The sequence below is a fragment of the Falsiroseomonas ponticola genome (genome assembly GCF_016805305.1).
Lineage (GTDB): Bacteria > Pseudomonadota > Alphaproteobacteria > Acetobacterales > Acetobacteraceae > Falsiroseomonas > Falsiroseomonas ponticola.
The window spans coordinates 1,161,331-1,271,471 of the sequence record NZ_JAERQN010000001.1; the positions used below are offsets into that span (position 1 = coordinate 1,161,331).

Annotated in this window: 105 protein-coding genes, 1 other RNA gene and 1 riboswitch (2 of these 107 only partly in view); of the genes, 62 read left to right on the forward strand and 44 right to left on the reverse strand. The window is 71.6% G+C overall.

All coding sequences use genetic code 11. The features are described 5' to 3' along the window. From bchY to JJI54_RS05645, 9 genes are all read left to right on the forward strand, one after another. Nucleotides 1–78, forward strand: partial view of a chlorophyllide a reductase subunit Y gene (gene bchY / locus JJI54_RS05605; RefSeq protein WP_203071712.1) — the 3' portion only. It extends 1,449 nt beyond the left edge of the window; 78 of the gene's 1,527 nt are visible here — the last part of the coding sequence; its start codon lies off the left edge, out of view; the stop codon is at nt 76–78. A gap of 4 nt (nt 79–82) precedes the next feature. Continuing rightward, complete coding sequence (gene bchZ / locus JJI54_RS05610; protein WP_203071714.1) at nt 83–1,594, forward strand: chlorophyllide a reductase subunit Z; 1,512 nt, start codon at nt 83–85, stop codon at nt 1,592–1,594. A gap of 148 nt (nt 1,595–1,742) precedes the next feature. Further along, nucleotides 1,743–1,937, forward strand: a complete 195-nt coding sequence (locus JJI54_RS05615; RefSeq protein WP_092954575.1) for a hypothetical protein — start codon at nt 1,743–1,745, stop codon at nt 1,935–1,937. A 65-nt stretch (nt 1,938–2,002) separates the two neighbouring features. Further along, nucleotides 2,003–2,182: a light-harvesting antenna LH1, alpha subunit gene (gene pufA, locus JJI54_RS05620; protein WP_164695421.1), complete on the forward strand. Its 180-nt coding sequence runs from the start codon at nt 2,003–2,005 to the stop codon at nt 2,180–2,182. A gap of 120 nt (nt 2,183–2,302) precedes the next feature. After that, on the forward strand, nt 2,303–3,127 hold the full coding sequence (pufL, locus tag JJI54_RS05625; protein ID WP_203071715.1) for a photosynthetic reaction center subunit L: 825 nt from the start codon (nt 2,303–2,305) through the stop codon (nt 3,125–3,127). 18 nt (nt 3,128–3,145) lie between these two features. Beyond that, nucleotides 3,146–4,126 carry a photosynthetic reaction center subunit M gene (pufM, locus tag JJI54_RS05630; RefSeq protein ID WP_203071716.1) on the forward strand — a complete coding sequence of 327 codons (981 nt, stop codon included), beginning with the start codon at nt 3,146–3,148 and terminating at the stop codon, nt 4,124–4,126. After that, nucleotides 4,123–5,190, forward strand: a complete 1,068-nt coding sequence (gene pufC, locus JJI54_RS05635) for a photosynthetic reaction center cytochrome PufC (protein WP_203071717.1) — start codon at nt 4,123–4,125, stop codon at nt 5,188–5,190. The genes pufM and pufC overlap by 4 nt, the downstream gene beginning before the upstream one ends. 129 nt (nt 5,191–5,319) lie before the next feature. Next, on the forward strand, nt 5,320–5,757 hold the full coding sequence (locus JJI54_RS05640) for a YqaA family protein (RefSeq protein ID WP_203071718.1): 438 nt from the start codon (nt 5,320–5,322) through the stop codon (nt 5,755–5,757). Nucleotides 5,758–5,779: 22 nt separating this feature from the next. Then, nucleotides 5,780–7,306: a phytoene desaturase gene (locus tag JJI54_RS05645; RefSeq protein ID WP_226381384.1), complete on the forward strand. Its 1,527-nt coding sequence runs from the start codon at nt 5,780–5,782 to the stop codon at nt 7,304–7,306. Here the strand turns inward: JJI54_RS05645 and crtD are convergent. Both crtD and JJI54_RS05655 read right to left on the reverse strand, forming a co-directional pair. Then, nucleotides 7,296–8,774, reverse strand: a complete 1,479-nt coding sequence (gene crtD, locus JJI54_RS05650) for a 1-hydroxycarotenoid 3,4-desaturase CrtD (protein WP_203071719.1) — start codon at nt 8,772–8,774, stop codon at nt 7,296–7,298. The genes JJI54_RS05645 and crtD overlap by 11 nt on opposite strands. Nucleotides 8,775–8,779: 5 nt before the next feature. Next, nucleotides 8,780–9,526: a hypothetical protein gene (locus JJI54_RS05655; RefSeq protein ID WP_203071720.1), complete on the reverse strand. Its 747-nt coding sequence runs from the start codon at nt 9,524–9,526 to the stop codon at nt 8,780–8,782. A 73-nt stretch (nt 9,527–9,599) separates the two neighbouring features. Between JJI54_RS05655 and JJI54_RS05660 the strand changes: the two genes are divergently transcribed. Together JJI54_RS05660 and JJI54_RS05665 are read left to right on the forward strand one after the other, a co-directional pair. After that, nucleotides 9,600–10,973, forward strand: a complete 1,374-nt coding sequence (locus JJI54_RS05660) for a cytochrome P450 (RefSeq protein WP_203071721.1) — start codon at nt 9,600–9,602, stop codon at nt 10,971–10,973. Then, nucleotides 10,970–12,115 (forward strand): ATP-grasp domain-containing protein, encoded by a 1,146-nt coding sequence (locus JJI54_RS05665; protein WP_203071722.1) that lies wholly within the window; start codon nt 10,970–10,972, stop codon nt 12,113–12,115. The genes JJI54_RS05660 and JJI54_RS05665 overlap by 4 nt, the downstream gene beginning before the upstream one ends. Here JJI54_RS05665 and JJI54_RS05670 read toward each other — a convergent pair. Genes JJI54_RS05670 through phnC form a run of 5 tightly spaced genes read right to left on the reverse strand, consistent with a single transcriptional unit; the run spans nt 12,093 to nt 16,062 of the window. Further along, the gene (locus JJI54_RS05670) at nt 12,093–12,374 is read right to left on the reverse strand and encodes a hypothetical protein (RefSeq protein ID WP_203071723.1); all 282 of its coding nucleotides are present in this window, start codon (nt 12,372–12,374) and stop codon (nt 12,093–12,095) included. The two genes, JJI54_RS05665 and JJI54_RS05670, sit on opposite strands and share 23 nt — an antisense overlap. Nucleotides 12,375–12,420: 46 nt before the next feature. Beyond that, nucleotides 12,421–13,284 carry a phosphonate ABC transporter, permease protein PhnE gene (phnE, locus tag JJI54_RS05675; protein ID WP_203071724.1) on the reverse strand — a complete coding sequence of 288 codons (864 nt, stop codon included), beginning with the start codon at nt 13,282–13,284 and terminating at the stop codon, nt 12,421–12,423. Nucleotides 13,285–13,288: 4 nt separating this feature from the next. After that, the gene (phnE, locus tag JJI54_RS05680) at nt 13,289–14,197 is read right to left on the reverse strand and encodes a phosphonate ABC transporter, permease protein PhnE (protein WP_203071726.1); all 909 of its coding nucleotides are present in this window, start codon (nt 14,195–14,197) and stop codon (nt 13,289–13,291) included. A 2-nt stretch (nt 14,198–14,199) separates the two neighbouring features. Continuing rightward, on the reverse strand, nt 14,200–15,183 hold the full coding sequence (gene phnD / locus JJI54_RS05685) for a phosphate/phosphite/phosphonate ABC transporter substrate-binding protein (protein ID WP_203071727.1): 984 nt from the start codon (nt 15,181–15,183) through the stop codon (nt 14,200–14,202). 51 nt (nt 15,184–15,234) lie between these two features. Next, nucleotides 15,235–16,062, reverse strand: coding sequence for a phosphonate ABC transporter ATP-binding protein (gene phnC / locus JJI54_RS05690; RefSeq protein ID WP_203071728.1), 828 nt, complete (start codon nt 16,060–16,062; stop codon nt 15,235–15,237). 159 nt (nt 16,063–16,221) lie between these two features. Between phnC and JJI54_RS05695 the strand changes: the two genes are divergently transcribed. Next, nucleotides 16,222–16,551 carry an NIPSNAP family protein gene (locus tag JJI54_RS05695; RefSeq protein ID WP_203071730.1) on the forward strand — a complete coding sequence of 110 codons (330 nt, stop codon included), beginning with the start codon at nt 16,222–16,224 and terminating at the stop codon, nt 16,549–16,551. 310 nt (nt 16,552–16,861) lie between these two features. Here the strand turns inward: JJI54_RS05695 and recR are convergent, their stop codons facing one another. The 4 genes from recR to ffs all read right to left on the reverse strand — a co-directional run bounded on the left by recR (nt 16,862) and on the right by ffs (nt 19,938). Then, a complete protein-coding gene (gene recR / locus JJI54_RS05700; protein ID WP_203071731.1) occupies nt 16,862–17,461 on the reverse strand; it encodes a recombination mediator RecR in 600 nt (199 codons plus the stop codon). A gap of 83 nt (nt 17,462–17,544) precedes the next feature. Continuing rightward, complete coding sequence (locus tag JJI54_RS05705; RefSeq protein WP_203071733.1) at nt 17,545–17,871, reverse strand: YbaB/EbfC family nucleoid-associated protein; 327 nt, start codon at nt 17,869–17,871, stop codon at nt 17,545–17,547. A gap of 8 nt (nt 17,872–17,879) precedes the next feature. Then, on the reverse strand, nt 17,880–19,793 hold the full coding sequence (locus tag JJI54_RS05710) for a DNA polymerase III subunit gamma/tau (RefSeq protein ID WP_203071734.1): 1,914 nt from the start codon (nt 19,791–19,793) through the stop codon (nt 17,880–17,882). A gap of 46 nt (nt 19,794–19,839) precedes the next feature. Continuing rightward, nucleotides 19,840–19,938, reverse strand: an RNA gene (gene ffs, locus JJI54_RS05715) — signal recognition particle sRNA small type. 119 nt (nt 19,939–20,057) lie between these two features. Between ffs and nudC the strand changes: the two genes are divergently transcribed. From nudC to JJI54_RS05730, 3 genes are read left to right on the forward strand one after another with little or no spacing between them, the layout of a single operon-like run. Beyond that, a complete protein-coding gene (gene nudC / locus JJI54_RS05720; RefSeq protein ID WP_203071735.1) occupies nt 20,058–20,987 on the forward strand; it encodes an NAD(+) diphosphatase in 930 nt (309 codons plus the stop codon). After that, nucleotides 20,984–21,280, forward strand: a complete 297-nt coding sequence (locus JJI54_RS05725) for a hypothetical protein (RefSeq protein WP_203071736.1) — start codon at nt 20,984–20,986, stop codon at nt 21,278–21,280. Before nudC ends, JJI54_RS05725 begins: the two co-directional genes overlap by 4 nt. Nucleotides 21,281–21,289: 9 nt before the next feature. Beyond that, nucleotides 21,290–22,612 (forward strand): hypothetical protein, encoded by a 1,323-nt coding sequence (locus tag JJI54_RS05730; protein WP_203071737.1) that lies wholly within the window; start codon nt 21,290–21,292, stop codon nt 22,610–22,612. A 59-nt stretch (nt 22,613–22,671) separates the two neighbouring features. Here JJI54_RS05730 and JJI54_RS05735 read toward each other — a convergent pair whose 3' ends face one another. After that, nucleotides 22,672–23,535: a prephenate dehydratase gene (locus JJI54_RS05735; RefSeq protein WP_203071738.1), complete on the reverse strand. Its 864-nt coding sequence runs from the start codon at nt 23,533–23,535 to the stop codon at nt 22,672–22,674. A gap of 222 nt (nt 23,536–23,757) precedes the next feature. Between JJI54_RS05735 and JJI54_RS05740 the strand changes: the two genes are divergently transcribed. From JJI54_RS05740 to JJI54_RS05775, 8 genes are all read left to right on the forward strand, one after another. Continuing rightward, nucleotides 23,758–24,294 carry a c-type cytochrome gene (locus tag JJI54_RS05740; protein WP_203071744.1) on the forward strand — a complete coding sequence of 179 codons (537 nt, stop codon included), beginning with the start codon at nt 23,758–23,760 and terminating at the stop codon, nt 24,292–24,294. Further along, a complete protein-coding gene (gene hisN / locus JJI54_RS05745) occupies nt 24,291–25,070 on the forward strand; it encodes a histidinol-phosphatase (RefSeq protein WP_203072340.1) in 780 nt (259 codons plus the stop codon). The genes JJI54_RS05740 and hisN overlap by 4 nt, the downstream gene beginning before the upstream one ends. Before the next feature lie 71 nt (nt 25,071–25,141). Beyond that, on the forward strand, nt 25,142–27,001 hold the full coding sequence (locus tag JJI54_RS05750) for an extracellular solute-binding protein (RefSeq protein WP_203071746.1): 1,860 nt from the start codon (nt 25,142–25,144) through the stop codon (nt 26,999–27,001). Nucleotides 27,002–27,016: 15 nt separating this feature from the next. Continuing rightward, nucleotides 27,017–28,138 (forward strand): microcin C ABC transporter permease YejB, encoded by a 1,122-nt coding sequence (locus tag JJI54_RS05755; RefSeq protein WP_203071748.1) that lies wholly within the window; start codon nt 27,017–27,019, stop codon nt 28,136–28,138. Between the two features lie 220 nt (nt 28,139–28,358). Then, a complete protein-coding gene (locus JJI54_RS05760; protein WP_203071750.1) occupies nt 28,359–29,393 on the forward strand; it encodes an ABC transporter permease in 1,035 nt (344 codons plus the stop codon). Between the two features lie 34 nt (nt 29,394–29,427). Beyond that, on the forward strand, nt 29,428–31,041 hold the full coding sequence (locus tag JJI54_RS05765) for an ABC transporter ATP-binding protein (RefSeq protein WP_318987449.1): 1,614 nt from the start codon (nt 29,428–29,430) through the stop codon (nt 31,039–31,041). Then, on the forward strand, nt 31,038–31,493 hold the full coding sequence (locus JJI54_RS05770) for a hypothetical protein (protein WP_203071753.1): 456 nt from the start codon (nt 31,038–31,040) through the stop codon (nt 31,491–31,493). Before JJI54_RS05765 ends, JJI54_RS05770 begins: the two co-directional genes overlap by 4 nt. Next, entirely contained in the window at nt 31,493–32,425 is a 933-nt protein-coding gene (locus tag JJI54_RS05775; protein WP_203071755.1) for a 2-hydroxyacid dehydrogenase, read from the forward strand. Before JJI54_RS05770 ends, JJI54_RS05775 begins: the two co-directional genes overlap by 1 nt. Nucleotides 32,426–32,471: 46 nt before the next feature. Here the strand turns inward: JJI54_RS05775 and JJI54_RS05780 are convergent, their stop codons facing one another. Both JJI54_RS05780 and JJI54_RS05785 read right to left on the reverse strand, forming a co-directional pair. After that, complete coding sequence (locus JJI54_RS05780; protein WP_203071757.1) at nt 32,472–32,870, reverse strand: MarR family transcriptional regulator; 399 nt, start codon at nt 32,868–32,870, stop codon at nt 32,472–32,474. Nucleotides 32,871–33,048: 178 nt separating this feature from the next. Beyond that, nucleotides 33,049–34,434, reverse strand: coding sequence for a leucyl aminopeptidase family protein (locus tag JJI54_RS05785; RefSeq protein ID WP_203071758.1), 1,386 nt, complete (start codon nt 34,432–34,434; stop codon nt 33,049–33,051). Nucleotides 34,435–34,661: 227 nt separating this feature from the next. On the opposite strand from JJI54_RS05785, the gene JJI54_RS05790 reads away from it, so the two are divergent. Further along, nucleotides 34,662–35,777, forward strand: coding sequence for a glycosyltransferase family 4 protein (locus tag JJI54_RS05790; protein WP_203071760.1), 1,116 nt, complete (start codon nt 34,662–34,664; stop codon nt 35,775–35,777). Here JJI54_RS05790 and JJI54_RS05795 read toward each other — a convergent pair. From JJI54_RS05795 to JJI54_RS05815, 5 genes are all read right to left on the reverse strand, one after another. Continuing rightward, nucleotides 35,764–35,979 carry a hypothetical protein gene (locus JJI54_RS05795; protein ID WP_203071762.1) on the reverse strand — a complete coding sequence of 72 codons (216 nt, stop codon included), beginning with the start codon at nt 35,977–35,979 and terminating at the stop codon, nt 35,764–35,766. The genes JJI54_RS05790 and JJI54_RS05795 overlap by 14 nt on opposite strands. A 75-nt stretch (nt 35,980–36,054) precedes the next feature. Continuing rightward, nucleotides 36,055–38,940 carry an RHS repeat domain-containing protein gene (locus JJI54_RS05800; RefSeq protein WP_203071763.1) on the reverse strand — a complete coding sequence of 962 codons (2,886 nt, stop codon included), beginning with the start codon at nt 38,938–38,940 and terminating at the stop codon, nt 36,055–36,057. 98 nt (nt 38,941–39,038) lie between these two features. Next, on the reverse strand, nt 39,039–40,049 hold the full coding sequence (locus JJI54_RS05805) for a class I SAM-dependent methyltransferase (RefSeq protein ID WP_203071765.1): 1,011 nt from the start codon (nt 40,047–40,049) through the stop codon (nt 39,039–39,041). A 35-nt stretch (nt 40,050–40,084) separates the two neighbouring features. After that, a complete protein-coding gene (locus JJI54_RS05810; protein WP_203071767.1) occupies nt 40,085–41,293 on the reverse strand; it encodes an FkbM family methyltransferase in 1,209 nt (402 codons plus the stop codon). A gap of 124 nt (nt 41,294–41,417) precedes the next feature. Continuing rightward, complete coding sequence (locus tag JJI54_RS05815; RefSeq protein ID WP_203071769.1) at nt 41,418–42,464, reverse strand: class I SAM-dependent methyltransferase; 1,047 nt, start codon at nt 42,462–42,464, stop codon at nt 41,418–41,420. A gap of 128 nt (nt 42,465–42,592) precedes the next feature. Between JJI54_RS05815 and rffA the strand changes: the two genes are divergently transcribed. The 3 genes from rffA to JJI54_RS05830 all read left to right on the forward strand — a co-directional run bounded on the left by rffA (nt 42,593) and on the right by JJI54_RS05830 (nt 45,302). Beyond that, complete coding sequence (rffA, locus tag JJI54_RS05820) at nt 42,593–43,780, forward strand: dTDP-4-amino-4,6-dideoxygalactose transaminase (protein ID WP_203071770.1); 1,188 nt, start codon at nt 42,593–42,595, stop codon at nt 43,778–43,780. Next, a complete protein-coding gene (locus JJI54_RS05825; RefSeq protein ID WP_203071772.1) occupies nt 43,777–44,484 on the forward strand; it encodes a WbqC family protein in 708 nt (235 codons plus the stop codon). Before rffA ends, JJI54_RS05825 begins: the two co-directional genes overlap by 4 nt. A 161-nt stretch (nt 44,485–44,645) precedes the next feature. Further along, the gene (locus JJI54_RS05830; RefSeq protein WP_203071774.1) at nt 44,646–45,302 is read left to right on the forward strand and encodes a class I SAM-dependent methyltransferase; all 657 of its coding nucleotides are present in this window, start codon (nt 44,646–44,648) and stop codon (nt 45,300–45,302) included. On the opposite strand, the gene JJI54_RS05835 is transcribed toward JJI54_RS05830, so the two are convergent. The 3 genes from JJI54_RS05835 to JJI54_RS05845 all read right to left on the reverse strand — a co-directional run bounded on the left by JJI54_RS05835 (nt 45,260) and on the right by JJI54_RS05845 (nt 48,547). Further along, nucleotides 45,260–46,168, reverse strand: coding sequence for a glycoside hydrolase family protein (locus JJI54_RS05835; RefSeq protein ID WP_203071775.1), 909 nt, complete (start codon nt 46,166–46,168; stop codon nt 45,260–45,262). The genes JJI54_RS05830 and JJI54_RS05835 overlap by 43 nt on opposite strands. Next, nucleotides 46,168–46,830, reverse strand: a complete 663-nt coding sequence (locus JJI54_RS32925) for an acetyltransferase (protein WP_203071777.1) — start codon at nt 46,828–46,830, stop codon at nt 46,168–46,170. The genes JJI54_RS05835 and JJI54_RS32925 overlap by 1 nt, the downstream gene beginning before the upstream one ends. Before the next feature lie 76 nt (nt 46,831–46,906). Then, nucleotides 46,907–48,547, reverse strand: coding sequence for an FG-GAP-like repeat-containing protein (locus tag JJI54_RS05845; RefSeq protein ID WP_203071779.1), 1,641 nt, complete (start codon nt 48,545–48,547; stop codon nt 46,907–46,909). A 216-nt stretch (nt 48,548–48,763) separates the two neighbouring features. Here JJI54_RS05845 and JJI54_RS05850 point away from each other — a divergent pair, with 216 nt between their 5' ends. The 9 genes from JJI54_RS05850 to JJI54_RS05890 all read left to right on the forward strand — a co-directional run bounded on the left by JJI54_RS05850 (nt 48,764) and on the right by JJI54_RS05890 (nt 59,996). Then, nucleotides 48,764–49,336, forward strand: a complete 573-nt coding sequence (locus JJI54_RS05850; protein ID WP_203071780.1) for a D-sedoheptulose-7-phosphate isomerase — start codon at nt 48,764–48,766, stop codon at nt 49,334–49,336. After that, complete coding sequence (locus JJI54_RS05855) at nt 49,329–50,537, forward strand: HAD-IIIA family hydrolase (protein ID WP_203071782.1); 1,209 nt, start codon at nt 49,329–49,331, stop codon at nt 50,535–50,537. The genes JJI54_RS05850 and JJI54_RS05855 overlap by 8 nt, the downstream gene beginning before the upstream one ends. Then, a complete protein-coding gene (locus JJI54_RS32930) occupies nt 50,534–51,772 on the forward strand; it encodes a glycosyltransferase (protein ID WP_203071784.1) in 1,239 nt (412 codons plus the stop codon). Before JJI54_RS05855 ends, JJI54_RS32930 begins: the two co-directional genes overlap by 4 nt. A gap of 80 nt (nt 51,773–51,852) precedes the next feature. Further along, nucleotides 51,853–52,785: an NAD-dependent epimerase/dehydratase family protein gene (locus tag JJI54_RS05865; RefSeq protein WP_203071786.1), complete on the forward strand. Its 933-nt coding sequence runs from the start codon at nt 51,853–51,855 to the stop codon at nt 52,783–52,785. A gap of 13 nt (nt 52,786–52,798) precedes the next feature. Next, nucleotides 52,799–54,055: a class I SAM-dependent methyltransferase gene (locus JJI54_RS05870; protein ID WP_203071787.1), complete on the forward strand. Its 1,257-nt coding sequence runs from the start codon at nt 52,799–52,801 to the stop codon at nt 54,053–54,055. Beyond that, nucleotides 54,052–55,005, forward strand: coding sequence for an NAD-dependent epimerase/dehydratase family protein (locus tag JJI54_RS05875; protein ID WP_203071789.1), 954 nt, complete (start codon nt 54,052–54,054; stop codon nt 55,003–55,005). The genes JJI54_RS05870 and JJI54_RS05875 overlap by 4 nt, the downstream gene beginning before the upstream one ends. After that, on the forward strand, nt 54,989–55,927 hold the full coding sequence (locus JJI54_RS05880; protein WP_203071791.1) for an NAD-dependent epimerase/dehydratase family protein: 939 nt from the start codon (nt 54,989–54,991) through the stop codon (nt 55,925–55,927). The genes JJI54_RS05875 and JJI54_RS05880 overlap by 17 nt, the downstream gene beginning before the upstream one ends. Next, nucleotides 55,924–56,916 carry a GHMP family kinase ATP-binding protein gene (locus tag JJI54_RS05885; protein ID WP_203071793.1) on the forward strand — a complete coding sequence of 331 codons (993 nt, stop codon included), beginning with the start codon at nt 55,924–55,926 and terminating at the stop codon, nt 56,914–56,916. Before JJI54_RS05880 ends, JJI54_RS05885 begins: the two co-directional genes overlap by 4 nt. 2 nt (nt 56,917–56,918) lie before the next feature. Beyond that, nucleotides 56,919–59,996: a glycosyltransferase gene (locus JJI54_RS05890; RefSeq protein ID WP_203071794.1), complete on the forward strand. Its 3,078-nt coding sequence runs from the start codon at nt 56,919–56,921 to the stop codon at nt 59,994–59,996. A gap of 305 nt (nt 59,997–60,301) precedes the next feature. Here the strand turns inward: JJI54_RS05890 and JJI54_RS05895 are convergent, their stop codons facing one another. Genes JJI54_RS05895 through JJI54_RS05905 form a run of 3 tightly spaced genes read right to left on the reverse strand, consistent with a single transcriptional unit; the run spans nt 60,302 to nt 62,525 of the window. Next, complete coding sequence (locus JJI54_RS05895; protein ID WP_203071796.1) at nt 60,302–61,033, reverse strand: ABC transporter ATP-binding protein; 732 nt, start codon at nt 61,031–61,033, stop codon at nt 60,302–60,304. A gap of 6 nt (nt 61,034–61,039) precedes the next feature. After that, the gene (locus tag JJI54_RS05900) at nt 61,040–61,882 is read right to left on the reverse strand and encodes an ABC transporter permease (protein WP_203071798.1); all 843 of its coding nucleotides are present in this window, start codon (nt 61,880–61,882) and stop codon (nt 61,040–61,042) included. Between the two features lie 52 nt (nt 61,883–61,934). Then, nucleotides 61,935–62,525 (reverse strand): outer membrane lipoprotein, encoded by a 591-nt coding sequence (locus JJI54_RS05905; protein ID WP_226381385.1) that lies wholly within the window; start codon nt 62,523–62,525, stop codon nt 61,935–61,937. A 320-nt stretch (nt 62,526–62,845) separates the two neighbouring features. Between JJI54_RS05905 and JJI54_RS05910 the strand changes: the two genes are divergently transcribed. The 8 genes from JJI54_RS05910 to JJI54_RS05945 all read left to right on the forward strand — a co-directional run bounded on the left by JJI54_RS05910 (nt 62,846) and on the right by JJI54_RS05945 (nt 71,607). After that, nucleotides 62,846–64,231 (forward strand): lytic transglycosylase domain-containing protein, encoded by a 1,386-nt coding sequence (locus tag JJI54_RS05910; RefSeq protein ID WP_203071799.1) that lies wholly within the window; start codon nt 62,846–62,848, stop codon nt 64,229–64,231. 267 nt (nt 64,232–64,498) lie between these two features. Next, the gene (locus JJI54_RS05915) at nt 64,499–64,717 is read left to right on the forward strand and encodes a hypothetical protein (protein ID WP_203071800.1); all 219 of its coding nucleotides are present in this window, start codon (nt 64,499–64,501) and stop codon (nt 64,715–64,717) included. 110 nt (nt 64,718–64,827) lie between these two features. Continuing rightward, nucleotides 64,828–66,885, forward strand: coding sequence for an acetate--CoA ligase family protein (locus tag JJI54_RS05920; RefSeq protein WP_226381526.1), 2,058 nt, complete (start codon nt 64,828–64,830; stop codon nt 66,883–66,885). Nucleotides 66,886–66,887: 2 nt separating this feature from the next. Beyond that, entirely contained in the window at nt 66,888–67,748 is an 861-nt protein-coding gene (locus JJI54_RS05925) for a MaoC family dehydratase (protein WP_203071802.1), read from the forward strand. Between the two features lie 82 nt (nt 67,749–67,830). After that, the gene (locus JJI54_RS05930; protein ID WP_203071803.1) at nt 67,831–68,511 is read left to right on the forward strand and encodes a 3-oxoacid CoA-transferase subunit A; all 681 of its coding nucleotides are present in this window, start codon (nt 67,831–67,833) and stop codon (nt 68,509–68,511) included. 85 nt (nt 68,512–68,596) lie between these two features. Next, the gene (locus JJI54_RS05935) at nt 68,597–69,241 is read left to right on the forward strand and encodes a 3-oxoacid CoA-transferase subunit B (RefSeq protein WP_203071804.1); all 645 of its coding nucleotides are present in this window, start codon (nt 68,597–68,599) and stop codon (nt 69,239–69,241) included. Next, a complete protein-coding gene (locus JJI54_RS05940) occupies nt 69,238–70,014 on the forward strand; it encodes an enoyl-CoA hydratase/isomerase family protein (RefSeq protein ID WP_203071805.1) in 777 nt (258 codons plus the stop codon). The genes JJI54_RS05935 and JJI54_RS05940 overlap by 4 nt, the downstream gene beginning before the upstream one ends. Before the next feature lie 195 nt (nt 70,015–70,209). Continuing rightward, complete coding sequence (locus tag JJI54_RS05945) at nt 70,210–71,607, forward strand: amidase family protein (RefSeq protein WP_203071806.1); 1,398 nt, start codon at nt 70,210–70,212, stop codon at nt 71,605–71,607. Here JJI54_RS05945 and JJI54_RS05950 read toward each other — a convergent pair. The 6 genes from JJI54_RS05950 to JJI54_RS05975 form a co-directional block, all read right to left on the reverse strand. Then, nucleotides 71,604–72,509, reverse strand: a complete 906-nt coding sequence (locus JJI54_RS05950; RefSeq protein WP_203071807.1) for an EamA family transporter — start codon at nt 72,507–72,509, stop codon at nt 71,604–71,606. The two genes, JJI54_RS05945 and JJI54_RS05950, sit on opposite strands and share 4 nt — an antisense overlap. After that, on the reverse strand, nt 72,509–73,654 hold the full coding sequence (locus tag JJI54_RS05955) for a mandelate racemase/muconate lactonizing enzyme family protein (RefSeq protein WP_203071808.1): 1,146 nt from the start codon (nt 73,652–73,654) through the stop codon (nt 72,509–72,511). The genes JJI54_RS05950 and JJI54_RS05955 overlap by 1 nt, the downstream gene beginning before the upstream one ends. Next, complete coding sequence (locus JJI54_RS05960) at nt 73,651–74,628, reverse strand: Bug family tripartite tricarboxylate transporter substrate binding protein (protein ID WP_203071809.1); 978 nt, start codon at nt 74,626–74,628, stop codon at nt 73,651–73,653. The genes JJI54_RS05955 and JJI54_RS05960 overlap by 4 nt, the downstream gene beginning before the upstream one ends. A gap of 87 nt (nt 74,629–74,715) precedes the next feature. After that, nucleotides 74,716–76,131, reverse strand: a complete 1,416-nt coding sequence (locus tag JJI54_RS05965; protein WP_203071812.1) for an amidohydrolase family protein — start codon at nt 76,129–76,131, stop codon at nt 74,716–74,718. Nucleotides 76,132–76,147: 16 nt separating this feature from the next. Beyond that, a complete protein-coding gene (locus JJI54_RS05970) occupies nt 76,148–76,489 on the reverse strand; it encodes a hypothetical protein (RefSeq protein ID WP_203071813.1) in 342 nt (113 codons plus the stop codon). Nucleotides 76,490–76,510: 21 nt separating this feature from the next. Beyond that, on the reverse strand, nt 76,511–78,076 hold the full coding sequence (locus JJI54_RS05975) for an ABC transporter substrate-binding protein (protein WP_203071814.1): 1,566 nt from the start codon (nt 78,074–78,076) through the stop codon (nt 76,511–76,513). A 164-nt stretch (nt 78,077–78,240) separates the two neighbouring features. Between JJI54_RS05975 and JJI54_RS05980 the strand changes: the two genes are divergently transcribed. Then, the gene (locus JJI54_RS05980) at nt 78,241–78,921 is read left to right on the forward strand and encodes an SIMPL domain-containing protein (RefSeq protein ID WP_203071815.1); all 681 of its coding nucleotides are present in this window, start codon (nt 78,241–78,243) and stop codon (nt 78,919–78,921) included. Nucleotides 78,922–78,930: 9 nt separating this feature from the next. Here the strand turns inward: JJI54_RS05980 and JJI54_RS05985 are convergent, their stop codons facing one another. Then, complete coding sequence (locus tag JJI54_RS05985) at nt 78,931–79,788, reverse strand: glycosyltransferase (RefSeq protein ID WP_203071816.1); 858 nt, start codon at nt 79,786–79,788, stop codon at nt 78,931–78,933. 299 nt (nt 79,789–80,087) lie between these two features. Between JJI54_RS05985 and JJI54_RS05990 the strand changes: the two genes are divergently transcribed. Continuing rightward, a complete protein-coding gene (locus JJI54_RS05990) occupies nt 80,088–80,483 on the forward strand; it encodes a hypothetical protein (protein ID WP_203071817.1) in 396 nt (131 codons plus the stop codon). 128 nt (nt 80,484–80,611) lie between these two features. Continuing rightward, on the forward strand, nt 80,612–81,364 hold the full coding sequence (locus JJI54_RS05995; protein ID WP_203071818.1) for a GntR family transcriptional regulator: 753 nt from the start codon (nt 80,612–80,614) through the stop codon (nt 81,362–81,364). A 309-nt stretch (nt 81,365–81,673) separates the two neighbouring features. Here JJI54_RS05995 and JJI54_RS06000 read toward each other — a convergent pair whose 3' ends face one another. The 4 genes from JJI54_RS06000 to JJI54_RS06015 all read right to left on the reverse strand — a co-directional run bounded on the left by JJI54_RS06000 (nt 81,674) and on the right by JJI54_RS06015 (nt 85,653). Next, nucleotides 81,674–82,675, reverse strand: coding sequence for an enoyl-CoA hydratase/isomerase family protein (locus tag JJI54_RS06000; protein WP_203071819.1), 1,002 nt, complete (start codon nt 82,673–82,675; stop codon nt 81,674–81,676). 35 nt (nt 82,676–82,710) lie between these two features. After that, on the reverse strand, nt 82,711–84,756 hold the full coding sequence (locus JJI54_RS06005) for an HWE histidine kinase domain-containing protein (RefSeq protein WP_203071820.1): 2,046 nt from the start codon (nt 84,754–84,756) through the stop codon (nt 82,711–82,713). A gap of 108 nt (nt 84,757–84,864) precedes the next feature. Beyond that, nucleotides 84,865–85,299 carry a hypothetical protein gene (locus tag JJI54_RS06010; RefSeq protein ID WP_203071821.1) on the reverse strand — a complete coding sequence of 145 codons (435 nt, stop codon included), beginning with the start codon at nt 85,297–85,299 and terminating at the stop codon, nt 84,865–84,867. A gap of 15 nt (nt 85,300–85,314) precedes the next feature. Next, the gene (locus tag JJI54_RS06015; RefSeq protein ID WP_203071823.1) at nt 85,315–85,653 is read right to left on the reverse strand and encodes a DUF883 family protein; all 339 of its coding nucleotides are present in this window, start codon (nt 85,651–85,653) and stop codon (nt 85,315–85,317) included. Nucleotides 85,654–85,822: 169 nt separating this feature from the next. Between JJI54_RS06015 and JJI54_RS06020 the strand changes: the two genes are divergently transcribed. The 3 genes from JJI54_RS06020 to JJI54_RS06030 all read left to right on the forward strand — a co-directional run bounded on the left by JJI54_RS06020 (nt 85,823) and on the right by JJI54_RS06030 (nt 89,037). Then, nucleotides 85,823–86,875 carry an extracellular solute-binding protein gene (locus tag JJI54_RS06020; protein WP_318987450.1) on the forward strand — a complete coding sequence of 351 codons (1,053 nt, stop codon included), beginning with the start codon at nt 85,823–85,825 and terminating at the stop codon, nt 86,873–86,875. Nucleotides 86,876–86,915: 40 nt separating this feature from the next. Next, nucleotides 86,916–87,662, forward strand: coding sequence for a superoxide dismutase (locus JJI54_RS06025; RefSeq protein WP_404817597.1), 747 nt, complete (start codon nt 86,916–86,918; stop codon nt 87,660–87,662). A 121-nt stretch (nt 87,663–87,783) separates the two neighbouring features. Then, nucleotides 87,784–89,037, forward strand: a complete 1,254-nt coding sequence (locus JJI54_RS06030) for an SDR family oxidoreductase (protein ID WP_203071824.1) — start codon at nt 87,784–87,786, stop codon at nt 89,035–89,037. A gap of 25 nt (nt 89,038–89,062) precedes the next feature. Here the strand turns inward: JJI54_RS06030 and JJI54_RS06035 are convergent, their stop codons facing one another. Next, nucleotides 89,063–89,974, reverse strand: a complete 912-nt coding sequence (locus JJI54_RS06035; RefSeq protein ID WP_203071825.1) for a YihY/virulence factor BrkB family protein — start codon at nt 89,972–89,974, stop codon at nt 89,063–89,065. Between the two features lie 133 nt (nt 89,975–90,107). Here JJI54_RS06035 and JJI54_RS06040 point away from each other — a divergent pair, with 133 nt between their 5' ends. The 7 genes from JJI54_RS06040 (at nt 90,108) to JJI54_RS06070 (ending at nt 95,359) form a co-directional block, all read left to right on the forward strand. Next, complete coding sequence (locus tag JJI54_RS06040) at nt 90,108–90,536, forward strand: DUF3830 family protein (RefSeq protein ID WP_203071827.1); 429 nt, start codon at nt 90,108–90,110, stop codon at nt 90,534–90,536. Nucleotides 90,537–90,538: 2 nt separating this feature from the next. Continuing rightward, nucleotides 90,539–90,883 (forward strand): FKBP-type peptidyl-prolyl cis-trans isomerase, encoded by a 345-nt coding sequence (locus JJI54_RS06045; protein ID WP_203071828.1) that lies wholly within the window; start codon nt 90,539–90,541, stop codon nt 90,881–90,883. A 92-nt stretch (nt 90,884–90,975) separates the two neighbouring features. Then, nucleotides 90,976–91,083: riboswitch (SAM-I-IV-variant riboswitch) on the forward strand. A 39-nt stretch (nt 91,084–91,122) separates the two neighbouring features. Further along, a complete protein-coding gene (locus JJI54_RS06050) occupies nt 91,123–91,416 on the forward strand; it encodes a hypothetical protein (protein ID WP_203071829.1) in 294 nt (97 codons plus the stop codon). Nucleotides 91,417–91,497: 81 nt separating this feature from the next. Continuing rightward, nucleotides 91,498–92,262: an NTP transferase domain-containing protein gene (locus JJI54_RS06055; protein WP_203071830.1), complete on the forward strand. Its 765-nt coding sequence runs from the start codon at nt 91,498–91,500 to the stop codon at nt 92,260–92,262. Between the two features lie 64 nt (nt 92,263–92,326). After that, nucleotides 92,327–93,292, forward strand: a complete 966-nt coding sequence (locus JJI54_RS06060) for a Bug family tripartite tricarboxylate transporter substrate binding protein (protein ID WP_203071831.1) — start codon at nt 92,327–92,329, stop codon at nt 93,290–93,292. Nucleotides 93,293–93,440: 148 nt separating this feature from the next. Then, on the forward strand, nt 93,441–94,640 hold the full coding sequence (locus tag JJI54_RS06065) for a 3-hydroxybenzoate 6-monooxygenase (RefSeq protein WP_203071832.1): 1,200 nt from the start codon (nt 93,441–93,443) through the stop codon (nt 94,638–94,640). Then, nucleotides 94,637–95,359, forward strand: a complete 723-nt coding sequence (locus tag JJI54_RS06070) for a class II aldolase/adducin family protein (RefSeq protein ID WP_203071833.1) — start codon at nt 94,637–94,639, stop codon at nt 95,357–95,359. The genes JJI54_RS06065 and JJI54_RS06070 overlap by 4 nt, the downstream gene beginning before the upstream one ends. Here JJI54_RS06070 and JJI54_RS06075 read toward each other — a convergent pair. Genes JJI54_RS06075 through ppsR form a run of 5 tightly spaced genes read right to left on the reverse strand, consistent with a single transcriptional unit; the run spans nt 95,331 to nt 102,373 of the window. Continuing rightward, a complete protein-coding gene (locus tag JJI54_RS06075; RefSeq protein ID WP_203071834.1) occupies nt 95,331–97,256 on the reverse strand; it encodes a putative bifunctional diguanylate cyclase/phosphodiesterase in 1,926 nt (641 codons plus the stop codon). The genes JJI54_RS06070 and JJI54_RS06075 overlap by 29 nt on opposite strands. Continuing rightward, nucleotides 97,253–98,131: a substrate-binding domain-containing protein gene (locus tag JJI54_RS06080; RefSeq protein WP_203071835.1), complete on the reverse strand. Its 879-nt coding sequence runs from the start codon at nt 98,129–98,131 to the stop codon at nt 97,253–97,255. The genes JJI54_RS06075 and JJI54_RS06080 overlap by 4 nt, the downstream gene beginning before the upstream one ends. Nucleotides 98,132–98,166: 35 nt before the next feature. Next, nucleotides 98,167–98,787, reverse strand: a complete 621-nt coding sequence (locus JJI54_RS06085) for a biliverdin-producing heme oxygenase (RefSeq protein WP_203071836.1) — start codon at nt 98,785–98,787, stop codon at nt 98,167–98,169. Continuing rightward, entirely contained in the window at nt 98,784–100,994 is a 2,211-nt protein-coding gene (locus tag JJI54_RS06090) for a GAF domain-containing protein (protein WP_203071838.1), read from the reverse strand. The genes JJI54_RS06085 and JJI54_RS06090 overlap by 4 nt, the downstream gene beginning before the upstream one ends. After that, on the reverse strand, nt 100,994–102,373 hold the full coding sequence (ppsR, locus tag JJI54_RS06095; protein WP_203071840.1) for a transcriptional regulator PpsR: 1,380 nt from the start codon (nt 102,371–102,373) through the stop codon (nt 100,994–100,996). Before ppsR ends, JJI54_RS06090 begins: the two co-directional genes overlap by 1 nt. A gap of 271 nt (nt 102,374–102,644) precedes the next feature. Between ppsR and JJI54_RS06100 the strand changes: the two genes are divergently transcribed. From JJI54_RS06100 to JJI54_RS06115, 4 genes are all read left to right on the forward strand, one after another. Beyond that, the gene (locus JJI54_RS06100) at nt 102,645–104,126 is read left to right on the forward strand and encodes a phytoene desaturase family protein (RefSeq protein ID WP_203071841.1); all 1,482 of its coding nucleotides are present in this window, start codon (nt 102,645–102,647) and stop codon (nt 104,124–104,126) included. Continuing rightward, nucleotides 104,126–105,079 (forward strand): carotenoid 1,2-hydratase, encoded by a 954-nt coding sequence (locus JJI54_RS06105; RefSeq protein WP_226381386.1) that lies wholly within the window; start codon nt 104,126–104,128, stop codon nt 105,077–105,079. The genes JJI54_RS06100 and JJI54_RS06105 overlap by 1 nt, the downstream gene beginning before the upstream one ends. 81 nt (nt 105,080–105,160) lie before the next feature. After that, nucleotides 105,161–105,421, forward strand: coding sequence for a type II toxin-antitoxin system RelB/DinJ family antitoxin (locus JJI54_RS06110; protein ID WP_203071843.1), 261 nt, complete (start codon nt 105,161–105,163; stop codon nt 105,419–105,421). Beyond that, on the forward strand, nt 105,396–105,725 hold the full coding sequence (locus JJI54_RS06115; RefSeq protein WP_203071844.1) for a type II toxin-antitoxin system YafQ family toxin: 330 nt from the start codon (nt 105,396–105,398) through the stop codon (nt 105,723–105,725). Before JJI54_RS06110 ends, JJI54_RS06115 begins: the two co-directional genes overlap by 26 nt. 7 nt (nt 105,726–105,732) lie before the next feature. Here the strand turns inward: JJI54_RS06115 and JJI54_RS06120 are convergent, their stop codons facing one another. Both JJI54_RS06120 and JJI54_RS06125 read right to left on the reverse strand, forming a co-directional pair. Further along, a complete protein-coding gene (locus JJI54_RS06120) occupies nt 105,733–106,506 on the reverse strand; it encodes an OmpA family protein (RefSeq protein WP_203071845.1) in 774 nt (257 codons plus the stop codon). Between the two features lie 93 nt (nt 106,507–106,599). Beyond that, the gene (locus tag JJI54_RS06125) at nt 106,600–109,380 is read right to left on the reverse strand and encodes an autotransporter outer membrane beta-barrel domain-containing protein (RefSeq protein WP_203071846.1); all 2,781 of its coding nucleotides are present in this window, start codon (nt 109,378–109,380) and stop codon (nt 106,600–106,602) included. Nucleotides 109,381–109,935: 555 nt separating this feature from the next. On the opposite strand from JJI54_RS06125, the gene JJI54_RS06130 reads away from it, so the two are divergent. Then, nucleotides 109,936–110,141: the 5' end (the start) of an NADP-dependent isocitrate dehydrogenase gene (locus JJI54_RS06130; protein ID WP_203071847.1), read on the forward strand. It continues 1,261 nt past the right edge of the window; only the first 206 of its 1,467 coding nucleotides appear in the window; the start codon lies at nt 109,936–109,938; the stop codon falls past the right edge of the window.

Below are 110,141 nucleotides of genomic sequence, written 5' to 3' on the forward strand. Positions count from 1 at the left end.
GATCCCCCCGGCTTCCGCGACCGGCAGCGCAAGCTGCGCGCGGCCAAGGCCAAGGCCGAAGAATCGGTGGGGACATAGCTCCATGTTGGTCCTCGATCACGATCGTGCCGGTGGCTATTGGGGGGCGATCTACGCCTTCTCCGCCGTGCGCGGCCTGCGCGTCGTCATCGACGGGCCCGTAGGGTGCGAGAACCTGCCGGTCACGGCGGTGCTGCACTACACGGATGCGCTGCCGCCGCATGAGCTGCCGATCGTGGTCACGGGCCTCGACGAGGACAGCCTCAGCAAGAACGGCACCGAGGATTCCATGCGCCGCGCCGCCGCGACGCAGGACCCCGACCTTCCCGCCGTCGTCGTCACCGGCTCGATCGCGGAGATGATCGGCGGCGGCGTGACGCCGCAGGGCAGCAATCTGCAGCGCTTCATCTGCCGCACGATCGATGAGGATCAGTGGCAGGCCGCCGACCGCGCCATCATGTGGCTCTGGACCGAATTCGGCGCCCGCGGCCGCAAGATGCGCGCGCGCAACGCCAAGCTCGGCCCGAAGCCGCGCGTCAACCTGATCGGCCCGATCTACGGCACCTTCAACATGCCGTCCGACCTGGCGGAGATGCGGCGCCTGGTGGAGGGCATCGGCTGCGAGGTCAACCTGGTCTTCCCGCTCGGCAGCCATGTCGATGACATCGCGAAGCTGCCCGATGCCGACGTCAACATCTGCCTCTACCGCGAATTCGGCCAGAAGCTGTGCGAGGAGCTGGAACGCCCCTGGCTGCGCGCGCCGATCGGCCTTTTCGCGACGACCAACTTCCTCCGCAAGCTCGGTGAGCTGACGGGTCTCGACCCCGAGCCCTTCATCGAGCGGGAGAAGCACACCACCATCAAGCCGATCTGGGACCTCTGGCGCAGCGTCACGCAGGATTTCTACGCCAGCGCGAGCTTCGCCGTGGTGGCGACGGATACCTATGCCCGCGGCCTGCAGCGTTTCCTCGGCGAGGAGATGGGCGTGCCCTGCGCCTTCGCCTTCAGCCGCAAGGCCGGCGAGAAGCCGGACAACGCCGCGGTGCGCGACGCCATGAAGAAGAACCCGCCGCTGGTCCTCTTCGGCAGCTTCAACGAACGGATGTACGCGGCGGAGCTGAAGAGCCGCGCCGCCTACATCCCCGCTTCCTTCCCTGGGGCGATCATCCGTCGCGCCACCGGCACGCCCTTCATGGGCTATGCGGGCGCGACCTACATCATCCAGGAATACTGCAACGCGTTGTTCGACGCGCTCTTCCACATCCTGCCCCTCGGCACCGACCTCGATCGCGTGGAACCCACGCCGGTCAGGAAGGCGGAGCCCTGGGATGACGATGCGGTGGCGCTGCTCGACGCGCATGTGGATGCCGCGCCCTTCCTGCTTCGCATCTCCGCCTCCAAGCGGCTGCGCGAACAGGTGGAACGCGCGGCGCGCGAGGCTGGGGAGCCGCGCATCGTGAGAGGCCGCGTGCTGGCAACGCTGGGGGAGGCACCCGTGCCTCCGCCAGGCGCCGGCGCCGGGAACAATGCCGCCGGCAATCCCGCCGCGGCCCCTGTTGCGGAGGGCGTCGGATGACGATGCCCCTGCGTCCTTCCGATCCCGTCGTCCCCAACCCAGCGACCGCTTTCGTCGTCGGTACCAGGACCTCGGGTCGGCCATGGCGGTTTCCCGCCACGCCGTACCCTGCCGCGCGGGCAAAGCGCGGTAACGGCCGAAAGGCAAGTTGGAGGTCATCATCATGGCCGAAGGTTCAAGGACCGGCCTGACCGAAGGCGAAGCGCGAGAGATCCACCGCCTGCTCATCCAGGGCTGGGCGTTCTCCGTCTTCGCGTCGATGGGCGCGCATATTCTGACGTGGCTGTGGCGGCCGTTGGTTTACGGCAACTCCGTGGTCCCGCCGGATTGGCGCTTCTTCTGAGGCTGAGCCGGGCCACCGGCTGAGGCCGAAGGCCCGGACACGACGAAACGAAGGAGAGAAGATCCATGCATAAGATCTGGATGGTGGTTGATCCCCGCCGGTCGCTGTTCCTGGCGATGGTCGCGGTGCTCGCGGTCGCGGCGCTGCTGCACATCGTCGTGCTCAGCTCGCCCCGCTACTGCGACCACTGGGGCTGGTGCGCCACGAGCCCGACCTTCACCCCGGGGCAACCCGTGGGGCGATAGGCGGATCGCGCCAGTGTCGCTCCGCGACAGCGGGCGTGGCAAGCACAGCGGGCTTCGCCCGCTGTCGAGGACGGCACGGCACGGCGGGCACTCGTCCCGCCCTGATGGGAGCGTCAAGCGATGGCGATGCTGACTTTTGAGCGGAAATATCGCGTCCGCGGGGGCACCCTGGTGGGCGGTGACCTGTTCGACTTCTGGATAGGGCCGTTCTGGATCGGCTTCTTCGGGATCACCACGGCCTTCTTCACCTTCATCGGTGTGGGGCTGATCCTGATGGGGGCGTCGATCCAGGGGACCTTCAACCCATGGCTCATCAACATCCCGCCGCCCGACCTGGCCTATGGCCTGCGCCTGGCGCCGATGCGGGAAGGTGGGCTGTGGCAGGCGATCACCGTCTGCGCGTGCGGGGCCTTCGTGTCCTGGGCGCTGCGCCAGGCGGAGATCTCCCGCAAGCTCGGTATGGGCTACCACATCCCGATCGCCTACGGCGTCGCGGTGTTCGCCTATATCACCCTCGTCGTCTTCCGGCCGATCCTGATGGGCGCCTGGGGCCATGGCTTCCCCTACGGCATCTGGTCGCACCTCGATTGGGTGTCGAACGTCGGCTACCAGCACCTGCATTTCCACTACAACCCCGCGCACATGCTGGCCGTGACCTTCTTCTTCACGACCGTCCTGGCGCTGTCGATGCATGGTGGCCTGGTGCTGTCCGCGCTGAACCCGCCGAAGGGCGAGCCGGTGAAGACGGCGGAGCATGAGAACACCTACTTCCGCGACCTGATCGGCTATTCCATCGGCACGCTGGGCATCCATCGCCTCGGCCTGTTCCTGGCGCTCTCCGCCGGGTTCTGGAGCGCGGTCTGCATCGTCATCAGCGGGCCCTTCTGGACGCGTGGCTGGCCCGAATGGTGGGGCTGGTGGCTCAACATGCCGATCTGGAAGTGAGGCGAGGAGGAAACAGCCATGCCCGAATATCAGAACCTCTTCACCCGGGTGCAGGTCAGGGGTCCCACCCCTTACCCCGGCGTCCCGCTTCCCCGCGGCGACGTGCCGCGGGAAGGCGGCTCCCGCAACGTCACCCTCTTCGGCTATTTCGGTGACGCGCAGGTCGGCCCGATCTATCTCGGCCAGCTCGGCATCCTGTCGATCTTCTTCGGCTTCATCGCCTTCGAGATCATCGGCCTGAACATGCTGGCCTCCGTGAACTGGAACATCGGCCAGTTCATCCGGCAGTTGTTCTGGCTGGCGCTCGAACCGCCGCCGGCCCAGTACGGCCTGCGCATGCCGCCGCTGCGCGAAGGCGGCTGGTGGCTCGTCGCCGGCTTCTTCCTGACGCTGTCCATCCTGCTCTGGTGGGCGCGCACCTATCGCCGCGCACGGCAGCTCGGCATGGGCACGCATGTCGCCTGGGCCTTCATGGCCGCGATCTGGCTCTACCTGGTGCTGGGCTTCATCCGCCCGATCCTGATGGGCTCCTGGAGCGAGGCGGTGCCCTTCGGCATCTTCCCGCACCTCGACTGGACCGCCGCCTTCTCGATCCGCTACGGGAACCTCTTCTACAACCCGTTCCACGCGCTCTCGATCGTCTTCCTCTACGGCTCCACGCTGCTCTTCGCGATGCATGGCGCCACGATCCTGGCGCTCGGCCGCTACGGCGGCGAACGAGAGATCGAGCTGGTGCTGGACCGCGGCACCGCGGCTGAACGCGGTGGCCTGTTCTGGCGCTGGTGCATGGGCTTCAACGCCAGCTTCGAAAGCATCCACCGCTGGGCCTGGTGGTTCGCCGTCCTCTGCCCCATCACGGGCGGCATCGGCATCCTCCTGACCGGGACGGTCGTCGACAACTGGTACCTCTGGGCCGTCGATCGGCATTTCGCACCGTCCTATCCCGCCCTCTGGGCACCGGTGGCCGATCCCGCAGCCCTGCAAGGAGCCCCGCGATGAGGTTCTCCACCCAGGTCCTGCTCGGCGTCGCCGGGCTGGTCGTGGCCGGCGTGCTGCTGCTGAGCTTCGAGCGGCCGCCGGTACGCAGCACGCAGATCGGCTTCCGCGGCGTCGCGATGCAGGATCTGAACAATCCCCGCACCCTGGCGGTGCGGGTCGCGGCCAACCGCCTGCCGGAAGTGCCGGACGCCGCCGACGCCGATGGACCCAAGGCATCCGAGACGTTCGAGAACGTCCAGGTGCTGGGCGAACTCAGCGCCGCGCAGTTCGGCCGCATCATGCAGGCGATGACCGAATGGATCGCGCCGGCGCAGGGCTGCACCTACTGCCACAACCCCGAGAACATGGCCTCCGACGAGGTCTATACGAAGGTCGTGGCGCGCCGGATGCTGCAGATGACGCGGCGCATCAACACGGACTGGTCGGCCCATGTCGGCCAGGTCGGCGTCACCTGCTACACCTGCCACCGCGGCCAGCCCGTGCCGGCCGAGGTGTGGGCCACCGCGGTCCTCCCGCATAACGGCCTGCAGGCGGCGCGCGGCCAGAACCACCCCGCGCCGGTCGCCAATGACAGCTCGCTGCCCGGCGATCCCTTCACGCCCTTCCTGCTGCAGGCGAACGAGATTCGCGTGATCAGCAACTCCTCCCTGCCTGGCCGCAATCCGGCCAACACCATGCAGGCGGAGTGGACCTACTCGCTCATGATGTCGATGAGCGAAGGGCTCGGCGTGAACTGCACGCACTGCCACAACAGCCGTTCCTTCGGGAACTGGGAAACCAGCCCGCCCGCGCGGCTCACGGCATGGCATGGCATCCGCATGGTGCGGGACATCAACACCGCCTACATCGTGCCGCTGACGCCCCTCTGGGCCGCCAACCCGCGCGGACCGGCCGATGGCCCGCATGGCGCGCGCCTGGGCCCGGGCGGGGACGCGCTGAAAGTGAACTGCGCCACCTGCCACCAGGGTGCGAACCGTCCCTTCTACGGGGCCCGCATGCTGGACGGCTATCCGGAACTGCGCCTCATCAGCGCGGGCCCGGCCAGGGCGGCTTCCGCCGAATGACCGGCGCGGCGCCCGGCCGCGCTGGCCGGGCGCCGGACCGGCGCCATCGCAACCGCGGCCGGCCCCCCTTCCCGGGGGGCCGGCCGCGGCGCTTTCCGGGCCATCGGCCGATGGGGCATATCCAGGCCGATGACCGAACTCCTCGCCCTGCTCGGGCTCTTCGCCTCCGCCTTCGGCGCGGCCAGCCTGCTGCCCCTGCAATCCGAACCCGTGCTGGTCGGCCTGCTGCTGCTGGGGGAGACACCCCCCTGGCTGCTGGTGCTGGTCGCCAGCATCGGCAACACGCTCGGCGCCGCGCTCAACTGGTGGCTCGGCCGCCAGGTGGACCGCTTCCGCGACCGGCGCTGGTTCCCCGTGCCCCCGCAGGCGCTGGACCGCGCCACGGGCTGGTATCACCGCTGGGGCCGATGGTCCCTGCTGCTGAGCTGGGCGCCGATCATCGGCGATCCGCTGACGCTGGTGGCCGGCGTGCTGAAGGAACCGATCGGCACCTTCCTGCTGCTGGTCGCCATCGCCAAGACCGGCCGCTACGTCGTCCTCGCCTGGGCGACGCTGAGCCTCGCCTGAAACCCCGCCAGGACAAGCACCCATGATGGACGGCATCGCCTTCCACGCCGATCCGCGGCCCCATGCCATCGTCATCGGCTCCGGCTTCGGCGGCCTCGCCGCCGCCATCCGCCTCGGCGCGCGCGGCTGGCGCGTGACGGTGCTGGAGAAGCTGGATGCCCCCGGCGGCCGCGCCTATGTCTACCGGCAGGACGGCTTCACCTTCGATGCCGGCCCCACCATCATCACCGCGCCCTACCTGCTGGAGGAGCTCTGGACGCTGTGCGGCCGCCGCATGGCGGACGACCTCGACCTCCGCGCGATGAACCCCTTCTATCAGATCCGCTTCGACGACGGCACGGTGATGAACTGCTCCGCCGACCTCGACGCCACGCGCGCCGAGATCGCGCGCATCGCGCCGGAGGACCTGCCGGGCTTCGAGCGTTTCATCGCCGTCAGCGAACGCATCTTCGACGTGGCCTTCGCCAAGCTGGCCGACCAGCCCTTCCACCAGCTCTCGACGCTGCTGGCCGCGGTGCCGGACATGATGAAGCTCGGCGGCTGGCGCACCGTCTATGGCAAGGTCAGCGACTACTTCACCAACGACAAGCTCCGCATCGCCTTCAGCTTCCATCCGCTGCTGATTGGCGGCAACCCGCTGACGACGACGGCCTATTACTGCCTGATCGCCCATCTCGAACGCCTGCATGGCGTGCACTACGCCATGGGTGGCATGGGCGCGGTGGTGAATGGCCTGGCCGGGCTGATCGATGGCCAGGGCGGCCGCTTCCGCTTCAATGCGGAGGTCGAGCAGATCACCGTCAAGGACGGCAAGGCCACAGGCGTGCGCCTGCGCGGTGGCGAACACCTGGCCGCCGATGTCGTCGTCTCCAACGCCGATGTCGGCTGGACCTATTCGAAGCTGCTGAGCGAGCATCCGCGCAAGCGATGGACCGACGCCAAGGTCGCGCGCACGCGCTACTCCATGTCGCTCTTCGTCTGGTATTTCGGCACCAACCGCCGCTTCGACGATGTCTATCACCACACCATGGTGCTCGGCCCGCGCTACCGCGAATTGCTGGCGGACATCTTCAAGCGGAAGAAGCTGGCGAAGGACTTCTCCCTGTACCTGCACCGGCCCACGGCGACGGACCCCTCCCTCGCGCCGCCGGGCTGCGACAGCTTCTATGTCCTCTCCCCCGTGCCGCATCTCGGCAGCGGCACGGATTGGGCGCAGCAGGCGGAACCCTATCGCGCCGCCATCCAGCAGCGGCTTGAATCCACGGTCCTGCCCGGCCTCGGCGATTCCATCGTCACCTCCCGCCTGCTGACACCGCAGGATTTCCGCGACCGGCTGCTCTCCGTGAACGGCGCCGCCTTCTCGCTGGAGCCGCAGCTCTTCCAATCCGCCTGGTTCCGCCCGCACAATGTCAGCGAGGAAGTCGGCGGCCTCTTCCTGGTCGGTGCCGGCACCCATCCTGGCGCCGGCGTGCCCGGCGTGGTCAGCAGCGCGAAGATCCTCGACCAGGTCGTGCCGCATGGCGCGACCCTGGCCCGGGCTACCGCGTAGCGCTGTCCTCCAGCAGCTTCGCCGCCGCGAGGCGCCCGGACATCGCCGCCATCGGGATGCCCGGGCCCGGATGCACCGACCCGCCCGCGAGGTAGAGCCCCTTCACGCCGCCCGTCGCGCCAGGCCGCGCGAAGGTGCCCGTGGCGCCATGGCTCGCCCGCCCATACAGCGCGCCCCCCGTGCCCGGGAATAACTGGTGGAAACCCGCGGGCGTCGTCGTGACGCGCTCGCCCTGCCCGATCTCGAGCCCGCAATCGCGCATGAGGTCGAGGCTGCGCCGCTCGATATCCCGCAGCACCACCGGATCGGGCTCGCCGCGGTCGCCATCGGCCGGCGCGTTCACCAGCAGCAGCATGCGTTCCGCCGCGCCCTCCGGCAGATCGCCATGCCCGCGATCCTGCGCGCAGAGATAGACGGTCGGCGCCGCCGTCACCTGGCGGCGGCGGAAGACGGCATCGAATTCGTCGGCGTAGTCCTCGGCGAAGAAGACGTTGTGGTGCATCAGCGGAAAGCCGCGGGTCGGCGCCTTCACGCACCAGGTGATGGCGGAAAGCGACCGCGCCGCGCGGGGCGTGTCCCGCAGCCCGCGCCGCGCGCGTTCGCCGAGCAGCCCCTGGCCGAGCGCCGCCACATCGCCGTTGAAGACCACGGCATCGGCCTCGATGCGCTCGCCATCCATCAGCCGCACGCCGATGACGCGCCCGCCCTCCACGATGATCTCCGCCGCCTCCGCGCCGAAGCGGAAGCGCGCACCCTGGCTTTCCGCCAGGTCGCGGATCGCCTCCGCCACGCGCTTCATCCCGCCCTTCACCAGCCAGACGCCGTCCTGCTCCACATGCGCCACCAGCATCAGCGTCGCCGGCGCCAGGAAGGGGGAGCAGCCGCAATAGGTGGCGTAGCGCCCGAAGAGCTGCCGCAGCCGCGGATCGCTGAAATACGTCCCGAGCGCCTGCCACAGCGTCGCCCAGGGCATGGTCCGCCACAGCGCATCGATCCGCGAAAGCCCGACCCGCCGCACCAGTTCCAGCGGGGATGGCCGCTGCCCCGCGATGAAGCTTCTCTCCAGTGTCGCGAAGATGTCGGCGCTGCGGACGACGAAGTCCCGGTAGCCGCGTGCATCGGCCGCGCCCGCAAACTCCCCGATCGCCTCCGCGCTGCGATCCACATCGGCGAAGAGGTCGAGCCGCCCGCCCTTGCGCCAGGCATGCCGCGCCAGCGTCTCCGCCGCGTGCAGCTCCAGAAAATCCTCGATCCGCCGCCCGCAATCCTCGAAGAGACCCGAGAAGATCCAGCGCATGGTGAAGACGGTGGGGCCGCCATCGATGCCGGCGCCGTCCACCATCACGTGCCGCGCCTTGCCGCCCGCGCTCGCCGCGCGGTCCAGCACCGTCACCTCCGCGCCGCGCCGCGCCAGGTCGGTGGCCGCGGCCAGCCCGCCCATGCCCGCGCCAATCACCACCACGCGCATGGGAATCAGGCCGCCACGCCCACGCGCCGCGCCCGCCCCTGCCGCGCCTTCCGGTCGATGTCGAGCCGGTGCCAAATGATGATGGCGAGCCCCACGATCAGCGGCACCGACCACATGCCGGGATGCAGCGCCAGTTCGGGGAAGATGCGCACCGACCCGAAGGCCATGAAGGCGGTGTAGACGCTGATGCCCGCGCCGACCAAGGCCTTGATGTGCTCCTTCAGCCAGTCCGCGCGCTCCACGCGCGGCTTGTGGATGAACCAGAGGTTCGTCAGCCCCGTCGCCACGCCGACCACCGCGATGCCGATCATCAGGTACTGCCCGATGAACCACCCATCCACCGCGCAGGCCACCGCCGCCGCCATCACCGCGTATTGCAGCCCGACATTCAGCGGCGTGCGGTTCAGCGCGTGCCGTGCCTTGTTGCGGATCGCGAGCCAGCCATACCAGGCCAGGTTGATCGTCAGGATGCCGGTATGCAGCATCATCCAGCCGAACAGCCCGCGGATGAAGTTGGCGTCGAAGCGGTCCGCCAGGTGCGGATGCGTGCCGAAGGGATCGGCCAGCGTCATCAGGCTCATGCAGACGGCGAAGCTGCCCGTCGCCAGCATGGCATAGGCGAAGACCTTCCCCCAGCGCGCATGGTTCACGCCGCCCTTGCGCCCGATCACCGGCACCCAGAAGGCGATGGCGCCCGTGCTGCCCGTGACGATATGCGCCGCGATGAGGCCATGGAACACCAGCAGCTCCATTCCTCGCCTCCCGTATGACGGAAGTGACAATGCCACTTGACACTTCGCGGTGTAAAGCGAGGGATAGTGCGGCATGTCGATGACCGCGCCCTTCATCCCGCCGCACCCCACGCCGCGCTCGCCCATCATCTCCCTCTTCCGCGCCCTGCTGCAGGGGGAGGGCAACCTGCTGGGCCTGCTGCCGGCCGATGCCTACCGCATGCCGATCGGGCCGCTCGGCTATTCCCGCCGCTCCATCGTGGTGGTGAACGAGCCGAAGCTGGTGCGCGACGTGCTGGTGGACACGCAGGGCATCTTCCCGAAATCGGACCTGATGGTGAATGCGCTGGAGCCGCTGATCGGCGACAGCATCTTCGTCAGCAACGGCGCCACCTGGAAGCGCCAGCGCGCCATGATGGACCCCGCGCTGACCCTGATGCGCGTGAACCGCGCCTTCGCCAGCATGGAAGCCGGCGCCGCCGAATACGAGGAGACATTGCACGCGCAGGCGCAATCGAAGGAACTCTTCTCCCTCGACCTCGCCATGAGCCATCTGACGGCCGACATCATCTGCCGCTCCGTCTTCTCCACCTCGCTCGCCACGACCGTGGCGCATGAGGTCTTCGACGCCTTCACCTTCTTCGAACGCAGCGTCGCGCAGGTGGAGATCCGCCGCCTGATCATGGACCGCGCCTGGACGAAGATTCCCCAGACCCAGGCCGTGCTCGACAGCTGCGCGCTGATCCGCCGCTGCCTGGGCGATCTGCTGGACAGCCACCTCGATGCCGGACAGTCCTTCGACGACATCGCCAGCGCCGTCGTCGCCGCGCATGATGTCGATGGCCGCGCCTTCACGCGGGAGGAGCTGATCGACCAGCTCGGCGTGCTGTTCCTGGCGGGGCATGAGACCAGCGCCAGCGCGCTCACCTGGTGCTTCTACCTGCTGGCCACGCGCCCGGAACTCGTCGCGCGCATCCGCGCCGAAGTGGCGGAGGTCTGTGGGCCAGGCCCGATCAGCTTCGAACAGACGCGCCGCCTCGTCTTCACGCGCAACGTCTTCAACGAGACGCTGCGCCTCTATCCCCCCATCACCTTCCTGCCGCGCGTGGCCAACGAAGCCACGCGCATCGGCGAGTACCGCGTGAAGCGCGGCGCGCTGATCATGGTGGCGCCCTGGGTGCTGCACCGCCACCGCCTCTACTGGAAGGACCCCAACGTCTTCGACCCCGACCGCTTCACGGCGGAACGGAAGTCGGAACTGACCCAGGGCGCCTATATCCCCTTCGGCATCGGCCCGCGCATCTGCGCCGGCGCCGCCTTCGCGACGGTGGAGGCGACGCTGCTCATCGCCCGCCTCTTCCGCCATTTCGACTTCACGGTGGAGAACCCCGCCGCCGTCCGCCCCGCCGCGCGCCTCACCACGCGCCCGACGCGCCAGGTCATGTGCCGGGTGACGCGCGCGCGATGACGCGGACGGTGGTGCTGACGCTGGGACGGCTGCCCAAGGCCCTCGACCTCGCCCGCGGTTTTTCCTCGATTGGCTGGCGTGTGATCGTCGCGGAGCCCTTCGCGCGCCACCTCTGCGGCTCCTCCCGCGACGTCGCCCGTTCCATCCGCGTCCCGCCGCCCAGCGCGGGCAAGCGCGCCTATCTGGAGGCGCTTGCGAAGATCGTGCGGGAGGAGCGCGCCGAGCTCGTCCTGCCGGTGTCGGAGGAGACGATGCATGTCGCGCACCTCCCGCCCCTGCTGCCCCCCGGCGCCCGCGTCGCGACCATGCCGCCGGACCAGGTTCTCGCCCTGCACCACAAGGGCGGCTTCATCCGCGCCGCCCTCGACTACGGCGTGACGGTGCCGGAGAGCCTGCCCCTCGGCACGCCGGAAGCGGCCGCCCTGGCGCGCGACAGCGCCGTGGTGGTCAAGCCCGTCCACAGCTGCTCCGGCCGCGGTGTCCGCCGCCTCGCCGCCGGCGATCCCCTGCCCGGCGAAGCCGATCCCCACCTCGTCCAGCGCCTAATCGTGGGGGAGGAATTCAGCACCTGCTCCCTGGCCCATCAGGGCCGCGTGCTGGCCACCACGGTCTATCGCGGCGCGCAATTCTCGGGCTCGGTCGCCGTCTCCTTCGAACGGGTGGACCACCCGGCGATCGAGGCCTGGGCGGCCCGCTTCATCGAGCGTGCGAACTGGTCCGGCTTCATCAGCTTCGACCTGATCGTGGATGCGCGGGGCACGCCCTGGGGCATCGAATGCAACCCGCGCACCACCAGCGGCCTGCATTTCTTCGAGCCCACGGATATCGCGCGAAGTCTCGCCGACCCCACCGCGCCGCCGCCCCGCCACCGGCCCGAACGCACCCTGCAGCAATTCTGGTCCTGCCTGACGGAGACGCAGCTTTCCCTGTTCAAGGGCGGCCCCTTCCGCGCCAACCTCCGTCGCCTGCTCACCACCCGCGACGTCTGCTGGCAGGCGCGCGACCCCTGGCCGCTGCTGGCGATGCCCTGGACATCCTGGCCCATCATCCGCGACGCCGCCCGCAAGGGGGTGCCCTTCGGAGAGGTCGCAACGCTGGATGTCGGCTGGTACGAGGACGCTACTTCAGCGGCAGCCCGTTAGCCGCGGCGATGGCCGCCGGATCCACCCGCGCCTCATTCGCCGCCGCCGGCACGCGCGGCGCCCGCAGCGGGCGCCGGCCGAGCGACCAGTTCGGCGCCATCCGCACCTCCGGGTTCGGCACCGTCCAGCAGGACCCGTCCGCATCCAGGAAGACCACCCACATCAGGTGCGTCTCCGCCCCGTAGTCGATCAGGAAATGCGCGATTCCCTCGCCCTTCGGCGTCGACATCGGCAGGGGCGGGTCGAGTTGCAGGATCATGCGGCGGAAACGCGGCCTCCGGCGGCCTTGTTCCCCGTCACGATTCTCAGCGCTTCGCGATCCCGTCCCGGTCGCCGATCAACCGCCGGCGGATGCGCGACGACAGCGTATCGATCAGCGCCACGGCCGCGATCATCAGGATGATGATGAAGGCGACCTCGTCCCAGTAGCGGACCTTGATCCGTTCCGCGATCTGCAGCCCGATGCCCCCCGCCCCGACAACGCCGAGGATGGCAGCCGAGCGCGTGTTCGACTCGAGGAAGTACAGCGCCTGCGCCACCATCACCGGCAGCACCTGCGGCAGCAGCCCGAAGCGGGTGCGCAGCAGCCGGTTCCCGCCCACGGCATCGATCCCCTCCGCCTGGCGCTTCTCCGCATTCTCGATCGCCTCGGCATACAGCTTCGCCAGCACGGCGATGTCCGCGGTCGCGATCGCCAGCACGCCCGCCAGCGGGCCGAGCCCCACCGCCCGCACATAGGCCAGCGCCCAGATCAGCTGGTCCACGCCGCGGAAGCCATCGAAGACCCGCCGCAGCGAGAAATGCGCCAGCGTGTTGGTCACCACGTTGTTGGCGCCCATGAAGCCCAGCGGCACGGCGATGATCGCGGCGGCCAGCGTGCCGAGGAAGGCCATCGCGATGCTCTCCGCGATGCCCTTCAATATCTCCTCCCACTGCTCCCCGGGTGAGGGCGGGATCATCAGCGTGACGATGGTGCCGAGGCCGGACAGCCCGTTCCACAGCCGGGCCGGCGTGATGTCGAACCACCAGAACAGGAAGACCAGCCAGCCGATCCCCGCCGCCCAGGCCAGGGCGCGCAGCGCGCGAGTGGCGGGGGTGGCGCCGAAGGCGCGGGGGTAGCGCGCGCGGAGTGCCGCGACCTGCTCCGGGGTCGGATGCGCCAGCGCCATCGCCTCAGCCCTTCCCGCCGGCGGCGGCCGCGTTCAGCCCCATGCGCAGCTTCTCCGACACCACGTCGATCAGCGCGACGGCCAGGATGATCAGCACGACGATGGCGCTGATCTCCTCGTAGTAGTTGAAGGCGATCACCTGGTAGAGCTCCTGCCCGATCCCGCCCGCGCCGACGAAGCCGATCACGCTGGCGCCCCTGACATTCACCTCGAAGCGCAGCAGCGCGTAGCTCAGGAAATTGGGCGCCACCTGCGGCAGGATGCCGAAGCGCGCGCGGTGGAACCAGTTGCCGCCGGCGGCGCGCACGCCCTCCACCGGGCCCGGCTCCGCATTCTCCACCACCTCGGCGAAGAGCTTGCCATTGGCGCCCAGCGTGTGGATGGCGATGGCCAGGATGCCCGCCAGCGGCCCGATGCCGAAGGCCCAGACGAAGATCAGCGCGAAGACGATCTCCGGCACCGTCCGGCACACCTCCAGGAAGCGGCGGGACAGGTGATAGACCCAGGCATTGGGCGCCATGTTCCGCGCCGCCGGGAAGCAGAGCGCGAGCGCGCCCAGCGTGCCCGCCAGCGTCGCCAGCAGGGCCATCTGCGCCGTCTCGAACAGCAGCCAGGCCCATTTGTCGGCGCGATACATCCAGGAGGCGAAGCTGCCCTCCGTCTCCCAATTCGCGAAGAAGACCTCCCAGCGGAAGGTCGGGAGCGTCCGCCAGAAATACTCGCCGATGCGCGGCAGCCCGGCCAGGATGGCGGCGGGAGAGGCCTCGCTGACCAGCGCCGCCACATAGATGCACACCAGCAGGACGCCACCCCACAGCAGGGTGGCGTTGCGTCGGGCGCGGCGCGCCGCCTGGAAATCCGCCTCGATCCGATCAACGGCAACGGGGCGGGGAAGGGGGAGCGCCGCCGACACGCCTAGCTGCGCCGCCGCCGTTCGGCCGCTTCCTCGCGGCGCAGCTGCACGATGGGTTCGAACTGCTCATGCGTCACGGCCGCGTAGCCCAGCCCGCCGCCGCGCTCCACCTGCGCATAGATCTGCGGATGGGCGGTGGCCAGCGCCAGGTGGAAGGCGGTGATGTCGGCCTTGAACGCCGCCGGCAGATCCTTCCGGACAGTCATCGGCCCGTTCAGGATCGGGCGGGACCGCCAGATGATCCGCAGGTCGCGCATGGTCAGCATCCCCTTCTCGACCATGGCGCGAAGGTTGCCGCGGGTGAAGCCCTGCGCCTCGTCGCCCTGGCCGGAGGCCCAGGTCACCGCCGCATCATACTGGCGCTGCAGCACCGCGACCACCGCCTGTTCATGCCCGCCGCCGAAGCCGGTGCGGGAGAAATACTGGCCGCCTTCCGTGTTGATGCCGGAGGCGCGCAGCTCGCTGCGCGGCACCAGGTAGCCGCTTGTGCTGTTCGGGTCGGCCCAGGCCAGGGACCGGCCGCGCAGCTGGTCCAGGCTGGTGATGCCGCTATCCGCCCGCACCACCATGACGGAGATGTAGGAGATGCCGCCATCGGCCTCCCGCGCCACGAAGAGCGGCTCCACCCCCCCATTGGTGTCGAGCCAGGCGCCGGCATAGGCGGAGGCGCCGAGGCTCGACATCTCGATCTGCCGCGCGCTGAAGGCCTGCATCACGCCCGCATAGTCGGAGGCCGGGAAAAGGCGGACGGGCACGCCGAAGGTCGCCTCGATCAACTGGCGGTAGGCGTCGTAGCGGCCCAGACGGTCGGATTCATTCTCGCCCCCCATCAGGCCGATGCGGATCTGGGGGACCTGCTGCGCCCAGGCGCGGCGCCCGGCCGCGGGCATGGCGGGGGTGGGGGCGGGCGCGGGGGCGGAGCCTTGCGCAAGCGCGGGCAGGGGGGCCGCCGCGGCGGCGGCCAGCATCAGGCGACGGGTGATCATGCGGGTCTCTCCGTTGGGTGGAAGAACGCCGCCGATCCCGCCGCCCGCCACTCAGGCGATGGCGAGGCCGGCCTTCGGCGCGCGCTGGGCCTGGGGCTTCACCGCCTCCTCGGCCTGCTCGTCGAACTCGTCCTCGGACACGCCGTAGATCTCGCGCACCTTCTCCCCGGTCAGCGCGGCGGGCGGGCCATCGAACATCACGCGCCCGGCCTGCATCGCGACGATCCGGTCGCAATAATGCCGGGCGGTGTCGAGGTGATGGAGGTTGGTCAGCACCGTGATGCCATCCTCCCTGTTCACCTGGCGCAGCGCCTCCATCACCGTCCGCGCATTGCGCGGGTCGAGGCTCGCGATCGGCTCGTCGGCCAGGATGAATTTCGGTTCCTGCATCAGGGCGCGGCAGATCGCCACGCGCTGCTGCTGGCCGCCGGAGAGCGTATCGGCGCGCTGCAGCGCGGTATCCGCCAGGTCGAAGCGGTCCAGCGCCTGGATCGCCAGCGCCCGTTCCTCCGCGCTGAACAGGCAGAGCAGGCTGGTCAGCGTGCCCATCACGCCGGGCCGGTGGTTCAGCCGGCCGACCAGCACGTTGGTCAGCACATCCAGGCGCTGCACCAGGTTGAACTGCTGGAAGATCATCGCGCAGTCCGTCCGCCAGCGCCGCAGCGCGGCCCCGCGCAGCGCGGTGATGTCCTGGCCATCATGGATGATCCGGCCCTCGGAGGGTTCGGTCAGGCGGTTGATCATCCGCAGCAGCGTGGATTTCCCCGCCCCTGACCGGCCGATCACCCCCACCATCTGGCCATCCGGGATCGAGAGGCGGACATCGTTCACCGCCGTCACCGAACCGAACCGCCGTGTCAGACCCTGGAGCTCAAGCATCCCCGCCGCCCTTCGATGGTGCGGCCTATACATGCACCGTATGACATCGCCGTTGCAGGGGGATGATGGTCTGATGGCAGCGATTCCGGCGGCCCGGGCCCTTCCGCGCCCCGCCGCCCTGGGCGATCCTCCGCGCCCAACCCCAGGGGGAACTGCCCGATGATCGTCGACCTGCGCATCTACACCACGGCGCCCGGCAAGCTGGCCGAGTTCGTCTCGCTCTATGAGACGATGGCCTGGCCGCTGCAGCTGAAATACCTGGAGAACTGCCTGGGCTGGTTCACGACGGTGGAGGGGGAGCTGAACACCGTTGTCCATCTCTGGGGCTATGCGGATTTGGCGGATCGCGACCGCCGCCGCACCGCCATGGCCGCCGACCCCGCCTGGGGCGCCTATCTGAAGGAGGGTGCGGCCCGCGGCCTGCTGGTGAAGCAGGAGAACCGCTTCGTCCGGCCGACGGGGTTCTACAGCAAGTTCAAGGCCGGCTGATCGGCCCGGGGGGAGCGCCGCTCCCCCCATACCCCCCACGCCAGGGTCGAAGGCGACCCTGGGCCGCCGGATAGGAAACCGAGGACGGTCCCGGGCCGTCTCGGCCCTGGTGGTGGGGGTCCGGGGGAGGCAAAGCCTCCCCCGAAGTGCCCCGCGAAAGCGCTGGCGCCGCGCCTTGTGTTCCGGCTATGTTCATCGCGCCGCCGCCCTTCCGCGCCCTCCGCACCCCCTCGAAAACGGTGCTAAAGGCGCATAAACGGCATAATCGGCTTAAGTCACCTAGCGACTAAAAAGTCACACCCGTCACCAGTTACACCGGCCGCCGCGCCCGCAGCGCCGCCGCCAGCGTGCCCTCATCCAGCACATCCAGCGCGCCCCCCATCGGCACGCCCTGCGCCAGCCGCGTCACCGTGACATCCGCGGGCTTCAACCGGTCCGTCAGGTAATGCGCCGTCGCCGTGCCATCGACGGTGGCGGGCAGGGCGATGATCACCTCGCTCACCCCCTCCTGCTCCACCCGCCGCAGCAGCGGCTGGATGGAGAGTTCCTCCGGCCCGATGCCGGCCAGCGGAGAGAGCGTGCCCCCCAGCACATGGTACAGCCCGTGATGCGCATGGGCGCGCTCCAGCGCCCAGAGGTCGGCGACCCCCTCCACCACGCAGACCAGGTGGCGGTCCCGCCGCGGGTCGGTGCAGATGCCGCAGGGCGATTGCGCATCGAGGTTGCCGCAGACCTGGCAGGGCCGCACGGCCTCGGCCGCCGCCGTCAGCGCCTCCGCCAGCGGCAGCATCGTCTCCTGCGGCTTCATCAGCATGCGCAGCACCGCCCGCCGCGCGCTGCGCCGGCCAAGGCCGGGCGTGCGCGCCAGCAGCGCGATCAGGCGTTCGATGGGATCATTCGGCAGTGACAAGGGGAGGCCCTGCTACTCCCTCTCCCGCGGGGCGGGAGAGGGTCGGGGTAAGGGTGGGCCTGCGCCCACCCCGGTCAGTCAGCTCAGAACGGCAGCTTGAGGCCGCCAAGGCCGCCCGGGATGTTCATCCCCGCGGTCGCCTTCTGCATCTCCTCCGCCATCATCGCCTCCACCTTCTGCTTGGCGTCGGCATGGGCGGCGACGATCAGGTCCTCCAGCACCTCCCGGTCATCCATCAGGGAGGGATCGATGGTCAGCTTGCGGAGGTCGCCCTTGCCGGAGAGGCGGACCTTCACCATCCCGCCGCCGGAAGCCCCCTCCATCTCGGCGGCCTCCAGCTTCGCCTGCATCTCCTGCATGCGGGTCTGCATCTGCTGCGCCTGCTTCAGCATGTTGCCGAGGTTCTTCATGGCGTCGCTCAATCCTCCGGTGAGATGTCGTCATCAAGCCCCGCCGGCTCCGCATCCGGCGGCGCGAAGTCGCGCCCCGGATCGGAATCGGCCGAGGGGGGTGGCAGCCCGTAATTGTCGAGGCTGGCATCGCGCACCGCCTCGATCGTCGCACCCGGGAAGGCTTCCAGCACCGCCTGCACCAGCGGGTGGGTGCGGGCGAGTGCCCGGCGGTCCTGCTCCGCCGCGCGGCCCTGGTCGGCCAGCGTCGGCTCGCCCTCGGCATTGGACAGCGCGACGGTCCAGCGCGTGCCCGTCGTCTCCAGCAGCAGCGCGGTGATCTGCTGCGCCAGGTCGCGCGGGGCATCGGGCTTGGTGCGGATCTCCACCCTGCCGGGCGTCACCTTCACGGGATGGACGCTGTGCACCAGGTGGGCGTGCAGCATCGGCTTGCGCCCATGCGCCAGCGCCGCGATGTCGCGGTAGGTGGCGACGACCGGCGCGGCCACGGCCTCCACCGGCGCCGCCACGGCCTGCGCCACGGCCATCGCCGCGCCCCCTCCGGCAATCGCCCGCAGCCCGCCCCCGCCCGGCGGCGGCGCGGCGGGCCCGGCCGGGGCGCCCGCACCCTGTTCGGTCAGCCGCCGCACCAGGTCGCCCGGCGTCGGCAGCTCCGCCACATGGGCGATGCGGATCAGCACCATCTCGGCCGCCGCGCGGCGGTCCACGCCATCCTGCGCGACCTCCTGCATCCCCTTCAGCAGCATCTGCCAGCAGCGCGCCAGCACGGGGATGGAAAGCCGGTCCGCCAGCTGCGCGCCGCGCACGCGCTCGGCCTCCGGCAGCGCCGGGTCCTTGCGCAGCGCGGGCACGGATTTCATCCGGCTCAGCAGATGCGTCAGCTCCAGCAGGTCGGACAGCACCACGCCGGGATCGGTGCCGCGGGCATGCGCCTGTTCGGACAGCGCCAGCGCCGCGGCCGCATCGCCCGCCATCAGCGCCTCCATCAGGGAGACGGCGAGCCCGCGCTCCGCCAGGCCCAGCATGTCCACCACGGCCTCGGCCGTCACGCCGCCGCCGCCCGCCATGGCGATGGCCTGGTCGAGGATGGAGAGCCCGTCGCGCACCGATCCATCGGCGGCGCGCGCCACCATGGCCAGCGCCTCCGCCTCCGCTGGCACCGCCTCCAGCCCGCAGATGCGCTGGAAATGCGCCATCAGCTGGTCCTGCGGCACGCGGCGCAGATGGAAGGTCTGGCAGCGGCTGAGGATGGTGGTCGGCACCTTCCGCAATTCCGTCGTCGCCAGCATGAACTTCACGTCCGGCGGCGGTTCCTCCAGCGTCTTCAGCAGCGCGTTGAAGGCGGCCGTGGACATCATGTGGACCTCGTCCAGGATGATGACCTTGAAGCGGCCCTGGGCGGGGCGGAAGCGCAGCCTCTCGCGCAGCTCCCGCACATCGTCGATGCCGTTGTTGCTGGCGGCGTCCAGCTCCTGCACGTCGGGGTGCCGGTCGGCCAGGATGGCGCGGCATTCCGCGCAGACCCCGCAGGGATCGGGCGTCGGCCCGCCCTGGCCGTCGGGGCCGATGCAGTTCAGCGCACGGGCGATGATGCGCGCCGTCGTCGTCTTGCCCACGCCGCGGACGCCGGTGAGCATGAAGGCGTGGTGCACCCGCCCCTGCGCGAAAGCGTTGCGCAGCGTTTTCACCAGCGCTTCCTGCCCGATCAGGTCGGCGAAGTTCTGCGGGCGGTACTTGCGCGCGAGCACACGGTACGGCGTACCGGTGGCGGCAACGGGCGCTGGCGGCGGCGGTGGCGCGGCGGCGGCCGGCGGATCGGGCTCTCCGAACAGCCCGGGCCCTTCCTGCGGCGGGGGCGGCGGCAGCCCCTCATCCTCGGGCGCCTCGGGTGGTAGCGGATTGCCGAAGATGTCGCTGGCCATGCGGTTGTCCGGGGTTAGCGGGCGCCCGGAAAAGGGGCCAGGATCAGGTGGAAGGCCGGCGGGCGACCCGCGCGAGAACTCGTTACGGCTGCTTCCTTCCGGACCTGACCGGGTTGGCGAGGAGCACGTCCGTCGCCGACCTTCCGCCCCCAATATCGGGGTTCGGGGCCGCCGGGGCAATGCCCCCCGCGCCGCCAGGGCGACACCCCGGCCGGCGAAGTCCCTCCCTGGACCGCATGCGGGCCGCGTGGCAGGGTCGGCGCGATGCTCTCCGTCCCCGCCAGCCGTCCCAATGCCTATACGGGCAGCCCCCTCGATCGCGCCGGCCACCGGCGCGACGATGCGGACTGGATCGCCCAGGCCCTCGCCGATCCCGAGACCCTCTTCGCCCCCGTCTGGCGCAGCCGCAGCCTGATGAAGGGCGTGGAGGAGGGGAAGCCCGAAGCCGTGCTGCTGACCGGCGCCGCGGCCGGCTCCGTCCGTATGGCGGGCGGGCCCTGGGCCTTCCTCGGCCTGTGGGAAGCGCGCCCCGTCTTCACCGTGGATTGCTCGGCGGCGGAGGACCCGCTGCCCCTGCTGCCGGACGGCATGGGCGCCTTCACCGATCTCCGCCAGGTCGCCGGCCTGCTGCCGGCCGGGGAGGCCTCGGTGCTGGCCCATGCGCGCGGGCTGATGCATTGGCGCACGCGGCACCGCTTCTGCGGCGTCTGCGGGGGCGAATGCGCGCCGCGCAGCGCCGGCAACGTCATGGTCTGCACCGCCTGCAACGCCCAGCACTTCCCGCGCACCGACCCGGCCGTGATCATGCTGGTGGTGCGCGGCGACAAGGCGCTGCTCGGCCATTCCCACCGCTTCCCGAATTCGAGGATGTATTCGACCCTCGCCGGCTTCGTGGAGCCGGGCGAGAGCCTGGAGGAAGCGGTGCGGCGCGAGGTGCGGGAGGAGACGGGCGTCGAGGTCGGCGACGTGCTCTACCATTCCTCCCAGCCCTGGCCCTTCCCGGCTTCCATCATGCTGGGCTTCCACGCCGAGGGTCTGTCGGATTCGATCACCATCGACCCCGAGGAGCTGCAGGACGCCCGCTGGTTCACGCGCGACGAGATGCGCAACGCGGCCGCGCACGGATTTTCCCTGCCCCGGATCGATTCCATCGCGCGGCGCCTGATCGAGGATTGGCTGGAGCACGGCGCATGAAGCCCCTTTTCGCCGCCCTTCCCCTGCTGCTGGCCGGGCTGCTCGGCGCCTGCGCCGGCGCCGCGCCGCGGGAGCCGGAGACGCCCGTCATGGCCGAATGCCGGGCGGAGGCCGAGCGCACCCCCGGCGCGCAGGCCATCTACAGCCGGATCAACACCCAGAACCCGAACAACGTGGACCGCCTGGAGCGGGAGCGCGAGGTGCAGGTGAACCGCGCCTATGCCGATTGCCTGGCGCGGCGCGGCGTGCGGCGCGGCGGCGGCGTGGAGCCGGTTCGCCGCTCCGGCCTCTGAGGCCGTCGGATGTCGGGCGCCGCTCCTCCCTCGCCCCCGCGCGGCCTGGCCGGCTTCCTGGATGCGCTGCGGGATGGGCGCGTCGTCGTCGGCTGGGCGGCCGACCCGCAGGACCCCGCGGCCCGCCCGATCATCCGGCTGATGCGCGGCGTGGAGGTATTGGCCGAGGGCCCCACCGACATCCCGCGCGATGACGGCAAGCCCGGCTTCCGCCTGCGATCGCCGGAGCCGCTGACGCCGCGCGATTTCCTGGAAGGGCGGGTGCGCGTCCGCGCCGTGCTGCCCGGCCGCCCCGTGGCGACGACCCTGGCCATGACGCGCCGGATGCGCGATGCGCTGGAAGCCGAGGCCGAGGGCCTCGCCCCGCCGCCACCTGCGCCACCGCCGCCTGCCCCGCCGCCGCCTGCCCCGCCGCCGCCTGCGCCGCCGCCGCCTGCACCGCCGCCGCCTGCGCCGCCGCCGCCTGCACCGCCGCCGCCTGCGCCGCCACCGCCCGCCCCGCCGCCGCCTGCATCGCCACCGCCCGCGCCCCCACCGCAAGCTGCCCCGCCCCCGCCGCCGTCACCCCTCGTCGCCGACCTGGCCGCGCTGCCGCCGCCGCTCGGCGCGCTGCTGCGGGTGGCGCGCGGCCTCGCCGCCGGCCCGGTCCCCACCCTCCACCTCGTGCTGCCGCGCCGCGCGGCCGTGCTGGCCGGGATCTCCGACCCCGCGCCGACGCCGCTCGAACGCGCCGCCGCCGGCGAACCCGCCCTCGCCGCGGGCTGGGTGCCGCTGCGCCAGGCCTTCGCCCGCCTGCCCAATCCCGGCGCGCTGTGGCGGCAGGATGGCCAGCGGCTCGCCATCGAAGGCGGGCTGGCGCTGGTGGAGACGCTGCTCGCCGTGCTCCGGGTGCTGCGGCCGGATGCGGCGGAGGCGATCGCCCGCGCCGCCGCCATCCTCGCCCGCGCCGACCTCGCCGCCCTGCCGCGGCGGGAGATCGCGGAGGAGGGCGGCCCCGCCACCGGCCCGGCCTTCCTCGGCGTCGCGATGCGGGAGACGGAGCCGGCGCTGACCGCCGACCTCTTCGCCGGCCTGCCGCCGCCGCGCCCCATGGCGCAGCCCCTGCCGGGGCTGGAGGCCTGGGCCAGCCCGGGCGCGCCGCTGCCCTGGCGCCTGGTGGTGATGACGGAACCCGGCCTCGGCGGCAGCGCCGGCCCCGCCGCCGCGGGCTGGTGGCTGCGCCAGCTCTGCGCCGAATGCGTGGTGAGCGAGGCGCTGGCCACGGTGGACCCCGCCGCCATCCTCGCCACCCGCCCGGACCTGGTGCTGACCCTGGCGCGGGAGCCGGCCTGATCATCCCGGCGGAGCCGGGCTGAACACCCCGGCGGAGCCGGGACGGGCCAACGCGCCCCTCAGTTCCCCTCGCGCTGCGCCAGCCGGTAGGGATGCGCGCGATAGGTGCCGAGCACCCGCAGATCGGCGGAGAAGAAGGTCAGCTCCTCCAGCGCCCGCGCCAGGGCGGGATCGTCCGGCCGGCCATCGACATCGGCCAGGAACTGCGTCGCCGTGAAGGCGCCGCCGACCATGTAGCTCTCGAGCTTGGTCATGTTCACGCCGTTCGTCGCGAAGCCGCCCAGCGCCTTGTAGAGCGCGGCCGGGATGTTCTTCACGCGGAACACGAAGCTCGTCACCCAGTCGCCGGGGCCATAGGGCGGTTCGAGCGGCGTGGTGCGGCAGACATAGAAGCGCGTGGTGTTGTGCGCCGCATCCTCCACGTTCCGCCGCAGGATCTCGAGGCCGTAGATCTCCGCCGCCAGCTCGCTGGCGATGGCCGCGTCCCCGGTGCCGCCGCGTTCCGCGATCAGCTGGGCGGCGCCGGCGGTATCGGCCTCGATCACCGGCTGCAGCGACAGCTCCTTGATCAGCTTCAGCACCTGGCCGAGCGCCACGGGGTGGCTGTGGGCGCGCTTCAGCGTCGCGATGGAGGCGCCCTTCGGCGCCAGCAGGCAATGCTCCACCCGCTCGAAATGCTCGCCCACCACATGCAGGCCGCTGTCGGGCAGCAGGCGATGGATGTCGGGCACCCGGCCCGCCAGCGAATTCTCGCAGGGCAGCATGGCCAGCCCCGCGCGGCCGTCCCGCACCGCATCCATGGCCGCTTCGAAGGACGGGCAGGGCAGGGTGGTCCAGCCCGGATAGGCCTTGCGGCAGGCCAGGTCCGAATAGGCGCCGGGCAGGCCCTGGAAGGCGATCACACCGGGGGAATTCTGGGGCATGAGAGGGCGTTGTCCTGCCTTGCAGCGGCCAGCCGGGTTGTCGTTGCCGGCGGCGGCCTATATGTTCCCGCGGGTTTTACGGCAGGGCGGGCAGGGCGCAAGCCCAGCCACTTGCAAGGTTTTAACGGTTCTCGGGCATCGCTTCGCCCAAGCCGGGTCGCAGCGCCGCTCCGCCGCCGCGTCTTCGGGCGGGCGGAGCGCTTCGGAAGGGTCCATTCCAGGATGAGTCTGGAAGTCAACAAGGTTGCCGCCGCCGTGCTGACGGCCGGCATCGCCTTCATGGTCACCGGCCTGATCGGCGACCTGATCGTCCATCCGCGCAAGCTGGAGACCAGCGCGCTGGCCACCCCGGCCGCCGCCCAGCCGGCCGCCGCCGCCGCCCCCGCCGCGCCGGCGCTGGAGCCGATCAGCCCGCTGCTGGCCGCCGCCAATGCCGATAATGGCCGCGCGCTCGCCGGCCGCCTCTGCGCCTCCTGCCACAATTTCGCGCAGGGCGGCCCGAACGGCGTGGGTCCGAACCTCTATGGCATCGTCGGCAAGGGCCACGCCCAGGCCGCCGGCTTCAACTACTCCGCCGCCAACCGGGCGCTCGCCGACAAGCCCTGGGATTATGAGGCGCTGAACGCCTTCCTCGCCCGCCCCGCCACCGCCATGCCGGGCACCCGCATGGCCTTCGCCGGCATCAGCAACACGGGCCAGCGCGCGGACGTCATCGCCTATCTCCGCACCCTCTCGCCGAACCCGGTCCCGCTGCCCTGATCCCGGCAGCCTTCCGGGAAACCGCCGAAGCGGCGGCGGATGCGGCCGGTGCCGTCATCCGCCCGCTCTTCCGGTCCCAGCTCCTCGTCGAAGCCAAGGGCGATGCCAGCCCGGTGACGGAAGCCGACAAGGCCGCCGAACGCACCATCCGGGCCCTGATCGCCGAACGCCACCCCGACCACGGCGTGATCGGGGAGGAATACGGGGAGACCAACCCGGGCGCCGACTGGGTCTGGGTGCTGGACCCCATCGATGGCACCCGCGCCTTCGTCACGGGCCGCCCCCTCTTCGGCACGCTGATCGGCCTGCTCCACAAGGGCGTCCCCGTGCTGGGCGTGATCGACCAGCCCGCGACGCGCGAACGCTGGATCGGCCTCAGCGGCCAGGCCACGGAATTCCGCTCCGATTTCGGCGGCACGCCCCGCTGCCGGCCCTGCGGCCGCCTGGCGGAGGCCGAGCTGTCCTGCACCTCCCCCGACATGTTCGATGCCGACACCGCGCCGCGCTTCGCCGCCGCCAAGGCCGCCGCGCGCCGCACCACCTGGGGCGGCGACTGCTACGCCTATGGGCTGCTGGCGCTCGGCCTGGTGGATGCCGTGGTGGACGCCACCATGAAGCCCTGGGACTGGGCCGCGCTGGTCCCGGTGATCGAAGGCGCGGGCGGCCGTTGCACCGACTGGGCCGGCCGGCCGCTTCGCCTCGACAGCGATGGCACCGTGCTGGCGGTGGGTGACGCCGCCCTGCTGCCGGAAATCTCCCGCCTCCTGGCCGGCTGAGGCCGCGCTTGTCGCGCGTTCCGCCAGCGGCGGACGTTGCGGCAGAGGGGGCGAACCCCCAAACTGTGGGCATGCGCCGCCGCGACCTGCTCTCCCTCTCCGCCGCCCTCGGGGTCTCCATCCCGGGGCTTTCGCATGCCGCCACCCCCGCCGGCGGCAGCGCCGCCCCGGGCCAGGCGGTGCGCACCCATGCCCTCTCCCTGCTGGGGGAGCCCTCCCTGCCCGCGGATTTCCCCCATTTCCCCTGGGTGAACCCCGCCGCGCCGAAGGGCGGCGAGATCGCGCTGACCGCGCTCGGCTCCTTCGACAGCTTCAACGGCTTCGTCATCCGCGGCACGGCGGCCGTGGGCCTCAACCTGCTCTACGACACGCTGCTGAAGGAAAGCGCGGACGAGGCCAGCACCGAATACCCCTACCTCGCGCAGTGGGTGGAACTGCCGGCGGACCGGAAGGGCGTGACCTTCGAACTGAACCCGGCCGCGCGCTGGCATGATGGCCGCCCCGTCACCGCCGCCGACGTGGTCTGGACCTTCAACACGCTGCGCCAGCACGGCCGCCCGGGCTTCCGCGCCTACTACGCCGATGTGACGGAGGTGGTGGCTGAATCGGAGCGCCGCGTCACCTTCCGCTTCAAGGACGACCAGAACCGCGAACTGGCGCTGATCCTGGGCCAGATGGTGGTGCTGCCCCAGCATTGGTGGCAGGGGCGCGACTTCGCCCGCCCGATCCTGGAACCCCCGCTGGGCTCCGGCCCCTACCGGATCGAGCGCTTCGAGGCCGGGCGCAGCATCGTCTATCGCCGCGTCGCCGATTGGTGGGCGCGGGACATCCCCTCCATGCGCGGCCAGCACAATTTCGACGTCCGCCGCTTCGAATACTTCCGCGACAACACCGTCTCCCTGGAAGCGTTCAAGGCCGGGCAGATCGACTTCCGCACGGAGAACGTGGCCCGCGACTGGGCCACGGCCTATGACTTCCCCGCCCGCCGCCGCGGCCTGGTGAAGCTGGAGGAGATCCGCCACGAATTGCCGACCGGCATGCAGGCCTGGGCGGTGAACCTCCGCCGCCCCCTGTTCCAGGATGCGCGCGTCCGCCGTGCGCTCGTGGAAGTCTTCGACTTCGAATGGCTCAACGCCAATGTCTTCTTCGGCGCCTATGCGCGCACCAGCTCCTTCTTCTCCAACTCCGAACTCGCCTCCTCCGCCCTGCCGCAGGGGCGGGAGCTGGAGATCCTGGAACGCTTTCGCGGCCGCGTCCCGGCGGAGGTCTTCACCAGCGAATACCGCCTGCCCGTCACCGATGGCTCCGGCAACAACCGCGAAGGCCTGCGCCGCGCGCTCGCCCTGCTGCAGGCCGCCGGCTGGCAGGTGCGCGACCGCCGCCTGGTGAATGCGCAAGGCCAGCGCTTCGAGTTCGAGATCCTGCTGCAGGGCGCCACCTTCGAACGCGTGGCGCTGCCCTACGTCCAGTGGCTGGAACGGCTCGGCATGGCGGTGCGCGTGCGCACCGTCGATCCCGCGCAGTACCAGAAGCGCATGGACGAATTCGACTACGACATGACCATCGACAGCATGGGCCAGTCGCTGTCACCCGGCAACGAACAGCGGGACTACTTCACCTGCGAGAAGGCGCGGGAGCCCGGCAGCCAGAATGTCGGCGGCATCTGCGAACCCGCGATCGACGAACTCGTCGAACTCGTCGTGACCGCGCCGGACCGGGAGGAGCTGGTGGCCCGCACGCGGGCGCTGGACCGCGTGCTGCTGGCCCATAACTACGTCATCCCCCACTGGCACAGCCGCACCTTCCGCATCGCCTACTGGGACAAGCTGGTGCGGCCGGAACGCAACCCCCGCTACAACCTCTCCCTCGACTGGTGGTGGGTGGATGCGGAGCGCGAACGCGCCCTGCCCGACGCACGCCGCGCGCTTTAGCGCCCCACACCGCCCATGGCCGCCTACATCTTCCGCCGGCTGCTGCTGGTGATCCCGACCCTGTTCGGGATCATCGTCATCAACTTCGCCGTGGTGCAATTCGCCCCCGGCGGCCCCGTGGAGCAGATGCTCGCGGAACTGCGCGGAGAGGGCCAGGTGCTCGGCCGCCTGACAGGCGAAGGGGGCGGGGAGACGCGCCAGCCCGGCAGCGCCGGACCCTCCATGGGATCGGGGGAGAGTGCCGGCGGCCCCGTCGGCAACTACCGCGGCGCCCGGGGGCTCGACCCCGCCATCGTCCGCGACATCGAGAAGATGTTCGGCTTCGACAAGCCCGCCCATGTCCGCTTCCAGGAGATGATGCTGGGCTACCTGACCTTCGATTTCGGCCGCAGCCTGTTCCGGGACCGCCCGGTGGTGGACCTCATCATCGAGAAGATGCCCGTCTCCATCAGCCTCGGCCTCTGGTCCACCCTCATCATCTACCTCGTCTCCATCCCGCTCGGCATCCGCAAGGCGGTGCGGGACGGGTCGCGCTTCGACCTCTGGACCTCCGGCGTCGTGCTCGTGGGCTACGCCATCCCGGGCTTCCTCTTCGCCATCATGCTCGTCGTCTTCTTCGCCGGCGGGTCCTTCCTGCAACTCTTCCCGCTGCGCGGCCTGGCCACCTCCGGCTCCGAGACCTGGCCCTTCTGGCAACGCGCCGCGGACTACGCCTGGCACATGGCGCTGCCGACGCTCGCCCTCGTCATCGGCGGCTTCGCGGGACTCGTGATGCTGACGAAAAACAGCTTCCTCGACGAGATCGGCAAGCAATACGTCGTCACGGCGCGGGCCAAGGGCAATACGGAAAACCGCGTCCTCTACGGCCACGTCTTCCGCAACGCGATGCTGCTGATCATCGCGGGCTTCCCGGCGGCCTTCATCGGCATCCTCTTCACCGGCGCCCTGCTGGTGGAAATCGTCTTCTCGCTGGACGGACTCGGCCTGCTCGGCTTCGAAGCCGCCATCCGGCGCGACTACCCGATCATGTTCGCCACCCTCTACATCTTCACCCTGCTCGGACTGCTCATGCAGATCGTCGGCGACGTGATGTACACCATCATCGACCCCCGCATCGATTTCGAGGCCCGGCGGTGATGGCGGGGGTGTGCGCTGGCGGCTTCTTCCAGGGGGCTTTGCCCCCTGGACCCCCACCAGGAGGCAGGGGCCTCCTGGACCACCGGCAATACATGCCCGAAGGGAGGGGGGCACTTCGGCCCCCCTCCCTTCGGGCATCTAGAGTCCTGGCGGGGCCCGGGGGGCGCCACGCCCCCCGGCGGGGGCCCGGGGGCAGCGCCCCCGGAAGGGCCACCCGCGCATGACCCCCATCACACGCAGGCGCCTCGCCAACTTTCGCGCCAATCGGCGGGGATTCTGGTCGCTATGGGTGTTCCTGTTGTTGTTCGTCGTGACCTTGTTTGCCGAGGGCATTGCGAATGACCGCCCCTTGGTCGCGCGCGTCGATGGGAAGTGGTTGTTCCCGGTCGTGGTCGGTTATGCGGAGGAGGAGGTCCTGCCGGATGGCTTGCCGGTGACGATGGACTGGCATGATCCGGAGTTGCGGAAGGAATTCGCGGATCGCGGCGGCTGGGCGGTGTGGCCGCTGATCCCCTATCGGCATGACACGGTGGTGCGGGATCTCGGCCGGCCCTCGCCGGCGCCGCCTTCGGCACGGAATTGGCTGGGCACGGACGACCAGGGCCGGGATGTGCTGGCGCGGGTGATCTACGGGTTCCGGATATCCGTGCTGTTCGGCTTCACCCTGACGCTGGTGAGTTCGGTGATCGGCATCGCGGCGGGGGCGGTGCAGGGGTATTACGGCGGCTGGGTCGATCTCGGCTTCCAGCGATTCATCGAGGTCTGGTCGGGGATGCCGCAGCTCTACCTGCTGATCATCCTGGCCAGCGTGATCGAACCGAGTTTCTGGACCCTGCTGGTCTTTCTCCTGCTGTTCAGCTGGATGGGGCTGACGGGCGTGGTCAGGGCGGAGTTCCTGCGCGGCCGGAACCTGGATTATGTGCGGGCGGCGCGGGCGATGGGTGTCTCCGACACCGCGCTGATGGTCCGCCACATCCTGCCGAATGCGATGGTGGCCACGCTGACTTTTCTTCCGTTCATCCTGTCGGGGTCGGTCACCGTTCTCGCAAGCCTCGATTTCCTCGGCTTCGGCCTGCCGCCGGGCAGTGCCTCGCTGGGGGAGCTGGTGTCGCAGGGCAAGAACAACCTGCAGGCCCCCTGGCTCGGCATCACCGCCTTCTGCGTGCTGGGCGGCGTGCTGACCCTGCTGATCTTCGTCGGCGAGGCGGTGCGCGATGCCTTCGATCCGCGGAAGCTACCCGGAGGCGGCCGATGAGGCCGCCGACCGCTTCAAGGGGAGTCGGTGGGCGGTGAGCGACGCCATCCTGAAGGTCGAGGATCTCTCGGTCGCCTTCCGCGGCAAGACGGTGGTGGAGGGCGTGTCCTTCCAGGTCCATCGCGGCCGGACGCTGGCGCTGGTGGGGGAATCGGGCAGCGGCAAGTCCGTCACGGCCCTGTCCTGCCTGCGGCTGCTGGGCCCTGGCGGCACCAATCCCGGCGGCCGCATCACGCTGGATGGCACCGATGTGCTGGCGGCGGAGGGCGAGGCGCTGCGGCGGCTGCGCGGCGGCGTGGCGGGGATGGTGTTCCAGGAGCCCATGACCTCGCTCAACCCGCTGCACACGGTCGGCCGCCAGGTGGCGGAGGCGGTGACGCTGCACCGGCCGCTTTCCGGCGCGGCGCTCGACCAGCGGGTGATCGAGCTGCTGAGCCGTGCCGGCTTCCCCAAGGCGGCGGATCGGCTCGGCGCCTATCCCCACCAGCTCTCGGGCGGGCAGCGCCAGCGCGTGATGATCGCGGCGGCGCTCGCCAATGATCCCGCGCTGCTGATCGCGGATGAGCCGACGACGGCGCTGGATGTGACGATCCAGGCGCAGATCCTGGAGCTGCTGCGGGACCTCAAGCAGCGCCTGTCCATGGCGCTGCTGCTGATCACGCATGACCTGCAGATCGTCCGCCGCCATGCCGATGAGGTGGTGGTGATGCGCCACGGCAAGGCCGTGGAGGCTGGGCCCGTCGCCCAGGTCTTCGACGACCCGCAGCATGACTACACGAAGATGCTGCTGGCGACGGAGCCGCGCGGCCGCCCCGCACCGGTGCAGTCGGCTGCACCCGAAATCCTCCGCGGCGAGGACATCAAGGTCCATTTCCCGATCCGCCGCGGCGTGCTCCGCCGGGTGGTCGCCACGGTGAAGGCGGTGGATGGCGTCTCCGTCTCGATCCGGGAGGGTGAGACGCTGGGCCTGGTCGGCGAATCCGGCAGCGGGAAGACGACGCTCGGCCTGGCCATGCTGCGGCTCGAATCCTCCGAAGGCCCGATACGCTTCGAGGGCAAGGACATCCAGGGCCTCGACGGCGGCGCGCTGCGGCCGCTGCGCCGGCGCATGCAGATCGTCTTCCAGGACCCCTATGGCAGCCTGTCGCCGCGCATGACGGTCGGCGAGATCGTGGGCGAGGGGCTCCGCGTGCATGAGGCGCTTTCCGCCGCGGAGCAGGAGGCGCGGGTCGCGGAGGCGCTCAGGGAGGTCAACCTCGACCCCTCCATGATCGACCGCTACCCGCATGAGTTCAGCGGCGGCCAGCGCCAGCGCATCGCCATCGCCCGCGCCCTGGTGCTCAAGCCGCGGCTCGTGGTGCTGGATGAGCCGACGAGCGCGCTCGACGTCTCCGTCCAGGCGCAGGTGGTGGAGCTGCTGCGGGACCTGCAGGCGCGGCACCGGCTCGCCTATCTCTTCATCTCCCATGACCTCCGCGTGGTCCGCGCGCTGGCGCACCGCATCGTGGTGCTGAAGGATGGCCGGGTGGTGGAGGAAGGGGAGGCGGAGGCGGTTGTCGCCGCGCCGCGGGAAGCCTACACGCGCGCCCTGATGGCGGCGGCCTTCGACCTTTCCGCCGCCGGGGGAGAGGGCCACGTCCGGACATGAGTGAGACCGAGGAGCAGGAGCCGGATCCCCGGCCGCCGCTCGACCTGCTGCGCGCGCTGCTGGACAGCCAGGTGCTGAAGCTCGGCGTCCATATCCGCAAGATGAACTCGCCGGGCAGCCCCGTATACCAATACGCCGAGAACATCTGGCCGGCGGCGAGCATCCTCACGGCCTCCTTCGTCGGGACGGCGCTGGTGCATTGGTATCTCGGCGCCGCGATCCTGGCGGTGGGGTGCTGGTGGTGGATCACCAAGGTGCAGCCGCGCATCCGCGACGGCGTCTTCGAACGCACCAGCGCGCTTGCCATCAGCTCGGAAGCCTATTTCGACGCGCTCTGGGCCAAGGGGGTCCTGAGCCTCTATGCCGAGCTGCCGGACGGGCGGAAATTCGCCGCCACGCGGCGCGATGACTGGCGCGGCTTCGTGCGCCTGCTGACCAGGGAAACCGCCTGATGGCCGTGCTGCTTTCCACCAAGGCCGCGACGATGGATTGGTGGCGCCGCGCGCTGCTGGCCGTCGATCCCACGCTCGACATCCGCCTCTTCCCCGATGCCGGGGACCCCGCGGCGATCGAGGCCGCGGTGGTCTGGACGGCGCATGACATGGCGGAGCTGCGCCGCTACCCGAACCTCAGGCTCATCGTCTCCATGGGCGCGGGCGTCGACCATCTGCTGCGCCCGCCGGGGCCGCCGCCGGGCATCCCCGTGGCGCGGCTCGTGGACCGGATGCTGACCACGCAGATGGGCGAATGGGTGCTGCTGAACGTGCTGCGCTTTCACCGGCAGGACCTGGAGTACCGGGCGCTGCAGGCCGCCAGGCGGTGGGAGGAGCTGCCCGCCCCTGTCACGGCGGAAACGCGCATCGGCATCCTCGGCCTCGGCGAACTCGGCACCCATGCGGCGGGGCTGCTGACGCGGCTCGGCTTTCCCGTCATGGGCTGGACGCGCCGGCCCAAGGCGGTGGAGGGCGTGCGGAACTTCCATGGCGCCGATGGCCTGGCCGAGATGGCGCGGCAGTCCAACATCCTGGTCTGCCTGCTGCCGCTGACGCCGGAGACGCGCGGCATCGTCGATGCGCGGCTGCTCGGCCTGCTGCCCCGCGGTGCCTTCGTGATCAACGGCGCGCGTGGCGGGCATGTGGTGGATGCGGATCTGCTGGCGGCGCTGGAAAGCGGGCAGGTCGCGGCCGCGGCGCTCGATGTCTTCCAGCCGGAACCGCTGCCGGCGGAGCATGCCTATTGGTCGCACTCGAAGGTGGTGATGACGCCGCACGCGGCCAGCATCACCATCCCCGAAAGCGCGGCGCCCCAGGTGGTGGAGAATCTGCGCCGTGCCCGGGCCGGGGAGCCCCTGATGAATCTGGTGGATTTCAGCGCCGGCTATTGAGGCCGGCAGGCCCGGGAGCCGCCCCGGTGCGGGGCGGCACGCAGGGTCAACCCGCGCGGCGCGCTTCCGCCGGGGCCTCGCTGGCGGCCGGCGCACTCTCCCGCGCCGTCTGCTCGGCCTGCGCCATGATGCTGCGCATGTCGCGCAGGAAGGACGCGCCCTTCAGCGTGCGCTGCACCAGCACGCTGCGCCGGTCCATCGGGTCCACCTTGCGGCGGGCGAGGTCGAGTTCGCCGAGCCGGTCCAGCGCCCGCGTGATGGCGGGTTTGGAGACGTTGAGTGCCGCCGCCAGGCCGCGAACGGTGTGCGGGCCGTCGGTCAGGTACACGGTCAGGAACACGCCGAGCTGCCGGGCGGAGAGGTCGGGCCCATCCCGGCGGACGAGGGCGACGACCGTGTCGCGAAGAATGCCGACGAGTTGGTCGGGCGAAGATTGCGTTGCCATGGTCTCAAATCCTTCCTCGGCGCGCTTCCGGCTGCCTGGCGCCGCCTTGGATGGCGCGCCCTGGCGGCCCCTGGCGCGCCCTTCCGATGAATCGCTCTGTGAAAGGTGCTGCCGCTGTATGCTCTTCTGAGAGCGTTTTGAGGCAGAAAGTTCCCGTTTCATCTCGATTTCGTTACCGTCAAGGGTTGTCGCGCCGAAGCAGCAGGGCTGCCACCGCGCGGGAAAGCGCGCGTGCCGCCTGGATCTCCCCGCCCTCCGGACGTCCCGGCCTCGCCTGGTCGTTCCAGGCGTAGAGGTCCAGATGGGCCCAGGGCAGGTCGTCCGGCACGAAGCGACGCAGGAACAGGGCCGCGATCACGGCCCCCGCCATCGGCTTCGTTGCAACGTTGTTGAGATCGGCGATCGTGCTGTCCAGCCAAGAAACGTAACTTCTATGTAATGGCAGCTGCCAAAGCGGGTCTTGCACGTCCAGGCCGAAACGGAGGATGGTTTTCGCCACTTCCGCGTTATCGGAGAACAAGGCAGGCAGATCCGGGCCGAGCGCGACACGCGCTGCTCCCGTCAGGGTTGCCGCATCCAGCACCAGCGCCGGCGCCTGTTCGGCGGCGAAGGCCAGCAGATCGGCCAGCACCAGCCGGCCTTCCGCATCGGTATTGCCGATCTCGACCGTCAGCCCCTTCCGGGTCGCGATCACGTCCATCGGCCGGAAGGCGGTGCCGGAGACGGCATTCTCCACCGCCCCCACCAGCAGCAGCAGCCGGATCGGCGTGCCGGCGGCCATCAGCATCTCCGCCAGCGCGATCATGGTGGCGGCGCCGCCCATGTCCTTCTTCATCCGCAGCATCGCCGCGGCGGGCTTCACGTCGAGCCCCCCGGTATCGAAGCACACGCCCTTGCCGCACAGCGCGACCAGCGGCGCATCCGCGCCCGCGCCCGGCCCCTGCCAGCGCAACACCGCCACGCGTGGCGCCCGCGGGCTGCCCTGGCCCACCGCGGCCAGGGCGGGGAAGCCCGCTTCCAGCGCCGCGCCGGCAATCACCTCGAACGCCGCGCCATGCGCCGCCGCCAGGTCGCCGACCGCGGCGGCCAGCTCCTCCGGCCCCAGATGCCCGGCCGGGGTGTTGATCAGGTCCCGGCCCCGGCAGATCGCCCGCGCCTCCGCCAGCGCCGTCCCGGCCCCGGGCGGGGTCGCCAGCCGCGCCGGCTGACGGGCCGGCGCCTTGAAGCGGGTGTAGCGATAGGCGCCGAGGCACCAGCCCAGCACCGCCGCCTCCGGCTGCGCTTCCCCCTCCAGCCGCCAATCCGTGCCTTCGGGCAGCGCCATGGGCAGGCCGCCATAGGCCCAGGGGGAGGCCGCATCATCGCCCAGCCCGGCGACCGCGCCCTCGATTCCCGAACCGCCGGGCAGCAGCCGCCATTCCTGCGCCTTGGCCGTGAAGCCGCTGGCGCGCAGGAAGGCCGCCTGGCCGGGCGGCAGGCGGTTCAGCAGCGGTTCAAGACCCCCCCGGGTGACGAGGTGCAGCGGCAGGGCCGGCGCCTCACCCGGGATCAGACAATCGAGCATCACGTCTCCGGTGGCGGGCTGGCCGCCAGGATTGTCCAGATTCCCTTATAGACTCTGAACGATGTGTTAACGGCACCGATCATTGCAACCCAAGATGGCGCGATCACGGCGATGATACAGCCATGGGTGATGGGCCGCCCGCGCGGCACCGCCCATCTGGCACGGCCGGTGCGTTGGGGCCGGGCGGCACGGCTTCCGCCCCGCCCGCCCGGGTGGTAGGGCGGCGCATGCGGATCCTGCTGTGGTATTGGGGCCGGCGCGGCGGCGGCGCGCAGTTCTCGCTCGGCCTCGCCCGTGCGCTGGCTGGCCGGCCCGGAATCGGGCTCAGCCTTTCCGTCTCCGCGCAGGGCGAGTTGCTGGATGGGTTCCGCGCCCTGGGCGCGCCGATCGACATGGTGAAGACCTATCGCGACCTCGGCGGATTCGCCACCGGGCTGCTGCGCGTGCCGGGCCTGGCGCGGCGCCTGGTGGACCAGGCGCGGGGCGCCGACCTGGTGCTGTCCGGCATGACGCATACCTGGACGCCGCTGGTGGCGCCCGCCCTGGCTGCGGCCGGCATTCGCTTCGTTCCCGTCGTGCATGACGCGGCCCCGCATCCCGGCGATCCCGCCTTCGCCTGGGGGTGGCGCCTGCGGCGGGAGCTTGGCGCGGCGCGGGCCGCGGTCGCGCTCTCCGATGCCGTGGCCGGGACCCTGGCGCGGGAGGCGCCGGGCCTGCCCGTGATCCGCATGGCGCTGCCCGCCCTGCTGTCCGGCGCCGCGCCGGCGCCGCGCGGCGAAGCCGCCGTTCCCCCGCACGGCCGTCCGGATGCCGGCCCGCGGCTGCTCTTCTTCGGGCGGCTCCGCGCCTACAAGGGGCTCGACCTGCTGCGCGATGCCTTCCGCGTCTTCCAGGCCGCCCATCCCGGGGCGACGCTGCGCGTGGTGGGGGAGGGGGATGCGGAGGGCTGCGCCCCCGGCCTCGCCGCGCTGCCCGGCGTGACGGTGGAGGCGCGCTGGGTGGCGGAGGAGGCCATCGCCTCCCTGCTGGCGGAGGCCGATGCGGTGGTGCTGCCCTACCGGGAAGCCAGCCAGTCCGGCATCGCGCCGCAGGCGCTGGCGATCGGCATCCCGGTGGTGGCGACGCCGGTGGGCGGGCTGGTGGAGCAGGTGCGGGAAGGCGCGGGCGGCGTGCTGGCCGGCGCCGTGACGGCGGAGGCCTTCGCCGCCGCGCTCCACCGGCTGGCGGCGCCCGGCGCGCTGGCGCGGCTCCGCGCGGAGGCGCGCGCCGCCGGCGGGCCGGACTGGACGACGGAGGTGGACCGGCTGCTCGCGGGGCTCCGCCCCCTCCTCACCGCGGGATGACGACCCCGCTGCTCCATTGCAGGATGCCGAGGCCGAAGATCACGGCGCCGATGCCATAGACCACGGTATCGGGCACCGGCGTGACGCGCAGCGCCACCAGCGCCAGCGTGCCGAACAGCGCGCGCCAGAAGGACGCCCCAAGCATCAGCAGCCCGGCGAAGGTGAAGCCGAGGAAGAACACGATACGCAACGCCTTGACCATGCCTCGTCATCCTGATGCGGCGTGCCGTTCTCGCCCATGCGGCGCGGGCGGGCAAGCCGAGGCCGTCGCGGGGCGTCAGCCGAACAGGTCGCCGCCGGAGGAGCGGACCACATCGACCTGGTGCACGCCGGCCATGCCGAAATCATCCCAGCGCACGCCGTTCCAGACGAAGTCATATTCGCTGCCGAGCCCGCCGCGGCCGCTCGGCAGGCCGTTGAACACGCCGTAGTACCAGGTGTTGTTCAGCCACTGGGTCGTGCCCGCGTCGTAATAGGCCGCGGTCCAGATGGTGCCGAGCGGATGGTCGGTCCGCGTCGTCGCCGTCTCCGACTGGATCGTGTAGGTGCCGTTGGGGCGGGTGATGGTGTCGCCGGGCGCGTAGGTGTCCGCATCCTCCAGCAGCAGGCCGGTATAGGCGTCGCCGCTGGTGGCGCGGAAGATCCAGCTGATCATCACGCGCATCTCCACCTTCACCTGGTGGATGCCGCCGACGCCGAAATCGTCCCAGGCGCCGTTGTTCCAGACATAGTCGTATTCGCTGCCGAAGCCGCCGAGGCCGCTGGGCTGCGCGCCCGCCACGCTCCACCAGTAGGTGTCGAAGGTCCGGTTGCTGGCGGCGTCGAAGTAGCTGGTCGTCCAGATCGAGTTCTTGCCGGCCGCGCCGCCCCAGGCGCCCTCATAGGTGATGCGGTAGCTGCCCTGGCTGGTGGCGATGGTGTCGCCCACCGCGTAGCGCGTGTCGTCCTGGATCAGCCAGCCTGTGTAGCGGTCGCCGCTGTTGGCGGTGAAGGTGTAGCCGAACAGCGTGTTCACGGTGACGTTGGCCTGGTGGATGCCGCCGACCCCGAAATCATCCCAGTCGTCGCCGTCCCAGATGTAGTCGTATTCGCTGCCGAAGCCGCCGCGGCCGCTGGGCTGCGCGCCCAGCGTGCCCCAGGAATAGGTGGCGAAGGTGCGGCCGGTGCCGGCATCGAAGTAGCTGTCGGTCCAGATGCTGCCGCGGCCGGCCGCGCCGCCCCAATCGCCCTCATAGGTGATGCGGTAGCTGCCCTGGCTGGTGGTGATGGTGTCGCCCACCGCGTAGCGGGCGCTGTCCTCCACCAGCCAGCCCGTGTAGCGGTCGCCGCTGCTGGCGGTGAAGGTGAAGGCGTGCAGCGTGTTGATGGTGTACCGCGCCTGGTGGACGCCGCCGACGCCGAAATCGTCCCATTCGCTGCCGTTCCAGATGTAGTCGTATTCGCTGCCGAAGCCGCCGAGCCCGCTGGGCCGCCCGCCGCCCACCGTCCAGGTATAGGTCCCGAAGCTGCGGCCCGATGCCGCGTCGAAATAACTGTCGGTCCAGATGGTGCCGCGCCCCTGCGTGCCGCCCCAGTCACCCTCCCAGGTGATGCGGTAGCTGCCCTGGCTGGTGGCGATGGTGTTGCCCACCGCGTAGCGCGTGCTGTCCTCCACCAGCCAGCCCGTGTAGCGGCTGCCGTTGGTGCCGGTGAAGGTGAAGGCGTGCAGCGTGTTGATGGTGTAGCTGGCCTGGTGGATGCCGCCGACGCCGAAATCATCCCATTCGCTGCCGTTCCAGATGTAGTCGTACTCACTGCCGAAGCCGCCGCGGCCGCTGGGCTGCCCGCCCGCCACGCTCCACCAATAGGTGTCGAAGCTCCGCCCCGACCCCGCATCGACGTAGTTGGTGGTGTAGATCGTGCCCGCCCCGGCGCTGCCGCCCCAGGCGCCTTCCGAGTTGATGCGGTAGCTGCCCTGCGCGCCCGCCACCGTGTCGCCCGCCGCATAGGCCTCGTCGGAGGCGATCAGCCAGCCGGAGTAGCGGTCCCCGGAATTCGCGGTGAAGGTCCAGCCGAACAGGTTGTTGCGCTCGACGCTCGCGCGGTGGATGCCGCCGACGCCGAAATCGTCCCATTCGTCGCCGTCCCAGGCATAGTCGTATTCGCTGCCGAGCCCCCGCGTGCCGCTGGCCGTGCCGGCGACGTTGAACTGGTAGGTCCGCAGCATCTCGTTGACCGAGGCATCGTAGTAGCGGAACACCCAGACCAGGCCCTGGGTGCTGATCGGGCCCGCATAGATGCTTTCCTGCTGGATCAGGTAGCGGCCATTGGCCGTGTCGACGGTGTCCCCCACCGCGAAGGCGGTGCTGTGGCCGATGAAGGTGCCTTCGTAGTAGTCGCCGTTATTGAAGGTGAAGCGCCAGTTGAAGACCCGGTCCGGCTGCCGGTCCGCCTGCAGCGCGCCGCCCTGGCCCACCGGCACCCAGGCGCTGCCCGTCCAGGCGCGGTCCCATTCGCTGCCGAAGCCGCCATAGCCCGCGGGGCCGGAGGCCCCCGTCTCCAGCGTGAACTGGATGTCGGCGTGGAAATCCGTGTAGCTCAGGATGGTGATCGTGCCCTCGACCCCCGCATTGCCGAGATCCCGGCCATAGGGCGTCTCGGTATCGATGCGGTAGATCCCGAAGGCGGTGCGCAGCGTGTCGCCCGGGTCCCAGTTGCGGGTGTCGTCCAGCAGCGTGCCCTGGATGACGTCGCCGGTATCGGCCGTGAAGGTCCAGGTGAAGAAGCTGTCCGCCACCTCCCCGGGGTCCGCCTGGTCGGCGCCGCCGCCGCCGAAGCTGTCCCAGGCCACGCCGTTCCAGGCGGCATCGGCTTCCGACCCCAGCCCGGCCGTGCCGGCGGTCACCCCCTCCCCGTTCCGGGTCACCAGGAAGACGCCGGAGGAATCCCGGTACCAGGAGACGGTGATCCGCCCCTCATCCAGCCCGAAGGGGGACAGGTCGGTGCCCTGCGGCGCCGCCGCCACGATGGTGTAGCGCCCGAAGGCGGTGTTCAGGATGGAGCCGACGACGTAGCGCGTGCTGTCATCGACCAGGGTTCCCCCCCAGCTGTCGCCGGAGTTGGCCGTGAAGGTCCAGGTGAAGATGCTGTCGGTGACGTTGTCGCCCGAAAGCGTCTGCGACATCCAGAGGGGCTCCGTCGGCCCCCGCCGGGCCGTCGGCAATCCCTACCGCAGTGCGGTGAAACCGGCGTTAAGTCAGCCGGTTGCAGGCCGGCCCGGCGTCAGGCCAGCTTCTCGAACCACATGGACCCGCCGCCCCGCCAGCCATCGTTCTGCGCGCCCAGGTCCACGGGGGGCGTCGCGAACCAGTCGGCGAAGGCGGCGTCCCGGCAGACCCAGGTGGTGGGCAGCACGGGGCGCAGCTTCTCCGCCGCGCCGATGATGTAGGCGGCCAGGATGTAGGCCTCGCTCCAGTACCAGTTGGTGAACATGTCCGGGTAGTCCCAGGGCAGCTGGATGTCGTGCACATGGATCAGCACGCCCGGCTTCACCCGCGGCAGCACGTCCAGCATGAACACCGTCACGTCGCTGTTCATGAAGACGCGGTGGGATCCATCCAGGAACAGGATGTCGCCCGCCTCCAGCCGGTCGAAGACCGAGAGGTCGCAGGTCTCGAGCCCCGCGCGCACCACCTCGTCGCAGATGCCGTCGATGGCGGCGCGCGGCTCCGGGTCGATGGAGACGATGCGGGTGGACAGGCCGTGGTCCTTCACCGATCGCCAGGCGAAGGCGGTGGTGATGCCCGACCCGATCTCCAGGTAGAGCTTCGGCTTGCGCTCCCCCACCAGGGTATAGAGCGCGGCGCTGTCGAAGGGCGCGATGGGCACGCCGCGCCAGGCGGGCTCCGGCAGCCGGGCGGCATCGAAATCCAGCGCGATGCGGGACAGCGCCGGCACCCGCGCCCGGATCGCGGCCAGGGTCTTCCGGTACTCCGCCTCATGCGGCCGGATCCAGTCCACGATCGGCTGCAGCAGGGGCTTCGTCTCCCCCCAGCGCGGCCGCATGTCGCGGGAAGGCGGGTATTCCAGCGGGATCGCCACGGTGGAGTAGGGCGTGCCGGGCAGCTGCGGCAGCGGCTGCCGGATGGCGGCCAGCGTGGCTTCCGCGGTCGCGTTGGCGCGGGCCAGCTCCGCCCGCAGCCCGGCCATGTCGGCCTTCAGGCTGTCCACCTCCCGGATCAGGTGGCCCGTGCCGGTGACGCGCCGGAGCGTGTCGAGGATGATGCGGCGCATGCGCGTCTCTGCCTGTCGATCGGGAGGGGCGGCGGTCAGAAGATCAGCGGGCCGGCCACGCTGTCGAAGCCCGGCAGGCGGATCACCTCCACGCCCCGCCAGTCCAGCGTCGGGTCGGACCCGTTCAGGAAGCGCAGGAAGGGCGCGACCTTCGCCGGGCGATCCAGCTGCACCACCCATTCGCGGTAGCATTCCGCCAGGAAGGCGGTGTGGGTGTGGTAGCGGAAGACCACCTCCCCATCCGCTTCCAGCCCGGCGAAGACCTCGTTCTGCTTGCCGCTGGCCGAGAAATCGGCCCGCACCACGTAGCGCCCCGCCGGCAGGGTCGGCGGGTCCGACAGCGCCGCGCCGCCGGCGGCATCGCGGGTGAAGCGGCTGCCGGGGATGGCCATCACCACCTCCTGCCGCTCGTCGCAATAGGGGTTCGTGGCGGCCTTCTCCTCCGGCACGAAGAGCACGTTGACGACCCCGGTGGGGGAGGAGAAGTCGGAGGCCTGGCGGATGCGCTTGCCGGTCGAAAGGTCCACCGCGACATAGCCGGCCGCCACCAGCAGCGCGTGGCAGCGCATGTCGTCCGGCGCCTGTTCCAGCGCCATGACGGGGCGGCCTTCCGCCAGCAGCTTGGGGCAGCCGCGCAGCGCATCCAGCTCCGCGCCCTCGATGTCCATCTTCACGAAGCTGGGGCTGAGGCCCGTGGCGGCGATGAAGTCATCGAGTGCCAGCGTCGGCACCGGCACGCCGCCCGCGCCTTCCGCCACGCGGTCATTCAGGTGGGAGCCCGCCTCGATATGCACGAAGTCGCCGCTGCGGTGCCAGATGGCCCGGTGGTAGAGCGTGACGTTGTTCGCCCCCGCCTGCACCAGGTTGTGCTGGGTGCGGCCGATGATGCGCGGGCTGGCCTCGAAGGCGCAGACGATGCCGCGCGGGCCGGCCTGGCGGGACATCTGCACGGCGAAGGCGCCGGCATTGGACCCCACGTCGAAGGCGATGTCGCCGGGCCGGACATGGTCCCGGATCGCCATCTGCACCACGGGTTCCCAGTAGGACCGCTCCCACCAGGCCTGCAGCGGGAAGTCGCCCACCCGGACCAGGCGCTCCATCACCTCCCGCCGCTTCGCGACCTCGCTGCCCGGGCCCTGCGTGCCGAGCAGGGTCGAGACCTCGGTCGCCAGCGCCTCCACGGTGAGGCGGAGCTGCTTCGTGCCGGCAGCGCGACGGAAGGTGTCGAGGATCAGTTGGCGCATCAGGTGCTGCATCCGTTCTGGCGGCGGGCCGGCCCGCCGCCCGGGCCGTCCAGCGGAGGCTTGTGGAGAAATGTCGGGCGGCTGTCCAGGGAACAGCCGGCCCGCGGGGCGCCGGGCGGGCCGGTCAGCCCACCGGCTTGCGGCAGACCATCAAGTCCTGGAAGCTGTCGTGGTGCTGGGGCGGCAGCACGTCGATCACCTCCAGGTACCGGCCCCAGAAGCGGCGCGCGACCTCCGCCTTCCAGAAGGCCTGGCTGATGCCGATGTCGCCGCGATGGATCCAGTCATGCGGCATCGCCTCATGCTCCAGGATCGCGGGCGGCAGGTGCTGCATGATGCCGGGCTCGTCCTTGTGGCGGCGGTAGAAGGCCCAGGCATTCTCCGTATGGATGGTCTGCAGCAGCAGCCCGCCCGGCTTCAGCACCCGCTTCAGCTCCAGCAGCCAGGCATCCCAGAGGTACTTCACATGGGTGAAGACGCTGATGCCATAGATGACGTCGAGGCTGTTGTCCGGCAGCGGCAGGTGCGGCAGCACGGTGCCTGTGAAGACCTGGTATTCCGGCGGGAAGTGCAGCCGCAGCCATTCGATGCAGGTGGCCTGCACATCCACCCCCTGCAGCTGCCAGCCGAGGTCCCGCCGCTCGCCCTCGAAATGCCGCAGCACCCGGCCGACGGAGCAGCCGAAATCCAGCACCGCCAGCCCCTCCCGCCGCCCGAGGTGGCGGGCGATCTGGGCCTTGAACATGTCGGCGTCGAGCCGCCCCATGGCCAGGTAGGCGGCATCGTCGGCGGGGTAGCCGTAGCGGTCGGCCGGGGCGGGCAGGGGCAGCGCCTCCCCCGGCACCGCCACGGGCGGGCCGAAGACGGGGGGGATGGTGGTTTCCAGGTAGTCGATCGGCTGGTGGAAGCCGAAGCGCGGCATCACCGTGTATTCGGCGCGCACCATGGTCAGCGCCTGCTCGATCGTGGTGGCGGGCTGGGCGCGGACCGCCGCCTCCAGCCGCTGCATCGCCGCGGCGCGCTCGGCCTCCGCCGCCCTCTCTCGCGCCTGCGCCTCCGCCAGCGCCTGTTCCAGCGCCTCCACGCCGCGGGCCAGGGCGATCTGGCGGTCGTGCAGCGCCCGCACCAGCGGCACCATCCGGGCGAGGCTGCGGATCAGCGGATGGGTCAAGGCGTCATCTCTCCCGCTTCACGCCATGGTTCCGCCGATAGAGCGGTTGTTGTTACGATTCGTCAACTGGTGCCGGCGGGGCGCGGCTTCGGCTTGACGCCCCTGCCGCCCTGACCGACACGCCCTGCATGACCGACGCCGCCGCGCCTGATCCGGGCCAGTCCCCTGGCCCCCCCGTGGGAAAGATTCCCTTCGGCCGCCCGACCATGGTGGGGCGCGAGCTCGCCTATATCGAGGAGGCGATCCGCAACGGCACCATCGCCGGCGGCGGCCCCTTCATGAAGCGCTGCGAGGCCTGGCTGGAACGGGAACTGCCGGCCCGCCGCGCGCTGATGGCCCATTCCTGCACCGCGGCGCTGGAGATGGCGGCGATGCTGGCGGATGTCGGGCCGGGGGATGAGGTCATCATGCCCTCCTTCACCTTCTCCTCCACCGCCACGGCCTTCGTGCTGCGCGGCGCCACCCCCGTCTTCGTCGATGTCCGGCCCGACACGCTGAACATCGACGAGGCGCTGATCGAGCCCGCCATCACGCCCCGCACCCGCGTGGTGGTCCCCGTCCATTATGCCGGCGTCGCCTGCGCGATGGACGCGATCATGGCCATCGCGGACCGCCACGGGCTGCTGGTGGTGGAGGATGCGGCCCAGGCCCACCTCTCGCACCACCAGGGCCGGGCGCTCGGCACCATCGGCCATCTCGGCTGCCTGTCCTTCCACGAGACGAAGAACATCATCTCCGGCGAAGGCGGCGCGCTGCTGGTGAATGACGAGCGGATGATCGAGCGCGCGGAGATCCTGCGGGAGAAGGGCACCGACCGCAGCCGCTTCTTCCGCGGCGAGATCGACAAATACACCTGGCGGGACATCGGCAGCTCCTACTGCCCCGGGGAGATCGTCTCCGCCTTCCTCTACGCCCAGTTCGAGCAGGCGGCCGCGATCATCGAGGCGCGGCGCGCGAGCTACGAGGCCTATCGCACAGGCCTGGCCGGCCTGGCGCGGGCCGGCCATGTCACCCTGCCCGCCGCCACGGCGGATGAGGCCAACGGCCACATCTTCTGGCTGCTGACGAAGGACGCGGAGGCGCGGGGCGCGCTGCTCGCGCATCTCAACGCGCGCGGCATCCACGCCGTCTTCCACTACGTCCCGCTGCATTCCGCCCCGGCCGGGCTGCGCTACGGCCGCGCCCATGGCGACCTGTCCGTGACGGACGACATCGCCGCGCGGCTGGTGCGGCTGCCCATGTATCTCGGCCTCGGTGAGGGCGAGGTCGCGCGCGTCATCGACGCCATCGCGGCCTTCTATGGGCGGAACGCGTGACTCGCGTCGCCATCGTCCAGTCCAGCTACATCCCCTGGCGCGGCGCCTTCGCCATGATGGCGCGGGCGGATGCCTATGTCTTCCTCGACAGCGTGCAGTTCACCCGGCGGGACTGGCGGACGCGCAACCGCATCAAGACCGCGCAGGGCCCGCTGTGGCTGACCATCCCGGTGAAGCAGAAGGGCAACTACCTCAGCCCCATCGATGCGATGGAGATCGCGGAGCCCGGCTGGGCCGCGAAGCACCTGCGCAGCATCGAGGGCGCCTATCGCCGCGGCGCCGGCTTTTCTTCAGTCATCGATACCGTCCGCGCCGCCTATGCTGATGTGGCGGACCAGCCGATGCTGTCGGGGGTCAACCAGCATCTGACGCGGGCGCTCTGCGCGCTGCTCGGCATCACGACCCCCTTCCTGCGGGATGTGGACCTGCTGCCGCGGGAGAGGCTGGATGCGCTGGACCCGACGCAGCGGCTGGTCGAGCTGGCCGCGGCCGCCGGCGCCACCCGCTACCTCTCCGGCCCCTCCGCCCAGGCCTATCTGGATGAGGGCGCCTTCGCCGCCCGCGGCATGGCGGTGGAATGGATGAGCTATGCGGGGCTGCCGGAATACCCCCAGCTCTGGGGCGCGTTCGAGCCCGCGGTCTCCGTGCTCGACCCGCTGCTGACCCTGGGGCCGGCGGGGGCGAGGCAGGTTCTGGGCGCCTGAACGGGCGCCACGCCCCGCCGGCGGATGACTTCGACGTGACGGGCGGATCGATGCGCTTCCTGCCAGGTTCGTGCGGGCATGCGACCATCCCCGCCGCCTGCCCCTGCCCGATGCCCCACGCCAGGCGATGCGCCGTGCCGCCCCGCGAAGGCCCGCCCCTGATGGACCAGCCCATCCTCTCCGCCGTCACCGCCCATTACGAACAGGCGCTGGCCGCCCATGGCCCGACGGCCCGCGGCGTGGACTGGAAGGACGAGGCCGGGCAGCGCCTGCGCCACCGCCAGTTCCTCCGGCTGGTGGAGCACGACGCCGATGCCAGCATCCTCGACCTCGGCTGCGGCTATGGCGATTTCCTGCCCTTCCTGCGCGCCCATGGCCATCGCGGCCGCTATATCGGGCTCGACATCGCCCCCGGCATGGTGGCCACCGCCCGCCGCCTGCATGGGGAAGGCGCGGATCGCATCTTCCGCCAGGGCAGCGAAAGCCCGGAACCCGTGGACTACGCCATCGCCAGCGGCATCCTCAACGTCATCCGCGGCGCCGACCATGGCGCCTGGGCGGCCCATGTGGAGGCGGTGATCGAGGGCCTGGCCCGGGCATCGCGCCGCGGCTTCGCCTTCAACATGCTGAGCCTGCACAGCGACCCCGATCGTCGCCGCGCCGACCTGCATTATGCCGATCCCGCCGCCACCCTGGCCGCCATCGTCGCGCGCCATGGCCACCATGCGGCGGTGCTGCAGGATTACGGGCTGTGGGAGTTCACGGTGATCCTCCGTCACCCCTCCCACACCGCGAGCCCGATGCCCGTGGCGCCGTAGCCCGCGCCGTTGAACAGCAGCCAGCGCCGGCCGAGCAGGTCGAAGACGCCGGGATAGGCCACGGCACCGCCTTCCCACCCCCCCGGCTGCGCGTCGATGCCGCCGGGGTGGCGCCGCCAGGACGTGCCATCGGCGGAAAGCGCGCGGCCGATGCGATAGGGCCCGGCCTCGCCGCGCGCCGCGAACCACATGGCGAAGCCCGCGCCGTCCCGCAGCACGGAAGGCCGCGCCACCGCGACCTCCTCCCCCTCCGGCGCGATGCAGGGCGCGGCGTCGCGCCGCCAGGCGATGCCGTCCATGGACCGGGCGGCGCGGATGGCGTGGCGCATATCCGACCGCGCCGCGCCCCAGGCCAGGTTGGTGCCGTACCACATCCGCCAGTCATCCGGGCCGGTGCGCAGCACCCAGGGATAGGACAGGCTGAAGGGATCGACCGGGTCCCGGTCCATCACCGGCCCGGCGGAGAAGCGTTCGAAGCGCCCCGCCGCCGCATCGCCCAGGGCCAGGCCGATGGCGTTCCGCCAGGGCGCCGAACCCCCGATGTTCCAGCCCATGTAGTAGAGCCGGTCCCCCTCCGGCGCCGGCACCACGCAGCCCATGCCGCAGCCCGCATCGTCGAAGGCCCCGGTGCCGCCGGGCGCCAGCACGGGCAGGGGGGAGGCCTCCTCCAGCACCGGGGCCTCCCCCACCCGTAGCACCAGCGACCCGATGGCGGAGCGGTTGGCCGCATCCCGCCCGCTGTAGAAGATGCGCACCAGGTCGCCGCCCAGCGGATGCGCGACGGGCAGCGCCGCATGGCTGGCCAGTGCGGGATCGGCGCCCGGCGCCGGCGGCGCGAAGACGCGGCCGATCCTCCGCCAGCCCATCAGATCCGCTTCAGCCGGTGGCTCGGCACCCGGCTGACCTCGGTCCCCCCCGGCGCCAGCACGGACCCGTCCGGGATGTCCCGCAGCACCAGCGCGCCGGCGCCGATGACGCAATCCGCGCCGATGGTCACATGGTCCCGGATGGTGACGTTCACGCCGATGAAGCTGCGCGCCCCCACCGTGACGCCGCCCGACACCACGACATGGGAGGCGATGAACACATCCTCCGCGATGGTGCTGTGGTGGCCGATATGGTTGCCCGACCACAGCGTGACGTTCCGCCCCACCCGCGCGAAGGGCTGGATCGTGTTGTCCTCCAGGATGAACTGGTTCTCCGCTTCCTCGAAGGTCGAGAAGCGGGTGGCGCGGCGGCTGACATAATGGGCGATGCCGTAGCCCCTGGCCTTCGCCTCCTCCACCTTCGCGCGGCGCAGGCGGTTGAGCTGCGTGTAGGCCAGGGCCACGAAGACGTCATGGCTGGCGGGCGGGAAGCGCGCCTCGATCGCCTCGAACGGCACCAGGGGCAGCCCTGCGAAGGTCGCGGCGGTCGCATAGGCCGCATCGACCGTGAAGGCCGCCACCCGCCGTCCCGCATCCTCCCGGAAGTAGAAGGCCGCCAGCTCCGCGACGGGGCCGGTGCCGAAGACCACGATGTCCTTCACGCCGGGGCCTCCCCGTTGCTGGCGGCGGCGACCTTACCGGCCAGGCGCCGCCCGCGCAGCCCCGGGGCGCGGCGCCTCAACTCCAGATGCTGCCGGCCTCCGCCACCCAGAGCCCGGCATTGCCGAACCCCGTTATGTCGGCGCGGCCGTCGCCATTCACATCGGCCAGGTTGCGCGCATAGACATTCTCGTTGGCCCAGCCCGCATCGATGCCGAACTGGCTGGTGGCGAGCGTGGCCGTGGCGAAGCCGCCGCTCGCGGTGCCGAGGGCGACATAGGCGCCGGCATTGCTGAAGCCGATGATGTCCGCCCGGCCATCGCCATTCACATCGGCGAGATGGCGGGAATAGACATTCTCGTTGTTCCAGCCGGCATCGATGCCGAACTGGTCGGTGGCGAGCCGCGCGGTGTCGAAGCCGCCGCCGGCATTGCCGAGCGCCACGAAGGCCCCGGCATTGCCGAAGCCGATGATGTCGGCCCGGTTGTCGCCATTCACATCGGCGAGATGGCGGGAATAGACATTCTCGTTGTTCCAGCCCACATCGATGCCGAACTGGCTGGTGGCGAGCCGGGCGGTGTCGAAGCCGCCGCCGGCATTGCCGAGCGCCACGAAGGCGCCGGCATTGCCGAAGCCGATGATGTCGGCCCGCCCGTCGCCATTCACATCGGCCAGGTGGCGGGACAGCACCTTCTCGTTGTTCCAGCCCGCATCGATGCCGAACTGGCTGGTGGCGAGCGTCGCCGCGTTGAAGCCGCCGCTGGCCGTGCCGAGCGCCACGAAGGCGCCGGCATTGCCGAAGCCCACGATATCCGCGCGGCCGTCGCCATTCACATCGGCCAGGTGGCGGGAATAGGTGTTCTCGTTGTTCCAGCCGGAATCGATGCTGAACTGGCTGGTGGCGAGCGTGGCGGCGTTGAAGCCGCCGGCGGCATCGGCCAGCGCGACGAAGGCGCCGGCATTGCCGAAGCCCACGATATCGGCCCGCCCGTCGCCGTTCACATCGACCAGGTGGCGGGACAGCACCGTCTCGTTGTTCCAGCCCACATCGATGCCGAACTGGCTGGATCGCAGCGCGGCGGCATTGAAGCCGGAGGGCGGTGTCGCCGGGGCCGGGGGCGTCCCCTCCGGCGGCGCATCCTCCCGCGGGTAGGGCAGGCCATCGCCGGGCGCGTTCGGGTCCAGCAGCTCCGCCGCCGTCACCTGGCGGTCGCTGAACTGGAACAGCTCGAAGTTCAGGACGGTGTTGCTGCCGTAGCTGCCGACGGTATCGACGATCTGGAAGCCGTCCTGGATGGCCGTGATCTGGTAGTTGCCCCGGTTGCCGAGGAAGAAGACGCGGTCCGTCCCCGCGCCGCCATCGATGTAGTCGTCGCCCTCTCCCGCCCGCACCAGATCGTCGCCGCCGAGCGCGAAGATCGTGTCGTTGCCCATGAAGCCCTGGATGTAGTTGCCGAGGTCGCTGCCATAGATCAGGTCGTCATGGCCCGTGCCGGCGACGCCGGAGATGTTCTCCAGCGTGTCGCGCCCGCCGAAGCCGTCATTGTCCGTGGTGTTGGCGAACAGCCGCACCACGATCCCGAAGGGGGAGGTCCAGTAGGCGGCGATGTCGAAGCCGCCGGCGCCGTTGATGTAGTCATCCCCGGCCGCGCCGATGATGGTGTCGTCGGAGCCTGTGCCGAACAGCGTGTCCGCGTTGTCGGTGCCGGTGATGAACATGTGGGTGCGCCCTGGTGTTGCGATCGGGGTCCGAAACGCCGGGCGCTCCTTGCGGCTGCATCACGATTGCGACGGTGGCCCCATCCCCCCGCCGGCGGTGGGTGGGGCGGGCCGGCCCGGCCCCCGCCGGTGGGTACCAAGGGGGTGACGCCGCCGCCCGGCCGCCCTAAACCCGGGCGTTGCCCCGGGCCAATGAACCCGGTGATGGAGAGACGCATGATCACGCTCGACGCCTGGTTGTCGGACGCCGCCGCCGTACTCGCGGCCACCCGGGCACAGGGTCTCGATGCCAGGATGCAGGCGGCGGTGGACGCCACGGTCACGGCCCTGGCCGCCAACCGCCCGCTGCTGGTCTGCGGCAACGGGGGCTCCGCCGCCGACGCGCAGCACATCGTGGGGGAGATGGTGGGCCGCTTCCTCAAGGAACGCCGGGCCCTGAAGGCCATCTGCCTGTCCTCCAACCCCGCCGTGCTGACCGCCTGGTCCAACGACTACAGCTACGAAACGGTCTTCTCCCGCCAGGTGGAGGCCTATGGCGAAGCGGGCGGCGTGCTGCTCGGCCTCTCCACCTCCGGCAATTCCGGCAATGTGGTGAAGGCGCTGGAAGCCGCGCGGAAGCTCGGCATGGCAACGATCGGCCTGACCGGGGAGGGCGGCGGGAAGATGGCGCCGCTCTGCGACCACCTGCTCGCCGTGCCGTCGCGCTCCACCCCCGCCATCCAGCAGGTGCACCTGGCGCTCTACCACTGCTTCTGCGCGGCGGTGGAGGAACGGCTCGCGGATGCCTGACGTGCCCGTCACCGGCGTCCCCGGCCAGGCCGCGATCCTGGTCGGCGGCCGCGGCACGCGACTCGGCAGCCTGACCGATGCCATCCCGAAGCCGATGGTGGAGGTCGCGGGCCGCCCCTTCCTCGACTGGCTGGTCGAGGAGGTGTCCCGCTTCGGCTTCCCCCGCATCACGCTGCTGGCCGGCTATCTCGGCCACACCATCGCCGAACGCTATGACGGCAGGCGGGTGCGCGAGTCGAAGATTGACGTGGTGATCGAACCCCAGCCGCTCGGCACCGCGGGCGGCCTCAAGCTCTTCGCCGACCGGCTGGAGGACCGCTTCCTCCTCCTCAATGGCGACACCCGCTTTGACGTGAACCTGCTCGACCTGCCGCTCCATGCCGGTGACGCACTGGCGACCCTGGCGCTGCGCCGCACGGCGCCCGGCGCCCGCTACGGCACGGTGGAGGTCGATGGGGCGGGCCGCATCCGGGGCTTCGCTGCCCGCTCGCCCGACCGCACCGGTCCCATCAATGGCGGCATCTACTGGCTCCGGAAGGACATCATCCGCCATATCGGGGATGGCCCCGTCTCCCTGGAATCGGATGTCTTCCCGAAGCTGGCCACGGCCGGCGCGCTGCGCGGCGCGCTCTATGACGGTGCCTTCATCGATATCGGCATCCCGGAGGACCTGGCGGCCTCCCAGTCCATGATCCCGGCCATGGCCCGCCGCCCCGCGGTGTTCCTGGACCGCGACGGCGTGCTGATCGAGGACACCGGCTGGCCGCACAAGCCGGCGGAGGCGCGCTGGATCCCGGGCGCCAAGGCGGCGGTGAAGCGGCTGAACGATGCCGGCTGGCTGGTCTTCGTCGTCACCAACCAGGCCGGCGTCGCCAAGGGCTTCTTCCCGGAATCCCAGGTCGGCGTGATGCATGGCTGGATGGCGCGCGAATTCGCCGCCGCCGGCGCGCATGTGGATGCCTTCGAATACTGCCCGAACCATCCCCAGGCGCTGGAGGATCGCTACCGCCAGGATTGCGGCCGCCGGAAGCCCCAGCCCGGCATGATCCGGGACCTGCTGGCGGCCTGGCCGGTGGATGCCGCGCGGTCCTTCCTGGTGGGCGACAAGGATACGGACATCCAGGCCGCGCGCGCCGCGGGCCTGCCCGGCCACCTCTTCCCCGGCGGGGACCTGGACGGCTTCATCGCCCGGCTGCTGTGACCGAGCGCGCGCCCCGCTTCATCATCGCCGATCCCGGCCTGGCGGGGCCCCTCGGCCACCACCTTTCCTATTCCCGATCGGTGGCGGAGGCGGCGTCGCGGGCCGGCACGCCGCCCGTGATCCTGGCCGCGCGCGGCTTCACCGGCACCATCCCGGGCATCGAGACCCACGCCATCCTCGGCACCGCCTATCAGAGCGCGGGTGGCGGGGGGGCGGCGCGGCGGGCGCTCTATGGCGCCCTGTCGCATCTGCCGGCGCCGGTCGCCGCCGCGGGCGCCAGCCTGCTGCGCGCCGCCCGGCGGCGCCTGGCGGGCCGCGCGCCGGATGGGCTGGCGGCCGAATTGCAGGCAGCGCTCGGCACGCTCGGCGCCGGCCCGGGCGACTGGCTGCTGCTGCACAGCGTCTCCGGCGCCAACCTCGCCTCCCTCGCCGCGGGGCCGGACCTGCATGGCGTGACCCTGCTGGTGGTGCTGCGGCGGATGCCCGCGGAGATGGAGGCGGACGACCCCGCGCCCGAGCCGCTCCCGCTGCTGCTGCGGGGCCTGGCCGCGCGATTCGGCCCGCGGCTCCGCCTCTTCGCGGATACCGCCCAACTGGCCGATGACTTCCGGCAGTTATCCGGCCTGCCGGTGCGGACCGTGCCGCTGCCCATCGTGGTGCCGGACCTCGCGCCGCGCCCCGCCGGCGCCCTGCCGCACATCGTCTTCGCCGGCGGCGCGCGGCTGGAGAAGGGCTACCCCCTGCTGCCGGAGGCCGTCGCGGCCCTGTCCGGCCGTGCCCGCTTCACCATCCAGTCCGGCCCGGTCGGCCCGGAATCGGACCCGCTGGTCCAGCGCGCCCACCGCGCCCTCCAGGCCCGGCAGGGGCCGGACCTTGTCCTGGTGGAAAGGGCGCTGGACGCGGCCGACTATGCCGCGCTGCTGGCCAGCGCGGACCTGCTGCTGCTGCCCTATGACGGGCCGGCCTATGGCGCCCGCAGCAGCGGCATCCTGGCGGAGGCCCTGGCCATGGGCCTGCCCGCCATCGTCCCGGCCGGCGGCTGGATGGAAAGCGCGGCCGGACCCGCCCGGGCAGTCACGATCCCGCAAGGCGGCGGTGCCGGGGGCTTGGCAGGGGCGTTGTCCCAGGCCATTGGGCGGTTGCCCGAAATGACCGCCACGTCCCGCACCATGGCACGAACATGGCGGGACGAACACAATCCTGACGCGCTTTTCAGGGCATTCGTTGCAACCTGATAACACGGTACTCCGGTTGCCCGGCCGGGTAACAGACTCTATACGCCCGGCGTTACCGGCCTCCGAAGGGAATCTGCTCGATGCATGTGCTTGTCACCGGCGGGGCCGGCTATATCGGATCGATGCTGGTGCCGGCGATGTTGGCCCGCGGCTGGCAGGTCACGGTGCTGGATACCTTTGCCGCCGGCGACACCTTCCTGGCCCATTCCTGTGCCGATCCGAACTTCAACCCCGTCCGCGGCGATGCCCGGGACATGCGGGTGCTGGAGCCGCTGATGAAGCAGGCGGATGTCGTCATCCCCCTGGCGGCGCTGGTCGGCGCGCCGCTCTGCGCCCGGGACGAGATCGGCGCTACCACCCTGAACCGGGACGCGGTGGTCAACCTGGTGAAGCTGGCGGGCAAGGATCAGCTGATCGCCTACCCCACCACCAATTCCGGCTACGGGATCGGCGAGGGCAACGCCGCCTGCACCGAGGAATCGCCGCTCCGCCCCGTCTCCCTCTATGGCCGCACCAAGGTGGAGGCCGAGGAAGCGGTGCTGGGCCACGCCAATTCCCTGTCCTTCCGCCTCGCCACCGTCTTCGGCATGGCGCCGCGCATGCGGCTCGACCTGCTGGTGAACGACTTCACCTGGCGCGCGGTGAACGACCGCGCCGTGGTGCTGTTCGAGGCGCATTTCCGCCGCAACTACATCCACATCCGCGACGTGGTGAAGGCCTTCCTGCACGGCATCGACAATGTCGGCACCATGCGCGGCCAGGCCTACAATGTGGGCCTGTCGGAGGCCAACCTCTCCAAGGCCCAGCTCTGCGAGCGCATCGCCAGGCACGTGCCCGGCTTCGTCTGGCTGGAAGCGCCGGTCGGCGAGGATCCGGACAAGCGGGACTACATCGTCTCCAACGACAAGCTCGAAGCGACGGGCTGGATGCCGGACCACGGCCTCGACAAGGGCATCCAGGAGCTGATCAAGGGCTACCGCATGCTGCGCAACGGGCGCTTCGCGAATGTCTGAGGTGGCATCGCGCATGGTCGTGCCCCCGCCGGGCGTGAAGCTCGACATGGCCTGCCGCTGCTGCGGCGGGCGGAATGTCGAACTCGTCATCGACCTCGGCGACCAGCCGCATTGCAACCGCTTGGTGCGGCCGGACCTGGCGCCGGGGGTGGAGCCGCACTACCCGCTGCGCGTCGGCTTCTGCCGGGACTGCACCATGGTGCAGATCGACCATACGATTCCGAAGGAATCGATGTTTTCCGATTATCCCTACGTTTCCGGCACCACGAAGACTCTCCCGGCCCACTTCCTGGAGACCAGCAAGCGCATTGCCGCCACGTATGGGGTCAAGCCGGGTGACCTGGTCGTCGATATCGGCAGCAATGACGGCACCTGGCTGAAGCAATGGGCCTTCTCCGGCGCCCGCGTGCTGGGGGTGGAGGCCGCGGGCAATGTCGCCAAGCTGGCGCAGGATGCCGGCGTGCCGACCTGGAACCGCTTCTTCAACGCCGCCTGCTGCGCCGATATCCGCCGCGAACACGGCCCGGCCAAGGTCATCACCGCCGCCGGCGTCTTCTTCCACCTGGAGGAGCTGCACAGCGTGGTGGAGGGCATCGCCTCCCTCCTCGCCGAGGATGGCGTCTTCGTCGTGCAGGCCATCTATCTCGGCGGCATGGTGGAGAACACCGCCTTCGACCAAGTCTATCACGAGCACCTCTGCTACTACACGCTGAAGTCCCTCTCCGCCCTGCTGGAACGCCATGGGCTGGAGGTCTTCGAGGCGACGCTGGTCGATATCCATGGCGGCAGCATCGAGGCGCATGTGACGCGCAAGGGCGTGCGCCCGGTGGGCGACAGCGTCCGCGCCATGCAGGCCGAGGAAGTGCGCAAGGGCTTCGGCGAGATCGAGACCTACCGCACCTTCGCGGGCAATGTGCTCGACCTGCGCAAGCGCCTGGTCGCGCTGCTCGAGGGCTACAAGGCGGAAGGCAAGTCGGTGTGGGCCTATGGCGCGCCGGCCAAGGGCGCCACGCTGCTCAACAGCTTCGGCATCGGCCCCGACCTGGTGCAGAAGGCGGTCGAGAAGAACGCCATGAAGGTGGGCCTCGCCATCCCCGGCGTGCGCATCCCGATCGAGGCCGAGGAAGGCGCCCGCCCCGACGCCTACCTCGTCCTCGCCTGGAATTTCATCAGTGAGTTCCTGGCGAAGGAGAAGGCGTATCTGGCGAGCGGCGGGGAGTTGATCGTGCCGATCCCGAAGGTGAAGACCTACGGGAAGGAGTCGGCGTGAGCCTTCCCGAGGCGGTTGTCGTCTGGGGCGCCAGCGGCTTCATCGGGCGCAACGTGGTGGATGCGCTGCAAGGCCGCGTCGCCACCATCATCGGCGTCAACGCCTCCGGCACGCCCGTCCCCGGCTGCACGCAGACGGTCGCGGCGCATGCGGTGGACACGCTGCCGCCGCTGCCCGCCGGCACGGCCATCATCCATGTCGCGGCCTTCCGCTACTTCGCCTCCATCTTCGGCAAGCAGCAGGCGGAGATCCTCTCGGCGAACCTCGCCATGACGGAAGCGGTCTACCGCTTCGCCATGGCGCGCGGGATCACCGAAGTCCGCGCCGCCTCCTCCTCCGCCGTCTATCCCGCGTCCTGGGATCTGCAGGACGACGCGCTGCCCCTCGACCTCAATGCCTGGCCGCATGAGGGAGAGGCCGCCTATGCCTGGTCCAAGCGCTGGGGCGAGATCACGGCGGACCTCTGGTCCCGCCGCGCCGGCATCAGCACCATCAGTCTTCGCCTGACCAACCCCTACGGCCCCCATGACACGCTGGACGAGGCCGAGGCCCATGTCGCCACCGCCTTCGTCATCCGTGCCTGCGGCGATGCCCCGGAATTCGAGGTCCGCGGCGACCCCGATGCCGAGCGCGACTTCATCTATGCCGGCGATGCCGCCGAGGCCTTTGTCGAATCGCTGACGCTGCGTGGCGTCACCGCGGCGGTGAACCTCGCGCACGGCCAGACCAGGACGGTGCGCGACCTGGCCGTGGCGACGATGCAGGCCGCCGGAAAGCAGCGCCCGATCAAGCTCACCTCGCCGCCCGCCGCGGGCAATCGCGGCGTGAAGGTGCGCCGCGCCACCGCGGCCCGGCTGCGGGAATTGCTGCCCGGCCTCGCGCCCTTCCGCAGCCTGGAAGACGGCATGGCCGAAACGCTGGCCTGGTACCGCGATGCCCTACGCCGATAGCCCCACCATCATCCTCGGCGCCGATGGCTTCCTCGGCCGGAACCTGGTGGATCGCTGGCGCGCCGAAGGCTGGCCCTGCCACCCCGTCGGCCGCGCCGCCGGCGACTTCACCGACCCGGCGATGGTGGACCGCGTGTTCCGCGAAGCGCCCAAGGCCGGGCGCATCTTCCACGTCATCACCAAGCAGCGCACCGGCAACATCCAATGGGGCATCCAGGGTGAGCTGCTGCGCGACAATGCCAGCATCCACCTGAACATCCTGGAAGCCTGGCGCCACCACCAGCCGCAGGCCAAGCTCGTCTCGCTCGGCTCCTCCTGCACCTACGCCGAAGCGGATCATCCGACGCCGGAGGAGGAATTCGGCATCGGCCGCCCGCATCCCTCCGTGCAGGGCTATGCGCTCGCGAAGCAGCTGCTGGCCACGGGCTGCGAGACCTATGGCAAGCAGTACGGCCTGCACTGGCTGCATTGCGTGCTCGCCACCGTCTATGGCCCGCATGCGCACACCGAGGACACCCGCGCCCATTTCATGGCCGCGATGATCGACCGTGCCGTGCGCACCAAGCGGTCCGGCGCCATGGAGTTCGAGGTCTGGGGCAATCCGCGCACCGTGCGGGACCTGCTGCATGCGCATGACCAGATCGACGCCGTCCTCCTCGCCGATCGGCATTTCGAGGACCGCATCATCAACGTGACGCCCAATGCGCCGGTCGAGATCGGCGATTGCGCCACCGCCATCCTGCGCGCGCTGCGCTGGGATGCGCGCATCGTCAGCCCGCCCGGCTCCTTCCAGGGCGCGGGCTACAAGAGCCTCGATTCCTCCCGCTTCCTCGCCGCCACCGGCTGGACGCCGAGGCTCAGCGTCGAAGCCGGCGTGGCCCAGGTGCTCGCCGCCGATTACGGGGAAGCCATCGCGCCATGATGATCGTCTCCCGCACGCCGCTGCGCGTGTCCTTCTTCGGCGGCGGCACCGACTATCCGGAATATTTCGCCCGCGCACGGGGCGCGGTGCTCGGCATGGGCATCGACCAGTATGTCTATGTCGCGGCGCTCCGCCTCTCCACCATCCTCGACTACCGCTACCGCGTCTCCTACTCCCGCATGGAGCAGGTGGCGGAGCTCGACCAGATCCAGCACCCGGTGGTGCGGGAAGCGATCCGCCTCTACGGCTATGACCGCCCGCTCGACATCTCCATCATGGCGGACCTGCCGGCGCGCAGCGGCCTCGGCTCCTCCTCCTCCTTCGCCGTCGGCTTCATCAACCTGATCTTCGCCCTCCAGGGCCGCGGCGCCACCAAGATGGACCTGGCCCGCGAAGCCGTCCGCATCGAGCGTGACGTGCTGCAGGAGAATGTGGGGGTGCAGGACCAGCACCACGCGGCCTTCGGCGGCCTCAACCGCTTCGATTTCGAAGGCGGCCGCACGCGCATCAGCCCCATCCAGATGACGGCGCCCTGCCAGGATGCGCTGAACACCTCCCTCTTCCTCGTCTATACCGGCATGACGCGCTTCGCCTCCGCCACGCTCGGCGAGCAGATGGAGAAGACGAAGTCCGGCGCCGCCGACAAGGATCTCAGCCACCTGCTGGCGCTGGTGGACCAGGCGCAGGCGGTGCTGGAATCCGACGATCCCGAGGCGATGCTGCGCGATTTCGGCGCCATGCTGCATGAGGGGTGGGAGACCAAGAAGCGCCTCTCCTCCAAGGTCTCCAACCCGCATATCGACAGCCTCTATGCCCAGGCCCGCGCAGCCGGCGCGCTGGGCGGCAAGCTCTGCGGCGCGGGGGCCGGCGGCTTCCTGCTGATGCTCGTGCCCCCGGACCGCCAGGCCGCCTTCCGGGCGGGCATGGAAGGCCACTCCATCATCCCCATCGCGCTCGACACGCTCGGCGCGACCATCCTGAAGGGTTGAGCATGGCGATGGCGCCCCTGGCTTCCCCCGATCCCGGCGGCCGCCACGTGCTGCTGCTGGAATTCGACCTCTACCACCGGGTCGGCGGCGGCCAGTCCACCTACAGGCGCATCATCACCGGCCGTCCGCAGGACACCTTCTACTACTTCGCCCGCCGCGAACCCGCCGATGCGCCGCGCCCGCCCAATGCGGTGGCCATCCCCTATGCCCGCGCCTGGCAGGTCCGGCCGGAGATGGAGGCCCAGGGCGGCCACCTGCTCAGCCAGTATGTCGAATGCCGCAACCTCGCGGCCTCCGTCGCCGCCCATGCCGGGCGCCGCCATTTCGACGTGGCCGATGGCCCCGACTACAGCCAGCACACCCTGTTCATCCGCCAGGCCCTGGCGGCGGAGGGGATCGACCTCGATACCGTCGCCGTCGCGCTGCATGGCACGCTCTCCAGCGCCTTCGCGGCCGGCTGGCCCGGCGCGCCGGGCGAGGACGCCTTCATGCAGGAATTGCGGGAGCGGGAGGAACTCCAGTTCCGCGCCGCCGATGCGCGCTACGCCATCAGCGAATCCTACGCCGCCGAATGGCAGGACATCGCCGACCTGCCGGTCAACATCCTCGACCCGCTCTGCATCGTCGATGCCTTCACGCCCGTGGCGGCGCCGGCGGGCGCGGCGCCGGACCTGCTCTTCGTCGGGCGGCGGGAGAAGTGGAAGGGCCCCGACCTCTTCCTCGACCTCGCCTGGTGCATCGATCCCCGCGCCTTCGGCGCGCTGCGGGTGGTGGGGCCGGACGGGCCCAACCGCCTCGGCATCGGCTCCACGGAAACCCTCGCCGGCATCGCCCGGCGCCGCGCCCTGAAGCCCGAGATCACGGATGGCCTGCCGCCCGCGGAGCTGCGCCGGCTGTTCCGCGGCCGCAGCCTGCTGATGCTGCCCTCCCGCCACGACACCTTCAACCTGACGGCGCTGGAAGCGCTGGGCCAGGGCTGCGTCGTCATGGCCTCCGACCGCTCCGGCTACGCGCATTGGCTGCATCGCCGCCTGCCGGAGCTGGACTGGACGACCATCTCCCTCGATTGCAGCCGCACCACGGCGGGGCAGGTGGAGGCGGTGCTGCGGGACTATGACCGCCATCGCGGCCTGGTGCTGGCGGCGCTGTCCCGCGCCGCGCCGCGCGCGGATCTGGGCAGCCTGTCCCGCATCCACGCGCCCGGCGCGACGCAGGATGGGGAGGCGCGGCAGACCGTCGTCGATCTCGCCGCCCGCTTCGCCATGCTGGCCGATCTGCGCGAACCTTCCCTGCCCCGCCGGGCGGTGCTGCGCACCATGGAAACCGGCCTCTCCACCGCCACCACCCTCGCCTCCCATGTGCCCGTGCCGCTGCGCCGCCCCGCGGTGAAGGCCGCCCGCGGCGCCGCGGGCCTCTGGCGCCTGCGCCATCGCGGCAGCATGGGGGAGCTCACCAAGGAACGCATCAAGACCCGGATGCGGGAGGTGACGGGCGTCTCCCCCCGCACCCTGCAGCAGATCGTGGGCGCCAGCTCGCTCCCCCGCTTCCGCCGCACCATGTTCACCATGCCGGAGACGACGCCGGAGGAGATCAAGGCCAAGATCGCGGAGCTGGCGCGGGAGATTCCCTGGCGCCTGGTGGACCGCGTCCGCCTGTTCCGCGAACTCGCCAGCCTGGAACGGCGCCAGGGCAACGACCTGATCGCGGCCACCTACATGCTGCGCATCATCCGCTGGCTGGGTGAGGACCGGACAGGCGACCTGCCCTTCGTCATCGCCACGCTGGAAGCCAACGGCTTCAAGCACGAAGCGGCGACGGCGCACGCCATGTTCGGCCTGCCGGCGACGGAACGCGATGCCGCCTGCCGCGCGCTGATGCAGGATGCCTTCGACCGCAACCGCGTGAAGGCGCGCCAGCCCCTCGCCATCCTCGACGATCCGCGCAAGCCGGGGGATGTCGCGCGCGTCGCCGTCATCGTCTCGCTCTACAACGCCTCGGACAAGCTGCCGACGCTGCTCGACAACCTCGCGCAGCAATCGCTGGCCCGCGCCGGCGGGCTCGAGATCATCCTGGTGGACAGCAATTCGCCGAAGGATGAGGGCGCGGCGCTGCGCCGCTGGCAGGCCTCCCGCCGCTCCGCCATCCCGATCGTCTATGCGCGGTCGGCGGGGCGGGAGACGATCCAGGCCGCCTGGAACCGCGGCATCCACCTGGCCCGCGCGCCCTACCTCTCCTTCCTCGGCGCGGATGAGGGCCTGCACCCGGAGGCGCTGACGAAGCTCGCCGCGGCGCTGGACCGCGATCCCGGCGTCGACTGGGCGATGGCCGACAGCGTCGTCACCTCGGTCGATGCGAAGGGCGTCTTCGATGCCGACGTCATGCCCTATGACCGCACGGGCTACAGCCAGGACCTGGTGTACCTCGAGACCTGCTACCTGAGCTGGGTCGGCGGCCTCTACCGCCGTTCCATCCATGAACGCTTCGGCTGGTACGACGAGACCTACCGCGCCGCCGGCGACACGGAATTCAAGAACCGCGTCATGCCGCATATCCGCTCGGTCCATGTGCCGGAGATGCTGGGCGTCTTCAACAACTACCCGGAGGAGCGCACCACCCAGCACCCGCGGGCCGAGATCGAGGATCTGCGCGCCTGGTACCTGTGGCGCACGCCGGCCGGCATGGACTACGCCTTCGCCCATCGCCCGGTGGAGGATGCGACGGCGCTGCTGCGGGCCTGCTTCTCCTACCGCAAATCCTATTGCGGCCATCTCAGCACGGATTTCGACCTGGCGGAGGCGCTGGCCCTGCATCTGATGAAGCGCGGCCATGCGCCCGCCTTCGCCCGCGGCGCGCTGGAAGCGGCGCGGGAGGCGCTGGCGGAGATCCGGTCGGTGGAATTGCTGCCGGATGAGATCATGGGCCGCGCCGGCATGACGCTGCACAGCAGCCGCGCCGTCCATCGCCTGCGCCGCCAGATGCCGGGCCCGCACCAGGCCGCGCTGACTCTCCAGAACCCGCCCTGGTACGAGATCTTCAACGACAACCGCTACGAGCAGCATTGGTGGAGCTGGAGCGGCTGAGCCGGCGCCGATGGACCCGTGGCCGGCAGGAAGCCCCACCGGCAGGATCCATCCCCTCGCATCACCCCATCCATCCCCTCGCATCACCCCGCCGCCAGCCCCGCACGGCAACGCGTATAGCCGATGGCCCCGGATGCGGGGCGTGGCGTGATGTCGCCTGCGGTCGATTGATGTCGACCGCCGGCGTGGCGGGAAGGCGCGGCGGCTAGAGCAATATGCGTTCAGATGGAATCATCTGAACGCATATTGCTCTAGATTCAATGACTTCTGGAGCACGAGCTGCGTTCATTTGAACGCGGCGTGCTCTAGACGCCCATCCCCGCCAGGATCTCCTCCGCCGGCCCGTCGGCCACGATCACGCCGCCCTCCAGCCGGATCGCCCGCGTGCACCAGCGGCGCACCACGCCGAAATCATGCGTCGCGATCACCAGGATGTCGGCGCCGCCGACCAGCCGCGCCAGCCGCTCCTCCGCCTTCGCCATGAAGGCGGCGTCGCCCGCCAGGAACCACTCATCCATCAGCAGCACCTGCGGCTGCATGGCGGTGGCCAGCGCGAAGGCGAGGCGCACGCCCATGCCCGCGGAATAGGTGCGGATCGGCACGTCGAAGAAATCGCCAAGGCCGGAGAAGGCCGCCACCTCCTCCACCAGCGCGGCGCATTCCGCATCCGACAGCCCGCGATAGAGCCCGCGGAGCGTCACATTCTCCCGCCCCGTCGAATCGGCGTCCATGCCCGCGGCGACATCGATCAGCGCGCCGATCTGGCCCTCGACGCAAAGCCGTCCCTGCACGGGTTCATAGACGCCGGCCAGCGTCCTCAGCAGCGTCGTCTTGCCCGCGCCATTCGGCCCGACCAGCGCCACGCGTTCGCCGGTGGTGATGCGGAAGCCCAGGTTGCGCAGCGCGGTCACGACGACGCGGTTGGAATCGTCCGTGTGCAGCCGGGCGCCGCGCAGCAGCCGCTTCTTCAGCGACCGCGCGCCCAGGTGGTAGAAGGGGAAGTCGAGGCAGAGCCCCGAGGCCTCGATCAGCGCCATCTGCCGTCAGACCCAGTAAGCGACGCGGCCGCGGAAGCGGACGAAGAAGGCCCCCGCGATGCCGACCAGCAGCAGGGTATAGACGATCGCCGCCACCCAGGCGATCAGCGGCCCGCCGCCTTCCACCAGCGGCCCGCGCACCGTCTCCAGCACCGCGTAGAAGGGGTTGAGGGGCATCAGCACCTCCCAATGCCCCAGCAGCCGCGGCTTCCACAGGATGGGCGTCAGGAAGAAGGCCAGCTGCATCACGCTGGCGACGATCGGCCCGATGTCGCGGAACCGCGCGCAGATCATGCCGAGCAGCAGGGCGGCGGCGAAGGCGTTGATCGCGATCAGGATGAAGCCCGGGATCGCCAGCAGCGCCTCCGGCCCCGGGATGTGCCAGCACACCAGGAAGACCACCGCGATCAGCGGCAGGTTGTGCGCGGCCACCAGCGCGTTGCGCATCACGCAGCGCAGCGCGTGCACGGTGTAGGGCAGGGGCATCTGCCGGATGATGCCCTCGGAGGAGGTGAGGCTGGTCGTCGCCTCGTTCACCATCTGCGCGATGGCGTTCCAGATCACCAGGCTGACGGCGAGGTGCGGCAGGTATTCGGCGAGCGACATCTTGAACAGCGCCGCGTAGAGCAGGCCGAGGCCCATCAGCATGGCGGCGGTCGAGAGCGTCAGCCAGAAGGGGCCGAGCACCGAGCCCCGGTAGCGGTTCCGCAGGTCGAGCCAGGCAAGCGCCCGGGCCAGCCGCCAGCGGCTGAAGCCCATGGTGATGTCGGCGATGGCGCGGCGCAGATGCTGCGGTTCCGCCGCATCGACGATATAGGCCGGCGTCGTCGCCGCGGTTCGGTCGAGCATGGCCGCCTCATAGCCCGCCCTGCCGGGGCGGGCCAGAGGAACCGCCGCGGCCCTACTTGGTCAGGGTCGCGGGCTGGCCCATGGGCTGGGTCGTCATGGGCGGCACGGGCCCGCCCGCGGCGCGGGACAGGCGCACGCGGTCGCCGCGGGTGATCACCACGCGGTCGCCGGCCTGCAGCCCTTCCTCGTTCGTCTGCACCACGGCGATGTCGCCGCCGCGGTCCTGGCGGACGATGAATTCCACCGCCTGGCCCTGCGTCACGCCCCGCTCGATCGCCGTGCCGGCCAGGCCGCCCAGGATGGCGCCGCCCACGCCCGCGATGGCGTTGGACCGCCAGTCGCCGCCGATGAAGCTGCCGGCCAGGCCGCCCGCCACGGCGCCGCCCACGGTGCCGACGCCGGACTGGCTGCCCGCCACCGTCACGGGGCGGGTGCCGACGATGGTGCCGTAGTTCACATAGGCGGCACCGCCGAGCGCGCCGGCGGAATAGGTCGTGCCCGTATTGGCCGGCGCGCAGGCCGGCACGGCGGCCAGCAGCGCAAGCGCGGCGGCGGCGGGGATCAGGCGGTGGTTCAGGCGCATCGTGATGCCCTTCGTGATGAGTCGTCGCAGGGCGACGGGGTCGGTGCAGAGGTAGCGCATCCCGGGCCGGAATGCCCGCCCTGGATGATTGCGTGCTGTTTCGGCGGGTAGCATGGCGGTAACACGGCGGGCCCTGCCATGATCTCGTCCTTGCCTCCGCCCACCGCCCTGCGGTAGGCCTTTCCCTCGCCGTTTTTTTGGCGTTCCTTCACGAAACCCTGCCAGATGGCCCGCATGGCCACCCGGTGCGGGATGGCTTGAACGAACGGGACGGGTATCGGGGGTTGGCCTGGGCCGGGTCGCATCGCGGGGGCGGTGCGCCATGGCCGGGGGGGCGGGCCTCGGGGACCCCGGTTCCGTCAACGGACGGAGAGCAAGGCATGGTCGGGTTCAGCGCTGCGGGCCTGGTACGCCCGTTGGCCGCGTGCCTGCTGGTGGGGGCGCTGGCCGCCTGCGGGCAGAGCCCGCAGCGGGCCGTCACCCAGGCGCCGTCGGCCTCCGGCGAATGGGTCCGCCCCACCTCCTACGACCCGCCCGGCCCGGCCAGCGATCCCTGGGGCCCCTACATCCAGGCGGCCTCCCGCCGCTTCGACGTGCCGGAGCGCTGGATTCGCGAAGTGATGCGCCAGGAATCCGCCGGCCGCGTCTCCGCCACCTCCCGCGTCGGCGCCATGGGGCTGATGCAGGTCATGCCCGGCACCTACCGCGAATTGCAGGCGCGCTACGGCCTCGGCCCCGATCCCTACCACCCCTGGGACAACCTGATGGCCGGCACCGCCTATGTGCGGGAGATGTATGAGCTCTACGGCGCGCCCGCCTTCCTGGCCGCCTACAATGCCGGCCCGCGGCGGCTGGAGGACTACCTCTGGGGCGGCCGCGGCCTGCCGAACGAGACGCGCAACTACGTCGCCCGCATCGGGCCGCGCATCGCTGGCACCCATCCGAACCGCCGCGCCGCGCCGGAAGTCTATGCCGCGGCCGAGATCCCGCTCGACATCCCCGCCGGGCCCCGCCGCGGCGATGCCGCCACCATGCTGGCGCTGCGCGAACAGCGCCGCGCGGTGGATCCGGGCGTGCAGGTGGCGCAGCTGCCCGCCGGCCCGGTGGTGCGGATGGAACCGATCCCGGATGGCAGCACCAGCGTTGCCTCCGCCTTCACGCCGCCGGCCCCGCCGGTCCGCACCCAGGTTGCCGCCGCGGGCGGCTTCGCGCCCGCCGGCAGCGTCGTCGCCATGGCGCCCATCGCCAGCCCCGGCGACTTCACGACGCGCATGGAGCCGATCGAAAGCCCCGGCGACCGCGTGACGCGCATGGACCCCGTGGCCAGCGCCGGCGACCCCGGCGTCGCGCCGATCCGCTCCGAGTCGCTGGCGCCCCTCTCCGCCCCGGCGCCCGCCCGCGCCCCCGTCGCGCTGGCCGCCGCGCCGGCGCCGGCCGCGCGCAGCTTCTCCCTGATCCCGCAGGCGCATGCCGGCACCCTGCCGGCGGTGCCGCGCCCCGCCCCGGCCGCCCCGGCGGCGGGTGGTGGCTGGGGCATCCAGGTCGGCGCCTTCGCTTCCGAGAACCTGGCCCGCGCCGCCGCCGGCCAGGCGCGCGACCAGGTCGGCGCCAACGGCACCCGCGCGCTGGTCGAGCCCTCCGGCCAGGGTCGCGGCGTGCTCTTCCGCGCCCGCGTCACGGGCCTCGCCAATCGCGGCGCGGCGGAGCAGGCCTGCGAAAGGCTGCGCGCCCGCGGCGCCTGCATGATCGTCGCCCCCGGCGTCTGACGCCGGGGCGGGCGCCCCGGCCCCCATCCGTTATGGCGCAGATGCACCAGGGCCGGTTTCCCGCGGCCGCGGATACCCGTTAAGGTTGTGGTCGCCTCTGCCCGATCACGGATCTGAGGTCAAAAAAATGCGACCATTCCCCCATTAGGCAGTGGCACCATCCGCCGCGATGTTGATAATGGATACATGGCGATGGAAGCTCCGACACGGCAGGCCCCCCCCGGCCTGCTAGGCCTCCGTCCTCCGGCCGATCTGGCGGAGGTCCCGGTGGCACGCGCGCCGGCCCCCCCGGCATCCCGGCCCAAGGCTGCCCCCCCCAAGGCGGCCGAACAGCCCCCCGAACGCCCGGCCTATCCGGTGATCTCCTCCGGCTGGGACAGCGAGGATCAGGAAAGCCGCGGCAAGACCAGCGACCTGATGACCGCGGTCAAGGCGCTCGCGGTCCTCAGCCTGTTCATCGTCGCGATCGCACTCCTGATCCGCTGAGGCGCGCCCGGGCCCCGGCCCGGGTCTTGTCCCCCGCTGCTGCCTCCCCCACCCTGCGGCCGCTTTGCTGAGGGGAGGGGGCTCTGTCCTTCAAGGATCTCGACCGGCTGCTGCGGCCGAAGGCCGTTGCCGTCATCGGCGCCTCGGATGATCCGGTGCGCATCGGCGGCCGGCCCATCGCCTATATGAAGGCGCGGGGCTTCGCCGGGCCGCTGATGCCGGTGAACCCGAACCGCGCGACGGTGCAGGGCCTGCCGGCCTTCCCCTCCATCGCCGAACTGCCGACAACGCCCGACGCCGCCATCGTCGCCATCCCCGGTGAGGGTGCGATCCAGGCGGTGGAGGACCTCGGCGCCCGCGGCTGCGGCGCCGCCATCGTCTTCACCGCCGGATTCGCGGAGGTGGGGGCGGAAGGTGCGGCCATGCAGGCGCGACTCGTCGCCGCCGCGCGCCGGCATGGCATGCGCCTCGTCGGGCCCAATTGCCTCGGCCTCTTCAACGCCGCGCTCGGCTACTACCCGATCTTCTCCGCGAGCTTCGAGGGCGGCTGGCCGCTGCCCGGCGCGGTCGGCATCGCAAGCCAGTCCGGCGCCTATGGCAGCCACCTCTTCGCCGCGGCGCGGGACCGCGGCATCGGCACCCCCGTGCTGGTGACGACGGGGAACGAGGCCGACACCAACCTGGCCGACATCATCGGCTGGATGGCGGAGAGCGAGGAGGTGTCGGTCATCGCCGCCTATGCGGAGGGCATCAAGGACGGGCCCCGCTTCATCGCCGCGCTCGAAGCCGCCCGCGCCGCCCGCAAGCCGGTGGTGATGATGAAGGTCGGGCGCAGCGCCTTGGGCCAGGCCGCCGCGCAATCCCACACCGCCTCCATCGCCGGCGACGACCGGGTGATGGATGCGATCCTGGCCGACTACGGCGTCCACCGGGCCCGCACCACGGAGGAGCTGCTGGATGTCTGCTACGTCGCGCAGCGCCGCATCTACCCCGCGGGCAATACGCTCGGCGTCGTGACCATCTCCGGCGGCGCGGGGGTGCTGATGTCGGATGCGGCGGAGGCCGCCGGCCTGCCCATGCCGCCCATGCCGCAAGCGGCGCAGGATGCACTGAAGAAGCTGGTCCCCTTCGCCTCGCCGCTCAATCCCGTGGACTGCACCGCGCAGGCCTTCAACGACATGAGCGTGATCGGCAGCTTCGCCGAGAGCATGGTCACCGATGGCGGCTACCAGAGCGTCATCGCCTTCTTCACGGCCTGGGGCGGCACGCCGTCGATGGCGCCGCGGCTGCGCGCCGAGTTGAAGAAGGTGCTGGACCGGCACCCGGACCGCCTCTTCGTCCTCTCCATCCTCGCCAATACCGACCGCGTGCGGGAATGGGAGGCCGATGGCTTCCTCTGCATCGAGGATCCGTCCCGCGCCGTGGTGGCGCTGGCCGCCATGGGCCGCTTCGGTGATGCTTTTTCGGCCGTGCCGCCCGCGCTGGCACCGGTGCCCGCCGTCACGCTGCCCGCGACGGCGCCGAACGAGGCCGAGGCCAAGCGCATCCTGGCCGAGGCCGGCGTGCCCATGGTCCCCGAAGCCGCCTGCGCGACGCTGGAGGAAACGCTCGCCGCCGGGCGCCGCATCGGCTTCCCGGTGGTGGCGAAGATCCTCTCGCCCGACATCCTGCACAAGAGCGAGATCGGCGGCGTCATCCTGAACATCGCCGACGAGGCCGCGCTGCGCGACGCCCATGCGACGCTGCTGTCCCGCGCCGCGGAACGCGCGCCCGGCGCGCGCATCGATGGCGTGCTGGTGGCGAAGCAGGTGGCGGGCGGCGTGGAGATGGCGCTCGGCGTGGTGCGCGACCCCGTCTTCGGCCCCGTCGCCATGGTCGGCCTCGGCGGCGTCTTCATCGAAGTCTTCAAGGATGTCGCCTTCGCCCGCTGCCCCGTCGATCCGGCGCGGGCGGAGGCGATGATCCGCTCCCTGAAAGGCTTTCCCCTGCTGGACGGCGCCCGCGGCCGCCCGAAGGCGGATGTCGCCGCACTGACAAAGGCCCTCGTCGCCCTCTCCCGCTTCGCCGCCGGCGCCGGGCCGCGCCTTCTCAGCGCGGAGGTGAACCCGCTGCTCGTCACCCCGGACGGCGCCTTCGCCGCCGATGCCGTCATCGAGATCGAGGCCTGACCATGCCCATCGTCACGGAAACCCTCCTCAACTTCCCCATCCCCGAGATCCGCCAGCAGCTGCGCTGGCAGGACACCGCGCTCTACGCGCTGTCGCTCGGCGTGGCCCAGGACCCGATGGATGAAGCCGACCTCCGCTTCGTCACCGAAGGCGCTTCGATGCAGGCGCTGCCGACCATCCCCGTCGTGCTCGGCTATCCCGGCTTCTGGCTGGCCGATCCCGCGACGGGCGTGGATGCCGTGCGCCTGGTGGCCGGCGAACAATCCGTCGAGCTCCACGCGGCCCTGCCGGTGGAGGGCGAGATCATCGGCCGCTCCCGCGTCACGGGCCTGGTCGATCGCGGCGCCGGCAAGGGCGCGCTGCTCTATGTGGCGCGGGAGGTGATCGACGGCGCGACGCAGGTGAAGCTCGCCACCGTCGAGCAGACGATCTTCCTCCGCGGCGATGGCGGCTTCGGCGGCCCCACGGGTCCGGTGAAGAAACCGGCGCCGGAGCCGGAGGGCCCGCCCGCCCTGACGCTGGACCTGCCGACGCGGCCGGAGATGGCGCTGCTCTACCGGCTCAACGGCGACCACAACCCGCTGCACAGCAGCCCGTCCCTCGCCGCCAAGGCCGGCTTCCCGCGCCCCATCCTGCACGGCCTCGGCACCTTCGGCGTCGTCGGCCGCGCCCTGCTGCGCCTGGTCTGCGGGGGCGATCCCGCGCGCTTCGGGCGCATGGAGTGCCGCTTCTCCTCCCCGGTCTTCCCCGGGGAGACCATCCGCACGGAGATCTGGCCGGACGCGACGGGCGCCGCCTTCCGCGCCAAGGTCGTGGAACGCGACGTGGTGGTCATCTCCAACGGCCGCCTGGCCACGCGGTGATCGTCTGGACGGCCCGGGCCCAAGCGGCTACCGAAGCCCACCCCGAGCGGGGCATTGGGTGGCGGAGGCAGCGGCAGCGCGCATGATCAACAAGATCGTCCAGTCCATCGCGGAGGCACTCTCCGGCATCAAGGATGGCTCCACCGTCCTGATGGGCGGCTTCGGCGCCGTGGGCCAGCCCGATGAGCTGATCGAGGGCCTGATCGAGCAGGGTGCGAAGGACCTCACCGTCGTCGCCAACAATGCCGGCGCCGGCAAGGTCGGCCTGGCCAGGCTGATGGCCGAGGGGCGCGTGCGGAAGATCATCTGCTCCTTCCCCCGCTCCGCCGGATCGACGGTGTTCGAGGAGCTGTACCGCGCCGGCAAGCTGGAGCTGGAGATCGTGCCGCAGGGCACGCTGGCGGAGCGCATGCGCGCCGCCGGCGCCGGCATCCCCGCCTTCTACACCCCGACCGGCGCGGGCACGAAGCTCGCCCAGGGGAAGGAGACGCGGGAGTTCAACGGCCGCCCGCACATCATGGAACTGGCCCTTCCCGGCGATGTCGCGCTGGTGGAGGCCTGGGAGGCCGATCGCTGGGGCAACCTCACCTACCGGGAGAGCGGCCGGAACTTCAATCCCGTCATGGCCATGGCGGCGACGCTGACCATCGCCCAGACGCACAACATCCGCGACCTCGGCGAGATCACGCCGGACAACGTCCACACCCCCGGCATCTTCGTGCAACGCGTGGTCCAGGTCGCGCGCGGCGCGCCTTGGAATTGACGGCGGCCGATTCAGACCTCCGGGCCCAGTGGCCCTCCGGTCATCGGACGCCGGCCCCGATCCTCGAACGTCTCGGAGGCTATTCATGACCAGCTTCACCCGCCAGCAGATGGCCGCGCGCGTCGCGCAGGACATTCCCGAGGGCTGGTTCGTCAACCTCGGCATCGGCATCCCGACCATGGTCGCGGATTATGTGCCGATGGACCGCGAGGTCATCCTGCACAGCGAGAACGGCATCCTCGGCATGGGCCCCGCCCCGGCGCCGGACAAGGTCAATGCCTGGCTGGTGAATGCCGGCAAGCAGCCCGTCACGCTGCGCCCCGGCGGCAGCTTCTTCCACCATGCCGACAGCTTCGGGATGATCCGCGGCGGGCATATCGACCTCTGCGTCCTCGGCGCCTTCGAGGTGGCCGAGAACGGCGACATCGCGAACTGGGCGACCAGCGAGAATGACAGCGCGCCAGCCGTCGGCGGCGCCATGGACCTGGCGGCCGGCGCCAAGCGGCTCTGGGTCGTCATGGACCACACGACGAAGGATGGCCGCCCGAAGCTGGTGGAAAGCTGCGGCTATCCGCTGACCGCGCATGGCGCCGTGCAGCGCATCTACACCAACCTCGCCGTCATCGACGTGGTCCGCGGCCGCGGCTTCGTGGTGCGGGAGATCGTGCCGGGCCTGTCGCTGGCCGATCTCCAGGCCAAGACCGGCGCCACGCTGCACACCGATTCATGAGCGACAAGCCGATCTGCCGCGTCACCGAGGCGCGCGACGGCGCTGTCCTGACGCTGACGCTGGACTATCCGTCCCGCCGCAACGCGCTGAACGTGGCGCTGCGGGAGCAGATGTTCGGCATCCTCGAAGCCGCGCAGGGGGATGATGGCGTGCGCGCCATCGTGCTGACGGGCGAGGGCGGGAATTTCTGCTCGGGCGGCGACATCTCCGGCATGGACGTCCGCGACGCCGAGCAGGGCCGCGAACGCATGCGCCGCACCCACCGCATGATCCGCCTGATGATCGGCGGCCGCATCCCGCTGGTGGCGGCGGTGGAGGGCTGGTGCGTCGGCGCCGGCCTCTCCATGGCCTGCGCCTGCGACACCATCGTGGCGGCGGAGGATGCGCGCTTCGCCGCCGGCTTCGGCCGCGTCGGCCTGATGGCCGATCTCGGCCTGCCCTGGACGCTGCCCAACCGCATCGGCCCCGCGCGCGCCAAGCAGATGCTGCTCTACCCCGACCAGATCGATGGCGCGGAGGCCGCGCGCATCGGCCTGGTGGACCGCATCGTGCCGAAGGGCGGCGCGCTGGAGAAGGCCCGCGAGTTGGCGCGCTTCCTCGCCGACCAGGCGCCGCTGCCCATCGCCCTGACCAAGCGCATGCTGGCGGAAGGCCTCGACGCGGCGCTGGAGCGGGAGCGCGACTGGCAGACGATGTGCTTCCTCAGCGCCGACCACGTCGAAGGCCGCACCGCCTTCATGGAGAAGCGCGCGCCGGTCTTCGGGAAGCGTTGACCGGGTAAGTTGACGCGCGGCGTCACGGGTCGCAGCCTTCGCGACTGACAAGGCCTCGTTCTGCCGTCGCGGCGGCGCCGACCCCCACCCCGACCCTCTCCCGCAAGCGCGGGGGAGGGAGGGGCCCGCGGAGCGGGAGGGTGGGGATCCGCTCCCGCGTCGTCACGACGCGCCCCACCGCCCACGGAGCCCCGCATGACCACCTTCTGGCGCCTTCCCGCCACCGAGATCGCCACCCTGGTCCGCACCCGCCAGGCCAGCGCGACGGAGGTCGCGAAGGATGCCCTCGCGCGCCTCGATGCGGTGAACCCCGCCCTCAACGCCGTGGTGGACCATCGTCCCGCCGATGTGCTGGCCCAGGCCGCCGCCATCGATGCCGTCATCGCCCGCGGGGAGAATCCCGGCCCCATGGCCGGCGTGCCCGTCACCATCAAGGTCAATGTGGACCAGGAAGGCTACGCCACCACCAACGGGCTGCGGATCCAGAAGGATCTCATCGCGAAGCAGGACAACCCGGTCGTCGCCAATTTCCGCAAGGCCGGCGCCGTGCTGCTGGGGCGGACCAACACGCCGGCCTTCAGCCTGCGCTGGTTCTGCCGCAACTCCCTGCATGGCCACACGAAGAACCCGCGCGACCCCTCCATCACGCCGGGCGGCTCCTCCGGCGGCGCGGCGGCGGCGACGGCGGCGGGCATCGGCGCGGTCGGCCACGGCACGGATATCGGCGGCTCCATCCGCTACCCCGCCTATGCCTGCGGCATCCATGGTCTGCGGCCCACGCTCGGCCGCATCCCCGTCTGGAATGCCAGCGGTGCGGAGCGTGCCATCGGCGGCCAAATCATGGCCGTCTCCGGCCCCCTCGCGCGCACCATCGGTGACCTCCGCCTGTCCTTCGCCGCGATGAGCCAGCGGGACATCCGCGACCCCTGGTGGGTCGATGCCCCCGCCGAGGGTCCGCCCGCGCCGAAGCGCGCCGCGCTCAGCGTGCGGCCGGAGGGGATGCCGACGACGCCGGAGGTCGAGGCCGCGCTGCGCGACGCCGCCCGCCGGCTGGAGGCCGCCGGCTGGACGGTGGAGGAGGTGGACGTGCCCCCGCTGCGGGAGCCCGCCGCCATCCAGGCCATGCTCTGGCTGGCCGAGAGCCGCCGCGGCCTCAACGCCGCGCTGCACCAGGAAGGCGATGCCGACGCCACCTTCATCTTCACCGCGATGGAGGAGCTCTGCCCGACGCCGGACCTCAACGCCTTCCAGGATGGCCTGCAGAAGCGCGCGCATTTCGTCCGCGTCTGGATGCAGTTCTTCGAGAAATACCCTGTCGCCATCACGCCCGTCTCCGCGGAGCTGCCCTTCCGCGACCAGTCGGATGTGGAGTCGACGGAGAGCTTCCGCCGCATCATGGAAGCGCAACTCACCCAGGTCGGCCTGCCGCTGATGGGCCTGCCGGGCCTGGTGGTGACCACCGGCCTGGTCGGCCGCGTGCCGGTCGGGGTGCAGCTGCTGGCCGGCCGCTACCGGGAAGACCTGCTCTTCACCGCCGCCGAGGCCATCGAGGCCGCGGGCACCCCCGCCAGCCCCATCGACCCCCAGGCCTAACGGCCGAGCAGCACCAGCACGACGCCCGAGACCACCACCAGCGCGCCCACCACATCGGCGCGCTTCGCCTTCTCCCGCAGGTAGAAGCGGGAGAAGGCGAGGGTGAAGAGGATCTCCACCTGCCCCACCGCGCGCACCATGGCGACCGGGGCGAGCGCGAAGGCGGAGAACCAGCAGGCGGAGCCGAGCGCGGAGAGCGTCCCGACCTGCGCGGAGATCCGCCAACTGCGGAAGACGGCCACGAATTGCGCGGGCTCCCGCCAGGCCAGGTAGCCGCCCTGCATCACCGTCTGCATTGCATTCGTCATCGCCAGGATCAGCAGCGCCTTGAAGATCAGGTCATCGCCCGGCATGGCCTGGTTCGCCGCCTTGATCAGCACGCCGGTGAAGCCGAAGCAGAAGCCGGCGCCGATGCCGCACAGCGCCGCCGGCTGAGTCACGCCGCGCAGCAATTCCATCGGCGTCGTGCCGCGCCCCGCGAGCGACAGGTACAGCACGCCGCCGACGCCCACGCAGATGCCGGCCCAGGCCAGCGGCGAGAGGTGCTCGCCCAGCAGGATGGTGGCGACGACGGCCGTCTGCATCGCCTCGGTCTTCGAATAGGCGGTGCCGACGGCGAAGTTGCGATAGCCGAAGGCCATGATGAGCAGGTTGGTGCCGAGGATCTGCAGGAACCCCGCCGCCGCGCAGAGGCCGAGCACCAGCAGCCCGATCGCCGGCAGCGAATACCCCATCGCCACCCCGTATCCCGCGGCGAGGGCCACGCCGAGCGGCACGCCATAGAGGTAACGCACTACCCCTGCCGCATTGACGGAAAGCTGGTCCCGCAGCCGCTGCTGCATGGCCGTCCGCCAGCACTGGAACAGCGCCGCCGCGACGCTGAAGACGATCCAGCCCGGCATCACCCGAGCCTCGGGTCCAGCCAGGGCCGGTCCATGCGCTTCCATTCCGGCAGCGATGTCTGCCGGAGCTTCACGCCGAGCCCCGGCGCCTGTGGCAGGCGCGCGGTGCCGCGATCGAAGCGCAGCGATTCGCCTTCCACGATATCGAAGAAGGCTTCCGTCTCCCCGAACTGGACCTCCAGCATGAGAAAATTCGGGATGGAGGCGCAGAGATGAACCGAATGCGCGTGGCACACGGGCCCGGTCGGGTTGTGCGGCGCCATCTCGATCCCCGCCGTCTGCGCCAGCGCGCCGATGCGGCGGATCTCCTCGATGCCGCCGGCATGCTTCGCATCGGGCATCAGCACGTCGTAGCAGCCGGCCTCGACCAGCGGGCGATAGGCAGCGAGCCCCGACAGCGTCTCCGCCCCCGCCAGCCGCATGCCGCGGTCATTCGCCATGCCGCGCAGCCGGACGATCTCGCGGTGGTTCGCCTCCGCCACGGGACATTCCAGCCAGAACAGGGCGAAGGGCGCGACATCCCGCACCAGCGCCGCGGCGCCGCCGGCGGAGAAGCGCCAATGCGCATCCACCATGACGGCGACATCAGGCCCGACGGCATCCCGCACCGCGGCGATGCGCGCCAGCCCCTCCGCATAGGCCGCGCGGTTGGCCGGCGTGTGGCCATCCTCCCAGACCAGCGGCTCGAAGGGCGCCAGCTTCACCGCGACGAACCCCTCCGCCACCGCGCGCCGCGCGGCGGCCGCGAAACCCTCCGGCGTGCGCGGATTCGTGCCGCGGTTGATGTTGGCATAGAGCGTGACGGGATCATGCAGCGCGCCGCCCAGCCAGGCATGGATCGGCTGGCCCGCCCGCTGCGCCGCCAGGTCGCACAGCGCCTGGTCCAGCGCGGAAAGCGCCGTCGCCGCCACCAGCCCGCCCGGCGCATGCGGCAGCCAGCGCGCGATGCGGTTGCGCGCCCCCGCATCCTGCCCGCGCAGCAGCGCATCCAGCCGCGCGACCTCCGCCGCCACCAGCGGTTCCTGGTTCGCCAGCGTGCATTCGCCGAGGCCCGTCAGCCCATCGGTCGTCGTGACTTCGAGAAAGCACCAGTTGGTCTTGGGCGTGACGTTGAGGCCGCGGAAGGCGATGCGCTCGATGATCATCCGTCGATCCTGATATTGGCGCGCTGCGCCAGGTCCTTCCACCGCGCGATATCGGCCCGCACCCGCGCGGCCAGCACCTCGGGCGCCGAGGCGACGAGGTCGCCGCCCAGCGCCCGCAGCCGCATCCGCACCTCCGTGATCGCCGCCACCCGCTGCAATTCGGCGAGCATGCGCGCCACGATCGGCGCCGGCGTGCCGGGCGGCGCGAACAGCGCGTTCCAGGCCAGCGTCTCGAAGCCGCGCAGGCCGCTCTCGTCCAGCGTCGGCACCTCCGGCAGGTCGACGCTCCGCGTCAGGCTCGTCACCGCCAGCGGCGTCAGCTCGCCCCGCTGGATGAAGCCCATGACGTTGACGAGGTTGCCGATCAGCACCGGCGCATCCCCCTGCACCGCCGCCTGCGCCATGGCCGGCGCGCCGCGATAGGGGATGTGGGTCAGGTCGAGCCCCGCCACCGACTTGAACAGCTCCATCGAGAAATGCGCGGAGGACCCCGGCCCCGCGGAGGCATAGTTGACCTGCCCCGGCCGCGCCCGGACGTAGGCGATCAACTCCTGCACGTTCTTCACCGGCAGCGCCCGCGTGTTCACTGCCAGCAGGTTCGGCCCGGTGACGAGCAGCGAAACGGGGATGAAGGACGTCTCGAGGTCATAGGGCAGGTCGCGATACAGCGCGGCGTTGATGCCGTTCGATCCCGCATTGCCCAGCAGCCAGGTGTAGCCATCGCCCGGGCTGCGGAAGGCGGCCTCCACCCCGATCCGCCCGCCGGCGCCGCCGCGGTTGTCCACCGCGACGGGCTGGCCGAGCCCCTGTTCCAGGTAGTGGGAGAAGATGCGCGCCGTGCTGTCATTCCCGCTGCCCGGCGTATCCGGCAGCAGCAGCCGGATCGGCCTGGCCGGCCAGGCCTGCGCCCGCGCCAGCCGCGGCACGGCGAGGCCCGCAAGGGCAGAGGCAAGAAGGGCGCGGCGCTGCGGCATGGTTCCTGGTCCCCGGGTGGCGTTTCCCGGGGGCGATCATCACCCAGCCCATCGCGCGCGGCCAGCGCGCCGCGCGCGGGGCAGATCCTACCGCTTCACCTTGCCCCAGCCCGGATCCTCCACGGTCATGTGCCGCAGGCCGGACTTCTCCAGCATCGCATCCGCCTCCCGCCACGCCGCCGTCGCGATCTCCGTCGCATCCAGATGCGGCGTCACGCGGTCCCGCATCAGGACATTGCCGTCCACGACGACATCCATCACGTCATGGCCATTGGCGAAATAGACCACGCGCGCCACCGGCATATTGGCCGGCACCATATGCGGCCCGGTCAGATCGACGGTGATCACATCCGCCTTCTTGCCGACCTCGAGGCTGCCGATCTCCGCATCGAGCCCCATGCCCTTGGCGGCGTCGATCGTCACCATCTCCAGCGCCTTGCCGGGCGGGATCATCGTCTCGTCGCGGAAGTGGCGCTGATGGTAGCGGATGCACTGGAACATGTGGCGGAACATGTCGCCGCTGCGGTCGGGCGCCGTCGCATCCGACCCGATCATCACCGTGACGCCCGCCTCCATCATCTTCGGCGCCGGGCAGTACCCCCGCACGGCGGCGATGGCGGAGGGGTTGTGCACGACGGAGGCACCGGTCCGCACCAGCGTCTCGATATCCGCATCCGTCAGGTCGGTGCAGTGGCTGTGCCAGCTGTCGGGCCCCATCAGGCCGAACATGCGGTCCGCCATCTCGATGCTGCCCTGGCGGTGGCCGTCCTGGTGGAACCAGGCGCCGTGCTTCCTGCCGATGTCGCGCACCAGCCGTCCCTGGCGCTCGATCTCGCGCACCTTCGCCGGATCGTGCTTCGCTTCCCGGTACACCGGCATCAGCGTCGCCAGCTTCACGCGGCCCTTGTTGTGCCAGGCCTCCAGCGCCGCGGTGATGGTCTCCAGCTGCTGCTCGAAGGAGACGGGGCGTTCGACGCCATCCGGCCCCACATAGGGCCGCGGAAAGGGCGGCCGCGTCGGCCCGACGACCAGGATGCTGCGGATGCCGACCGCCTCCGTCGCCGTCGCATGCGCGTCGGCAAAGGCCGGGTCATCGACGCGCCCGATGCTGTCCCCGCCGCCGAGCAGCGACACGCCCGTGGTCACGCCGAAGCGCAGCCGCTCATGCGCCGCCAGCATCGCCTCCGCCTTCCAGAAGGAAGGAGGGGAAGCGAGGGTGTAGATGATTCGGCAGGCCTCGGACCAGGCGGCGCCGTCATTGTTGCCCATGGTCTTCACGAGCCCATGGCCCGCATGGGCATGGCCATCGATGAGGCCCGGCAGGATGGCGCGGCCCTTGGCCTCGATCACCGTGGTCGCGTTGCCATGCGCCGCGACGACCTCGGCCGTCGGCCCGACGGCGACGATGCGGCCATCCTTGATGGCGACGGCGCCGTCATCGATGACACGGCGTGTGGCGTCCATGGTGATGAGGACGCCGCCGCGGATGAGAAGATCGGTCATGGAGTCTCCTGGTCAGTCAGTCATTCGTTGATCGTGCTTCGTCATCGAGCCGCAGCCCGTCCCGCCATATCGCCGGCGGCATGCGATGCGCGTGCTGCTTCAGCCAGCGCCGCCGCGCCACCGTCATCCACAGCCAGAAGAACGGCACCGCGAACAACGGCGTCATCGAGGTGGTCCAGTCCCACCTGCTCAGACTGAAGAACAGATCCGTCCCCTGCATGTCGGTTCGACGATGGATCGCCCAGACGCCGCTCCACGGCCACCCTTCCTTGAACAGATACCAGGCGGGATCGGCGGGATGGCGCCTGAACACGCGCAGGACGTTCGGCAGCAGCAGCAGATCGTCCAGCGCCTTCATGGCGGAAGGTGGCGCCGCCCCTCACTCCACCTTCACCAGCCACAGCCGCAGCCGGTTGTCCGGCGCCTGGCGCAGGTCGATCCCCCGCCGCGCCGCCCAGGCGATGGGCTGCTGGAACAGCGGCACATGCGCGATCTCCGCCCGCTCGATCGCCAGCGCGTCGCGGATGAAGCGGCGCCGCGCCGTCTCATCCGCCGCTTCCGCCGCCTGCTCCACCAGCGCGTCGAAAGCCGCGTTGCTCCAGCGGCCATAGTTCAGCCCGCCCGTCGTCCGCGTCGCCGTCCGCAGCACCTCGTTCAGCGTGGAATAGCTGTCCGCCAGCGGCAGGCCGGCATGGCCGAGCAGATAGATCGAGAAGTCGCGGTTGGCCGTGCGGCGGGACCACACCGCCGTCGGCTCGCTCTGCAGCTGCAGCCGGATGCCGACCCGCGCCAGCATGGCGGCAATCGCCTGGCAGGTGCGCTCGTCATTCACGTAGCGGTCGTTGGGGCAGACGATGCCGACGGTGAAGCCCTGCGGATAGCCGGCCTCCGCCAGCAGGCGCCGCGCGCCATCGGGGTCGAAGGGCAGGCGGCCATTCAGGTCCTGCGGCGCGCCGGTCAGGAAGGGGCTCACCATCATCCCCGCCGGCCAGGCCTTCTCCCGCATCACGGTGCGCACCAGCGCGTTCACGTCGATGGCGCGGTAGATCGCCTCCCGCACCCGTCGGTCCTTCAGCGGATTGCGGCCGCGCACGTCGCTGTACAGCAGCTCGTCCCGCTCATGGTCGAAGCCGAGATAGATGGTGCGCAGCTCCGGCCCCTCGATCACCTGCACGCGGTTGTCCTGCAGCAGGCGCGGGATGTCCTGCAGCGGCACCTCCACATTCGCGTCGATGGCGCCGGACAGCAGGGATGCCGTGCGCGTCGCGGCGCTGCGGATCGGCTGGAAGGTCACGCGCGTCAGGTTGTGCACGGGCCGGTCCCACCAGCCCGCATGCGGCTCCAGCACCGTGCGCTCATCCGGCCGCCGTTCCACGATGCGGAAGGGCCCCGTGCCATTGGCGATCCGCGTCGCGCCGCTTTCCTGCTGCCCCGCCAGGTTTGCGGCTTCCGTCGCGTTGTTCGCGCGGCTCCAGCCCTCATCCATGATGAAGAACTGCGTGATGGAGGCCGGCAGGATCGGGAAGGGACGATGCGTCTCGATCTCGATCACATGGCTGTCCACCTTGCGGACCTCCTTGATCGATCCCAGCAGCCCGCGCGCCATCGACCCCGGCGTGTTCACCCGCGCCCAGGTGAAGACCACGTCGTCCGCGTCGAAGCTCTCGCCATTGTGGAACACCACGTTGCGCCGCAGGTTGAAGCGCCAAACCGTCGGCGTCGTGCGCTCCCAGCTCTCCGCCAGCGCCGGCTCGATCTCGATCCGGTCGTTGTGCCGCACCAGCGCCTCATAGACATTGCCCATGAAGGTGTTGGTGAAGGTGTTGTTGGAGCTGTGCGGATCCAGCGTCAGCACATCCGCGTTGAAGGCCCAGGTGAAGTTGCGGGCCTCCGCGGCGGGGACCGAGCCCAGGGCGAGCAGGGCGGCAAGGGCGAGGTGGCGCATGCGGCGGGATTCTCCGGCGGCTGGGGTCGGGCGAGCGTCCGTCCGCATCGCGGAATCGTCAACCGCCTTCCGAACGTCGCCGCCGTCCCGCCGCCATCCCGCCACGACCTGCGTGATAAGCAGCGCGTGATCGCCGTCTGATCGTCTACGAAGGAACGCCGTTCATGCATCGCCGCCTGCTCATCCTCGGCGCCGCCCTCGCCACCCTGCCCGCGCTGGCCGCCGCGCAGCCGGTGGAGACCACGCTGCACCTGTCCGAGACCGCCGAAATCTCCCGCGCGCCGGATGAGGTGGTGGCGACGCTCCGCGCCGAGGCCCGCGCCCCCTCCGCCGCCGCGGCGCAGGAAGCGGTGAACCGCGCCATCACCGCCGCCGTCACCCGCGCGCAGGCCGTCTCCTCCATCCGCGTCTCCACCGGCGGCTACTGGACCGCGCGGGGCGAGGAAGGCCGAGGCTGGCAGGCCGCGCAATCCGTCACGCTGCGGGGGGCGGAAGCCGCCCCGCTGCTCGACCTCGCCGCCACGCTGCAATCCCAGGGCCTGGCGATGCAGTCCCTCACCTGGACCCTGACGCGCGACGCCGCCCGCATGGCGCGGGAGGAAGCCTCCCGCCTCGCGCTCGATGCGCTGCGCCGCCGCGCCGATGCCCTCGCCGCGCAGCTCAACCTCGCCGTGGCCGGGATCCGGGAGGTCCGGATCGATGCGCCGGACCGCGCCCCCCGCCCGGTACCCATGGCCGCGATGCGCGCCAGCAGCGCCAGCGGCCCCACCCCGCCCGTCGCGATCGCGGAGGACATCACCGTGGCCGCGACGGTGGAGGCGGTGGTGGTGCTCCGCCCGCGCTGAGCCGCGCGGTCACACCGCCCGCCGCCGCCCCCCGATCCAGGCCAGCGTCCCCGCCAGCGCGCCGGCATCCGCCACCACCTTGCGCGCCCGCAGCGTCACCGCATGGCCGAGCAGCTTGCCCGCATGGCGCCCCGCCATGCGCCACGCCTCGCGCCCGGCGCCGCCGCCATGCAGCTGGAGAAACAGCAGGCGGGACCAGGCCATGTGCCAGGCCTTCCGCCAGGTGACGCGCGCCGACCCGCCGGAGGATCGCCCCCCCTCATGCGCCACGCCCACCGCGGGCTCCACCAGCACGCCGCCGGCGCGCAGGCAGAGGTCGTCATCCTCGTAGAACAGGAAGAAGCGCTCATCGAAGCGCAGCCCCTCCCGCGGCCGCAGCAGCAGGCAGGCGCCGGAGGCATAGTCGGCGCAGAACGGCCCCGCCGGCCAGGGCTCCCCCTCCCGCCGCCCCGGCATCCCGCCACGGCGGAGATGCGACGCGTTCCAGGACCTGACCGGCCGCCCTTCCCCGTCCAGGATCAGCGGCGCCACCAGCCTGGCCGCCGGATGCGCCTCCGCCGCCGCCACCAGCCCCGCGATCGCCGCCGCCGTCAGCCTGGCATCGGGGTTGGCCAGCAGCGCGAACTCCGTCCCCACCCGGTCGAGCCCCCGGTTGCACCCCGCCCCGAAGCCGAGATTGGTGCCGTTCTCCACCACCACCGCCCCCGGCCGCGCCGCGCGCACCGCCGCCACCGTGCCGTCCGGGCTGGCATTGTCCACCACCACCAGCGCCACGCCCGGCGGCAGCGCGGCCAGGAAGCCCCGCATCGCGCCCTCGCTGGCCCAGGTGACGGTCACGACGGTGACGCGGGAAAGGGAGGAATCCATCGCCCGCCCCGTGCCACGCCCCGCGGCGCCGGGGCAAGCGGCACCCGCCGCGGAGTCGCCCCGGATTCGCCCGCCGGCCCTTGCCGGATGACGATCTGCTCATGCCTTGGTCATGCGCTGCTTCGTATATGATCGGACGACGGCGTGTGGATAAGTCAGGAACAGAAGCCGAATTCGCGCGTTTCGAACAAAGATGACAAAAAACGCAGGGCGGACCTGCCCATTGAATGCATGCGCGCCGCCCACTTATGCGCTAGACCGCCTTCTCTGATGGCAACTCGGTGACGGAAAAGACTCGAATGGGTGTCGTGATCGGGGAGGTGGCGCGCAAACTTGGCTACCGCCCGGGGATGGCCTGCGCGGTGCTGGGTGCCCCGCAGGGAATGACCTTTGGATTGCCGAACGGGGCGACCGCCGCCGCGGACCTCATCCTGGCCTTCGCCGCGGACAAGGCGACGCTGCGCTCGGTCGCGCCCCGCGCGCTGAACCTCTACGGAATCGGGGCCAGGCTGTGGTTCGCCTACCCCAAAAAGACCGGCCCGGTGCGCTCCGACCTCGACCGGGACCATGGCTGGGACCCGCTGACCACGGAAGGCCTGCTGCCGGTCACGCAGGTGGCGCTGGACGATACCTGGTCCGCGCTGCGCTTCCGGTTCCGGGAGGAAATCCCGAAGATCATGCGCGCCGGCGCCTGAACCGGCACCAGCGCGGGACCGCGATCGCGCAGGATGGGCGGCGAAAGGCGAATGATGTGGCCTTTCGCCCGCGCCAGCATTAGCGTCCGGCCACGCCCGCGCCCGGGCGGCGTAACCCGGATGCCCGCATGAACCATTCCACGGGCACGCCCCGCCCGGCCCCCGACCTCAACCGCAGCGCCGTCGCCCGCTACCTCCAGCTGGCCACGCTGTTCCGCCACCGCGTGGAACAAGGCATCTGGGCGGCCGGCAAGCAGATCCCGACCGTGGATGAACTCGCCGCCGAATGCGGCGTGGCCCGCGCCACCATCCGCCAGGCGCTGGACCAGCTGGCCCAGGAAGGCCTCATCGAACGCTTCCGCGCCAAGGGCACCTTCGTCCGCGCCACGCCACCCGACCGCCTCTGGTGCGACGTGGAGACGGACTGGAACGGCCTGCTGCGCTCCCGCGAGGGCGCCGAGATCGAGATCCTCTCCGACCACCCGAACCAGGACGGCAGCGTCGCCCCCGCCCATGCCGGCCAACCGGCGCCGAGCTACCGGCACCTCCGCCGCCGCCACTGGCGCAACGGCCAACCCTTCCTGCTGGCCGATGTCTGGATGGATGACCGCCTCTCCGCCAAGGTCACGGCCGAGGACCTGGTCACCAAGACCAGCCTGAAACTGGTCGCCGGCCTGCCCGGCGTCACCATCGCCGAAGCCCGCCAGACGCTGACCATCGGCAGCGCCGATGTGGAAACCGCCGCCGCCCTCCACCTGCCCCTCAACGCCCCCGTCGCCCATGTCCACCGCACCGCCATGGACCCCGGCGGCACCACCCTCCTCATCGCCAACGGCATCTACCGCGGAGACATGGTCCGGATCGACGTGAAGCTCCGGTAGAGGGGCGCGGCGCCTGGTCGGGCGTGCGGTTGCGCCGCTTGCCCGGGGAAGGGACGCCGTCCCTTCCCCGTACCCCAACCCTGCCAAGGGCCAGCGGGCCCTTGGGAACCCATGAGATCAGTGGAGTGAGGGAGGGGCACGACGCGCGTTTCGGACCAGCGGTCGTTCGGTGCCCCTCCCTCACTCCACTGATAGCCTCGCGGTCCAGGGGCGCGACGCCCCTGGCGCGGGTGAGGTCCGGAGAGGGGCGCGCAGCCCCTCGCCGGGGCCAGGAGCACAGCCAGACGTCGGCCGGGCGCCGCGCCCCCGCTACCCGAACATCGCCGCGACCGTGGCCGGGTCGGGCGTGGGTTGCCAGCGGGGGTTGTTGTCCTTGTCCACCAGCACGGCGCGGACGCCTTCGGCGAAGTCCGGGTGCATCGTCACGGCGCGGGTCAGGCGCAGTTCCATGGCCAGGCAGCCGGCCAGGTCCAGCCCGGCGCCGCGCTTCAGCAGTTCGAGGGTCACGGCCATGCTGGTCGGCGACATGCGGGCCAGGATGGCGGCTTGGGTCGCGGCCCATTCGGTGCCTTCGGCGGCCAGTGCGGCCTGGACGGCGGGCAGGGTGGCGTGGCCGAAGCAGCGGTCGATGGCGGGACGCTGCGCGGCGATGGGGCCGGGCGGCACGGCTTCGGCCAGGCGGTCCACGGCGCCGGCATCGCCCGCCAGCAGCGCGGTGCGGAGCGCGGGCAACCTCTCCCGCTTCACGAAATGGGTGGCGAGGCCCGCTTCCACCGCTTCCGCCCCGCGCAGCCGCGCGCCGGTCAGGGCCAGCCAGGTGCCGATGGCCCCGGGCAGCCGGGGCAGCACATGGCTGGTGCCGACATCGGGGAAGAGGGCGATGGCGGTTTCCGGCATGGCGAGCAGCGCGTGGTCGGTGACGATGCGGTGGCTGCCATGGACGGAGACGCCGATGCCGCCGCCCATGCAGACGCCGTCGATCAGGCTGGTCCAGGGCTTGCCGAAGCCGGCGATGGCGGCGTTCACGCCGTATTCGCCGGCGAAGAAGGCCTCGATCCCGGCGGCATCGCCGGCGAGCGCCAGTTCGCGGATGCGCCGCACGTCGCCGCCGGCGCAGAAGGCCTTGCCGCCGGCGCCCTCCAGGATGACCAGCCGCACGGCGGGGTCGTCCCGCAGGGCGGGGATGGCGGCGGCGAAGGCCTCGATCATCGGCAGGTCCAGCGCGTTCAGCGCGCGCGGGCGGTTCATCAGCAGCGTGCCCGCGGCGCCTTCGCGCGCCAGGATCACGGTGGCTTCGGCGGCTTCGCCCATTCAGGTCCCTCCCGGGGTCGGCATGGGACGTCGCGTTACGCGGCCCCGCCGTCCAGCGCAACCGCATCGGCGGGCTCGTCGCTGCCGCCGGGGGCGATGCGGTCCAGCGGCATGGCGATGACGGCGCGCAGCCCCTCCGCCCGCCAGTCGAATTCGATGCCGCCGCCGAGTTGCGCCAGCACGCGCGCGATCATCCGGCTGCCGAAGCCGCTGGTCGCCGGCGCCTGGGCGGGCGGCCCGCCTTCCTCCACCCATTCCAGCACCAGGCTTTCCGCGCCGCGGTGCCAGTCCAGCGTCACCATGCCGCCGGGGACGGACAGCGCGCCGTATTTCAGCGCGTTGGTGGAAAGCTCGTGCAGCGCCATGGCCAGCGGCTGCACCGCGCCGGCGCGCAGCGCCACTTCCGCGCCCCGCAGCCGCAGCGCATCGCCATGGGCGCGCAGCTCGTTCTCCGCCACTTCCCGCACCGTCGATCCCATCCAGCGGTTGCGGGCCAGCAGCGTATGCGTTTTGGCCAGGGAGAGGATGCGCTGCGACAGCGCCGCGCGCAGCCCCGCCACGCTGTCCGCCCGGGTCATGGAGACCATGGCCTGCACCACCGCCAGCAGGTTCTTCGACCGGTGGTCCACCTCCCGCGCCAGCAGCAGGCGTTCCTCCTCCTGCCGCCGCAGCTCGGTGACGTCCATGATGACGCCGGCCAGCCGCCCGGGGGCGACGAAGCGGCCGATGCTCTCGCACCAGCGCACCTGGCCGTCATGCCGGCGGATGATGCGGTAGGTCAGGCGCAGCAGCCCGTCCGGGTGGCCATCGCTGGCGCGCCATTGCTGCCGCACCAGGGCGCGATCCTCCGGATGCACCGCTTCCCACCACATCGCGGCCGGCACCTGCCCGCCGGGCACGCGCGGATAGCCCAGCAGGTCGAAATGCCGGGGCGACCACACGGCGCGGCCCGTCGCCTGGTCCGATTCCCAGGTGGCCAGCCCGGTCTTGTCGAGCGCGATGTTCAGCCAGGCATCCTGGTTCTGCACCAGCCCGCGGGTGGACCGCCAGGCGCCGCCGGACAGCAGCAGCGCGAGCGCCGTCAGCGCCAGCGCCGCCGCCCCGCCGATGGCCAGCAGGGTCCGCGCCCGGATCCACGCGGCTTCCACCACCGCCACCGGGGCCGCGACGCCGATGACGTAGTCGCCCGCCAGGTGCAGCGCCGTGAAGGCCACCACCACCGCCTGGCCATCGATGGTCTGGCCGCGGAAGCTGCCGCTGGGCGCGGCGCCGATCGCGCCCGTCACGGCGGGGCGCACCGTCTCCCCGATATGCACCTCCGGCACCCGTGCCAGCAGCTGCCCGCCGCGGTGCAGCACGCCGGCCATCACGCCCTGCGGCAGCGCCTGCGCGCCCAGCACCGCCTGCACCTCCGACTGCCGCAGGCTGATGGTCAGCACCGCCACCACCACCTCGTTCCGCAGCACCGGATAGGCGATGAGGAGGCCGGTATTCCCCGTGGCCACGCTTTCGAAGGGCCGCCCCACCGCCGGCATGCGCGTGGCGGCGGCGCGGCGGATCACCTCCTCCGCCGCGGGGATGGAGACGGGGGCATCGAGCCGCGCGAAGGGCTGCAGCGTGCTGACGATCCGCCGCGGCGTCTCCGTGGGGCCGAGCGCGATCCAGGCCGCGAGGTTGGCGCCGCCGAGGGAGGCGGAGCTGTCCTGCACCCGCCGGAACAGGCGCTGCAATTCCTCACCCGATGCCTCGCCCAGGTCATCGAAGGCGGCCAGAGAGGAAAGGAAGCGCGCCAGCCCGATGCGCAGCTTCAGCTCCGCGTCCAGCGCGGCGGCGATGGTGCGCGCCACCTCCATCAGCCGTGCCTCGGTTTCCGCGCGATGGCCGCGATTGGCCTCCAGCGCCGCATAGGCGCCGATGCCGGCCAGCGGCACCAGCGCGGCGATGACGCCGGCGACCAGGATGGCGAAGCCCGCCCGCATGCGGCGCGGGGTACCGAGCCCGGGCGCGGGCAGGGGCGCCGGGACAACGTCGATCGCCTCCGCCCCCGCTTCCCTGCGCCCCGGGCGCGCCGCCTGCCGCATCTCGCCGCCCCCCTCCTCCTCCCTTAGCCGCCATGCGCTGCAAGGGCGCCCCGGCCGGGGCGCCCTCACCAGCATGTGACCATCGGGCGCGGGCGGGAACGGGTTCCCTCAGCGGCGGGACATCAGCCCCACCACCGCCGCGGTGATCGCGGCGCCGAACAGGCCCTTCTTGGCGGATTGGCTCCGCAGCAGCGGCGCCAGCATCGCCGCCCGCATCGCCCCGTCGGAGAGCTGGGACGTCGCCGCCTGGCGGATGCGCAGCGCTTCCTCGGCCACCGGGTCGCGCGGCGGGTTGCGCGCCATCATGCCCAGGATCGCCGCCAGCACCAGGTCGCCCCCGGCCACCAGCAGCGCGGCCCAGACCGGGCCGAGCCCCGGCACCAGCGCCGCGAAGGCGGCGATGTGGAGCATCAGCAGCAGCAGCAGCCCGAAGACCGCCGCCGCCGCGCCGTAGACCGCCTGCATGGCGTAGCCCCGGCTGGTGCGGCGGAGGTAGAGGCTTTCCGCCTGCCAGGCGGCCTGGGCGAGCCGGAACAGGCGCATCCTTCCGGCCCCGCCTTAGCGGTGCTTGTCCGGATAGACGTAGGTGTTGCCGCCCATCAGCCGGCCGAGCAGGTAGCCCCCGATCGCCGCGATCGCGACCGTCACCAGCGGCCGTTCCCGCACCGTGTCGGACAGCGCGTAGGCGTTCTCCTCGATCGTCTCCTTCGCGCGGCGGCCGTAATCCTCCACCGTCTCGGCGGCGGAGCCAAGCGCCGGCGTCACCCGCTCCTCCATCAGGCGTTCCACCTGCCCGCGCAGCCGGGCGAGTTCCGCGCGCGCGTCGTCGGCCAGGCGGCTGCCGCTGTCCACGGCATCGTCGCGCAGGTTGCGCAGGTCGTTGGCGGTCTGGGACATGGTCTCTTCCTTCATCCGGGTATCGGGGTCGCGGCACGAACGTCGCGACCGTGATCGGGTTCCGGCGCGGCATCCCCCTTCGACGCGGCGGCGCGACGCGCTACCTTCGCCGCAAGGGAAGCCGGGCGAGGATGGGATGGTGATCGGGGGCCGCGGGGGGCGACGGCGCGTGGGGTTGCTGCTGGCCGGGATGCTGCTGGCGGCCCTGGCCTTCGGCCTGTCCCCGGGGCCCGCGCGCGCGCAGATGCGCGACCTCACCATCGTCTCCTGGGGCGGGGCCTATCAGGAAGCGCAGCGGGAGGTCTTCTTCCGCCCCTGGATGCAGGCGCGCGGCGCGCGGATGCTGGAAGGCACCTGGGATGGCGGCATCGCCGTGCTGCGCGACCGCATCCGCGACGGCAACAACAACTGGGACCTGGTGCAGGTCGAGGCCGATGAATTGCTGCGCGGCTGCGAGGAAGGGCTGTTCGAGCGGATGGACTGGCCGCTGATCGGCGGCACCGAACGCTACCTGCCCCAGGCCGTGCATGAATGCGGCGTCGGCGCCGTGATCTATTCCTTCGTGCTGGCCTGGGACCGCGGCCGGCTGGCGCAGCCGCCGCGCGGCTGGGCGGATCTGTTCGACACCGCCCGCATCCCCGGCCGCCGCGCGCTGCGCCGCGGCCCGAAGACGACGCTGGAGATCGCGCTGCTGGCCGATGGCGCCGCGCCGGCGGAGGTCTATCGCCTGCTGGCGACCGAGGCCGGCGTGGATCGCGCGCTGCGGCGGCTCGATTCCATCAGGGCGGAGCTGGTGTGGTGGGAAAGGGGCTCCCAGCCCCCGCAATGGCTGGCTTCCGGGGAAGTGGCGCTGGCCGCCGCCTATAATGGCCGCATCGCCGCGGCGAATGCGCTGGATGGACGCGACCTCGGCATCCAATGGGCGCAGAACCTCACCACGCTGGACAGCTGGGTGATCATGCGCGGCAGCCCGAACCGGGCGCAGGCGCTGGATTTCCTGGCCTATGCCGGCCAGCCCCAGGTGCAGGCCCTGCTGCCGCCGCTGATCCCCTATGGCGTCACGGCGCGGGAGGCGAATGCCCTGCTGCCGCCGCCCGTCCTCGCCACGCTGCCGACCGCGCCGCCCAATGCCGCGACGGCGCTGCGCATCGATGACCGCTTCTGGCTGGACAACATGGATCGCCTGTCCCGGCGCTTCGCCGATTGGCTCGCACGGCCCTGACACCATCTGTCGCAGCACGCTCCCAGGGAAAGGAAACCCCATGACCATGATGCATCGCCGCCACCTGCTCGGCTTCGGCGCCGCGCTGGGCGCCACCGTCGGCACCACCCTCTGGGCCACGCCCCGCAGCGCGCTGGCGCAGGCAGCCCCGGCGCCGACCGGCCCGCACACCCTCGCGCCGCTGCCCTATGCCTTCGAGGCGAATGAGGCCGCGATCGATGCCCGCACCATGGAACTGCACTGGCGCTTCCACCATGGCGGCCAGGTCAACAACCTGAACATGGCGCTGCGGGAGCATACGGCGCTGCAGGCCCTGCCGCTCGACCAGCTGCTGATGAATCTCGGCCAGGTGCCGGAAGCCGTGCGCACCGCAGTCCGCAACAATGGCGGCGGCCACGCCAACCATTCCATGTTCTGGGGCATCATGGGCGGGCAGGGGGGCGAGCCCACGGGCGAACTCGCCGCCGCCATCGCGCAGGACTTCACGGATTTCGCCACCTTCCGCAACCGCTTCAACGCGGCGGCGAACGGCGTCTTCGGCAGCGGCTGGGCCTTCGTCACCGTGACGCAGGCCGGGCGCCTCGCCATCGTTACCAAGCCGGGCCAGGACAATCCGCTGATGGACGGCCAGCGCGTGCTGATCGGCAACGATGTCTGGGAACACGCCTACTACCTGCGCTACCAGAACCGCCGGGCCGAATACACGGCGAACTGGTGGAACGTGATCGACTGGTCGAAGGTCGCCACCCGCTACGCGGCGGCCAAGGCCGGCACGCTGACGGTCTGACCCCGGGGCCCTCCCCCCCCGCCGGGGGGGGGGAGAGGGTTGGGTGAGGGGGAGGCCCCCGCCGGAACCCCCGCCCCCCTCCGGCCGTTGCCGACGATCACCGCAAGGGTTCGTCACCGCCATGGCCGTCCGCCTGAAGAAGCTCTCCGACCAGACCATCGTCATCACCGGCGCCTCCTCCGGCATCGGCCTCGCGACCGCCCGCATGGCCGCGGGCCGTGGCGCCGCGGTGGTGCTGGTCGCGCGTGACGAACCCTCCCTCGTCTCCGCCGTGAACGGCATCCGGGAATCCGGCGGCCGCGCCGAATACGTGGTGGCCGACGTCGCCGACCTCGATGCGGTCGAGAAAGCGGCGGCCTTCACTGAAGAAAAGTTCGGCGGCTTCGACACCTGGGTGAACGATGCCGGCACCAGCATCTACGGCACCCAGGAACAGACCCCGATCGACGACCAGCGCCGCCTGTTCGAGACCAACTACTGGGGCGTGGTGCATGGCAGCCTGGTGGCGGCGCAGCGGCTGAAGCGGCGGGGCGGCGCCATCATCAATGTCGGCTCCGTGCTCTCCGACCGCGCCATCGCCTACCAGGGCACCTATTCCGCCAGCAAGCACGCGGTGAAGGGCTTCACCGACGCGCTGCGGATGGAGCTGGAGGCGGAGGGCGCGCCGGTCAGCGTCACGCTGATCAAGCCCGCCGCCATCGACAGCCTCTTCGCGGAGCACGCCCGCAACCTGCTGGGCTCCCCGGGCCTGGCCGTGCCGCCGCCGACCTATGATCCGAAGGTGGTGGCCCGCGCCATCACCTTCGCGGCCACGACGCCGCGGCGCGACCTCTATGTCGGCGGCGGCGGCGTGCTGATCTCCGTCCTCGGCACGCTCTTCCCCCGCGCCACCGATGCGCTGATGGCCAAGGGCGCCCGCGCCGCGCAGACCAGCCAGCATGCCGGCCGCCCCGGCCGCCGCGACAACCTGCATGAAGGTCGCCCGGGCGGCGAGGAACGGTCGAGCCTGCCCGGCCCCGCCGCGCGGCAATCGAGCTTGGTGCTGGAAGCGCAGATGCACCCGGTGGCGACGCTGGCCGTGCTGGCCGGCGGCGTGGCGCTGGTTGCGGGCGCGCTCGCCGCGCGGCGCAGCGGGCGGGGGCGCATCGTCTCCCTCGCCATGGACCACCTGCCGCGCCACCTGCCCCGCGCGCGGGACATCCCGGGCTACCGGGACCTGCCGCGCGCCCGGGACCTGCCGGGCTACCGCCACCTGCCCCGGGCGCGGGACCTGCCCGGCCTTCTGGCCTCCGGCCGCCTGGCGGAACTGCTGCCCGACCCCGCCCGGATCGGCGCCGCGCTGGTCCGCCGCGCGCGCCGCAGCGGCCTGTTCTGAGGCATGGAGGGGGGCGCCGGCCGGGCTACCGGCCCGGCGCCCCGTCTTCCTCCACCCGCGCCTTCGGCGCATCCACCCCCACCGGCCGCGCCTTGTGCCGGCGCAGACGCCCGCTCCAGGCCCGGGTGAACTCCGCCCCCAGCAGGAAGACCTGCGCGGAGTAGTAGACCCAGAGCAGCACGACCACGAGCGCGCCGGCCGCGCCATACTTGGCCGCGATGCCGCTGCCGCCGATGTACCAGCCGATCGCCGCCTTCCCGATGCCGAACAGCGCCGCCGTGCACAGCGCCCCCACCGCCACGTCCCGCCAGCGCAGCCGCCGGTCCGGCAGGATCTTGTAGATCGCCGCGAACAGCAGCGCGGTCAGCAGGTAGGACACCAGCAGGTTGGCGCCCTGCAGCAGCGGCACCAGCTCCGGCGCCAGCCGTTCCGTCCAGCGCCAGAGCGTCGCGATGATCGTCGACGCGATCAGGGAGACCAGCAGGAGAAAACCCGTCGTCGCCACCAGGCCGATCGACAGCAGCCGCGCCCGCAGCAGCGTCGAGATCGTCACCGGCGGCGGCGGCGCCTTCCAGATGGCGTTCAGCGCCGATTGCAGCTCCGCGAAGACGCCCGATGCCGTGACCAGCAGCACCGCCAGGCTGACCAGCGCGGGGATGCCGGAAGCCGGGCCGGCCTCGTCGCCATCCATCCCCTCCATGATCGCCTCGACCGCCGCCGCCCCCTCCCGCCCCACCAGGGCGCGCAGCTGGTCGGCGACGGCGGCGCTGACGCGTTCCTCCCCGAAGGCGAAGCCCGCGATGGCGACCGCCACGATCAGCAGCGGCGCGATGGAGAACATGGTGTAGCAGGCGATGGCGGCGCCCCGCGTCATCGCCTCGTCCGCGATGAAGCCCTCCACCGTCTCCCTGATGATCGACCAGGCGCGCCTTCGCATCGCAGCATCCCATCCGCACGCGACCCGCAACGGCCCGGCCCGGCCCCGGTTGCGCGCATCCGCGTGACCGCCCGGCTTGGCAAGCCGCCCCGGGCGTCGTAGGGGCGGGCGACAGACCGGGAGAGACCACGGCATGGCCGACATCGAGATCGACATCGGGGGCGAGATCTTTCACGCCTTCTACGAGGAGAAGGACGCGCCGAAGACGGTCGCCCGCTTCCGCGAATTGCTGCCCTTCAGCGACCGCATCATCCATGTCCGCTGGTCCGGCGAGGCCTGCTGGATTCCGATGGGCGAACGCGACCTCTCCATCGGGTACGAGAACGCGACCAGCCACCCCGCCCCCGGCCAGATCATCGTCTATCCCGGCGGCCTGCCGACCAGCGTGAGCGAGACGGAGATCCTGCTCGCCTATGGCGCCGTCGCCTTCGCCTCCAAGGCCGGGCCGCTGGCGGGCAACCATTTCCTCACGATCCGCGAAGGGCTGGATCGGCTCTACAGGATCGGGCGTTCCGTGCTGTGGGACGGCAACAAGCCCATCACCTTCAGGAAGGCAGGCTGACCATGGCCCTTGGCATGACCGACATCACCGAAGGCACGGGGACCATGGCGGTCTCCGGCAAGCAGGTGACCGTGCACTACACCGGCTGGCTGTTCGACGCGAAGGCGCCGGAGAACAAGGGCCGCAAGTTCGACAGCAGCCGCGATCGCGGGGAGCCCTTCAGCTTCCCCCTCGGCGCGGGCCATGTGATCCAGGGCTGGGACCGGGGCGTGGCCGGGATGCGCATCGGCGGCCATCGCCGCCTGACCATCCCGCCGGAATTCGGCTATGGCGCCCGCGGCGCCGGCGGCGTGATCCCGCCCAACGCCACGCTGGTCTTCGACGTGGAACTGCTCGGCGTCGGCTGACCCTCTCGCCCCCTCCCCCCGCCGGGGGGAGGGGGTTGGGTGAGGGGCCTTCGCGCCCCTTGCCATCCCGCCGGAAAACTCGCTACACGCTGTCCCAGCATCAGGAGTTGGGCCGACGCCCAACGCCAACCTGCCTTCCCGGGCAAGGTGGCGCTCCCGCAAGGGGGGATGCGGCCTCACCGGCAACCAATCGGGCAGCGCCGCCGTCGGATCGACCTCCTGGACCAGTGGAGGACGGCATGCTCGACAGCGCGGGGACGCCCCCGGATCTCACCCTTCTGCTCGGCCCGCATGACGCGGCGGAATTCGTCGCATTCTGCGAATGGCGGGACCGCCTCGGGCGATGTTCGCCCTCCCTCCTCTACGTCGTCCTGCATCGCCGGGGGGCGGAGACCTGGACCCAGGCCATCCGCATCCTGCCGGATCGCCGCCCGGGCCACCTGACCATCCATGTGGAGCGCATCCGCGACGGCGATGAACGCGCGGCGCTGCGCGGCTGGCTGCTGGCGGCCGCGGCCGGGATGCGGCGGTAGGGTCCTGCCGCATTCTGCATGGCATGCCGGTTGCGGCGGCGTCCCCGCCTGCTCGCCTTTTGCGAGAGGCCTGGAAGCCCCATGCCCCAATCGCGCGTGCCCAGATCCTCCGCCGCCGCCGGCGTCGCCATCATCCTCGCGGCACGCCGCGGCCTGCCCGGCGCGCCGCCCCTGCCGGCTCAGCCCATCGGCGGGCGGCCCATGCTGCACCATGTGCTGGATGCCGCCGGCGCCGTCTTCGGCCGCGCCATCCTGGTCATCGGGCCGGAGATGGCCGGGATGCCGCCGGCACCCCCGCCCCACCGCACCCTGGTGCAGCAGGACCGCCGCGGCGCCGCCCATGCCGCGCTGCTCGCCGCGCCGCTGCTCTCGGGCTTCCGGGGCGATGCCGCGGTGATCCGGGGCGACCTGCCGGGCCTCTCCCCCGCCACGCTGCGATCCCTGCGCGATGCGCGGCAGGATGGCGCGGCCCTCGCCCTGCTGGCCTTCCGCCCCGCCACCGCCCTGCCGCTGGCCCGCGTCATCGCCTGCGCCGATACCGGCCAGGTGGACCGCGTGGTGCCCTGGGTGGAGGCGACGGCGGCGGAACGCGCCATCGGCCTCTGCGATGCCGGCGTGCTTTGCGCCCGCAGCACGGACCTGGTGCGCTGGCTGCGCGCCGTGCGCCCGGCGGAGGCGCGGGGCGAGCTGCGCCTGACCGGCATCGTCGCCGCCGCGCGGGCGGAAGGCCGCCAGGTGGTCGCCATCCAGGGCCCCGCCGCGGAGCTCACGCCCCTCGACACGCCGGAGGCGCTGATCGAGGCGCAGGCGCTGGGCCGCCTGTCCCGGCACCTGAAGGCCGCCTGACGCTTGCATTGACACGACCGGGCCGCCTGCGATCCTGACCCCAATCGATGGGGGGATCGGCACCATGGACCGCAGAAGCCTTCTGGCCTCGCTGGCAGCGCTGCCGCTGGCCGGCCCGTCCCTCGCGCAGGGCAGGGCGGTGCGGCTGGTGGTGCCCGCCGCGCCGGGCGGCGCCATCGACGTCATCGGCCGCCTCTACGCCCAGCGCCTGGCGGCACGCTCCGGCCAGAACTGGGTGATCGAGAACCGCGCCGGCGGCAACAACACCATCGGCGCGGCGGAGGTCGCGCGCAGCGCGCCGGATGGCGGCACCTTCCTGGTGAATGCCGACATCCACCTGATGGGCAGCCGCGTCGTGCGCAACCTGTCCTACGACCCCGTCGCCGACTTCACGCCCATCGCGCGCCTGGCCACCGCGCCGCTGCTCGTCGTCGGCCATCCCGAGCAGTCCCGCGCGCGGAGCATGCCGGAACTCGTGGCGGCGATGCGGCGCGACCCGCGCCACTACACCTTCTCCACCTCCGGCGCCGGCTCCATGGCGCATCTGGCCGCGGAGGGGCTGAAGCGCGCCATCGGCGCGGATGACGCGGTGGTGGCGCATTACCGGGGCACGGCGCCGGCCATCAACGATGTCGTCGCCGGCAACGTCACGCTGATGGTGGCGCCGCTACTCTCCGCCCAGTCGCTGGTCCAGGCCGGGCGGCTGCGCGCCTTCGCCCTGATCGGCGCGCCCGCGCGCAGCGCCGCCATGCCCGAGGTGCCGACCGTCGCGGAGGCCGGCGTCACCGGCATCGATTTCCTGCTGTGGTACGCCGTCTGGGGCCCGAAGGGCCTGCCCGCCGCCACGACCGATGCGCTGGCCCGCCAGCTGAACGAGATCGGCCAGGAGGCCGAGATCGCCCGCCGCCTGGTGGAGATGGGCGCGGAGGCCTTCACCGCCGACACGCCCGCCGCCTTCGCCGCCTTCATCGCGCAGGAGAACGTGAAGAACGGCCGCATCGCCGACCTCGCGGGGATCCAGCCGGAGTGATGCCCGCGAGCGTTTCTGGTGATCCGATGGCGGCCGGTGTTCTTCACGCCGGCCGAGGCCGCGAATGCGGCCCGCCGCTTATGCGGCGAAGCCAAGCGAAGCGCCGGCGTCTGAGGGCCTTTTCGTGTCAGCGAAAAGGCATGGCGGCATGACCAGCCCGCCCATCCTGATCGCCGGCGGCGGCATCGGCGGCCTCGCCACCGCCCTCGGCCTCGCCCGCCAGGGTTTTTCGAGCGTTGTCCTGGAGAAGGCGGCTGTCATGGGGGAGGTGGGGGCGGGCATCCAGCTCGGCCCCAACGCCTTCCATGCCTTCGACTGGCTGGGCGTCGGCGACACCGCGCGCGCCATGGCGATCTATGTGGACCGGCTGCGGCTGATGGATGCGCTGACGGCGGAGGAGATCTGCCACATCGACCTCGGCCCCGATTTCCGCGCGCGCTTCGGCAACCCCTACGCCGTCATCCACCGCGGCGACCTCCACGGCGTCTTTTTGCAAGGCTGCCGCGCCAGCGATCTCATCACGCTGCGCACCTCCGCCGAGGTCGTCGCCTATGAGCAGGACAGCACCGGCGCCACCGCCATCCTCGCCACCGGCGAAAGGCTTCGCGGCCGCGCGCTGATCGGCGCGGATGGCCTCTGGTCCAAGGTGCGGCGGCAGCTCGTCGGCGATGGCGCGCCCCGCGTCTCCGGCCACACCACCTATCGCAGCGTCATCCCGACGGAGCAGATGCCCGAGGAGCTGCGCTGGAACGCGGCGACGCTCTGGGCCGGGCCGAAATGCCACATCGTCCACTACCCGCTGCAGGGCTGGAAGACCTTCAACCTCGTCGTCACCTACCACAACGACGCGCCGGAACCCGTCGCGGGCAAGCCGGTGGAGGCCGAGGAAGTCTTCCGCGGCTTCACCCATGTGCATCCCATGGCGCAGCGGATCATCCGCCAGGGCCGCGACTGGAAGCTCTGGGTCCTCTGCGACCGCGACCCGATCGAGCAATGGGTGGATGGCCGCGTGGCGCTGCTGGGCGATGCCGCGCATCCGATGATGCAGTACATGGCGCAGGGCGCCTGCATGGCGATGGAGGATGCGGTCTGCCTGGCGCAGATCCTGGCCGCGCATCAGGGCGACATCGCCGCCGCGCTGCCCGCCTATCGCGATGCCCGCGCGCTGCGCACCGCGCGGGTGCAGCTGCAATCCCGCGCCATCGGCGACCACGTCTACCACCCCGCCGGCGCGCATGCCGCGCTGCGCAACTCCATCATGGCCGCGAAGTCGCAGGCGGAATGGCGGGACAACCTCGCCTGGCTCTATGGCGGCACCGGGCCCATCACACAGGACAAAGCAGCATGAGCTCTGATGCGGTCGCCCACGCCATCCGAGAACTGGTCATCGCCAACCGCATCCTGGCGCGGGAGGATGTGATCGACGATTTCGGCCATGTCAGCCTGCGCCACCCGGAGCGGCCGGACCGCTACTTCCTCTCCCGCAGCCGCAGCCCCGTCGCCGTCACCAGCGACGACATCATGGAGTTCGAGCTGGACGGCACGCCGATCGCGCAGAATGGCCGCCGCATCTATTCCGAACGCGCCATCCACTCCGCCATCTTCATGGCGCGGCCGGAAGTGCGCGCCGTGATCCACCACCACGCCCGCCCCGTCATCCCCTTCACCGTCACGAAGACGCCGCTGAAGCCCGTCTTCCACATGGGCAGCGTGATGGGGGCGGAGGTGCCGGTCTGGGACAGCCAGGACGAATTCGGCGACACCAACATGCTGGTGGATGACCTGCCGCGCGGCCATTCGCTGGCCCGCGCGCTCGGCCAGAACCGCAGCGTGCTGCTGGCGCGCCACGGCGCCTGCAATGTCGGCGTCAGCCTGCGCGCCGCCGTCTTCACCGCCGTCTACATGAAGGACAATGCGGCGATGGTGCTGGCCAGCCTGCCCCATGGCCCCGTCACCTACCTGACGCCCGGCGAGGTCGAGCAGACCGCGACCATGCTGCTTTCCGACATGCCGCTGGCCCGCGCCTGGGACTACTGGATCACGCGCGCAGGCTTCGGGGGGGTGTGACGGCCGCCTCCTCAGCCGGGGCCGCGGCGGCATCCTTCGCCGTGGCACCCTCGATCAGCGCCGCCAGCTCCGCCTCCGGCACCGCGCGGCCGTAGAGATACCCCTGTGCTTCCGTGCAGCCTTCCGCGCGCAGCAGCGCGGCCTGCACGGCGTTCTCCACCCCCTCCGCGTTGCAGCGCAGGCCCAGCGCATGGGTGATGCCGATCATGGCGCGCACGATCGCCACCGCCTGCGGGTCATGCGACAGCGTGGCCACGAAGCTGCGGTCGATCTTGATCTTGTCGAAGCGGAACTTGTGCAGGTAGCCGAGGGACGAATACCCCGTGCCGAAATCATCCATGGCGACGGACACGCCCATCTCGTGCAGCGCCTGCAGGGTCGCCAGCGTGCGTTCCGTATCCGTCAGCAGCACGCCTTCGGTGATCTCGATCTCCAGCCGCGCGGGCGGCAGCCCCGTCTCCTCCAGCGCCGCGCGCACGGCGCGCAGGAAGTCGGCGGCCTGGAACTGGTGGGCGGAGATGTTGACCGCCATGCGCAGCCCCGGCCAGCGCGTCGCCACCTCGCAGGCCTCCCGCAGCACCCATTCGCCGATCCGGCTCAGCAGCCCGATCTCCTCCGCCAGCGGGATGAAGCGGTCGGGCATCACGCGGCCGCGCACCGGGTGGTCCCAGCGCAGCAGCGCCTCCAGCCCGATCACGCGGCCGGAGGCCAGGTTGACCTGCGGCTGGTAGTGCAGGTGCAGCTGGCCCGTCGCCAGCGCCTCCCGCAGATCGTGCTCCAGCGCGCGGCGTTCGCGCAGCGCCTCGTTCATCTCGGCGGAGAAGAAGCGGAAGCCGTTCCGCCCTTCCGCCTTCACGCGGTACAGCGCCGTGTCGGCATCCTGCAGCAGGTGGTCGGCCGCGCTTTCGATCGACAGCGCGATGCCGATGCTGGTGCCGATCAGCGCCTGGTGGCCATGCAGGTCGAAGGGCTGCGACAGCAGCTCCACCAGCCGCGCCGCCAGCGCCTCCGCCGCGTTGGGCTGTTCGGCGCTGCGCTGGATGATGGCGAATTCGTCGCCGCCGAGGCGCGCCAGCGTGTCGCTTTCCCGCAGCGCGTCGGTGATGCGCCGCGCCACCTGGCGCAGCAGCTCGTCCCCCGCGGCATGGCCCAGCGTGTCGTTCACCTCCTTGAACCGGTCGAGGTCGAGCGCCAGCACGGCGAAGTGCCCGCCATAGCGCTTCAGCCCCGCCGCCGTCTGTTCCAGCCGGTCATGGAACAGCCGCCGGTTCGGCAGCCCCGTCAGCTGGTCATGCGTCGCCAGGTGGGTGATGCGGCTGGTCGCGCGCCGCAGCATGCGCAGCGGCAGCAGCCGCAGCGCCAGGTAGGAGGCCCCCGCCAGCAGCACGGAAGCCAGCGTGACCCAGACCGATTCCACCAGCAGGTGCAGGCCGGAATGCTCGATCTCGACCACCCCCACCGGGTGGCCGCTCTCGAACACCGTGGCGCTGGCGCCGTGGCGCGGTCCCACCACCTCCGCCGCGATCTCCGCCAGCACCTCGCCCCGCAGGTCGCGCACGCGGATGGAAGCGCCGAGTTCCGGCGTCGCCGTATCCAGCGCCGCCCGCAGCCGCGCTTCCTGGTAGCGCCACAGGTCGGGATCGCGGCTCGCGATCTGGGAGACGCTGTAGGCGACGATGCGGGCCTCCGCCTCCATCGCCGCATTCTCCTCCCGCCACGCCGCCCAGGCATGCATCAGCGGCAGCGCGATCGCGACCAGCATGGCGATGGTGGCCGCGAAGCCCGTGACCAGCCGCACCAGCGCGGCATCCCCGGCCGAGGGCTCGCCCCCCGCGCCCCCGCCCAGGGACCCGCCCAGGCTGCCACCCGGGCGCCGCCGGGCCGCGGCATCGCTCATGCGCCGGACGCCGGCACGGGTTCATAGCCCTGCTGGCGCAGCACGGCATGCGCCGGCGCGGAGGCCAGGAAGTCGAGGAAGCCGGCCACCGCCGCGCCCGGTTCCGCCCGCGTCACCGCCACCAGGGCGCGGGACAGGCGGTACCGCCCGGCCAGCAGCGCCTCCACCGTGGGCGGCACGCCATCCAGCGGCAGCAGCTTCACGCGGCGGCGTTCCGCCCGCGCCTGGCCGGCGGACATCACGCCGAAGGATCCCGGGATGCGTTCCAGCAGCTCGGCATTCTCCTGGTCCGTGCCGGCGGTCGCCAGGCCCGGCCGCGCATGGGCGCGGTCCACCGCCTGCGCGATCTCCGGCGACAGGCTGGCCAGCAGGATCCAGTCGCCCTCCGTCCGGTCGCGCCGGATCAGCCGCAGCGGCCCGCCGCCCGGCCAGCTCATCATCTCGCCGGACAGCGCATCGGCCGCCTCGGCGCTGGTGATGCCCTCCACCGGCGTATCGGCATGGGTGGCGAAGGCCAGCGGGTTGGTGGCGAAGGTGGTGGCGACCAGCCCCTGCGCCTGCTCGGCCGCCGTCAGCGGCCGGCCGGACAGCGCGATGTCGATCCGCCCCGCCCGCAGCGCGGCCAGCCCGCCGGCGCTGCCCAGGCTGTTCAGCACGGTGGCCGGCCCGCCCGCCCCCAGCCGCCGCTGTTCGTCCAGCAGCAGCCGGACGATGGACAGCGCCATCCCCGTGCCGCCCAGCGTCAGCCCCTCCGCCCGCGCGGCGCCGCGCGGCAGGCCGGCCGGCAGGGCGGCGATCAGCAGCGCCCGGCGCGCCATGCGGAAGGGGGCGACCGGGGCGTGGCGGGATTCCGGGTTGTCGGGCACGGGGGTCATGCCAGCAGCATGCGGCAGCAGCGGTGAACCGAGGCCTAACCCCGCCCGGATTGCGGCCCCCGGCCCGGGGCGAACCAGGCCTCGAAGGCCTCGAACCCCGCCACCGCCCCGGCCACCATCGCCCGGCGCCTCGCGGGGTCGGCGCCGCAGGCCTCGATCGCCGCGCAGCAATCGCGCCACATCGCCCCGTGCCGCGCGCCATGGCCCAGCAGGAAGCGCCGCCCCTCCGCCGCCTGGCCCAGCAGCCCGTCCAGCGCGCGTGCCAGATGCAGCCCGCCCAGCGTCGATCCCTCCGACACATAGAGCCAGCCCATCGCCGCCGCCGCGCTGCCGGGCGGCGGGATCGGCGCGGGGTCGGGCGGCGCCGCATCCCCCAGCGCCAGGCGATCCGCCGCCAGCAGGGCCGACCGCCGCCGCGCCGCAAGGTCGATGCCCCAGCCCGCCAGCGCCGGCGCCAGCCCGGGCGGGGCCGCCAGCGCGCCTTCCAGCGCCGCGTGGAAGCCGTGCAGCCGCGCCAGCAGCGCGCGGTATTCCCCCCGGGTGATGGCGCCGCCCGCCAGCCGCGCGAAGGCGGGGACGCCATGCAGCCGGTCATGCACCGCGCCCGTCGCGGCGCGCAGCGCGTCCCGCGCGCTGCCCTCCGCCGTGGCGCTCAACCCTTGCCCTCGCCCGGCCGGGCGGCGTGGCGGATCAGCGCCTCCAGCACCTCCGCCGTGCGGGCGACCGAAGCGCGCACGCTTTCCAGCTGCTCCGGCATGGTGGCGACATCGACGCCATCCGTGATCTCCAGCGCCGCGAGCTGCGCATTCTCCACGACCGAGGCGAGGATGGCGCGGAAGGCCAGGTCCGCCTGGCGGTCCAGCCGCCCGGCGCGGGACCGCGACCCCTCCTCGATCCCCTGCTGGAAGCGCCGGCGTGCGGCTTCCGCCGCCTTGCGCTCCGCCAGGTCGTTGAACAGGAAGACGTAGCCCAGCACCCGGTCCGGGGAGGAGAAGACGGGATCGGCCCGCACCAGCAGCGGCCGCCCGGCGCCGAGCCCATCGGCCAGCCTCGCCTCCCCCCGCCAGGACCGCCGGTTCTCCAGCACGTCCCGCAGCCGGCGGCCGACCTCGGTCGGGTCCGCGAAGAAGGGCAGCAGCTGGTCGATCCGCCGCGGGCTGGCGCCGCGCACGCCGGGCAGCAGCGCGTCGAAGGCATCGTTGCGCAGGTCGATATTGCCCTGCGCGTCGCAGATCACCACGGCCTGCGGCGAATTGCCGACCTGCCGGCGGATCTGGGAGAGCTGGTCCTCCGCGATCAGCATGCGGACGGAGCGGAACTGCAGCACCACGTCGGCGACCGTGTCGCCCACCATGCGCGCCGTCGCCAGGTCCTTCGGCGTCCAGGGCTCCGACCGCCCTTCCACCACCTGGTGCCACTTGGCGAAGGACCGGCGCGGCGACAGGTCGCGCGGGTCGGCCCCCAGCTCCACCGGCTTGGCCGGGTCGCCGCCCCAGGTCACGGTCCGCACCTGCTCGGGCCGGAACCAGACGATGTATTCGCCGGGCGTGGCGGAAATCGGCGCGGCCAGCACGCCGGAGGCCACCTGCCTCAGCCCCGCCAGCGCCGGCGCCGCCTGCGCCAGCCCCGCCGTGCCGATGACGCTGCCGGTCCCCGGGCTGCGCGGCTGCGAATCCAGCCATTGCCCGATGTCGCGCAGCCCGGCGGTGGAGGGCACGTCGCCCGCCGTCTGGGTCTGCCCCTCGAACAGCAGCGCCGCGCCGGTGGCGTTCAGCGGCGTCAGCAGCGTGTTCGGGTTGTCGAACAGCGCCGTCCGCCAGTCCCCGTCGCGGGAGATCGCCTCGATCATCCGCTGTTCCAGCCGGCGCACGGACAGCTCCGCCTGCGCCTGCACGAAGCTCTCCAGCGCCGCGATGCGCGTGCCGACCGCCTCCGCCAGCAGCTCCATCACCGCGCGCAGCGCGAAGGGCGCGCGGCGCGGGCTGTCATGGTGGCAGGCGATCAGGCCCCAGAGCCGCCCGCCCACCAGGATGGAGGCCACCAGCGTCGCCCCCACCCCCATGTTCTTGAGGTACTGGATATGCATCGGCGACGTGCTGCGCAGCACGCAGAGCGACATGTCGAGGTCGCGGCCCGTCAGCGGCGAAAGGCGCGGCTCCAGCGGCGCCGGCGCGTAGTGCACATCCGCCACCACCCGCACCCGGTTGCGGATGTAGAGGCGCCGCGCGACCTGCGGGATGTCGCTGTCGGGGTAGCGGTTGCCGAGGTAGGGCTCCAGCGACGGGTCGCGTTCCTCCGCGAAGACCTCCCCGTGATGGTCCTCGTCGAAGCGATAGACCATGACGCGGTCATAGCCGGTCAGGCCGCGGAAGATGCGCGCCACCTCGTCGCAGAGCGGCCGCAGCGCGTAGCTCGCCAGGATCGCCTGCATCGCGGGCTCGATCCGCCCGGCGAAGTTCTCCTCCGGCCCCGCATGCTCCAGCTCCAGCACCAGGCCGCCGCCGGCCGGGCGATGCGCCATGCCGTCCAGCACCGCGCCATCCAGCCGCACGCGGAAGGCGGCCGGCACCTCGTCCAGCTTGTCGCCCAGCAGCGGCGCCAGCGCGGCGGCGATGCGCGCTTCCACCTGCGCCAGCCGCCGCCCCTGCAGGGGGGCGCCGAGGCCGAGGAAGCCCGCGGCATTGGCGCTGGCCTGCAGGATGGTCAGGTCCGGCTCCCGCAGCGCCAGCAGCGCGCCATGCGGCTGGATCGACGCCGCCAGGTGGATCGGCTCCCGCTCGCAATTGGACAGGTCGGCGGCCCCGAAGGCCGGGTCCTCTCCCGCGCCCTCCCGGCCCGTCCCCTGCTGGCCCACCCCCGCCATCACGGCTGCCCGTCCGGGGAACCCTCCCGGTCCTCGCTGAGGCCATAGCGTTCGAGCTTGGCGTAGAGGCTCTGCCGGCTGAGGCCGAGGGCATCGGCCGCGGCGGTGCGGTTGTTGCCGGCCAGCCGCAGCGCGCGCTCGATGCAGGCGCGCTCCACCAGCGCGGCCGTGCTGCGCACCATGGCGGGCAGCGGCACGCGGCCGACATCATTGGCCAGCGCGCCCAGCGCCGCGCGCAGCGCCGCGGCCTCGCCGGAGGCCAGCATGCGCCGGCCGGTGTCGCGCACGACGAAGCCCATCATCCGCTGCTCGGCCGGCCCGCCCCGGATGGCGGCGCCGGAGACCTCGACCTCCGTCTCCGTCCCCAGGCTGCCGGTCAGCGTCGCGGGCAGCAGCCGCACCTCCCCGTGCTGGGCGATGGTCTGCATCAGCACCGTGGCGTCCATCCCCGGCTGGGCCAGCCAGCGGTCCAGCGGCTCCCCGAGCACGGAGGCTTCCGACCCCGCCTGCGCCAGGTCCAGGAAGGCGCGGTTGGCGCGGCGGACGGTGCCGCCGGCATCGATCACCACGAAGCCGTCCGGCATCTCCTCCAGCAGCGCGTCGCCGCGCAGCGGCACGCCGCGGGGCGCCTGGCCCTCGGCCGCCGGCCGGCCCGCCGCCTGGATGGCGACCGGGGTCAGCTGGATCAGGAAGACGGGCCCGGGGTTGCGCGCCATCAGGGAGGCGCGCAGCAGCCAGGGCGTCGCATCCGCGCCCAGATGCATCATCACGCCCGGCGCGCGGCCCTGTTCGCGCGCGCGCAGCAGCACGTCGCGGAATGCCGCGCGGTCGCGCGCCGCGACCTCGTCCGCGAAGTTCCAGCCGGGGGCGAGGCCGAGTTCGCGGATCGCGGCCGGATTGGCCTCCACGATCCGCAGCGTGGAGGCGGCGATGACCAGCACGGCCTCGGAGGAGGCGTCGAACAGCAGGCGGGACCGGGTCTCGATCTCCCGCAGCTTCCAGTAGTCCTGCTCCCGCGCCTGCTGCGCCGCCACCAGCCGCGACTGCAGCTCCGCCACCGCCTGCAGGTTCTTGCCGACGGCGATGAGGCCCGCCTGCCCGCCCAGCCGCACCGTCGTGTATTCGACCGGCAGCTCGAGGCCAGAGGGAAAGCGCTGCGTGACCTGGAGATAGGCGGAGACGCCGGAGGAGCGCGCATCCTCCACCATGCGCCGCACCTGCAGGCTTGCGACATCGCCGACGGTGTCCATCCAGGGCCGGCCGAACCAGGCCGCCACGGGTTCGCCGCGCATCGTCTCGGACAGGGCGGCATCGCGGATCACCCCCTCCCAATCCAGGGTGAGGGTGATGTCCGGCTGGATGACGGCAACGCGGGTCATGGAACGCGGGTCATGGGGAGGGTTGATCCAACTGTCGGCCTGGCCGCGCGGCAGAACCTGGAAGGCAGAGCCTGGCGGTGGACCCGCGTCGTCGTCGCAGCACTGGCGAGAACGCTCGATACTGTGTCGGACTTTACGTGCCCTGCGTCAATGCAAGATGACGAATGGTTGTTGAGGCAATGCCGCCGGACTTCACAAATCGTGGCGGGCATCCGCCAAAGTAGTGTCAGGCTGGCTTGACACTTCGCGTCCTTGCCACGACTTTTCCCCCATGCGCGGACCGGACCAGCGAAGCGTCGCCATCATCGGCGCCGGCATCGGCGGGCTCGCCGCGGCCATCACCCTGGCCGCCGCCGGGCGCCCGGTGGTGGTGCTGGAACGCGCCCCCGCGCCGGGCGGCAAGGTCGCCGCCGCGCCGCTCGGCGGCATCGCGGTGGATGCCGGTCCCGGCGCGCTCAGCCTGCGCCCGGTCTTCGAAGCGCTGTTCGCCGCGGCGGACACCACGCTCGACCGGGAGTTGCAGCTGGCCCGGCTGCCCCTGCTCGGCCGCCATCTCTGGCCCGATGGCAGCCTGCTCGACCTGCCCGCCGACCCCGCCGCCGCGGAACACGCGATCGGCGCCTTCGCCGGCCCCGCCGGCGCGCGGGGCTACCGGGACTTCATGGCCCGCGCCGCGAAATGCTGGGCGGCGCTGGAGAAGCCCTTCCTGACGGTGCAGCGCCCGGGGGCGCTGGCGCTCGGCGCCCAGGCCGGCATGCGCGGGCTGCTCGGCACCTCCCCCTTCGGCACGCTCTGGGATGCGCTGGGCGAGCATTTCGCCGATCCGCGCCTCCGCCAGGTCTTCTCCCGCCTCTCCACCTATGTCGGCACCTCCCCCCTCGTGGCGCCCGCCACGCTGATGCTGGTGGCGCAGGTGGAGGCCGGGGGCCTCTGGGCGATCGAGGGCGGCATGGCCCGGCTGCCCGCGGCGATGGCCCGCGCCGCCGCCGCCAAGGGCGCCCGCTTCCGCCACGGCGCCGATGTCGCGGCGCTGCGCGTCGCCGGCGGGCGCATCGCCGGCCTCACGCTGCGGGACGGGGAGGCGATCGAGGCCGGGCAGGTCATCCTGAACGCCGATCCCGCGACCCTGGCCGCGGGCCATTTCGGCGCCGCCGCCGCGAAGGCCGTGCCCGCCATGCCCGCCGCGAAGCGCAGCTTCTCCGGCATCGCCTGGGCCATGGCCGGGCGGGCGGAGGGCCTCGACCTGCCGCGCCTCACCGTCTTCCACGCCGCCGAGGCCATGGCGGAACTCGCCGCGCTCACCTATCGCGGCCGGATGCCGGACCAGCCCTCCGTCACCCTCTGGGCGCAGGGCCGCCACGGCGTCGCGCCGCCGCCCGAGGGCAGGGAAGGGCTGCTCGCCCTGGTCAGCGCCCCCGCCCGCGCCGATGGCCGCCGCATGGACCCGGCCGTGCTGGCCACGGCGGAGGCCGCGGCCTTCGGCGCCATGGCCCGCGCCGGCCTCGCCATCACGCGCGACGCCACGGCGGTGATGACGCCGGCGGATTACGAGGCCCTGGCGCCGGGCACCGGCGGCGCCCTCTTCGGCCCCGCGGTGCAGGGCTGGCAGGCGATCTTCAGCCGCCCGGCCGCCCGCACGGCGCTGCCGGGCCTGTTCCTGGCCGGCGGCGCGACCCATCCCGGCGCGGGGCTGGCGATGGCGGCAATCTCGGGAAGGCTGGCGGCCGAGGCCGCGATGGCGGAGCGGATCTGATGGACGGCATGGCGCATACCTCCCTCCGCGGCTGGGAATTCGACCGCCCCGTGGCCCCCCGCGGCTACAGCTGGTGGTACATCGACGCGCTGAGCGACGATGGCCGCCACGGCATCACCATCATCGCCTTCATCGGCACCGTCTTCTCCCCCTGGTACGCGCTGGCGCGGCGCGGCGGCGGCGGCGATCCGGAAGACCACAACTGCATGCATGTCGCGCTCTACGGCACGCCGAGCCGCTGGGCGATGACGGATCGCCGCCGCGGCGCGCTCTCCCGCGATGCCAACACGCTGCGCATCGGCCCCAGCAGCGCCCATTGGGACGGCCAGGCGCTGACCGTGGAGATCGAGGAGCGCACCGCTCCCATCCCCGGGAAGCTCCGCGGCCGCGTGGTGCTGCGCCCCGATGCCCTGTCCACCCGCGCCTTCCGCCTGGACAGCGACGGCCGCCACCATTGGCACCCCATCGCCGCGCGGTCCCGGGTGGAGGTCCGGCTGACCGACCCGGCGTTGAGCTGGTCCGGCCCCGCCTATTTCGACACCAACTGGGGAAGCGCCCCCCTGGAACAGGACTTTTTCGGGTGGGACTGGTGCCGGGCGCCGATGCCGGACGCGACCGCCATCCTCTACAATGCGCAGCGACGGGACGGCACGAACCAGTCCCTCGCGCTGCGCGTCGGCACCGATGGCAGCGTCACGGATATTCCCGTGCAGCCCGAGGTCGAGTTGGGAAAGACCCTGTGGCGCATCGCTCGCCCGACCCGGGCGGAAGGCGGCGAGGCGCGCGTGGTGCGCACCCTGGTGGACGCCCCCTTCTACTCCCGCTCCGAGATCCGCACCCGGCTGCTGGGGCGGGAGGCGACGGCGGTCCATGAAAGCCTGTCGCTCGACCGCTTCGCCAGCCCCGCCATGTACGCGATGCTGCCGTTCCGCGTGCCGCGCCCGCTGCGCTGACGGCGGCCTCCCCCGCGATTCCGGTGGCTTCTGTATCTCAGATGAGATACACCCAGGCTGCCCCTGGCAGAGGAGGTCGCGATGGGCACCAGGATGCTGCATGTCCGGGTGGAGGAGGAGGTGAAGGAACGGGCTTCCATCGCGCTGGAGCAGATGGGCCTGACCATGTCCGAGGCCGTGCGCGTCTTCCTGCACCGGGTCGCGGCCGACCAGAAGCTGCCCTTCGCGCTGGAGGTGCCCAATGCGCGCACCCGCGCCGCCATGGAGGAGGCGCGCAGCCTGAGCGCCCGCTTCGATACGCCCGCCGCCCTGCTCGATGACCTCGACGGCGGCCAGCGGTAAGCGGGCAACCCTGCCGCGGGCCTCCGACTGCACGGGCGAGTTCCGCAAGGACTGGGAGCGCCTGACGCGATCCGGGCGCTACGACATGGGCCGGCTCAAGGCGGTGATGATGCACCTCATCGCCAATGAGGGCCCGTTGCCGCCCGAACGCCGGGACCATGCGCTGGCCGGCGAGTTCCAGGACCATCGGGAGTGCCACATCGGCGGCGACTTCCTGCTGATCTATCGCCTGGCGGATGCCGGCAAGCGGCCGAGCGTCATCTTCGTCCGCGCCGGCACGCATTCCGACCTGTTCGGGCGATAGCCGCGCCTCACCGCTCCAGCACGAATTCCACCCGCCGGTTCAGCGCCCGCGCCTCCGCGTCATCGCTTCCGTCCGGCCGGGTGTTCGGCGCCACCGGGTCATGCTCGCCCCGGCCCTCCACCACCACCGCCGGCATCGCGTCCCCGACCCGCTGTTCCAGCCAGCGCTGCACCGCCCGCGCCCGCCGCAGCGACAGATCCTGGTTCGCCGCCGCATCGCCCACGCTGTCCGTGTGCCCGATGATGCGCAGCGTGCGCGGCCGCAGCTCCCGCACCAGCGTCACCACCTGGCCGAGCCCCTCCGCCGCCTCCGCCCGCAGCTGGTCCGCGCCGAAGGGGAAGAGCACGTCGCCCGAGAGATTGAGCGCCACGCCCCGCGCCGTCTCCCGCCGCGTCACGCCCGGCCGCGCCGGCGGCACCGGCGCCGGGGAGGCCGCGACCTGCTCCACCCGGATCTGCCGCCCCTCCTGCGCGATGCGCGGCGCCGCGCCCTCCGCGGATTGGGACCAGGTCAGCTCCAGCGTCTCGCCGCGCAGCGATACGCGCGCGCCCGGCGCCAGCTCCGCCCGGATGGTGCTGGTATTGCCCTGCACCTCCAGGCTGCGGCAGCCGCCGGTGAAGGTCAGGGCGTTGCGCTCGCCGCGCACCGTCACGTCCCGGCCTGTGCAGTCGATCGTCTGGCGCTGGGCATTGCCCTCGACGATCAGCGGGCCGAGGCCCTGGCCCGCGGCGGGCAGGGTCAGCGTGGCCAGGAAACCGATCATCAGCGGGCGCAGCGTCATGGCGGGGTTCCTTCTCATCCCCCCGCCAACGCCGCAGCGCTCCCGTTGGCGGTCCGCGCGCGCGGAAAATTCATCCGGTGCGCGGGGAGCCGTTCAGAACCGCAGCGTCAGGTTGGCCCGCGCCCCCAGGCTCTGCGCCCCATCCGCGAACTGCCCGTTGAAGGAGACGCCGAGCGCCAGCGCCTGGGTCAGGCTGGCGGAGACGCTGGCCTCCGCCACCGCCGCATCCTTCGCGATCGGCGTGCCGCCGACGATGAAGGGGGCGGAGCCCGCCAGCCGGAGGTCGGCGGTCGGCGTCACATCCCCCCAGGCATGGCGCCAGCCCAGCATGCCCGCGAGCCCCAGCGTGGTCTCCCCCAGCTGCGTCCCGGTCGCGGCGCGAAGCCCGAGCGTGCCGTAGTTCACGCCCGCATTCCCCCGCTCCGCCGCCAGCGCCGCGCTGCCGCCGCGTTCCGTGAAGCCATCCTCCCGCACATCCGCCCGCGCCAGGCCGGCGAAGGGCTCGATGGCGGCGGCGCCGAGGTCGATGCGCCAACCCAGCTCCCCGAAGGCCTGGGTGGTCTGCGCATCGGTCCTGCCGGTCAGCCCCTCCGCGAAGCCCGCGAAGGCCGGGCTCCGGCGCGTCGAGATCGCGCTCCACCCCTGGGTCGCGCCCAGCCGCAGGCCGAGCGCCCCCCATTGCCGCCCGCCATAGAGGCCGATGGTCACCGTCTCCGCCGATCCCTTGGCGGCGCGCGCCCCGGATTCGAAGCCGGCATCGCCGTAGCCCGCCAGCAGGCCGATCCGCCAGCCATCGAAGGCGGGCATGTCCGCGCCCACCACCAGGCCGCCGCTGTCATGCGACAGGGTGGCGGCATTGCCGTCCCCCGCACTCCGCCCCCAGGCGCCATAGCCCTGCGACCAGAAGGCGAGGCCCGGCGTGTTCCCGGCCACCGCCTCCACCCCGCCACCGCCGATGCCGCCGAGCGACACGCGCACCCGGTCCAGCGCCGCCTGGCGGGTGAAGCGCGTCTCCTCCAGCATCGCGCCGCGGATGGAAGCGTGGATCTCCCCCGACAGGCTGTCATAGGCCACGCGCGCGGCCGCATCGCTCTGCTGCACACCGATCGCGGTGCGCAGCGCGCTGGCGGCCGGCAGCCCCTGCATCGCCTCCGCCACCGCGGCCTGGTTGCGCGTCGCCGCCGCGGCGGCGAAGCCGCGGGACTGCGCCGGCACCAGCGTCACGCCATTGGCGCCGTAGCTCGCATAGAGCTGGTAGAAGGTGGACAGCTCCGGATCGCCCGTCACCACATAGGTGCCGGTCACGCCGCCCGTCGCGCTCAGCACGGTATAGACGGTGTCGAGCGAGACGGCCCCGCCGCCGGCGCGCACCAGCTGCAGGATCGCGCCCGGCTGGATGGTGGCGGTGCCGTTCACCACCAGGCGGTCGGCGGTCACGCCCGGCACCACCTCCGCCACCAGGATCGCGCCCGCGGCCTGGGTGTAGTTGCCCGCGACCGTCAGCGTGCCCGGGCTGTTGCCCGGGGAGACGGTGCCGCCGGCCTGCACCGCCAGGTTCCCCACGGTGCCGGTCCCGCCCAGCGTGCCGCCATTGCCCACCGTCACCGTGCTGCCGGCGGTGCCGAGCGTGCTGTTCACGATCAGCCGCCCGCCCGTGACGTTGATGGCGCCGTCGTAGCTGCCGCCATTGCCCGAATAGATCGTCGTGCCCGCCTGGTGCAGGATCTGCCCGCCGCTGCCGAAGATCCGCTGGTCGAAGGCGTAGGCGGTGCCGGTGTGGTTGAACAGCAGCGTGGCATTGCCGGCGCCGAAGAAGATGCCGTTCGCCGCGCTGATCGTGCCGGGCGCCTGCGCGGCCTCCCCCAGCGCGCCGCCCACCGCCAGCACGCCGCGGCTGCCGCTGTTGGTCGCGATGTCGATGATGTTGGCGGCGCCGAGGTAGCCGCCATTGCGCACCGCCACCTGGCCGTCGCCGTTGAAGCCCACGCGGAAATTGCCGTTGAAGCCGGTGCGGCGCAGGCTTTCGTAGCGCGATCCCTCGCCGGTGATCACCATCTCGCCGAAGGAGCCCGTGTCGGTGCCGACCGCGCCGGTATAGGCGGTGACCACGGCGCCATCGGCGATGGTCAGCCGCCCGAAGCCGACATTCCCGTTGCCGTTGCCGCCGACATAGACGTTGAGCGCGTTCTGCAGCGTCGTGCCGCGGCCGGTGACGGTCGCATTCGCCCAGGTCGCGCCCGCGCCGCCGATATAGGTCGCATCCGCCACCACGGCCGCGCCGTTGGCAATGACCAGCGTGCCCTCGTTCGGCTGCAGCCAGCCCGCCGCATCGCCCCAGCCCGCCGGCATGGTCACGGTGCGCGTGCCGATATCGACCGTGGTGCCCGGCCCGGTGATGGTCAGCGTGCCCTGCGCGCCGAGGGTGACCGAGCCCTCGAAGGTGGTCAGCCGCGCGCCGTCCCGCACCGTCAGCGACCCCGCGCCGCCGAAGCCCACATCGATGCTGCTGGTGCTGGCCCAGCTGGTCCCGGTGCCGGAGACGGTGACGCTGCCCGCCCCGCTGCCGCTGCCGATCGTGGTGGTGGAGCTGACGGCAAGCCCGCCCCCGCCGGAGAGGCCGAGCGTCCGCCCCCCGGTCACCGTCACGGTGGAGGCATTGGCCGAACCGCCGCTGATCACCGGATCGGCCGGCGGCGTGCCGCCGATGGTCACCGCATCCGTCGTGCCCGGCACCGCGCTGGTCCAGTTGCCCGGGGCGAACCAGCTGCTGCCCAGGCTGCCATTCCAGCTCTGCTGCGCCAGCGCGGCGCCGGTCAGCGCGGTGGAGGAAAGAAGAACCGCGGCCAGGATCGAATGGCGCCGCAATGGCGGCATGCCGCATCGCAGCAACGCGGCCCTGTCCAGCCGCTGCCTGGTGGCAAAATCCTGATGATTCATTGAGGGATACCGCTGCGTGACTGGCCGTGGTCGGGGGGAAACCGACAGCGTTACTGTCCGAATCCCACGATCCGTCGCCGACGGGATCGCAACAGGCACGGTAACAACGCAACGTCTGGTCTCAAACGTCCCGTTTCTTCGACGTTTCGACCTCATGTCGCAACGCGGCGCGCCGGGCCGGGCGCGGCAGGAACGGGGGGGTGGCGGGCGGAGCGGTGGCCGGGGCCGGGGCGAAACCGCGGATTTCCGCGCCATCGCCACCAGCGCCCCGCCGGCATCAAGACCCCGTCAACAGCCCGCGGGCAAGCTGTCGGCGGCGGCCGATGGCGGCGGCGGGCCCGGAAACCCAAGGCCGGCCGCGCCCCCATCGCGCAAACGTGATCGCGGTTGCTTCTCAGCGTGATCGCGAAACCGGGTCGCCGGGGGGCGAACGCCCGCGCCCCGGCGGCGTATAGTGCAGTGCAGCATACAGCAGCGAAAGCCGAGACCCCGATGGATGCCAGCCCGACGCCCACCACCGTCACCGCCATCGCCGGCGATGGCATCGGGCCGGAGGTGATGCGCGCCACCCAGGCCGTGCTCGCCGCCGCCGGCGCCCGGATCGAGTGGCAGGACGCGGTCGCGGGGGCGGAGGCCTTCCGCAAGGGCGTCGGCTCCGGCGCGCCGCAGGAGACGCTGGACAGCATCGCCGCCACCCG

What these genes read in the sequence shown, in the direction of transcription:
- bchZ (WP_203071714.1), top strand. Translation starts at nt 83, where the DNA reads ATGTTGGTCCTCGATCACGATCGTGCCGGTGGCTATTGGGGGGCGATC.
- pufA (WP_164695421.1), top strand. Translation starts at nt 2,003, where the DNA reads ATGCATAAGATCTGGATGGTGGTTGATCCCCGCCGGTCGCTGTTCCTG.
- pufL (WP_203071715.1), top strand. Translation starts at nt 2,303, where the DNA reads ATGGCGATGCTGACTTTTGAGCGGAAATATCGCGTCCGCGGGGGCACC.
- pufM (WP_203071716.1), top strand. Translation starts at nt 3,146, where the DNA reads ATGCCCGAATATCAGAACCTCTTCACCCGGGTGCAGGTCAGGGGTCCC.
- pufC (WP_203071717.1), top strand. Translation starts at nt 4,123, where the DNA reads ATGAGGTTCTCCACCCAGGTCCTGCTCGGCGTCGCCGGGCTGGTCGTG.
- JJI54_RS05640 (WP_203071718.1), top strand. Translation starts at nt 5,320, where the DNA reads ATGACCGAACTCCTCGCCCTGCTCGGGCTCTTCGCCTCCGCCTTCGGC.
- JJI54_RS05645 (WP_226381384.1), top strand. Translation starts at nt 5,780, where the DNA reads ATGATGGACGGCATCGCCTTCCACGCCGATCCGCGGCCCCATGCCATC.
- crtD (WP_203071719.1), bottom strand. Translation starts at nt 8,774, where the DNA reads ATGCGCGTGGTGGTGATTGGCGCGGGCATGGGCGGGCTGGCCGCGGCC.
- JJI54_RS05655 (WP_203071720.1), bottom strand. Translation starts at nt 9,526, where the DNA reads ATGGAGCTGCTGGTGTTCCATGGCCTCATCGCGGCGCATATCGTCACG.
- JJI54_RS05660 (WP_203071721.1), top strand. Translation starts at nt 9,600, where the DNA reads ATGTCGATGACCGCGCCCTTCATCCCGCCGCACCCCACGCCGCGCTCG.
- JJI54_RS05665 (WP_203071722.1), top strand. Translation starts at nt 10,970, where the DNA reads ATGACGCGGACGGTGGTGCTGACGCTGGGACGGCTGCCCAAGGCCCTC.
- JJI54_RS05670 (WP_203071723.1), bottom strand. Translation starts at nt 12,374, where the DNA reads ATGATCCTGCAACTCGACCCGCCCCTGCCGATGTCGACGCCGAAGGGC.
- phnE (WP_203071724.1), bottom strand. Translation starts at nt 13,284, where the DNA reads ATGGCGCTGGCGCATCCGACCCCGGAGCAGGTCGCGGCACTCCGCGCG.
- phnD (WP_203071727.1), bottom strand. Translation starts at nt 15,183, where the DNA reads ATGATCACCCGTCGCCTGATGCTGGCCGCCGCCGCGGCGGCCCCCCTG.
- phnC (WP_203071728.1), bottom strand. Translation starts at nt 16,062, where the DNA reads ATGCTTGAGCTCCAGGGTCTGACACGGCGGTTCGGTTCGGTGACGGCG.
- JJI54_RS05695 (WP_203071730.1), top strand. Translation starts at nt 16,222, where the DNA reads ATGATCGTCGACCTGCGCATCTACACCACGGCGCCCGGCAAGCTGGCC.
- JJI54_RS05705 (WP_203071733.1), bottom strand. Translation starts at nt 17,871, where the DNA reads ATGAAGAACCTCGGCAACATGCTGAAGCAGGCGCAGCAGATGCAGACC.
- JJI54_RS05710 (WP_203071734.1), bottom strand. Translation starts at nt 19,793, where the DNA reads ATGGCCAGCGACATCTTCGGCAATCCGCTACCACCCGAGGCGCCCGAG.
- nudC (WP_203071735.1), top strand. Translation starts at nt 20,058, where the DNA reads ATGCTCTCCGTCCCCGCCAGCCGTCCCAATGCCTATACGGGCAGCCCC.
- JJI54_RS05725 (WP_203071736.1), top strand. Translation starts at nt 20,984, where the DNA reads ATGAAGCCCCTTTTCGCCGCCCTTCCCCTGCTGCTGGCCGGGCTGCTC.
- JJI54_RS05730 (WP_203071737.1), top strand. Translation starts at nt 21,290, where the DNA reads ATGTCGGGCGCCGCTCCTCCCTCGCCCCCGCGCGGCCTGGCCGGCTTC.
- JJI54_RS05735 (WP_203071738.1), bottom strand. Translation starts at nt 23,535, where the DNA reads ATGCCCCAGAATTCCCCCGGTGTGATCGCCTTCCAGGGCCTGCCCGGC.
- JJI54_RS05740 (WP_203071744.1), top strand. Translation starts at nt 23,758, where the DNA reads ATGAGTCTGGAAGTCAACAAGGTTGCCGCCGCCGTGCTGACGGCCGGC.
- JJI54_RS05750 (WP_203071746.1), top strand. Translation starts at nt 25,142, where the DNA reads ATGCGCCGCCGCGACCTGCTCTCCCTCTCCGCCGCCCTCGGGGTCTCC.
- JJI54_RS05755 (WP_203071748.1), top strand. Translation starts at nt 27,017, where the DNA reads ATGGCCGCCTACATCTTCCGCCGGCTGCTGCTGGTGATCCCGACCCTG.
- JJI54_RS05760 (WP_203071750.1), top strand. Translation starts at nt 28,359, where the DNA reads ATGACCCCCATCACACGCAGGCGCCTCGCCAACTTTCGCGCCAATCGG.
- JJI54_RS05770 (WP_203071753.1), top strand. Translation starts at nt 31,038, where the DNA reads ATGAGTGAGACCGAGGAGCAGGAGCCGGATCCCCGGCCGCCGCTCGAC.
- JJI54_RS05775 (WP_203071755.1), top strand. Translation starts at nt 31,493, where the DNA reads ATGGCCGTGCTGCTTTCCACCAAGGCCGCGACGATGGATTGGTGGCGC.
- JJI54_RS05780 (WP_203071757.1), bottom strand. Translation starts at nt 32,870, where the DNA reads ATGGCAACGCAATCTTCGCCCGACCAACTCGTCGGCATTCTTCGCGAC.
- JJI54_RS05785 (WP_203071758.1), bottom strand. Translation starts at nt 34,434, where the DNA reads ATGCTCGATTGTCTGATCCCGGGTGAGGCGCCGGCCCTGCCGCTGCAC.
- JJI54_RS05790 (WP_203071760.1), top strand. Translation starts at nt 34,662, where the DNA reads ATGCGGATCCTGCTGTGGTATTGGGGCCGGCGCGGCGGCGGCGCGCAG.
- JJI54_RS05795 (WP_203071762.1), bottom strand. Translation starts at nt 35,979, where the DNA reads ATGGTCAAGGCGTTGCGTATCGTGTTCTTCCTCGGCTTCACCTTCGCC.
- JJI54_RS05800 (WP_203071763.1), bottom strand. Translation starts at nt 38,940, where the DNA reads ATGTCGCAGACGCTTTCGGGCGACAACGTCACCGACAGCATCTTCACC.
- JJI54_RS05805 (WP_203071765.1), bottom strand. Translation starts at nt 40,049, where the DNA reads ATGCGCCGCATCATCCTCGACACGCTCCGGCGCGTCACCGGCACGGGC.
- JJI54_RS05810 (WP_203071767.1), bottom strand. Translation starts at nt 41,293, where the DNA reads ATGCGCCAACTGATCCTCGACACCTTCCGTCGCGCTGCCGGCACGAAG.
- rffA (WP_203071770.1), top strand. Translation starts at nt 42,593, where the DNA reads ATGACCGACGCCGCCGCGCCTGATCCGGGCCAGTCCCCTGGCCCCCCC.
- JJI54_RS05830 (WP_203071774.1), top strand. Translation starts at nt 44,646, where the DNA reads ATGGACCAGCCCATCCTCTCCGCCGTCACCGCCCATTACGAACAGGCG.
- JJI54_RS05835 (WP_203071775.1), bottom strand. Translation starts at nt 46,168, where the DNA reads ATGGGCTGGCGGAGGATCGGCCGCGTCTTCGCGCCGCCGGCGCCGGGC.
- JJI54_RS05845 (WP_203071779.1), bottom strand. Translation starts at nt 48,547, where the DNA reads ATGTTCATCACCGGCACCGACAACGCGGACACGCTGTTCGGCACAGGC.
- JJI54_RS05850 (WP_203071780.1), top strand. Translation starts at nt 48,764, where the DNA reads ATGATCACGCTCGACGCCTGGTTGTCGGACGCCGCCGCCGTACTCGCG.
- JJI54_RS05855 (WP_203071782.1), top strand. Translation starts at nt 49,329, where the DNA reads ATGCCTGACGTGCCCGTCACCGGCGTCCCCGGCCAGGCCGCGATCCTG.
- JJI54_RS05865 (WP_203071786.1), top strand. Translation starts at nt 51,853, where the DNA reads ATGCATGTGCTTGTCACCGGCGGGGCCGGCTATATCGGATCGATGCTG.
- JJI54_RS05870 (WP_203071787.1), top strand. Translation starts at nt 52,799, where the DNA reads ATGGTCGTGCCCCCGCCGGGCGTGAAGCTCGACATGGCCTGCCGCTGC.
- JJI54_RS05880 (WP_203071791.1), top strand. Translation starts at nt 54,989, where the DNA reads ATGCCCTACGCCGATAGCCCCACCATCATCCTCGGCGCCGATGGCTTC.
- JJI54_RS05885 (WP_203071793.1), top strand. Translation starts at nt 55,924, where the DNA reads ATGATGATCGTCTCCCGCACGCCGCTGCGCGTGTCCTTCTTCGGCGGC.
- JJI54_RS05890 (WP_203071794.1), top strand. Translation starts at nt 56,919, where the DNA reads ATGGCGATGGCGCCCCTGGCTTCCCCCGATCCCGGCGGCCGCCACGTG.
- JJI54_RS05895 (WP_203071796.1), bottom strand. Translation starts at nt 61,033, where the DNA reads ATGGCGCTGATCGAGGCCTCGGGGCTCTGCCTCGACTTCCCCTTCTAC.
- JJI54_RS05900 (WP_203071798.1), bottom strand. Translation starts at nt 61,882, where the DNA reads ATGCTCGACCGAACCGCGGCGACGACGCCGGCCTATATCGTCGATGCG.
- JJI54_RS05905 (WP_226381385.1), bottom strand. Translation starts at nt 62,525, where the DNA reads ATGCGCTACCTCTGCACCGACCCCGTCGCCCTGCGACGACTCATCACG.
- JJI54_RS05910 (WP_203071799.1), top strand. Translation starts at nt 62,846, where the DNA reads ATGGTCGGGTTCAGCGCTGCGGGCCTGGTACGCCCGTTGGCCGCGTGC.
- JJI54_RS05925 (WP_203071802.1), top strand. Translation starts at nt 66,888, where the DNA reads ATGCCCATCGTCACGGAAACCCTCCTCAACTTCCCCATCCCCGAGATC.
- JJI54_RS05930 (WP_203071803.1), top strand. Translation starts at nt 67,831, where the DNA reads ATGATCAACAAGATCGTCCAGTCCATCGCGGAGGCACTCTCCGGCATC.
- JJI54_RS05935 (WP_203071804.1), top strand. Translation starts at nt 68,597, where the DNA reads ATGACCAGCTTCACCCGCCAGCAGATGGCCGCGCGCGTCGCGCAGGAC.
- JJI54_RS05940 (WP_203071805.1), top strand. Translation starts at nt 69,238, where the DNA reads ATGAGCGACAAGCCGATCTGCCGCGTCACCGAGGCGCGCGACGGCGCT.
- JJI54_RS05945 (WP_203071806.1), top strand. Translation starts at nt 70,210, where the DNA reads ATGACCACCTTCTGGCGCCTTCCCGCCACCGAGATCGCCACCCTGGTC.
- JJI54_RS05950 (WP_203071807.1), bottom strand. Translation starts at nt 72,509, where the DNA reads ATGCCGGGCTGGATCGTCTTCAGCGTCGCGGCGGCGCTGTTCCAGTGC.
- JJI54_RS05955 (WP_203071808.1), bottom strand. Translation starts at nt 73,654, where the DNA reads ATGATCATCGAGCGCATCGCCTTCCGCGGCCTCAACGTCACGCCCAAG.
- JJI54_RS05960 (WP_203071809.1), bottom strand. Translation starts at nt 74,628, where the DNA reads ATGCCGCAGCGCCGCGCCCTTCTTGCCTCTGCCCTTGCGGGCCTCGCC.
- JJI54_RS05965 (WP_203071812.1), bottom strand. Translation starts at nt 76,131, where the DNA reads ATGACCGATCTTCTCATCCGCGGCGGCGTCCTCATCACCATGGACGCC.
- JJI54_RS05970 (WP_203071813.1), bottom strand. Translation starts at nt 76,489, where the DNA reads ATGAAGGCGCTGGACGATCTGCTGCTGCTGCCGAACGTCCTGCGCGTG.
- JJI54_RS05975 (WP_203071814.1), bottom strand. Translation starts at nt 78,076, where the DNA reads ATGCGCCACCTCGCCCTTGCCGCCCTGCTCGCCCTGGGCTCGGTCCCC.
- JJI54_RS05980 (WP_203071815.1), top strand. Translation starts at nt 78,241, where the DNA reads ATGCATCGCCGCCTGCTCATCCTCGGCGCCGCCCTCGCCACCCTGCCC.
- JJI54_RS05985 (WP_203071816.1), bottom strand. Translation starts at nt 79,788, where the DNA reads ATGGATTCCTCCCTTTCCCGCGTCACCGTCGTGACCGTCACCTGGGCC.
- JJI54_RS05990 (WP_203071817.1), top strand. Translation starts at nt 80,088, where the DNA reads ATGGGTGTCGTGATCGGGGAGGTGGCGCGCAAACTTGGCTACCGCCCG.
- JJI54_RS05995 (WP_203071818.1), top strand. Translation starts at nt 80,612, where the DNA reads ATGAACCATTCCACGGGCACGCCCCGCCCGGCCCCCGACCTCAACCGC.
- JJI54_RS06000 (WP_203071819.1), bottom strand. Translation starts at nt 82,675, where the DNA reads ATGGGCGAAGCCGCCGAAGCCACCGTGATCCTGGCGCGCGAAGGCGCC.
- JJI54_RS06005 (WP_203071820.1), bottom strand. Translation starts at nt 84,756, where the DNA reads ATGCGGCAGGCGGCGCGCCCGGGGCGCAGGGAAGCGGGGGCGGAGGCG.
- JJI54_RS06010 (WP_203071821.1), bottom strand. Translation starts at nt 85,299, where the DNA reads ATGCGCCTGTTCCGGCTCGCCCAGGCCGCCTGGCAGGCGGAAAGCCTC.
- JJI54_RS06015 (WP_203071823.1), bottom strand. Translation starts at nt 85,653, where the DNA reads ATGTCCCAGACCGCCAACGACCTGCGCAACCTGCGCGACGATGCCGTG.
- JJI54_RS06025 (WP_404817597.1), top strand. Translation starts at nt 86,916, where the DNA reads ATGACCATGATGCATCGCCGCCACCTGCTCGGCTTCGGCGCCGCGCTG.
- JJI54_RS06030 (WP_203071824.1), top strand. Translation starts at nt 87,784, where the DNA reads ATGGCCGTCCGCCTGAAGAAGCTCTCCGACCAGACCATCGTCATCACC.
- JJI54_RS06035 (WP_203071825.1), bottom strand. Translation starts at nt 89,974, where the DNA reads ATGCGAAGGCGCGCCTGGTCGATCATCAGGGAGACGGTGGAGGGCTTC.
- JJI54_RS06040 (WP_203071827.1), top strand. Translation starts at nt 90,108, where the DNA reads ATGGCCGACATCGAGATCGACATCGGGGGCGAGATCTTTCACGCCTTC.
- JJI54_RS06045 (WP_203071828.1), top strand. Translation starts at nt 90,539, where the DNA reads ATGGCCCTTGGCATGACCGACATCACCGAAGGCACGGGGACCATGGCG.
- JJI54_RS06050 (WP_203071829.1), top strand. Translation starts at nt 91,123, where the DNA reads ATGCTCGACAGCGCGGGGACGCCCCCGGATCTCACCCTTCTGCTCGGC.
- JJI54_RS06055 (WP_203071830.1), top strand. Translation starts at nt 91,498, where the DNA reads ATGCCCCAATCGCGCGTGCCCAGATCCTCCGCCGCCGCCGGCGTCGCC.
- JJI54_RS06060 (WP_203071831.1), top strand. Translation starts at nt 92,327, where the DNA reads ATGGACCGCAGAAGCCTTCTGGCCTCGCTGGCAGCGCTGCCGCTGGCC.
- JJI54_RS06065 (WP_203071832.1), top strand. Translation starts at nt 93,441, where the DNA reads ATGACCAGCCCGCCCATCCTGATCGCCGGCGGCGGCATCGGCGGCCTC.
- JJI54_RS06070 (WP_203071833.1), top strand. Translation starts at nt 94,637, where the DNA reads ATGAGCTCTGATGCGGTCGCCCACGCCATCCGAGAACTGGTCATCGCC.
- JJI54_RS06075 (WP_203071834.1), bottom strand. Translation starts at nt 97,256, where the DNA reads ATGAGCGATGCCGCGGCCCGGCGGCGCCCGGGTGGCAGCCTGGGCGGG.
- JJI54_RS06080 (WP_203071835.1), bottom strand. Translation starts at nt 98,131, where the DNA reads ATGACCCCCGTGCCCGACAACCCGGAATCCCGCCACGCCCCGGTCGCC.
- JJI54_RS06090 (WP_203071838.1), bottom strand. Translation starts at nt 100,994, where the DNA reads ATGGCGGGGGTGGGCCAGCAGGGGACGGGCCGGGAGGGCGCGGGAGAG.
- ppsR (WP_203071840.1), bottom strand. Translation starts at nt 102,373, where the DNA reads ATGACCCGCGTTGCCGTCATCCAGCCGGACATCACCCTCACCCTGGAT.
- JJI54_RS06100 (WP_203071841.1), top strand. Translation starts at nt 102,645, where the DNA reads ATGCGCGGACCGGACCAGCGAAGCGTCGCCATCATCGGCGCCGGCATC.
- JJI54_RS06105 (WP_226381386.1), top strand. Translation starts at nt 104,126, where the DNA reads ATGGACGGCATGGCGCATACCTCCCTCCGCGGCTGGGAATTCGACCGC.
- JJI54_RS06110 (WP_203071843.1), top strand. Translation starts at nt 105,161, where the DNA reads ATGGGCACCAGGATGCTGCATGTCCGGGTGGAGGAGGAGGTGAAGGAA.
- JJI54_RS06115 (WP_203071844.1), top strand. Translation starts at nt 105,396, where the DNA reads ATGACCTCGACGGCGGCCAGCGGTAAGCGGGCAACCCTGCCGCGGGCC.
- JJI54_RS06120 (WP_203071845.1), bottom strand. Translation starts at nt 106,506, where the DNA reads ATGACGCTGCGCCCGCTGATGATCGGTTTCCTGGCCACGCTGACCCTG.
- JJI54_RS06125 (WP_203071846.1), bottom strand. Translation starts at nt 109,380, where the DNA reads ATGCCGCCATTGCGGCGCCATTCGATCCTGGCCGCGGTTCTTCTTTCC.